A 115,343-nucleotide genomic window follows, 5' to 3' on the forward strand; every position below is an offset into this window, starting at 1 on the left:
ATGTGAGGGATCACGGGAACAGCTAAGAGGAAGTCGCATGTTTGATGCTTTGACAGATCGATTGACGGGTGTGTTTGACGGCCTGACGGGTCGCGGTGCGCTGTCAGAGAAAGATGTCAGCAATGCAATGCGTGAAATCCGCGTCGCTCTTCTTGAGGCCGACGTCGCGCTGCCAGTTGTAAAAGACTTTATCGCCAAGGTTCGTGAAGAAGCTGTTGGCGAAGCGGTGATCAAATCGGTCACGCCGGGCCAGATGGTCATCAAGATCGTCCACGATGCACTCATTGAGATGCTGGGCGGTGAAGATGAAGACGGCACCGCGGCCAAGCTGAAAATCGACTCTCCGCCAGCTGTTATCATGATGGCCGGTCTGCAGGGTTCCGGTAAGACGACTACAACCGGTAAGCTTGCCAAGCGCCTGAAGGAAAAAGAGCGCAAGAAGGTTCTTCTCGCCTCGCTCGACGTGCGTCGTCCGGCGGCGATGCAGCAGCTCGCTATTCTGGCCGAGCAGGTTGGCGTGTCTTCGCTGCCAATCGTTGAAGGCCAGCTTCCGGTCGATATTACCAAGCGCGCGCTTCAGTCTGCCAAGCTTCAGGGCTTTGATGTTGTCATCCTCGATACCGCGGGTCGCACGACCCTCGACGAGCAGATGATGAACGAGGCGGACGATGTCGCTAAAATCGCCAAGCCTCAGGAAACACTCCTCGTAGCTGACGCGCTGACAGGTCAGGACGCCGTTGAAACAGCCAAGCGCTTCCATGAGCGTCTCCCGCTGACCGGTCTTGTCCTCACACGTATGGATGGTGACGGCCGCGGCGGTGCAGCGCTTTCCATGCGCGCAGTCACTGGCCTGCCAATCAAATTCCTCGGTGTTGGCGAGAAGCTGGATGGCCTTGAAGTCTTCGCCGCCAAGCGCGTTGCAGGCCGCATTCTCGGTCGCGGTGACATTGTTTCGCTCGTTGAAAAAGCCGGCGAGCAGATGGACGCTGAAAAGGCTGAGCGTCTTGCCAGGAAAATGGCGAAAGGTCAGTTCGACCTTGAAGATATGGCTGAACAACTTCGCCAGCTTCAGCGTATGGGCGGTCTTGGCGGTATTGCCGGCATGCTTCCGGGCGCAAAGAAAGCCAAGCAGGCGCTCGCGGGCGCGGATATGGATGACAAGGTCATCAAGCGTCAGGAAGCCATCATTTCTTCCATGACAAAGAAAGAGCGCGCCAAGCCTGCGCTTCTTAATGCGTCTCGCCGCAAGCGTATCGCTGCAGGTGCAGGCGTAGAGGTGTCGGACGTCAACAAAGTGCTGAAAATGCACAAGCAGATGGCCGACATGATGAAGAAAATGGGCAAAGGCGGCATGAAAGGCCTGATGGGCGCCATGGGCGGCATGGGTGTCTCTCAGGCGGACATGGCTAAAATGGCTGCGCGCAATGGCGGTATGGGCGGCGGCATGCCGGGCCTTGGCGGTCCGGGCGCGCCGGGTGGCCTTCCGGGTCTTGGCGGCGGCACACTTCCGGGCGGTCTGCCAGGTCTTCCGGGAGCGAAGAAGAAATAATGTCGCTCGAAGATCTTAAAGCCGCGCACCTTAAAGAGCGCCAGGCTGCCTATGGGCGTCTCCGGGGTGGTTTTCCGATTCCAATGTCCGGAACGGTTTACTGGCTTGTGATTGCGGCCATGTCGCAAATGTTCGCACCAGCGCAGCAGCTCTTTTACAGCTTCGTCGCAAGTGGCGCGATCTTCCCGATGGCGCTTCTGTTTGCGGCGCTGTTCAAGAACGACTTCATGAAAGACAAGGGCGTTGCGACAAGCGTGCTCGTGCCGGCTTTCATTTCCATGCTCTTGTTCTGGCCTATGGTCGTCGTCGCGGTCGCTGAAGGCAGTGCAGATATCGCGCTTGTTATTCTGGCGATCGGCTTGTCGATCCACTGGCCGGTGATTGGCTGGAGCTATGGCCGCACCCCAATTTTCTGCGCTCACTCCATTATTCGCGCGGTTTTGGTGCTCGTGCTTTATTTCCTCTTCCCTGAGCAGCGCTTCCTTTTCATTCCTTTGGCGGTTGCATTTGTCTATGCAGTGACTGTATTAGCGCTGATCCTGGACTCAGGACGTTTTGCCAAGGCCAAAGCGGAGGGCGCTGAATGACCTCACCAATGGACGAACTTCTGCGCTTGCGCGCCAGCATTGATAACCTCGATGCCGTGCTGCTGCATACGCTGGCTGAACGTTTCAAGCTGACTAAACAGGTCGGCGTTCTGAAGGCAGAAAACGCGCTTCCGCCGTCTGATAAACAGCGTGAAGCCGAACAGATTTACCGCTTGCGCAAGCTGGCCGATGACGCAGGTCTCGACCCGGCTTTTGCCGAGCAGTTCCTCAACTTCATTGTGGCGGAAGTGATCCGTCACCATGAGAAAATCCGGTCAGAGGGTACGGACTAAACCTCTCTATCATTGGGCCTTTCAATGTGACTGGCCTGAAATGAAGCGCCATAAGATACTTAAGGAGATACACCATGGCTCTCAAAATTCGCCTCGCTCGCGGCGGCTCTAAAAAACGCCCGTTCTACCGCGTTGTTATCGCTGACTCCCGTTCACCACGTGACGGCCGTTTCATCGAGAAAATCGGTAACTACGACCCGCGTCTTCCAAAAGATTCCGAGAACCGCGTAAACATCGACGCTGAGAAAGCTGCCGAGTGGATTGCGAAAGGTGCCAAGCCAACTGATCGTGTTGCTCGCTTCCTGAGCCAGATCGAAGTTGACGGTAAGCCGGTTTACACATGGACAGCGTCCAGCAACCCGAACAAGGGTGAGCCAGGCACAAAAGCTAAAGAGCGCGCTCAAGAGAAAGCTGACAAAGCTGCTGCTGCGGCTGAAGCGGCTGCAGAAGCTGAAGCTGCGCCGGCTGAAGAAGAAGCTGCTGCTGAAGAGTAAGCTTTACGCTGCATCTGATATCGAGCCCTCCGCCTATGGCGGGGGGCTTTTTTTATGCGTCCAGCCGTAAAGTTGTCAGGCGTTCAGCTTTGCTCGTATAATTTCATTATATCGAGGTCGAGGGGACGCATAACATGACTGGTTTCAAGACGCTTTTTAAGTCCGCATTGATTGCTGCGGGGCTTATTCTGCCCGCGCAGGCACAGTATGGCTCTGGCGAGCTTCAACTGTTCAGCCTGGATTATTTCGGCGGGCAGACGGCCAGCATAAGGCAGGAAACTGCTCAAATGGGGTTCTCTCAGCTTGGCGATGACACGCGTTCCATTCGTGTGCGCGGTGGTGACTGGATTGCCTGCCGCGATGCCTATTATGCAGGTCCTTGCCTCTATATCAGCCAGGATGTGCAGTCGCTCGGCGAGTTCGGGATGGCGGACACGATTTCCTCCATTATGCCAGCGCCATATGATCTCGCGCTGAAGCACGGCTCTATCTTTGCGCGCAACCCTGCAGGCGGCTTCACCTTCTTCCGCCGCGAGAACAACAACACGGTCATTCCGTTCGAAGCGACGGGTACTGTGGGCAATGGCTCATCCGGTTCGGGCAATTACGGCAGCGGCTATAACAATAATGGGTCCGCCTATAATCAGGGCGGCTCCTACGGCAATAACGATAATTCAGGTTATCCGCCGCCGGATCAGCCACCTTATACTGGCCCACGCAATCCGGCGCTGATCGTCTATGATGAAACGGATTATAACGGGGAGGCGCTCGGGACGAACCGCGACATCTCACGCCTCTGGGATTATGACTTCGACAACCGGATCAGCTCCGTCGAGATCATCCGAGGTGAGTGGGAGTTCTGCGAGGATTCAAATTTCCGTGGCGATTGCGTTATTCTGACGGCGGACGAAACCCGTCTTTATGCGATCCAGCTGGATAATCGCATTTCCTCTATCCGTGAAGTGCCAGTTGGTACGCTTGCCCAGCGCGAGGAAGAGGAACGTTTACGCCGCGAAGAAGAGGCCCGCCTTCTGCGTGAGGCGCTCGCGAGAGCTGATGTGGTTGTGTACCAGCATTCGAATTTTGAAGGCCGTCCATATCCGGTGGAGAGTGATATCTCAGGTCTCGGCAATACGGGCATGAATGATGAAATCAGCTCTATTCAGGTCCGCCGTGGCACCTGGGAGATTTGTTCGGACGGTAATTATCGCGGTCGCTGTGAGACAATTTCTGCAGATATGCCGCGCCTTAACGGCATTCGGATGAATGATAATATCTCGTCCATCCGCCGCATGAACTGACGCGCTTTCTGAACAAAACCTGCAAGACGCAGTTGTCTCTCATTCAGATAGGTTCCGGTAACCTTGTTTCATCGGGACCTTCAAACATGGAGAGACACGTGAAACTGAAAACGATTCTGACGACACTTTTAGCGGGGTCTGCCTGCGCCCTGATGGCTGCAGCGCCTGCGAATGCTGATCGATACGACCAACGCCGTGGTCCGGCGACGGGCGATGTCGTGCTTTTTGAACATTCAAACTTTGAAGGTCAGGCGGTCGAAATTACCGGCGCTGTGCCTTTTCTGGATGAGGCCCGCTTTAACGACCGCACAAGCTCAATCGCGATCCGACGCGGCGCCTGGGAGGTTTGCACAGACGCGAACTTTCGAGGCCGGTGCGAAGTGATCCAGGGCAATGTGGACCGTCTCAACTATCTGCAGCTCAACGACAATATTTCGTCCATCCGTCCGGTGAGTGGCCGTTTCGGCTTCAACCATCGCGGTAATGACGGGCGTTATGGAAATCGTGGTCACGGAAATGACCGCTATGGCGATAACCGTTGGGGCTTTAATGATGGCCCTGCCAGCCGCGCTGACATCGTTCTGTTTGAAGACAGCTATTTTTCCGGTCGCGCACTGGCAGTGAATGGTGACCTGCCTGATTTTGCCGATACAGGCCTTAATGACCGTATTTCATCTATTCAGGTGAACCGCGGTGCATGGGAAATCTGCGTCGACTCTGTTTTCCGCGGCCGTTGTACGGTTGTGACGCGATCTTCTGATGCGCTGAACGATATCCGGATGAACGATAATATCTCATCGATCCGCCGTATTGGCTGATCCGACTGTGATTGCAGGCCCTGAACCCTCGCTTCGGCGGGGGTTTTTGCATTTTTGGCTTGGTTAAACATCTGTTGCCGAGCGTTCAGGCTCGTTCAGCTAAGTTATCAACATGTACGGGGCTAACTTGAGGAACAGGCTATGAAAAATACAAAATCCGTTCTGAAGCTTTTAGGTGGAGCAGCGGCGGCGCTCGGTTTTGCAGCGACGGCTCATGCTAACCATGGCGAACTCGTTTTGTTTGATGGCGCGAATTTCAATGGTGAAGCGCGCGCGATTAACGGACCGATCGATACGCTTGTTGATCTGCGCTTCAACGACCGCGCCGCGAGCATTGATTTTCAGGGACCAGGTTGGCTCCTGTGTAAGGATTCCTATTACGAAGGTCCGTGTCTGGTTGCACGTCAGCCGATTGCTGATCTAGACCGATTTGGCATGGGCGACGAAATTACGTCGGCTTATCCAATCGACCCTCAGAACCCGTATCCGCACGGCACGGTTTTCGGTGTGAATTGGGCGGGTGATCTTGTTTTTTACGAGGCGGACCTGTTCGGCAATCTCTCTGAGCTCAGCCCGTATGATACCTGGGGCTATTACGCCTATGATTATGGCTATGGCACAGGCACTTACACCGGCGCATACGGTGAATTTGGCCGGTATGGCCAGTATAACCCGTACTACCCGCGGTATGACTATAATCAGGCGAGTTGGACCGGCTATCGTGGTCCGCGCAATGCCGACATTGTTCTGTATCGCGACTCCAACTTCCGTGGCTCAGCCTATGGCCTGAACCGGAGTGCGTGGAGCCTCAGCAATCTCTACTTCAATGATGAAGTAAGTTCGATTGAGGTCCGTCGTGGTACATGGGAAGTCTGTACCGATGCGAACTTCCAGGGCACGTGTCGGATCATCGACAACAGCCAGGGACGCCTCAATAGTATTCGTCTGAATGATAATATCTCATCCATTCGACGCGTCGGGCGCGGCTCAGGTAACAATAATGGCCGCTATGGTGGCGGACGTGGAAACCATGGTGGTCGCGATGGCGGCTATAATGGTGGCCGGAATCATGGCGACGGAGATCGCGGCGGACGTCGCGGTGGAAACCGTGGCGGAAACTACGGAAACGCTGATGCGATCCTGTTCGAACACGCCAATTATGGTGGCCGCAGCATTCCTGTGAACGGCAGTATTGGTAACCTCGGCACGATTGGCCTCAATGATGCTGCAAGCTCAATCCGGATCCGTTCGGGCACATGGGAAGTGTGTGAGCATCCGAACTTTCAGGGCCGGTGCCAGGTTGTAACGGTCGATACGAACGCGCTCGGTGGATATCGCCTGAATGACAATATCTCGTCCATTCGCCGCGTGAATGGCGGCGGTGGTCGGAACAATGGAAACGTTGGCGGCGGGCGTCGCGGCAATGACGATAATGGCCGGAACCGTGATCGCGATGGTGATGGCGCACGTGATCGAAACAGAGATCGTGACCACAATACGGGTGACCGAAACCGCGATCGTAACAATCGCTATTCCGGTAATACGAACCGCAATGGAAACGACCGTTATCAGGGTAACCGTACCGGTCAGACCGGTGGAACCATTCCGAATACCAACCGTGACCGTGATCGCAACCGCGATGGAAACCGTGACCGCACGAACCGGAACACGCCGCCGAACACAGATGTGTTGGTAGGTGGCCGGAACGGCAATGACCGGATCAACCGCGACCGCAATAACCGCCGCGATCAGCCTGTAGATCGGGTACGCAATGACCGTGGCGATCAGGACGGACGTTGGAACCGCGACCGCGACGGACGCAATGGTGATCGTGCCAACAATCGCAACCGTGATGGTGACCGAGCGAACCGTGGAAATCGTGGCGGCCGCGTAGAGGGCAATCCGTATGCGGGTGCCGAACCACGCGCGAACCGCGGTAACCGGAATGAAGGTCGTCGCAATGAGGTGAACAATAACCGTCGCAGCAACCAGCCGGTTTCTCAGCCGCAGCGTCCGCCGCGCGTTCAGTCTCCGCCTCCGCCGCCACCTCCTGCACCGCGTCCACAGGCGTCACCGCCACCACCACCTCCGCCGCCTCCGCCACCACCGCGGACGAATAACCGGAACACAGACAATCTGCCTCCGGGTCTGCGTCGGGTGATGCGTGACAACTAAGGCCATCCCTCTTGCCAGTCGGCAGGGTGTATGAGTAATCCGTCTGCGGCGCTCTTTATCGGGCGCCGCAGATTTTGTTTGGAACGCTATGGAAGTCGATAAGTCTCTTGTTTGTGTAGGTGCGATTGGCGGCGCGCATGGTGTGCGCGGCGAAGTGCGCGTGCGCAGTTTTACGCTCTATCCTGAAGATGTGTTCGCTTACGGCCCGCTCCTGAACGAGGCAGGCTCTGTCATGCTGACAGCCAAAACGGCGCGTCCAACCAAGAACCATTTCGTGGTTGATGCCGAAGAGACGAAAACCCGCGAGGAGTGGGAAGCGCTCAAGGGCGAGAAGCTCTACGTCCACCGCGACATGCTGCCAGAGCCTGAGGACGATGAATTCTATTATGATGATCTTCTCGGCCTGACCGTTACCCATACGGACGGGCGCGCGCTGGGCAAGGTGAAGTCGGTTCAGAACTTTGGCGCTGATGACCTTCTGGAAGTCGTCGCGCCGGATAATCGGACAGCGTATTTTCTGCCTTTTACCAAGGCAGTGATCCCCGTTATTCGACTGGCTGAAAAAGAACTTCTTGCAGAGCCGGATGAAAGCTATTTGCCTGAGCACTTGCAGACCGGCGAGGGTGATTCCGCCGACGAATAGGTTCAGGAGCGGTTATGTCCGGCGCAAAACACGTCTTTACCCATCGGCTGGCGCAGGAAAGCGATATTCCTGCAATTATGGACCTGATGGGCGCCGCGATCACGGTGAATATGCGCGAATTTCTGAGCGATGAAGAGATCATTGCCGCGCGCGAATCCATGGGCGTCGACCGCTCGCTTATCGCTGACCAGACCTATTTCATGATCGAAACAGAGGTGGACGGTGAAACGGTGCTTGTTGCCTGCGGGGGCTGGGGCAAGCGAAAAACCCTGTTCGGCGGGGATGCGACGGCAGGCCGTGATGATAGTCTCTCTGACCCTGAAATGGATGCGGCTCGTATTCGGGCGATGTACACGCATCCGGACTGGATCCGGAAAGGGCTTGGAACGCTTCTGCTTGATCTTGGTGAAGGCGCGGCGCGCGATGCAGGATTTAAAGCGATTGAGCTTGGTTCCACCGTTCCGGGCCTGCCGCTTTATGAAGCGCGTGGCTATGAAGCTTTCCATACCGAGGTGCGCACCAGCGAAAACGGTCTGACCAACACCATCATCCATATGCGCAAGGCGCTCTGAAAAACTTCTCCTGCTGCCGCAACGTGAAGGATTGCGGCGCGATCACTCCTGCCTCTAGGCTCTCGCCAAATATGAGGGAGAGAGCGATATGAGCGTGCCAGAGTCCAGAATTCCGGTGATTGTCGGCGTCGGGCAGATCAATGACCGCCCTGAAGTGCCTCATGAAGGACTGGATTCGCTCGGTCTTATGGTTGAAGCGCTGAAGCGCGCGGACGCAGATGCTGGCGCGGGCTGGCTGGAAGGTCTGTCTGCCATTCTCACGGTTGATCAGATTTCATTCCCGAAGCTTGGTGATTGTTCGCCGCAAGTTGCGTCAGCTGTTGGCGCGGTGGAGGCGACGTGTCGTCAGACGCCCTATCCGATGGGCGATGGCCCGATCCGGCTTCTAAATGAAGCGGCTAACATGATTGCCAAAGGCGAAGCGACCAGCGTTGCCATTACAGGCGGCGAGGCGCTTCGAACTGCCGGCGCGCGCAAAAAGCTGGAAGCTGCCGGGAATACATCCGACCCGCTGCGCGCGAGCGCGAGTGTCCGCAAGAAACGTTATTCCGACTTCTTCCTGCTCACCACGCCAACGGATGTTTACCCGCTTTATGAAAATGCCTGCCGCGCAAAATGGGGCCAGAGCCTTGAAGAGGCGCAGGCTGAGAGCGGCATGATCTGGTCGAATTTCTCAGAAGTCGCCAATGAGACCGAGGGCGCCTGGATCCATAGCCCGAAAACGCCGGAAGAGATTACAACGGCCGATGAGAACAACCGTCCGATCTCCTTTCCTTATACCAAGCTGATGGTTGCTAATTCCTCGGTGAATCAGGGCGCAGCTTTCATCGTGACAAGCCTTGAGGCCGCGCTGGCCCACGGCGTGCCGGAAGACAAGCTCGTGTATGTGGGGCTTGGCGCGCATGCTGAGGAAGTGGGGAATATTCTCGCACGTGACACATATGCAGATTCTGTCAGCATGTCGGAAACGCTGAATAAAGCGCTGGAATTCAATGATTTGAGTGTCAGCGACCTTGATGCCGCCGAGCTTTACTCGTGCTTTCCATGCGTACCGAAGCTGGCGCGCCGCGTCATTGGCTGGCCCGTTGAGCGCCCGATGACCGTATTCGGTGGCCTGACCTTCGGCGGCGGACCGATTGCCAATTATATGAGCCATGCCGTCGTGGAGATGGTGCACGAGCTGCGCGCGCAGGGCCGCTATGGCCTTTTGTTCGCCAATGGCGGCTATGCGACTTACAACCATACGATTGTTGTGGGCCGCGACCGGGCTCTCGCCGAACGCTATCCGCAGGAGTTCGATGTGCAGGCAGGGGCAGAAGCCCGCCGTGGAGATGTGCCGGAATTTGTCGAAGCCTATGAGGGTGAAGGTGAGATCGAGACCTATACCGTCCACTATAAACGCGATGGCAGCGTTCGTTTTGGTGTTGTGGTCGGGCGTACGCTCGACGGTAAAAAGCGCTTCCTTGCAAAAATCCCGGCCTCTGATGCAGCGGGTATCGAATTCCTGATTTCAGGCAAGGAAGAGCCTGTCGGAACGAAGGGCGCCGCAGTCGCTGCTGACGAGGCTTCTGACGGCATTATGTACTGGAAGCGCACCTGATATTGCATCGGGCTGATCAAGCAGAATTTACGACCCGTTAGAAAATCTAACAATTTGCGGACTTGAAACTCTGCGCTCCGATCCGCACTAGTACAGGTAAGACTGACGCGGGAGGAAACCCCTATGAAAGTGAACTCACTACTCGAAACAATTGGCGGCACACCGCATGTTCGTATGAACCGGCTGTTCGGTGACCGTGAGGTCTGGATCAAATCGGAGCGCTCCAATCCGGGCGGCTCGATCAAAGACCGTATCGCTCTCTCAATGGTTGAGGAGGCTGAACAGTCCGGAAAACTAAAGCCGGGCGGCGTGATCATCGAGCCCACAAGCGGCAATACAGGTGTTGGCCTTGCGCTGGTCGCAGCGGTGAAGGGCTATCGTCTTATCCTCGTCATGCCGGAGAGCATGTCGATTGAGCGTCGCCGTCTCATGCTGGCTTACGGTGCGGAGTTCGTTCTCACGCCGAAGGAAAAAGGCATGAAGGGCGCCATCGCGAAAGCAGAAGAGCTGATCGCAGCGACGCCGGGCTCATGGATGCCGCAGCAATTTGAAAACCCTGCCAATATCGACGCGCACGTTCAAGCGACGGCGCAGGAGATCATCGTCGACTTCAAAGTGACGCCGCCGGATGTTCTGATCACAGGTGTAGGCACGGGTGGTCACATCACCGGCTGTGCGCGCGAGCTGAAGAAAGTCTGGCCAAACCTGCAAGTGTTTGCGGTTGAGCCAACTGCCTCTCCGGTGATTTCTGGCGGCGATCCGGGCCCACACCCTATCCAGGGTATTGGCGCAGGCTTCATTCCGAAAAACCTCGATACATCGCTTCTGACAGGCGCGATCCAGGTCGATCCGGAAGATGCGAAACGCTATGCGCGTGATGCGGCACGTCTTGAAGGTATGCTGGTTGGTATTTCGTCCGGCGCGACATTGGCCGCTATCGCCAAAAAGCTTGAAGAACTGCCAGAAGATGCGCGTGTGATCGGCTTCAACTATGACACGGGCGAACGGTACTTCTCTGTGCCGGACTTCCTTCCGGAAGCGTAGATTTATTCTGGTGAGAGGCGGCCAGAGGTCGCCTCTTAACCTTATGCTCGATTCCCCGAGAGCTATCGGCTATAGTGTAGAAAACTATAATAAATGGGGAGGAACGCATGGCTGATGGTAATCAGGACATGGTTCTGCGTCCGGCAGAAATGCTGGCTAAACCGGTCCGTTTGGACCCGGCTTTTTCTAATCCTGAAAAAGTGCTCGACCTGTGTCGCCTGTCGGCGCCGTATAGTCTGGCGGCCAAGGTGCATAAGCGCGCGCAGACCGGCAAGGACGTGCCATGGTTTCGCGTGATGTGGGCTTATGGCGGAAAGGTTGTCGAGCCGCGCTCTGAATTCATCTTTCGCTCTGAGAACTTTATTGAAGGCGCGAAGAAGAGCTTCGACGCGAAGGTGATCGTACCTCAGGCGTTAATGAACAACATCAACACGCCGATGGCAGCCGGTCCGCCTCATCTTGATTTGCCGAAGTTTCGCGGCGGCGATCGTATGCCGTTCGATCTGTTGGTCGCGATGGCGTATTCCGGACTTTTCCATGACTGGGCCGTGCCGCAGGCCTCCACAATTTCATGGTTCTATCGGGGTCGCGGCGGCGATTTCGATTACTGGCCGGATGGTCCGGACGGGGAGCGCCAAAGCGTTGAGGCGCCTGTCTGGAATGTCGGCTATGTCTCTGACAACGAATATATGTGGCACCGTGTTGGCGCGATTGGCCCAACGGCGAACCATATGGAGCCGGGCACAATTTCCCGCGACGCCCAGCTGCACGCGCATTCCCATGATAAGGGATGGGCGATTGTTGATGGTGAAAACCGCTGGGAGTTTACCGAAGCCGAGACCCGTATCTCCATTCTCTGGAAGGCGTTTGCCTTCGAGAATGAGCGTGAATATCAGCGCTATCTCAACAAAGAGCATGACCTCACAATTCCCAAAGTGGTCGAGGTGCTGAACCGTGATCTCGATGCGCGCGGCCTTGGCCGACTGCCGGAGGATTGTGATTTCTCAGATGAAGAGACGCGTAAATTCGTACTTCGCGCCTATCGTCCACGTCCGGTGAATGATGATTACCGGCCGGTGATCGATTAGTCCGGTTTAAACTGAATTCTGACGGGCCATATAATCCGTCAGGAGATTGTTCATGGTAAAACTATCCATTCTGGAACTCGGTCGCGTTCGCGAAAGCAGTGATACGCGCGGAGCACTCGATCTGGCGCGTGATCTGGCTGTGCATGCCGAACGCTGCGGATATGAGCGGTTCTGGGTTGCCGAACACCATAATATGCGCGGTGTCAGCACGGCGGCGACGCCGGTTGTCATTTCGCACATTGCGAACGCGACGTCGCGTATCCGCATTGGTGCTGGCGGTGTCATGCTGCCCAACCATACGCCTTATGTGATCGCCGAACAGTTCGGGACGCTGGCGACGCTTTATAACGGACGGATTGATCTGGGCCTTGGCCGCGCGCCTGGAACCGATCAGATGACCATGCGGGCTTTACGTGTGGACCCGATGAAAGCCGAACGCTTCCCGCAGGATGTTATCGAGCTTCAGGGATGGCTTGATGAAGCCGAAGAGGGACAAAAGATTGTTGCTTCGCCGGGTGTGGGTACGAAAGTGCCGCTCTGGATTCTTGGCTCCAGCCTGTTCGGGGCGCAACTCGCCGCCCAGCTGGGTCTGCCATATGGCTTTGCCTCTCACTTTGCGCCGCAGGCACTGGATGTGGCACTGAAGCTCTATCGGGAGCGGTTCCAACCGTCCGAAGCTCTGGAGACGCCTTATGCGCTGGTGGGCGTGAACGTGATTGCGGCTGAAACTGATGAAGAGGCGAAACGCCTTGCGACATCCCAGCAAATGTCATTTGCCAATTTGGTACGCGGTGCGCGCCGCTATCTGATGCCACCGATTGACGATATCGACACGTACTGGACGCCAGCCGAGAAGGCGCAGGCGGCGGGTATGCTGGAATGTACGATTATTGGTGGGCCGGAGACAGTGAAGAAAGGCCTTGATGCCTTTATCGATCGTACTGAGGCTGACGAGCTGATGATCGTCTCTGACATGTATGATCCGGCCAAACGCTTCCGTTCTGTTGAGATCATTTCAGAGGTCATGGGCGCCAAAGAAAAAGCCCCGGCCTGAACCGGGGCTGATCTGATCAATTATGCCAGATGGCGGTCGAACAGCATGAGCAGGCGGCTCCATGCACGTTCGGCCTGTTCTTCGTTATAGACCTGCGAGTCTGGTGGGCACCAACCATGCATGGCGTCCTCATAGACCTCGACTTCTGCAAACAGCATGTTCGCATCGAAAGTGTTGGCCAGAACCGTTTTGGCTTCCGGGTCCTGTTGGTCGTCATTGTCCGCAATGGCGATCAGGAAAGCTGCGTTCATCTCCGGAACAAGATTATGCGGGCTGCCGTCTTCATCTGTGACGAGACCGCCGCCATGGAAGCTGGCGCCTGCACCGATCCGGCTAGGCAGAGCGGCAGCGGTGCGGAAGGTCATCGGGCCGCCCATGCAATAGCCCATCGTCCCGATCGGGCGCGAGGTCGCGACTGCGTCCTGCGCATCAAGCCACGCCGCAAAGGCGCGTGCATCAGTGACGTTGGTTTCAGCCGAGAGTGAGCGATAATGCTGGATAAGCCGTGGGCGCACTTCCGGATCGGAGAAGCTTTCACCTGGCTGGATCACCGGAGCGGTCGCCGTACGATAATACGGGTTCACAACCAGTACCGAATAGCCGGATTCTGCGAGGCGCTTGCCCATCATGCGGAAGGCAGGGCGAAGGCCCATAATGTCCGGCCAGATGATGACGGCGGCATGTGAGCCTTCTGCCGGATGGACGAAATAGCAGTCTGCTTCGCCATCAGGCGTGGTGATGGTGACGTCCTGTTCCATCACATTCAGAGCGTCTGCCACGGCTGGTAAAGCGGCGATGAAAGCGGCCCCAAGGCCGAGCTTTGCAAAGTCACGACGGCTGAGAAGACCTTTCCTCTTCAGCCATTCAATATTCTGTTCAGCGGTTCTGTCGTTGCACATGAAAACCTCCCTTGTCCTTTGGACTTAGGCCAATTGGGCAGCGAGAACAGAGCTGGTGTCAAGGGAAGCTTGAACACGTTTATGCTATCTGACGTACATCATCGCAAAGCCGTCATAGCCTTTACAGCCCATGGTTTGCAGCGCCGTACAGTGGAGTTGCGGGTGGTCTTTCAGCATATCGAGAAAGGTTCTGACGCCGCGAATGGACGGGTCTTTGCCGCTATCATCGAGAATGCGTCCATTGCGGATGACATTGTCAGCAATGATCAACGTGCCGGGGCGTGACAGCATGAGTATCTGGTCGAGATAAGTCGGGTAGCGGATCTTGTCAGCGTCGAGGAAGATGAAGTCGAACGGCTTAACGCCGTCATTGATGAGGATGTTGAGGGACTTTTCTGCGGGGCCGCGCCGGATTTCGATCAGGTCTGCAAGGCCAGTATCATCAAAGTTGCGCTGGGAGAGATCGGCATTCACATCCTGAAGTTCCAGCGTGATCACCTTGCCGCCTTCCGGCAGGGCGCGTGCCAGCCAGATGGTTGAGTAACCTGCAAACGTGCCAAGCTCCAGAATGCGCTTTGCGCCAATAGACTTTGCCAGAATGTTGAGAAATGCACCCTGAAGCGGAGAGACAGCCATTGGCGGAAGGCCGGCCTCATCCTGCCGTTTGAGCGTCAGCTCGAGCGTCTCATCGGGCGGCGTCAGCCGTTCTTCCAGATATGCATCCACATTATCGAAGACCGGATTTTCGTTTTCATACATGAGAAAGGCTCAGGCGAAGGACTGGTATAAAAGACGTGCTGCGACCACCAGAATTAGGATGGCGGTGATGCCTTTGACAAGTCGCTCAGGAAAGACGCCGAGCATGAATTTGTGCCCGATGAAGCTGCCGATGATGACGGCAGGTATCAGCGGCCAGAAGTCATAGAAAATGCCGCGATCAATCACCATCGGGTTGGAAATGATCTTGCCGATCAGGCCAGCGGCTGAGTTGGCGGCGATATAAGCGCTGGCGATTGCTGCAATCTTGCGCGGGCTGGACCAGTCTACAAAGTGAAGTACCGGCGCAAGGAAAATGCCGCCGCCAATGCCGACAACGCCGGACAGATACCCGACGCCCATGCCGATCAGCGGCGCGGCAAAGCCCGGAAGCTTGCGTTTGACCGCCGCATCCGGATTGCGCACAGAAAGCGTTGTCCAACCAAGCTGCAGGCCAGCGATCAGAAGCGCAAATCCAAGAAGAAGGACCAGCATTTCGCGCGATACAGGTGTCAGCCCGCCAAGGAAGGCCGCTGGTACAGAGACGGCAAGAATGGGTAAAACACCCGAGCCTTCATAAAGGCCTGATTTCCAGGACTTCCACACGCCAGACGAGGTGACCGTGAGGTTACAGAAGAGCGAAATGATCGGGACGAAGTAAATCTCGAGGCCTGAAAAGACCAGCATGGCCGTGTAGGTGGACCCGCCGCCAAACCCGACGCTTGAGTAGATCAGCGCGACGATCGCAAATCCGATGATCAGGAAAAATGACAATGAATGCGGTCCACAGCTGAGGAGTGTCAGGTCGTGTCCTGAGTATAGCTCGCCACATTAAATGCCAAGACACGAGAATGAGAGCCTGATTGCCCGGCGGTTATCCACGCTCTTCCCAGTGGGTGCCAGCAAGAAAGATTGAGCAATCTCACCGGATAGCCTAGCATCCAAAGTGGTTAATGCGCTGGCATCGGGAACGGTCTATGCAACTGAATGTAAACGGAACCGCATATGAGGTGGATGTCGAGCCGGACATGCCGCTTCTCTGGGTGCTGCGCGACGAGCTTGGCATTACCGGCCCGAAGTATGGATGCGGCGTCGCCTTTTGCGGGGCTTGTACTGTCTGGGTAGATGGTATGGTGGTGCGGTCCTGCTCCTATCCGGCCTCTGCTGCCGAAGGTGCGCAAATCACGACGATTGAGGGCATTGGAAATCCTGATGCGCTCCACGCCGTGCAAGCCGCCTGGGTTGAAGAACAAGTTGCCCAGTGCGGTTATTGCCAGTCCGGCCAGATCATGACGGCTGCCGCCTTCCTGCAGGAGAATAACAATCCGAGCGATGCGGAGATTGATGATGCCATGTCGGCCAATCTCTGTCGCTGCGGGACGTATCCGAAAATTCGCGCGGCGATCAGACGGGCTGCGACCAGCCTTCGGGGAGAATAGCCCATGGGTATTGTCTCCAAGATCACGCGTCGCACGCTGCTCGTTGGCTCTATGGCTGTCGCGGGCGGCGTCACCTTTGGCATTTACGCCTATAAAAGCCCGCAGGATAATCCGCTGCTTGATGATCTGACAGAAGGTGAAGCTGCGCTGACGCCTTATGTCATGATCACTGCTGCAGGTGTGACCCTGATTACGCCGCGCGCGGACAAAGGGCAGGGCGCTTATTCGGTGCAGGCCGCACTGATTGCAGAAGAGCTGGATGTTGATCTCGATCAGGTGAGCGTTGATCCCGGCCCGCCAAGCCCTGTCTATTACAATACGGCGCTCGCCAATGAAGCGTTGCCGTTCTCACCGGCAGATCAGTCCAATGTTGCGAACGCCGCCCGCGCGGTCGCCGATGCTGCGATGAAATTTATTGGCATGCAGATCACGGGCGGGTCGACCACGGTGGCCGATGGCTTCACCAAACTTCGTGCGGCCGGCGCAATTGCGCGTGAAACATTGAAAGCTGCGGCGGCGCAGGAAAGCGGGCATGACGCCTCGCAAATGCGAACTGAGCGCGGTGAAGTAATTCTGCCGAATGGCGAACGCATCAGTTATGCGCGTCTTGCGCCTACAGCTGCAACAATGCGTCTGCCAGAGAATGTTGGCCTTCGTGATCCGTCCAGCTGGCGCCTTATCGGCAAGCCCATGCAACGGGTTGATATCGTTGCCAAATCTACCGGCACACAAACCTACGGCATTGACCTGCGCTTTGATGACATGTTGCACGCGACGGTGCGGCGCAATCCCGCAAATGGCGGCGGCATGGCGAGCTATGACGCTAGCACGGCTGAGGGCATGCGCGGCGTAGAGAAAATCGTTGAACTGTCCGGCGGCGTCGGCGTGATTGCGAATAATACCTGGCGGGCGTTTCAGGCGGCAAATGCGGTAGAGATTGAATGGGACGACCCGCCCTTTCCAGCTGACATGGACGCGCACTGGGCAACGCTTTCGCGTTCTTTTACGGCTGAGAACCTCAATAGCCGTCCGCTGGATGCAGGAAATGTCGAGGCGGTACTCTCAGACGAAACAATCGAGCTTGAATACCGCGCGCCCTATCTGGCGCATGCGCCGCTTGAGCCAGTCAGCGCTGTCGTTCAGGTCGGCGAGGCCCGTATCGATATCTGGACGGGCACGCAGGTGCCGCGTTTCATTCAGGCGAATGTCGCCGAACTCACCGGTCTGAAACCTGAAGACATTCACGTTCATGTGCAGATGATGGGTGGCAGTTTCGGACATCGTCTTGAAGATGACTATGTTCTGCATGCGGTGCGCCTCGCGATGGAAGTGCCCGGACGTCCGGTGAAAATGACCTATTCGCGCGAAGAAGATATGGCGCATGACTATCTGCGTCAGATCGCTATGGCGCGTGTGCGCGGTACTGCGCGTAATGGTCAGGTCCACGCCTTTGATTTGTCGATCGCTATGCCGTCTGTGTCTGAATCCCAGATGGGGCGTCAGGGGCTTTCCCTTGGCGAGACAGACCCGATCATCGTAACAGGCGCGGGCGATCAGCCTTATTCGATCCCGAACTATCGCGTGACTGGTTACAAAGCGCCCCAGCTTGCACCGCTCAGCCCCTGGCGTTCAGTAGGCGCATCCACCAATGCTTTTTTCCATGAAAGTTTTCTGGACGAGCTTATCCATGCCGCTGGCGCGGACCCGCTCGAAGAACGTCTCAGACTGCTGAACGATGCGACAGCGCGCGGCGTGCTTGAAGCGGTTGGCGACATGTCGAACTGGGGCGCGCCAATGGAGCGTGGTCGCGGCCGCGGTGTGGCTTTTGCTCGCTCCTTCGGAACGCCCGTCGCCGAAGTTGTTGAGGTGACAGACACAGGAAATGGCATCCGCATCGATAAAGTCTATGTCGCGGCAGATGTCGGGCGCGTCGTCGATCCGGTGAACTTCGATAATATGATGAAGGGCGGGGTTATCTTCGGGCTCGGCCATGCGATGAATTGTGAGATCACCTTCGCAAATGGCCGCATCGAGCAGGAAAATTTCTACGCTTTTGAAGGCATGAAACTCTATCAGTGTCCGGACATCGAGGTGAGGGCGCTTGAAAGCGGACCAGCCGTGACTGGCATCGGCGAGCCGCCGGTTCCACCCGCTGCGCCAGCACTCGCAAACGCCATTTACGCGGCGACGCGTCAGCGTTTACGCGAGATGCCGTTCAGTAAATTCGTGACGTTTGTGTGAGGAGCTGAGCGAATGAAATTACCGATTATTCTCACTGCTGCTGCCGTCTCGCTCATTTTGGGCGTCGTGCTGGAAAGCGCTTCCATAATCGCAATGATCGGCTTTCTCGCGACGGGCATTTGTGCAGGCGTGCTGGCTCAAAGCATGCCGCGCGGCGCTGAACGTCCATACTGGATATTTGTTGGCGTGATCCTGCTTCTGCTGATTGTCAGCTTTTTCGGAGCGGATCTCTCGCGGCTCTGGTTTATTCTGCCGATCGTTTTCGTGGTCAGTTATGTTTGCGCGCGTTTCGCACAGAAAGTTCTGCGACGTCTGTCGAGCGACCTGCCTTGATCGCCAGCTCACTATTTTGAGATAGCTAACTACTGCCAATTGTGCGGTTGGCGGTTTGGTTGTATTGTTCTTCCCAATAAGATTCCTCGGGAGGGACAAATTGCAGAAATCTATTCTGGTGTCGCTTGCGCTCGCATTCGGTAGTCTTGGTCTTTCGGCCTGTACGCATACACCTGCTTCGCAGACTATTTCAGCCGAGACGGACGGCTTTTCGCCAAGGGTTACAGAGCCGCGCCTCCCGCCCGTTGATCCGAACAATCTGACACAGCAGCAGGCCGAAATGCTGGCCGCGCGTGCCGATTTCAACATCTATAAAACGCTCGCTCACCATGTGGACCTGTATGATAACTGGTCTCCTCTAGGTCGTATGCTTCTGAACAACACAGCCGTTGATTTGCGCCACCGCGAAATGGCGATGCTGCGTATGGGATGGCTCTGTCAGGCCGAATATGAGTGGGCTCAACATGCCCGTATCGCGCATGACAATGTCGGCATGACGCCGGATGAAATCCGCGACATCGCGATTGGTGTTGAGGCGGGCGGCTGGTCTGAACTCGACCGCGCTGTGCTGAATATGGCGGATGAGCTTCGCTATGATGGACGCGTATCCGATGCGACCTGGCAGGTGCTGACATCGCATTACACAGAGCCGCAAACCGTTGGCCTGATGTATACCGCGCTTCAGTATCAGCTTGTCTCCATGGCTTTGAATTCGCTTGGTATCCAGCTTGATCCGGAATTGGAATTCAGGCTCCCGACTGGACTGCCAATGCCGCCGCTCGCTGATATGGTTGAAGGCGATGGAGACTACCCAGTTCGTGTAGAGGCTCTTCCTGTGAGCGAGATGTCGCCGCAGATGGTGGCGCTCGTGCCGGAACGCCTTCGCGAGGCTGATAGCCTGCCGAATTATTACGGCGTGCTCGCGCAGTTTCCGGAGTATTTTTCAGCCCAGGGCGGGTTTGCCCGCTTCCTGCTAGGGCAGACGGACCTCACCCCGCGCGAGCGTGAAATTCTGATCCTTCGGACCACCGCGCTGAATGGCGGCGCGTATGAATGGGCCCATCATGTGAGCCGTGGTGAACGGGCTGGTCTGAGCGAAGCAGAAATTCTGGCGCTCGGCAGTGAAGCGGCTGGTTCCGGCTGGACTGAAACGGAAAGTCTGCTGATCGCCGCCGCAAATGATCTGCGCCGTGAAGCCTTCATCACTGATGAGGTCTATGCCGGCCTGAAAGCCATTTACTCCGACCAGCAGATCGTCGAGATGATCTATCTCGTCGGCGGCTATTCCATGTTCTCAAGTGTGATGAATACGCTCGGCACACAAATCGAGCCGGGATATCCGGCCCTTCGTGCGGTGAACTGATCATGCGGGTCTTATGTCTGTCAGTATCAGTCTTGGCGCTGGCCAGCTGCGCGGTGCCTGATCTCGAAACGCGCGCTACATCGGCATCAATAGATAACACGGTCTATAATGGTGAATGGCTGACATGGGGCGGTGATCCGGATTACACGCGCTATTCCCCGCTAGATCAGATCAATGCTGAAAATGTCGGCGAACTGCAGGTGGCGTGGCGCTGGGATGCGCCGCCATGGGAAACGCGGCCTGACACGAATATGAAGGCAACGCCTATCTATGTGGACGGTGTGCTCTATGCGCCTGTGGGGGTGAATCAGGTCGTCGCGCTTGATCCGGCTACAGGCGAAGAGCTCTGGATGTTTACACCCGAGCCACGCGTGATCCGTGGGCGCGGTGAAGCCATCACCAGCCGGGCTGTTTCCTACTGGACCGACGGCACTGAAGCCCGCCTGTTTCACAATACACGGGACGGCCGCCTGATCTCTATCAATCCCGAAACCGGTGAGGTCGATCCGGACTTTGGCGAGAATGGCATGATTTATCTGCGGGACAATCTACGTCCTGATGGAGAAGAAGCGCCATTCGTCGGCTCATCATCTCCTGCGGCCGTTGTCGGTGATGTTGTTGTCGCCCAGATGGTTGCAGATATCACGCCTCAGAATATGGAGGCAACGCCCGGCCATATTCGCGGATTTGATGTGCGCACTGGCGAGCTCCTATGGACGTTCCATACAATCCCGCAGCCTGGTGAATTCGGGGATGAAACATGGGAAAATGAAAGCTGGCGCTACACCGGCAATACCGGCGTCTGGTCCATGATCAGTGTCGATACCGAGCGCGAGCTGATCTATCTGCCGATTGAAGCGCCGAGCCATGACTTTTACGGCGGGCACAGGCTGGGCGATAACCTGTTCAGCCAGTCGATTGTCTGTCTTGATGGGCGCACTGGCGAACGCGTCTGGCACTTCCAGATCGTGCACCATGGTGTCTGGGATTATGATCCGCCTGCCGCGCCAATCCTGCATGACATTGAACTCAATGGCGAGATCATTCCTGCCGTCACCCAGCTCACCAAGCAGGGTATGAGCTTTGTGTTCAATCGGGTGACGGGTGAGCCGGTCTGGCCGATTGAAGAGCGCGCTGTTCCGCAGTCTGACGTACCGGGTGAGCGCACATCGCCGACCCAGCCATTTCCGACTTTGCCGGAATATTATGTGCCGCACGGCTATGACGAAGATAATCTGATCGATTTTACGCCGGAGCTACGCGCCGAAGCGCTGGAGATCGCAGAGCGCTATGTGCGCGGGCCGATCTACACGCCGCCAACCCCGATCATTGAAGGCGGCACGCAAGGCACATGGGTTGAACCGAACTATGGCGGCGGCGCTAACTGGAATGGCGCGGCGTTTGATCCTGAAACAGGTCAGATGTTCGTACCGGTTCGGACCGGCGCCTTCGTTGCCTCTCTTGGAACCGCAGATGAAAGCCTGACCAACTGGGATTATCTGCGCATGCCAACAGGCCGTGTGCCGGGGCCGCAGGGGCTTCCGATCACCAAACCGCCTTATGCGACGGTGACGGCGACCAACATGAATACCGGTCTTCACGACTGGTCGCGATCTATCGGCGGTGCGCCGGACTGGATCAGAAACCATCCGGCCCTGGAAGGCCTGGACCTCGATTTTGACAATATGGGCCAGTTTGGCGCGCGACCTGTGCCGCTCGTTACTGCCGAGCTTCTGTTTCTGGCTGAGTCAGGAAACCTCTCCGGTGATCCGGGTGGTCCGATCTTCCGGGCGTATGACAAAGACACGGGCGAGGTCGTTGCTGAAATCGAAATGCCCGAGCGCGTCAGCGGTGGCCCGATGACGTATCAGCATGAAGGTCATCAATACATCGTCACGGCCGTTGCTTCGGCTGAGCATCCGTCCGAGTTCGTTGCTTTGCGTCTGGTGGATGAGGGCGAAATACCAGCCTTCACTCCGGGTGAAGTCGATAGGGAGACCGCGGACAGAGCTGTGCTTCATCCGGTTTTCGAGTCAGAAACGCTTCTCGCAGGCGGCGCGGTGTTCGGTGATTATTGCGCGGTATGCCACGGTGATAATGGCGGTGGCATTCCGGGCGGTCCGCCAGCGATTACCGGCTTGAACGATGTCGCCGCGATCCGTCAGCGCGTTGTTGAAGGCGGCATTGAAATGCCAGCTATGAACGCCATTCTGACGGCGGACGAAATCGAAGACGTATCGCGTTATGTTGCGTCAGGTTTCGCCGAGCCGCTGGAATAGACCTATTTCGTGAGGCCGAGGCGGGCTGCTTGAAGGGCTGCCTCGGCGCGCGATGAAATGCCAAGCTTCATATAGATCGACTTGATATGGCTCGCGATGGTGCTCTCTGTGAGACCGAGCGCTTTGGCGGCATCCGCGTTGCGCAGTCCGCGTCCGATTAGCCCGAGCACATCGCGTTCGCGCGGGGTGAGGTTGGCATCCGGTTGTTCCGGTTCGGCCGTTGTGCGGAAATGGTCGAGAATGCGCCGCGCAATGGACGGTGAAAGCGCCGGAATGCCCTGTTCGATCTGGCGAAGCTGGCGCTCGAATACATCTGGCGGCGAATCTTTGAGCAGATAGCCGTTCGCACCTGCCGAGATCGCGCCGACCACCGAGGCATCATCGCCCATAACGGTCGCGACGATGATCATCACATCATGCTCGCAGGCAGCCAGTTTCTGAACAACATCGATGCCCGACCCGTCCGGCAGGCCGAGGTCTACCAAGGCGAGATCAAAATCATGGCCTTTGATCGAGAATAGCGCTTCGCGGACATTTTTTGTCTCGTAGACGTCGCATCCTTCAAAACAGTTTTCGGTGACTTCGCGCAGCCATTTTCGGGTCTCGGTGACGTCTTCGACGATGAGGGCTTTCTTCATGATGTGACGGTCTCCCTTGGAAGAATGGCAATGAGGCTGACGCCTGGTGAGTGGGTGCGCATTGAAAACTGGCCGCCAAGTCCTTCGACACGGGCTTTCATGTTTCCAAGTCCTTGTCCGAGCGTGACGGTTTCAATGTCGAAGCCGGTGCCGTTATCGGTGATGATGAGGTGCAGCTCTTCCGGTTGAACGTCGATCTTCACGGTGAGGGCATCTGCGTTCGAGTGTTTGATGACATTGCTCGCAGCCTCGCGAATGAAGGAGCGGAGCGCGTGGACTTTGCCCGGCATAAGCGTGTCGTCCGCCGTTGCGTCCAGTGTCCAGTCGAGCGTGATATTATGAGGTTCCAGCCTGTCAGCGGTTTCTGCGCGCAGGTCGGCAAGGACATCATCCAGAGGCAGGGCCTGGCTTTGAGCATTGTTGATGACATCGCGTAGGTCAGCCAGCGTTTCCCGGATCATCGTGTCTTTGCGATCAGTACGTTCTGAATGTAGCGCCCGCATAAGCTGCGCGCCGATATTGTCATGAATATCGCGGGCAATGCGTGTGCGTTCTTCGGCGACGCCGCGGTCATAGGCGTCACGGCTTTCGCCGGCATATTGCATGAGCTGAACAATATGGCGCGCGAAGGCGACATCATCCGGTGAGAAGAGCGCGCGTCCGTTTTGCGGATAGTCAATTTGCAGGGCGGTGGCATCTCGGACCGGTGGAATGTAGAGCGATAATCCTTCCGAGCCGATCTCGACATCATGCGCTTTTGTCTCAACCGGCGTGACTTCTAGTGCGTGGAAATGGTTCTTCAGAAGGGTTTGCCAATTCTCCGCCCGGCGCTTGCTGTTAGCTTCAAGCGCGGCGCCCAAAACGCGGGAGAAGACCTGCATATCGGTCTGTGACTGTCCCGCGACGAACTTACGCCAGATGAAATCGCGAAGTGGCAGGTAAACAAGCGCTGTGATGAGCAGAGATATGCCAATCGCTTCGGCAGAATCAAATGAGAGAAAGCTCACCAGCGCGATATCGATCACGATCATCAGAACGGCAGCAGAGACGTAAAAGCCCAGACGGTAGGCCCAGATGCCAAGGTCAAACAGGCGATACCGCATCAAGCCGACGGCTAGGCCAAAATAGATCAGCAGGAAAAACGCAAACGCGTAGGGTGCGGGGATAAGCGCCGGCAGACCGATAGCGCTCGGCGCGGCAACCGTGAAGATGAACCCGCCCGAGCCAAGAATAGTGGCAACACCAAGCCAGACCGCAATTGCCCGCTGTCGCGGGTCATGTCTTGTCGCCCAGACCTGCCAGATCACAGCGACAATGATAAGGATCATTTCGCACAGCGTGATCAGCTGAACGTTAGAATAGCTCTTTAAAGGCCCGAACATGCTGGCGAGTGTCCAGCCACCAAAACCGAGCACTGCTGCGCCGGTGAGAAATCGCCAGGCCGGTAGTCTGGAGGGATAGATCAGGAACAGGCAGATCATCACAATGCCGAACCCGGATGCGCCGGCCATGTTCAGATAGGCAAAGAACCAGAATGTGCTTTCGGAGATTGGGATCGCGACCTGACTTGCCGTCGCCGCGAAGCAAAAAATCAGCGTCATCAAACCGCTGGCTGCAAACAGGCAGGCAGATGGATGTGTCGGCTTAAGTGACCACACCCATGCCGAGATCATATATGCGATGAGGCCGGTCAGAAGTTCTGACCACATATATCCGCTGATCATCGTGAGCGGACGCCATTGAGAGACATCCCACGTCCAGCCATCAGATGGCTGAAGCCCGAAAATCAGAAATCCGAAGAAGGCGAGTGCGCCGATAACGACAAGCGCAATCAGATGCAAAAACGGCGGAATATTGGTTCTTGAACTGGCCATTGCGCCCCACACACAACTCAATAGGGGGACAGCATACGTCGTAATTTGAGAAAATACCTCCCCTTTTCAGGTGAGACGACGATTCTCCTGTTTTGCGGCTATCCCCCATTCAGGGGATGGTGGGGCTTCGGGCAGCATGGCAATTTGCGTTCTGGATGCTTTGCAGGTGAAGGGACGCACGCGCAGACATTCATGCCCCGGAGGCTAATTGCCCAACTGGCCTCCGGGCCCATCTTACATTTCCTCCCCTAAGCCATCAGCGCAGCTTGCCGGATTTCCGGTGGCCTGCGCTGACTGCTTTTACTGGCCCGGGCCCGGAACTGCTGCGCAGGGGTCGCCATACATTGCGCCCTGATCAATGCAGAAGAATGTCCACTCACCTTCGGTTTCCGGTTTGTCGCCGATATTATCACCGAGATATGCGATCACTTCGACATCCGGATAGCCTTGTGCAGCAAGCATAGGCGTTATCAGCGCATAGCGTTCGTCTTTTACGCTGACGCCATTCGGGCGGGCACGGGTCATGAGAATCTGGAAATCGTCACCGCGAACAAGGCCAAGGTCTGCCAGATTGTTCTCGGTCGCGAGCTGTTCACGGTCGGACCGGTTGGTGATGAAGGCAACATGTCCGCCAAGCGTGTTCACCGTATTGAGGAAGGCTTCGACGCCCGGCACAAGTGTTGCGTCTTCTTCCTGTGTCCACTCATACCAGCTCTCAGGCGTGTAGCCGAGACCGAGGCGCTCCCGGCGCAGCTGATATTCGACATTGTTCATGACGGTTTCGTCGAGGTCGAGAACCACGGCCCAGCCTGTATCCGGGTTTGCGGCGGTGTAGGACTGCACGAAAGATGTGGCTTCGGCGTACACCGCCTCTGCTTCTGCATCCCAGCCATCATCAAACGCGACCCATGCTGTTCCGGCCGAATACTCAAAGTCATCTGCGGCGGGGCCAGTTGTTGTGCAAGCTGCCAGCGCCAGCATGAGAGATGGAAGTAGGAGAGCGCGCATAGTGAAGCCTCGATTTAGTTGTCAGGCCGACATTGAAGCGAAATCGTGAACCCTGTCCATGCGGCGAATGTTTATAAGCCCGCTCTTGCTGTTCTGCCCTCCGACCGGGCCGCGGCGTCCCAAACACGGCCCGGTCTGTCTTTAACGGTCAGGCCTGTGTCGGTTGAAGTTCATCCAACTTTGCCGAGGTCGAAATCGGCTTTCGCGCTGGTTTTCCGGAATACCAGCCGATCAGGCCGGTCGCGATGCCCACAGCTGTACCGATTGCGGCCGCAATCCATGGAGAAAGGGCTCCGTAAGCCAACGCGATCTGATGCCAGTCGTCAATCATGGCCCATGTAAAATAGCCGCTATAGCTGAGAAGAGAGGCTGCGAGCGCCAGCGTGAACGGCAGGACAGGTTTCTTATTCAGGACGTCGCGCAGGATAAGAACGCCGACGAAAATGACTGAAATCACGATGGCAACTTCAACAGAGCGACCAAAGTTCGGAAGGTCTTCAGGGCCGCGTACCAGATAGCCCGGCACATAGTTCATGAAGAAGCGCGCCACGACTGGAACCGGAAGGATCAGAATGGTCGACAGCATGTAGCGTGCATGAAGGTGTTGATTGCGACGGTTCTTCAGGGCGAGCGCGAAGAAGGCGCAAAAGCAAAGCGCAGCGAGAATATCTACGCTGGCAAGGCGGAAGCCGTACATTTGCAGAAACGGGTTATTCTCTGCAGTCATTACCTGCATGGTGAGAAAACCGCCGGCCGTAAACGCGGGCACCAGTGCGAGGCTCGCCCAACCTGAAATGATGTGAGCGCGTCGGTGTTTGTGATGGATGGTCCAGTTTTGTGTCATCAGCAAAACCATCCAGGCTGTCGCCGTCATACCGTGTAGATGATGGGCGAAGGATGCTGTGGTGAATGTGCTGAAGTATGACGGCCAGAACGCGGCGAATGTCATGATGAGCAGGGCGCCGACATAGTAATGGGCGTGAGGAAATGGTCGCATGATAGGTCTCCCGAAACTGTTTCGGTGACGTTGCTGCATAGGGATGAGTAAGCTCAATTAGCGGCGCGGCCATAGCCGTGACTGGCCCGGTCATGACCGCGTTTGGCCACATGTCCGCATCTGATATCTTGCAAGTTTTCCAGATTTACCGAGTATGACCCTGTGACCAACGCTGAACCATCATCAGATACATCCAGTCGACTCGTAGGCTGGAAGCGGATCGCTGCGCATCTTAGCTGTAGCGAGCGTACGGCCCGTCGTTGGGAAGCTGAAGAAAACCTCCCCGTCCATCGACAGGTCCATGAAGCCAAAAGCACGGTGTATGCGTTTCCGGGTGAGCTTGATCGCTGGATTGCGTCACGCGGTACGGGCACGCCTGCCGAAGCGACAGATAGTATCAAAAGGGAAGGCCCCGGGTCCCGACTGGCACTGATCATAGCCGGGATCGTCATTGTCATTTTGCTGGCCGTGAATATTAGCGGCTATCTGTCCGGTCGTGAGGAAGTTGAGGCATCAGGTCCGCCATTGAGCGAAGATGCATCGGCGTTGGACCTCTATGAGCGCGGAATGGCTCTGTGGGAACAGCGCGGCGCAGATGCGAACCGGCGCGCTATCCAGAACTTCCGGGCTGCAGTCGATCGTGATCCGGATTTCGCTGAAGCCTGGGCTGCGCTGGCCTCGGCATATGGAACCTTGCCGACCTATACAGACGAAGTCGATCTGGAAGAATCGCTTGATCAGGCGCTTCTTGCAGCAGACCGCGCTCTGCGCCTGGATCCGGAACTGGTTCAGCCGCGCACGCTTATGGGAGAGATTGCAGAGCGTCGCGGTGAGTGGCCTCTGGCTCGCGAAATCTTTGAAGATGCGATGGCGTCCGATCCTGACAATGCCACCATTACGCTGTGGACTGCCGGTCATTTCCGTGAGGCCGGATATCTGAACCGTTCACTTGAATTAACCGATCTTGCGCTCGAGCTGGAACCGGGCGCACCGCCCGCGCTCAACGAGCGGGCCATGACGCATTTCTTTTTCGGAAATGCCGCGCGCGGAGAAGAAGAGTTGAATTTCCTCTGGGACGAACTCGGCTTCGATACGCCCATAATCTGGTACGCAAAATGGTTTGCCTATTTACGCCGCGGGGACTTTGCTGCGCTGGAGGACTGGCAGTCGCAATGTCCCTTCGCATCCGGATGCGAACTCTTCATGTTGGGCGCTGCTGCCGCACAGGGAAGCGATGAAGACCGCGCCGCCTTCAGTGAACAGTTACTGGACGCTTATGAAGCAGGCGCGCCTGCATTCATGGTCGTCTCGCTCATGCAGGTCACGGGAAATATGGAGGCCATACTGGATGTCGCCGACACGGAAACAAACGCACAGCGGTTTGTGAATTTTGTCGTGCTGTTTGATCCGGTAATTGCCGAAATCCGCCGCTCGCCAAGATTTACCGGAATCGTAGATCGTGTTGGTCTTCTCACCTACTGGCAGGAAACAGGCCCACCCGATTTTTGCGCGAATGAACCAGGGGCGCATGTCTGCCAGCAGCTTCAATAGAGGCAGGCGAACTAGCTCTGGTCAGGTGCGCGCACATCAAACTGCTGGCGACAGGTTGCGGCGATGTCCGCTTCTATATCGACTTCCTCAAGCGTCAGAAGCGTCGTTTCATTGTCTGACGACCCGATGCTGACCGCGTAGAAGCCGCTCACATTGAGGTACAGAATTCCCATCGAATAGGCATCAATGTCATCGTCTTCCGGCCCCATGAAACGGATATAGTTGGGCGCTATTTGGCCTGCCTCCCAATCGACCGTCGGAAACGGAAATGTAATCTCGGAAAGCGGCGCCACGAAGATATCGGATGAGTCATAGAGCGGGTATCCGGCCAGAACGTCATAATTCTCCGCAACGCTCTCTGAAAAATCGAATACGCTATTGATGAAAACGGTCTGGCCTTCGTTCTCCCTGAGCCACTCAAAGGACAGCGCCTCGTTATAGGCGGAAAGATTGTAATCTTGATCCGTGTAGGGAAATGGACAGTCCTGAGCGTGCGCGCCGCCAGCGATTCCAGCTGCTAAAAACGCAGTAGCGAAGAGTTTGCTTTTGACCAGATTTTTCATGTGATGCCCCACGGAATGCTCCGACTTTGCAGAGCATTCCGTGAAATCCGGACGTCATCAAGGCGACAGCTGCAGAAAATGACTTATCGCAGGTGGATGTGTCGCCCAGCTGACAGATAGTTCGCTGCGTTTACAATCGCGTCTGCGTCGATCTGGAAATGCTTGTAGAGATCAGAGATCGTGCCCGTCTGGCCGAAATGTTCCACGCCAAGCGGCGCTGTCATATGGCCTGCAACGGAGCCAATCCATGCGAGCGTAGCAGGATGTCCGTCCGTGACGGTAATCAGAGTTGCATCGCGTGAGACGTCGCCCATCAGACGTTCGATCTGGCTGACGGCATCCTTATGGCCACGTGCGCGGGCACGGCGCGCAGCTGTCCAGCCGGAGTTCAGACGGTCAGCCGAGGTGACGGCCAGAACACCAATATCACGGCGGTCATTACCGATGCGACCGGCAGCTTCAATGGCTTCGGGGCCGACAACGCCCTGATAGGCAATCACAAGCTCGCAGTTCGGGCCCGGCTTGCGCAGCCAGTAAGCGCCATCAACGACGCCGCGCCGGAACTCTTCGTCATCGCGACTGGATAGGCCAAGCTGTTCAACCGGTCGGGTCGACAGGCGCAGATAGACCGAGCCGCCGGTTTCATCACGCAGCCATGTGCGTTCGTCCGGATCGTTCTCGCCGGATCGCTGAAGATAGTCGAACGACCAGTCCATAATGATGGACAGCTCATCCAGATAGGCCGGTTCGAAGGAAACGAGGCCATCCTGACTCATACCGACAAGCTGGGTGCCGATCGACTGGTGCGCACCGCCTTCCGGTGCCAGCGTAATACCTGATGGCGTGCCGACAATGATAAAGCGGGCGTCCTGATAGCAGGCATAATTCAGCGCATCGAGGCCCCGATTGATGAACGGGTCATAGACCGTACCAATCGGAATGAGGCGCTCGCCGAAATGACTGTGTGACAGGCCTAGCGAGCCGAGCATCAGCATGAGGTTCATCTCTGCAATGCCTAGTTCGAAATGCTGGCCTTCAGGTGAAAACTGCCATTTCTGCGTCGAAGGGATAGATTGCTCGCGGAAGGTGTCGCTGACCTCGTTGCGCGCAAACAGATTGCGGCGGTTCACCCATGGGCCGAGATTGGTCGAGACGGTGACGTCTGGCGATGTGGTGACAATGCGCTCGGTTAGCTGGTCATCGCGCTTGGCAATGCCATCAAGGATTTTACCGAAACCGGCTTGCGTGGAGAGAACACGGTCGTCGAGGAAAACAGGCCCAGCGCTTTCAACCTTAGGCGCGGTAAAGCGGCGTGTGCCCTCTGAAAAGAACGGCACGTCTTTGAGGAAAGCTTCAACGCCAGCCTTGTCCTCAATGGTTGCCAGTGGCTCCCATTCCTCGCCCTCGGCGACGCCCATATGCGCCTGAAACTCGGCCATCTGGGCCTTGTTCATAAGGCCGGCATGGTTGTCTTTGTGACCTGCGAGCGGGGTCTGCCAGCCCTTGATTGTGTAGGCGAGGAAGACGGTTGGTTTGTCGTCTTGAATGGCGTCAAACGCCTCGGTCAGCGTGGACAGACACTGGCCGCCAAGATTGTTCATCAGCGTGTTCAGCTCTTCATCCGAACGTTTGTTCAAGAGGTCTGAGACGTCGCCCTGATCACCGATATCGTCCATCAGGCGTTTGCGCCATGCCGCGCCGCCCTGGAAGGTGAGGGCGGAATAATCAGGGTTCGGGCAGTCCTGAATCCATTTTTTCAGAATGTCGCCGCCCGGCTCTTCGAATGCTGCGCGCTGCAATACGCCGTGGCGCAGAACGACTGTACGCCAGCCAAAGGCTGTGAAGATGGCTTCGATCTTTTCCCAGAGGCCTTCACGGACAACACCGTCCAGGCTTTGGCGGTTATAGTCGATCACCCACCATGTGTTGCGAAGGTCATGCTTCCAGCCTTCCTGAAGGCATTCATAGACATTGCCCTCATCAAGTTCGGCATCGCCGACCAGCGCTACCATGCGGCCAAGCGGGCGATCTTTTGCCCATGACTTTGCGGCCAGATAATCCTGCACCAGAGAAGAGAAAGCGGTTGCCGCAACGCCAAGGCCAACAGAACCCGTTGAGAAATCGACGTCATCAATGTCCTTGGTGCGGCTTGGATAGGATTGCGTGCCGCCCCAGCCGCGAAAGTTTTGCAGCTTTTCAAGCGTCTGGCTGCCCATAATGTACTGCATGGCATGGAAGACGGGAGAGGCATGCGGCTTTACCGCGACACGGTCTTCAGGGCGCAGTGTGTGGTAGTAGAGCGCTGTCATGATGGAGACCATGCTCGCGCAGCTTGCCTGGTGGCCGCCAACCTTCACATCGCCATCTTCCTTGGCGCGCAGATGGTTCGCATTGTGCACGATCCATGCAGACAGCCAGAGAAGGCGCTGTTCGATGGTTTTAAGATTTTCGGTCATGGGGCCTTTCCTCCTCGCAGGCGGGTATTGCCGTGCGCGAAGATATATACTGCAAAACGGGCTATATCGAGGGAGGATATGCCTCTTTTGCGTACTAAGCCGCAAGCCCTTCTCTTGAATCTGCAGAAGAAGGGCGTTGGATTTTCGGTTGGCTTGGTGAGGCCGGGCTATCAGCCTTTAGCGGCGTAGCTTTCCAGAGACTCGATCTTCGCCTTGTCGCCAATGAAGACCGGCACTTTCTGGTGAAGCTTATCGACCGGCATTTTCAGCAGAGATATCTCGCCATTCGTGGATGATCCGCCAAGTGCGTGGATCAGGAAGGCCATCGGGATGGCTTCATAAACGAGGCGGAGCTTGCCTGTTTCATAGCCTTTGAAGTCAGCGCCCGGATACGCAAACAGGCCGCCTTGCAGCACCATGCGTTTCATGTCGGAGACCATGGAAGCAAACCAGCGCATATTGTATGGCTTCTTGCCGCCAGTCGCTTGCAGATTGTCAGAGACATAATTCTGCAGCCATGTCGGCCAGACTTTCTGCATCTGACCGTTGATCGCCAGAATGTCAGCAGACGGCATGCCGCCTTCGATTGGTAGAAGCGTCCATTCACCGGACGCATCGTCGAACTGGCCTTTATAAGCCTTATCGCCATCTGCGAAGTAAACTTCCAGATTCATACCGAATACGAAAAAGCCGCCGGAAAGAATGTTGCCGCCGTGGAAGTCTTTGGCTTCATCGGCATTTTCCCAGACACCGAAAATGGCGCCGGACGGAATGCCGATCAGTGCAGATTTTGAGCCGTCCAGCGGGTCCAGCGCGACGCTGTATGGGCCGTCAGACGTTTTGACCATGTCGGGGCGTTCTTCGGACACAACGTAGCGAACGAACGGGTCTTTGCTGAGTGTTTCGAAGAAAGCTTCGTCCGCGATGACGTCCAGTTCGATCTGGTCATCGCCGGACTCGTTTGAAGAGGTCGCAAACTTCAGGCCCTCACCCTTTTTCAGGACGCCATAGATTTTCTCCGCGGCGGAGAACAGCGCAGAATAAACGCCATCCATATTTTCAAGCTGACTATTGAAGTTCACAGACATTTTCTCACAGACCCCCACGATCCGACTAGTTTTTGTGGGATTGTCCTAACCGATAAGACAATGGTTGCAAGCTTGGAATGCCAAAGCAGGGGCAGAATTCGCCGATAGACCGTATGAAAGGCAGGGACTGGCCGGTGAAACCAGCCAGTCCGGAATGTTTTAGTTCAGGCTGACGATGAAATCTGAAATTTCATGCGCCACAGTTTCAGGGGCATCCAGCTGAATATTATGCCCCACATCCGGCATGCGGAGATGGCGGGCATTGCGGCTTTGCGCGATCAGATCCGCATGACCTTGCAGCCAGAGTACGCGCCCCGCGTCGGTCTCTTCGAAGACAAATGGCTCTTCATAAGTGGCCGTGGATGTGAAGATCAGCACAGGCAGGTCTGCGGGCAGAGGCGCCACGGTCGCAGCGGCTTCATCCATCTGATCGACGAGGGTCTGATACTCGCGGCCCATTTGAGGCGGGATCATGCTCAGAAGCATTTCATCATCAGCAGCGATGCGGGCGGCATCGACTTCTTTGGCCATGGAACGCTGCTCCAAAATGGATGGATCAATCAGGATAAGCGCTGAAACCTGATCGAGATGATCGCGTGCGAATTCAGTCACCAACAGGCCGCCATAGGAGTGGCCAACCAGAATGATGTCGGACGTGATGCCGAGATCAGAGAGCAGGGTTTGCAAATCGCTATTATGCTCTTCCATTGTAAGCGGGTGATCTGGCGCAGGCGATGTTCCAAGACCTGCGCGCGCATAGGTCAGGGTAGCGTAATCGTCGCTAAGTGCTTCAAGCAGTGGGCCCCAGGTAGAGCGGTCCTGACCAAAGCCAGCTTCGAAGACGAGTGTCGTTTCGCCTTCGCCTTGCAGAACATAGTCCATCTGCGATTGGGCAGATGCGGGGCTGATATTGGAAAGGAGCGACCAGGCACCGGCGGTGATGATCGGGACGAGAAGTTTCTTCAGGGAAGACATGGTGGGTAAGGTCCTGATGGTGGAATTATTGAAGGGTTTGTTCGGCGAGGCCGGACATGAGGTTTGTTTCGGAACGCGCCGCGTCGGTTTGCGCGGCTGTCTCCAGAAGGGTGTCGAGTGCGGTGCGATCAAAAACCTGTCCCGAGCGAATAACGGTCTCGGGTGACCGAATGCAGGCGAGGTCTTTGACCGGATTGCAGGCGTAAAGGACGAGATCAGCAATGCAGCCGTCATGCAGACAGGCGCGATCTGGTTCCTGCAGGACATTGGCCGTATTAACCGTCGCGGTCTGGATCGCCTCGTAGGGAGAAAGGCCGCTCTCCGTCAGAAGCTCCAGCTCTTCCAGCAAAGAGACGCCCGGAATGTTCGTGAATATTCCTGCATCGCTGCCGGCAACCAAAGTCACGCCGGCCTCGTGCAGATAGCCTGTCATCTGTTGATAGAACAGATCGTTCCGCAGGACCGGTTCCGGTCGTTCAGACAGCCAGCGGGCGTGAACATCAGCCTCCATGGCCTGTACAAACGGGTTCAGCCATTCGGTTCCGGTACGGGTCAGGACGGCTTCGCCTTCGCTCGCAACACGATAGAGATTGTGGTGCGCGAGCAGTGTTGGCGTCACCGGAATACCGGATGTCGCAATGTCGTCTGCGAGGTGTTGGGCCGCGTCGTCATCATGAAGGCCCCGAAGACCGTGCCAGACAATGGACTCCGTGTGTTCGATCGTCAGGAACCGGTCCTCAAGCAGGCTATCGAATGAGATGTCGAAATCCCGATCAAGCGGAACACCGGTATAGCGATGACCTTCTGGCGTGTGGCCGGTGATGCTCATGCCCAGTGCTTCGGCCTCCTCGCGTATGGCCTGATAGGCTTCGGATGACAGGTTCGAATAGAGCTTTAAATCTCGGAAACCCTGCTCATACTGCCAGTGCACGGCGTCGCGCGCCTCTTCGGCGGTTTCCACTATTTGGTGATTGATCTGCTGGTTCGGGCCGGGGCTGTTGAGGATAGGGCCGGTCGTTAAAAGGCGTGGGCCCGTCAGCTCTCCGCTTTCGATCCGATCGGCCATTTGCAGGTGAAACGGCATGCCGGACATGTTGCGCACAGTCGTGACGCCATGCGCAAGATAAGCGCCAAGCTCTGCTTTATCCCAGACATGAACATGCATGTCTGTGAGGCCGGGAATAAGTGTCTGGCCCGCGCCGTCGATCACAATGGGGGCTGATAGTCCTTCTGCGTTGTCGCTCACATGGGTGATGCGGCCATCTTCGATCAGAATGAACTGGTCCTGCAGGATAACCGGTTCGGGCCCTTCGAATGACACCGTCTCTACATTGCGGATCAGCACATCTCCGGTCAGCGTCCCTTGCGACACCTGCGGGGCAACGCAACCGGCTAAGAGACCGGCGGCCAAGGAGAGGCCTACCGCGCTGAGCAGAATGGAGTGTTTCATTTATATGCTCGTCCCTTGAGCGCAATTGTTAGGTTCGACACCTAGTGATGCATCTACATCACCGCAAATTGCCTCACAGTTAATTGATAATCGATGCGTGTTCGCGAAACTGATCATCCAGTGAGACTGTGCCGTAGGCTGGCGCTGTCATGTTGATCTGCGACGCGCGGAGAAAGAAAGAGGCCGGTTCAGCGACTGATCTCATGCCCATAACGCGCATCAGATTGACTACGGAACTGGCAAGCTTCGGTGACACATGGCTGATATGGCGTGGCCGGTTGAGCGCTCTGAAGGCGAGGTCCGCGATCTCGTTCTGGGTGTAGGTGTCCGGGCCGCCAACATTCAGGCGGGAATGACCCTGACGTGTCGCCTCTACGCAAACGGCAGCCATATCTGCGCCGTGGATCGGTGCCATCCGGCTCTTTCCGTCGCCAACCAGATAGACCCGGCCGCGTTTTGCCATTTCAACAAACTCTACAAGGTCGGAGTAAAATCCGCTCGGGCATAGAATGGTCGAAGCGATGGGGGCCGCTTCCAGTTCGGCAGCAAATTTCGACTTAGCGCGAACCATGGCGATGTCCTGCATATGATCGGCATGCAGAACATGGATGTAGGCAAACCTGCCGACGCCCGCGCGAATGGCTTCATCCAGAATGTTCCTGTTCGCCTGATAGTCGACCTCGTCATAGGTGAGACCGTCTTTCTGCGTGGTGATACCGAGTGCGGACACCACAAAGTCCACGCCATCGCAGCAGCCTTTCAGCGTTTCAGGCTTCGTCGCTTCAGCGGCAAAGACATCATCAATGAAAAGACCGGCCTGGCTGAGCTTTTCAGGTGAGCGGGCAAGTGCGCGAACGCGGTAGCCTGCATCGCCATAAGCCTGAATAAGGTGCCTGCCGAGATAGCCGGTCGCGTCAGCGATCAGAACAGTAGGTTGGGAAGCGGTCATTTGCCCATCTCCGTACTTTTTCAGGGTCAGCCGGATGGGCCGACCCCGATTGCCCCGTTTAGCCAACCACGCGGTGGCCGCGTCCCTGCAGACACTCGATAACGATTTGTCTGCGCTCATCATTCACTTCGGCGGCGCCAGCTCCGGCACCTGCAATGGCGCCTACGACTGCGCCTGCTACCGCGCCCTCAGTATCGCTGACTTCATCGTCTGCGACGCCCGCAATCGCGCCGATACCTGCGCCGATCAGGGCATCCGTCCGTGTGTTTGCGTTGAGGTATGCATGCTCGGTTGCCAGTTGCTGACAGCTCGCCAGATCAGCTGCGTAGGACTCGCTGACGGGACCATCGACGATCGGCTCATACGCGGCGCCGGTATTTGCACATGCAGTGACAGCTAGGCTGCCAAGCAGGCTGAGAAGAATAAGAGGTTTTTGCATCAGGTTATTCCTTTGAGTGTGTAGATTAGAAAACAGCGCGCAGTGTCAGCGTGGCAGCGTCACTGTCGTGAACGTCATCAGCCCATTGGCGCGCATAGCGGGCGGTCAGCATCCAGGTGTCGTTGAAAGTCAGCTCGGCACCGAAACCGAGCCCCACTGTGTGATCTGCTGGTGCATTCGCGCGAACGGTCGTGAACGGGCCTGTCGCTCCAACGGTGCGGTATTGAAGGCCGTAATCATCGTCACCGAACTGGTAGGTCCAGTCGATATCCGCGACAGGGCGAAGGGTCACTGCGTTAGTCAGGGCCCACTCCGGGCCGCGCGCTGTCGCGTCGAGAGAGACGAGGCGGTAATTGAAGGCCTGGTCTTCGAATGCGAAAGCGGTACCGGTCGCGGATGTTTCGGGGAAACCATCCGCTTCAACACGACCCGCCGCGAGCGTGATGCCGTGCTCGATTTCGAACATGTCGAATTCGTCTGAAGAGCGCGCAGAGAAGGCGACATCCCAGAAGGATGTGTCTGTCGTACCGTTGGCGACATCCGTCAGCGTTGTGGACGCACGTGAAATGTTATCAAGCTGAAGACCACCGCGGGTGACGGTGAGGCTCATCCGGCCGAGCATTTCGCTGTCATATGCGCCGTAGACAGACAACGACCCGCCTTCCAGAGCATAACGTCCGCCCGACGTGAATTCGGCGGTTGTTTCGCCGACGGAGAGGACGCCGCCTAGCACAAAGTCGGACATAAACCGCGTCTCGCCGCCAAGAATGGCACCGTCCTGTGATGTGTGTGCGCGGCCAGTTTGAACGGGCATGTCCAGCTCGGCATCGGCTGAGGTAATGGCCATCCACGCAGAGAATGTATCGTCCTCATTTGTGTATGCGCCTGGCGCGAAAGTGCGGCGATGACCGGCAAATTGCTCATAAGCAATGCGCGGCAACAGCGCGATTTCGTCGACGGTATCGGAAGGTACAGCCTGCGCCTGTGCGGACGGAGCCATCAAGCTCATAGCCGCTACGCCGGATGCAAGCGAAATGATAAAGGGAACTGTGTTCAAGGCTTTGGAATTAAACATACTACTCTCCTGACCACTCCTGTTGGAGTGTTGTTTTTGTTCGAAAATTTTGGGATTTACAGCGCTTGAGCGGCGTCTAGCTGATCATGAGCTATCGACATCCGGCGCGAATATCTGTGCACCTACCGGTCGGAATCGCTGCCGGTAATCGGCGGCAGATACACCGACATGACGCTGAAAGGCGCGGCGCATACGCTCGGCGTTCTGGAAGCCCGCATGAAGCGCAATTTGCTCGACGCCGGTATCCGACTGTTCAAGCTCGACCCGTGCAGATTGTACACGCGCTGCTTCCACATAATGGGCGGGCGTCACGCCGGTTTCGTCTTTGAACTTACGGGCAAACGTGCGTTCGGACATGGCGGCCCGGGCAGCCAGCGCTGTGACGGTGAGCGGGTCCGTCAGATTAGCCAGAATATAGCTCAGCGTTTCATTGATTACCGGATCTTCGGCCTTTTGCGCCACCAGGTGTGCGCTGAATTGAGACTGCCCGCCAGGCCGCATCATATACATCACATTATAGCGTGCGACCTGCAGGGCGACGTCGTGCCCCCAGTCCGCTTCGACCAGCGACAAGGCGAGATCCATGCCTGTGGTTACACCCGCGGAAGTCCAGATGTTTCCGTCACGCACATAAATCGCATCCGGCTCTACCTCGACCTCAGGATATTTCGACTTCAGGATCGGGCACCACCACCAGTGCGTGGTTGCGCGTCGTCCGTTCAAAAGGCCGATTTCTGCAAGGATCATTGCGCCGGTGCAGATGGATACAATCCGGTCCGCTCGGCGCGCAGCCTGGCGCACGAAGTTTAGCAAGTCCTGATGTTCGAGCGCCTCAACTGTCCCATGACCGCCCGCGATCATAAGCGTATCGATTGGTGCCGTGTCCATGGCGGCGTCCGCAAAGCTCTGATCGGCATCGATGGTGAGGCCGCTTGTTGTACGGATTGAGCCCGCTTTTTCCGCGACGACGTGAACGTCATAGGGTTTGATGTTTTCCGGCAGAAAGAGCTTTGCACCGGTCAGAACTTCCAGTGGGCCGACAACGTCAAGGATGTGAGCGTCGGGGTAGACGATCATCACGACGCGTCGGGTGGCTGCGTCTTTCTGGCGTTGTTGTCCTGCGTTTGTCATTTTCTGACATGTCCTGAATTCGTGTCTGACCGGTGCGGTCCGTTTTCCTGATGATCTGATTATTCGTCATTCCGGCAATAACCGTTAGGACAAAGACCCCTCACTTTCTGCCAAACTGGATTAGTCTTCCATTTTGCGGGCAATCAGGAAGAGCGCAGCGTCTTTCTTCGGATGCCATTGATGGACAATCTGAAAGTCTGCCTGATTGTGCTGGCTGATGAGATCGTCCTGCGTGAAGACCGAGACAAAGGGCGCCTTACCGATCCACCGCATGAGCGAAAGGATCGGTGAGAGATAGCTCTGATTGTCGCCCAGACATGCCGTGCTGGTGACGAAGACGCCGCCCGGTTTCAGCATGTGATGCACCTTGCGGATCACCGCTTCCCGGTCTTTCAGAAGATGAAGGATGGAGAGGCCAAGAACGGCATCATAGCTTTCACCTTCGACATCCATTTCGGCGATATCGCCAGTGTGGAAATCAACATTGGAAACATTTTCTGTTCTCGCTTTCTGTTGTGCGATGGCGATCATCTCCGGCGAGATGTCAGTCGCATCGACGTGTCCGACAAAGGGTGCATGACGCAGGGCTGTGGAGCCGGTGCCGCAGCCGAATTCGAAAATCCGCGCGTTCGGTGCCAGATATTCCCGGGTGATTGAGAGCTTGATTTCATAAGCTTCTTCATCCGCGATTGGCTTGCGGGAATACTGGTCTGCGATGTTGTCCCAGAAGCGGGCGTCTTTCAGTGCTGCTGTCGTCATGTCCGTCATCCCAATTCGGTGTTGTTCGATGAGGCGAACTTAATGCGACACTTGGTATACGAAAATTGCTGAAATTTTTTGATCTGCTATACGTAAATATATGAATTGGGATGCTGCAGACTTTGATTGGAATCAGGCTCGCGCCTTTCTGGCGACAGCCGAAGAGGGATCGCTTTCGGCTGCTGCACGCGCACTGAATGTGACCCAGCCTACGCTTAGTCGGCAGGTCAGCGCACTTGAAGAGAAGCTTGGCGTGACATTGTTCGAGCGCGGTACGCGTGTGATGACACTCACAGTGGCAGGGCTGGAACTTCAGCATCATGTTCGCGCCATGCATGATGCAGCGATGCGGGTTTCGCTCTCGGCATCCGGTCAGTCACAGACCATCGCGGGTACGGTGCGCATTGCTTCCACGCACAATATGGCCTGCTATCATTTGCCGAAAGTGCTCGCCAAGATCAGGCGGACAGCGCCCGATATTCAGGTTGAGGTGACAACCGCGAACGAGCTGACAGACCTTATCCAGCGCGAAGCGGATATTTCCATCCGGCATGCCCGTCCGACCCAGCCCGAGCTGATCGCCAAACTTATTCGCACGACAACGGCGACGCTCATGGCGTCAAAAGCCTATCTTGAACGTGTTGGCCGCCCGAAAACACTCGATGATCTCAACAAGCTCGATTTTCTGGGGTTTCTGAATTCAGAAACGCTCATGCCAGCTCTTAACGGACACGGGCTGAAACTCACGACCGCTAATTTTCCGGTCGTCTCAGATAGCGGGCCGGTGAGCTTGGAGCTGGCACGACGTGGTCTTGGCGTGGGGCTGCTAATGCCAGACGATGCGACCTATTTCCCGGAACTTGAACAGGTCTGGCCAGCCTTTCCGCCTATGGAAATACCCATCTGGCTGGTGACACACAGAGAGCTTCACACAAGTAAACGGATAAGGCTGGTCTTCGACCTGATTGCTGAAGGCCTTAGCTGACGCCGAAGAAATCCGCGCTCGCCAGTTCGCACGTGTCATCGAGGCTCGCGACGAGTTCAAACGTGTTGACCACTTTGGAAAGCTCGTAGCGGAAGAAGTACTGCGCAGCGGCAATCTTGCCATTGTAGAACGTCTCTTCGCTTGAGCCTGCATCAGGTGACGCCTGTTTGGCGACGCTTGCCTGCCATAGCCATAGCCAGGCGACGACAACCGTACCGAACGCATCGAGGAAAAGCGTTGCGTTTGCGAGGCTGAGATTTTCCTTGTCACAACCGCGAACCGCTTCGATGGCTTTTTCGGCTGACGCGAGTGCCTTTTCCAGCTGATCGCACTCTGCATTCAGGCCCTGCGCGCGTGCTGTCTCAATAGTTGAGGCAATCTGGTTGCGCAGCGGGGTAAGCGCGGAAACACCGGCACGCAGTTTGCGGCCGAGCAGGTCACGTCCCTGAATGCCAAATGTGCCTTCGTGAATATGGTTGAGGCGGTTATCGCGATAATGGCGCTCAACCGGATAATCACGTGTATAGCCATATCCACCGAGGATCTGGATCGCCCATTTATTGGCTTCGAGGCAGTGTTCCGACGGCCAGCTTTTCGCGACCGGTGTTAGCAGGCCCAGAAGATCGTCATACTCGGCGCGCTCTTCAGCTGTTTCTGCCGTCTTCTGCTTATCAACCAATAGCGAGCAATAAGATGTAAGCGAAAGGCCGCCCTCAACGGCTGCCTTTTGCGCCATCAGCATGCGGCGTACGTCTGTATGCTCTATGATCGGAACTTGCGGTGTGCTCTGATCTTTTACGCCAGCCAGGCGGCCTTGCGGACGCTCGCGCGCATAGCCGACCGCGTGCAGGTAACCTGCAAGTGCGGACATAACAGACGCCTGACCGACACCCACGCGTGCCTCGTTCATCATGTGGAACATGCAGGCGAGGCCCTTATTCTCTTCACCCAGAAGATAACCGACCGTCTCGCCGCTTTCGCCGAAGTTCAGAAGGCAGTTTGTTGTGCCGCGCTGGCCCATTTTGTGGTTGAGGCCTGCAAGCGCGATATTATTCCATTCGCCGCGTTCGCCAGCTTCGTTGAGGCGGTAGCGTGGAACAATGAAGAGCGAGATGCCGCGTGTGCCAACCGGTGCGCCTTCAATGCGAGCCAGCACCATATGGATGATGTTGTCGGACAGTTCGTGATCGCCGCCGGAAATCCACATCTTGCTACCGGAGAGAGAGAACGTGCCGTCATCCTTGCGCACCGCTTTGGTTTTGATGTCCGCAAGCGACGAGCCGGCTTGAGGTTCTGACAGGCACATTGTGCCGAACCATTTTCCTGCCAGCATGTTCGGCAGATAAGCGTCTTTCTGCTCGTCTGTGCCGAAGGTATTCAGCATGTTGGCTGCGCCAACCGTGAGGAAGGCATAGTTCGCGACAGAGAGGTTTGCCGCGGTGAATATGCCATTGATGTTTGTTGTGACGACCCATGGCAGCTGAAGCCCGCCAACCGCTTCGTCGAAACCGGCTGCGAAAAGCCCTGTTTCGCCGAGCGCGGAAAGCGCTTCGCCGACTTCGGGAATGATCTCGACTTTGCCGTCCACAAATTTCGGCTCGTTTGCGTCCAGTTTGGCCGCGAACGGCAGGAAATTTGTTTCGGCGATACCTTCGACAACATCCAGCATGGCTGTGACGGACTCACGATCATGCTCTTCATAGCGCGGCGTTGTCAGCAGCGTATCAAGGTCCAGCATTTCAAACAGGACGAAATCAAGATTTCGACGGTCGACGAATTCAGACATCAGGGTTTCTTTCCTCGAGACATATTTTTGTGCGTTTTATAGAGTTTTATTTCTGCATTTAGCCAGTTCGAGCCAGTGAATTTATGGCATATTGCCAATTCATCACGTGGAAATTGATCACCTGATCTACGGAAATTTCTCAAACTTCACTTGAAATCCGGCGTCAGAAATGTTGTTGTCGGCGCGAATTGACACCGGTGTCATAATAGTTTGGCCGAACCAATCTACGCCGCGCCGATGAAACAGATAATCCGGAGCATCTGACCTGACCGATGTGCTCCGCCAATGAAACTAAGGGAAGACAGATGAAAATCGCTCTGATCAATGAGAACAGCCAGGCGGCTAAAAACGAGATCATCCACACAGCGCTGACAAATGTTGTCGAGCCTATGGGCCATGAAGTCTTCAATTACGGCATGTACACAGCCGAAGACGCAGCGCAGATCACATATCCGATGATCGGCCTGCTCACAGGTATTCTTCTGAACTCTAAAGCGGCTGATTTCGTCGTTACCGGTTGTGGTACAGGCATGGGCTCCATGCTCGCGGCGAACTCTATGCCGGGCGTGTTCTGTGGTCTGGTCATCGACCCGACAGACGCGTTCCTGTTCTCACAGATCAACGCAGGTAATGCGATGTCTATGCCTTACGCCAAAGGCTTTGGCTGGGCGGCTGAGCTGAACCTTGAAGACTGCTATCGCAAGCTGTTCGAAGGCAAGCCGGGCGAGGGTTACCCGAAAGAGCGCGCAGCAATTATGGCGAAGAACCGCAACGTTCTGGCCGACCTGAAAGGCGCAAGCTGCAAGGACATGCTGTCTGTTCTGAAAGACGTTGATCAGGAGCTTCTGAAGTCTGCGATCTCTGGCGAGAAATTCTCCGAGTATTTCTTCGCAAACTCTCAGGACGAAGAGATCAGCGCTTACCTGAAAGGCCTTCTCGGCTAATCGGCGACGCCAGCGACAAAGCAAAAGGGGAAGCTTTGCGCTTCCCCTTTTTTAATGCACGGATCACAAAGCATTTTGGGCTCGCCGGATCAGAAGTCGTAACCGCCGATCTTTATTTCGTACGCATGAGTCTTCTGGACCCAATCAATCAGGTCTGGAGAAAAGTAAGCCGTGTAGTCCCGCTTCGGACGGGAGTTCGACTTGTTCCGGTGATGTAGAACTGACGCGCTGATGCCAAGCTCTGCACACATGTTCTGGAAGTCTTCTTCGAGCGCTTCGAACCTTAAAAATTGCATGCGCTGAACTGGCTGCGCGCCTGCTGCCAGTTCTGTATAGTGTTCGAGTGGAGAAACCGTCTTGATCACTGCAGCGAATTGGTCTGCATCCCACTTTACCTCGCCCCGATGAGGAGAGAAATAATAGCTCACCAGTTTATCGAACGGGTTTCTGGTGGTTGCGAACAGTTGAAATTTGCTCAGCTCTGGCCCGAGTGCCGAGGCATAATCGGCCAGCGTTGAATGCTTTTTCAGCTCCGCATAGGTGGGGTTTTTAAGGCCAAATCGCTCCACCCCATCCTGGGAAGCGTGCGCGATAACAAAATCGTCGTCTGCAAAAGGCCTTAGTGCGTCCTGTAGGCTGTTCCCGCCAGTTTTGGGCACGTGAATGAAGATGAAATTTTTCTCAGTGGAAATCATTTCATCTTCCTCGTGTTCTTGAGCGCGGTGGCGTGCTCCTACGCGCCCGCTTCAATCTCTGTGATCATGTCGACGCGTGTACCGTGGCGGCCGCCTTCAAATTCAGCTTCAAGGAAGGCGTCCACAATGTCCAGCGCGAGGCCTTCACCAATCACGCGTGCGCCCATGGAGAGCATGTTGGCGTTGTTGTGCTGGCGGATCATGCGCGCTGAGAATGTGTCCGAGCAGACGCCGCAGCGAATGCCTTTCACCTTGTTGGCAGCCATCATAATACCCTGGCCTGTCCCGCAAACGAGAATGCCAAGATCAGCCTCACCAGAAGCGACTTTGCTTGCAGCTTCTGCGCCATGCTTCGGGTAATGCGTGCTTTCAGACGTCATCGGGCCGATATCTTCGACTTCAAACCCTTTAGACGCGACGTGAGCGGCGATGGTTTTGCGCAGCTCGATATCAGCGTGGTCGCTGGAGATTACGATGCGAGTCATGATGAAGGCTCCTTCTGAACGCTCCATCGCCTTAATGAGAGTTCAGTTCAAGCCTCAATGAGCGAAATAGGCCGAACGAGTTGCCTGATGGCCTACCAATATCTCAGTAAGAGCCGCCACGCATACGTTCGCGCAAAGTGGCGGCTCTGACGTTGTGAGTGATCTTTAGTTCAGTGACAGACCAAGCGCTGCTTCGATCACCGTCCAGTCGACGACTTTGAAGTTCTGGTCGACTTCTGATGCCGGGTTAGCGTCGTCCTGTACGATCAGCACGCCGCGTGGGTATCCAGGCAAAGGCGTTGAATTCACATCAAGACCATCGGTATGGGTGACAGCGTCGACACTACCATCAGCATTCGCGGTGACAGTGAAAATGCCGCGTTGCGCGTGAGGCGCTTGAAGGTCGTACACAACGAACCGGTTTGCAGCCTGCGCGGACACGACCAGATAGCCCTCACCGTTCCCGCCTTCCCAGATGTCCATGCCTTCGACGTCAGCGACGAGACCGTTCGCAGCGGCAATTGTGTCGATGGTGATTGGTGCAATGGAAAGATCATTGAGGTCGAGCTTCCAGACGCCGTGTTCTTCCTCACCGACGAAAATCTGACCGTTGGTTTCATCAAACACGCAGCCTTCCAACTGGAGTTGACCGAACTGGCCGACCTGAATTTCAGCGATGAGTTCCGGTGCAAGTGTCGGCAGGCTGCTCATATCCTGAGCCCAGATTTGAGCTTTGCCATCCTTATAGGTGGGCATGGCGTAATAGGTTGAGCCGACAAGACCGGCACAAATGCCATATGGCTCGTCTTTCTGGGTCGGAGTGTCGCCCAGATGGGTTACGTTGGCTGTTCCAGCATCAATGCTGAACCAGCTGATCGAACGAGTCTCATCATTCGATGCGACGGCGATATTTGCGCGAACATCCACATTGTTGACCGCGCCGACATCAAGAAACTGGGTTTCCGCGCCAGAAAGGTCGTAAACGTGAAGGCCTTCATCCTTATTGGTGCCTAGGATCAGGCTGTTGCTGACGTTGATCGGGGTTACCCAAAGCGCTGGGTCATCGGCGCGATCGCCAAAGCCGACCATCGGGGCTGTTTCAAAGCTGGCAGCTACGGGCGTTGCGGGAATACCGTCATCAACCCATACGTCGTCCGTTGCACAGGCTGCGAGCAGAAGCGCTGACGTTGTAGAGAGCGCGAGCGTCGAGAACTTCATGGAATTTGTCCTGTCGTGAAGAGGAACGGGCCGGATACGATATGTCGTACCGGCCCATTATTCAGAAATAGCGTTCGATTAGTAAGTCAGGCGCGCGCCGAAAACGACGGTTGTTCCGAACTCGTCATACTGCGACAGACGGCTCTCATCACCGAAGTAATAGTGCTCAGGCTCGTCTGTGAGGTTCTTACCTTCGAGATAAATCTGGAGGTTGTCGTTCACCCGATACTTGGCCGACGCTTCAATGAGCAGACGATCATTTGTCATCCGGTCGAGGTTTTCGTCTTCCAGCTCATCCAGATAGTCGCCGCGATAGTTTGCAGAGACGCGAAGATCCCAAGGGCCATTGTCATAGCCGATGGCCACGTTCCAGATGGTATCGGACTGCTTCAGGAATGGCACTTCTCGGCCATCCGGAAGTGTTGCCTGGCTTTCTGTCAGGGTCAGATTGCCTGAAAGAAGGAAGCCATCCAGAGCAGAATTCAAATCGCCGAGGTTCTGAACATAGTTGAATTCGATGCCGTAGATTTCGCTGGATTCGACATTGATGAAGGTCGAAATCTCTTCGATCTCGCCGCCATCTGTATCGATACCGTTCAGGAGCTCTGTTGGAATGCCCGAGAGGTCCACATTCGATGGAACATCTGCTGTGTCGAACGTCGCCGGGAAGATCGCGTTGGAGATATCCTTATAGAAGATGCCTGCTGACAGAACGGACAGCGTCGTTGGATAGAACTCGATGCTCAGATCGAAGTTGTCAGCTTCCAGCGGATCAAGGTTCGGGTTGCCGATTTCAGCTTCATCGCGGTCATCGTTGATGAAGAAGAATGGTGCCATTTCACCAAAGGCAGGGCGGACAACCGCAGCATAATATGCCGCGCGGCCAATCAGGCGATCATTGAAGTCATAACGGGCATTCACGCTTGGCAGGACGTTTGTGTAGTCATTGCTGTAGCGTGTTGTTGTCGCCGTGAGTTCGTCCTCGAGGACAACCCGGCCTTCCAGATCAACATTTGATTGTTCAACACGAACACCTGCAACGAGCGTAAGCGCGCCGATGTCAAATGTCCCCATGCCGTATCCGGCAAGGATTTGCTCGTCGATTTTATAGTCTTCGCCATTTGAGTCAAAGAAGCTGCCCTCTTCGTCGAGGTCACCTGCGCCGAAAGACCCACGTAGAGAGCGGGTAAGGCTTGGGTCCGGCCAGGTCGGCTGTGTGTTGCCAAGGCGCCAGCCTGAAATGAGGCTGTCATTGGCAAAGCCTGCGAGATTAATACTGTCGTTTTCATAGACCAGAACATTCACATCGCGGATTTTTTCACGATCGCGAATTTTCAGGCCAGCTTGCCATGTCACAGGCATTTCACCGAATACACTGTCACGAGAGATGTTGAACTGCGCTGCGTATTCAGTGTCTTCGTTAACGGTGAATTCCCGCTCGAATGCATCAAGGAAGTAGTTCGACGGATCATAAACCGCGTCCAATACCGCGCCTTCGCTGAAGCGGATGATTTCCGGTGTCGAGTAATCGATGGTCACATTGCCCGGGAAATTATCCTGAATGTCTTCAAAGCGGAAAGCCGCGTCATGGTTGTCGCTGTCATCTTCCTCAGCGTAGGCGTAGGACACTTCATAGTCGGTTTCCCAACCATCCCATGTCGTCTCACCGCCAACCGCAATCGTCTGAATTGTACGCACTTCGCGGCGAACGCGGACTTCGGCTTGTGTTTCGTTCAGCGGGAATGTCGCAGACGTATCGGTCAGCGATGAGCCTGCAGCGATGATATCATCACCATTGGCATCTTCATCGATGATATCGTCGAGATCACGGAATTGCAGAACGTTGCGGACTTCGTCGTCTTCATAATTGTTGAAGAGCGTACGCAGATAGAGGTCTGTATTGTCAGACAGACGCCAGTCAAAGTTGGCAACAAGGCCGAGGCGCTCACGGTTGAGGCCGTACCAGCGATGCTCATAGCCATCATTCATGTAAGCGAAGCCGTTGATGAAGTCCCACTCGTCGGCTTCGTTGTTGTGCGTTTCGATGCGCAGATCCTGATAGTTTACAGACAGCGCAACGCCCAGTCGGTCGCCAAATACATCTGAATAGGTCAGCGTCGCTTTTGGCGAAATTTCTTCGGTAATCTCGTTATAGGCGCCTTCAATCTTCGCGCGGATAAAGCGGCCGTCACGGTCGAAGGCGGAAATGGTCTGCAGATTGATCACGCCGCCAAGGCTGTCTGCATCCACGTTCGGTGTCAGGGATTTCTGAACTTCAATGCCATCAAGAAGGTCGGATGGAACGCCATCCAGAAGTACGCCGCGGCGGTCCTCTGGCGAAGGTGTACGCACGCCGTTAATTGAGGCAGAGATCAGGTCTGTGTTGATGCCGCGGATTGAAACATAGCGGCCTTCGCCCTGGTCGGTTTCAATCGAAAGACCCGGCACGCGTGCCAGAGAGTCCGCGACTGTCGTGTCAGGGAAGTTGCCGAGGCCGTCAGAATCGATGACGCTGATGATCGCGTTGGACGCGCGCTGTTGGTTGATCGCGCCCGCTTGTGCTGCCGCTGAGCCGACGACAAGCACGTTATCAAGATAGCGGATATCCGCGCCAAGGCGGAAATCCAGAGTGGATTCGCCAGAAACTGCGATAGACTGAGTGACAGGATCGGCGCCGATATAGGAAACGGTTACGTCATATTCGCCAGCCGGAATGCCGGAGAAACGGAAGTCGCCGAAGCGGCCTGTGCTTGTGGTCCGGTCCAGCTCTTCGATTGTGACCAGCGCGCCTTCAAGCGCACCTTCGCCAGAGCCGTCTGTTACTGTGCCTTGCAGAATATCTGCGGCTGCAAATTGCGCAAAACCAAGGCTGACAACGCTTACAGCAGCCAGCTTCCCAAGTTTGAACTTCATGGAATTCACCCCTCTCAAAAGTTAGGGGGCGGGTACCAGAGCTACGTGATGGTTTTGCGTCGGATTGGTTTCAGTTCGACGACAAAAAAACTGCAGTTTTGTAACATGGCCTCGCAGTCTCAGCGACTTGCGAGGCGGTTCTGAACTGCTATTCCCACTCAATCGTGCCGGGTGGTTTCGACGTAATGTCGTATACCACGCGGTTCACGCCTTTGACCTCGTTGATGATGCGCGTTGCCACCTTGCCAAGGAAATCATGCGGGTACGGATAATAATCAGCTGTCATGCCATCTGTTGATGTGACGGCGCGAAGGGCGAGAACTGCTTCATAAGTACGCAAATCACCCATCACACCGACAGTGTTCACCGGTAGGAGCACAGAGAAAGCCTGCCAGATTTCATCATAAAGACCGGCGTTTTTTATCTCTTCAATGTAGATTGCGTCGGCTTTCCGCAGCGTGTCGGCTTTTTCGCGGGTGATCTCGCCCGGAATACGAATCGCAAGGCCAGGGCCCGGGAAGGGATGGCGACCGATAAAGGCTTCCGGCAGACCAAGTTCGCGGCCAAGGGCGCGCACTTCGTCTTTGAACAGTTCACGCAGAGGCTCGACCAGTTGCATATTCATGCGCTCTGGCAGACCGCCGACATTGTGGTGGGACTTGATAGTGACGGATGGGCCACCCAGCGCGGAAACGCTCTCGATAACGTCCGGATAGAGCGTGCCCTGTGCGAGGAAGTCGGCGCCGCCGACTTTCTTCGCTTCTTCTTCGAACACGTCGATGAAGAGACCGCCAATAATCTTACGCTTCTTCTCCGGATCAGAGACGCCTTCCAGCTTGCCAAGGAAGAGATCGGACGCGTCTACATCCACGAGCGGGATGTTGTAATGGTCGCGGAACAGGTTCACCACCTGCTCAGACTCGCCAAGGCGCATCAGGCCGTGATCGACGTAAACACAGGTGAGCTGGTCGCCAATCGCTTCGTGGATCAGAACAGCTGCAACCGAAGAATCCACGCCGCCGGAGAGGCCGCAAATCACCTTCTTGTCGCCAACCTGCGCGCGGATTTTTTCAATCGCTTCGGCGCGGTAGGCTGCCATAGACCAGTCGCCTTTGAAGCCTGCCACATTGTGGGTGAAGTTCTTCAGAAGCTGGCGGCCATGAACGGTGTGGACGACTTCCGGATGGAATTGTGAGCCATAATAGCCGCGTTCAGGATCAGAGATGACTGCGAACGGCGCACCCGGCGACCGCGCGACAACGCCAAAGCCCGGCGCCATTTCAGCGACGTGGTCGCCATGGCTCATCCAGACTTCTTCCTTGTCGCCATTTGCGAACATGCTCTCAAACAGCGGGTCGTCAGAAACTTTCTCGATAAAGGCGCGGCCAAATTCGCGGCTCGTGCCACCTTCAATCTTCCCACCCAGCATGTGAACCATGGCTTGCTGGCCATAACAGATGCCGAAGACAGGGATGCCAAGTTCGAAGACTTTCGGGTCTGGCAGTGGGGCATCTTCCCAGTATACGCTTGATGGACCGCCCGAGAGGATGATCGCCTTCGGTGCATAGCTTTCAAGGAAAGCTGCATCCACTTTGTTAAAGGGATGGATCTCACAATAGACGCCGCTTTCGCGTACGCGTCGCGCGATCAGCTGAGTGACCTGAGAGCCAAAATCGATAATGAGAAGATGTTCATGTGCCGTCATGGCGCGCACTTTCTATGGTCGCATTCTCAGCGGAAAACCGGTTCCCACTTTTCCTGAGATGCTCATAGACAGGAATCGACCCCAAGTTCAATTGGCGAAGGGCCGGAAGTCGCCTCCGGCCCTCGATTTTGTTGAGTCTGCCCGCTTAAAGATAGAGCTGCGCGACGCCGGTGATATTGTCGCCGGCAAAACCCTGTTCCTTAGCCTTTGCGTAAACGCTCCGGGTCGCTGCTGAGAGTGGAAGTGACGCGCCCAGCGTTTCACCATCCTGCGCGAGAAGACCAAAATCTTTTTCGACCAGATCAATCGGGAACATGGGCGCGAAGCCGCCTGCCTGCATTGCGCCCATGGCGAGTTTGACGGCGGGACTACAAACGGGTGTCGCGCCAATGGCTTCACTCGCGCCAGCGACGTCAATGCCTGAGGCTTTGGCAAAGCCGAGCAGCTCGGCTGCGACCGCCAGCTGTACACCAAACAGGCCGTTCACCATCAGTTTGACAATAGAGCCAGCTCCGGTCCCGCCGACGTGATGAACTGCGCTTCCCATAATGGAGAAGAGCGGGCCCAGAGCCTCGACATTGGCCGTCTCTCCGCCCACGAGGAAGATAAGCTGGCCTTGTTCTGCCTGGGGACGCGACCCTGCCAATGGTGCGTCGACCAGCTTGTGGCCCGCGGCGTCAAATGCGTCGCTGAGTTTTTTGATATGCCCGTGAGATACGGTTGAGCATTCTACTGCGATCGCATGTTCAGGCAGAGCGTTCAGGGCGCCGGTTTCGGGTGACAGCCAGACATCAGATGATGCCGCGTCGTCACGCACCATAGAGAAGACGATTTCGGCGTCTTTCACGGCATCGGCAGGGTTTATGGCGAACGTCGCACCATGCGGGGTAAGTGCGGCGGCAACGTCCGAGCTACGGTTCCAGACGGTCAGATCGTGTCCTGCAGAGAGCAGACGAGCGGCCATACGCTGGCCCATGGCGCCGAGGCCAAGAAAAGCAATTTTTGTCATTTGAAATCCTTAAGCGGCAAAGAGTTTGTCAATGTCTGCGCGGGCTTGTGTCAGCGTTGCATCCACATGGGCTGCATCGCCGGTCATGCCTTCGGCGGAGATGAAACGGATGGATTCAGCGCCCATGAAGCCGAACAGAAATTCCAGATATGGCTGCAGGAAGTTCGCGGATTTCATCGCGTTTGCGTCGAGATAGCCGTTCGCGCCATAAGCGCAGATGATGACGACGTCTTTCACCTGCAGCAGGCCGCCAAAATTCTCGCCATCAAACGAGAAGGTGTGGCCGATGCGCATAATCTGGTCGATCCAGGCTTTCAGGCTGGAGGGGACCGAGAAATTGTAGAGCGGTGTCGTGATGACAAGCGTGTCTGCAGCTTGCAGTTCGGCAATGAGTTCATCTGACATCGCAGTCGCGGCGTAGAGGTCAGGGGTAAAGCCGTCCGGCGGCGTGTAGAAGCCTGCAATCGTCGAGTTTGCGATGTGGCTAATCGGGCGTGCCGCAAGATCGCGGCGGACAATCTCGTTCTTTGGCGTTTTGGATAGAAAGCGCCGCGTGATCGGGTTAGCTGCTTCCCAGGCCGTTTCGAAATAGTCGCCCAGAGCGCGCGAGTGGGACTCTTCAATGCGAGCGCTGGCATCAATGCGAAGTAAGTGAGCCATGTGACTTGTCCTTCCTGATTTGCTGGAGGGACAGCAATACTCATGGCAAATGGCGCAATAAATTAGTTGAAATACATCAGTATCGTGCGTTTATTGCATGAATGGATGTGAAACAGCTTCAGTTATTTGTCGAGACGGTGAAGCTAGGCAGCTTTGCCGCGGTCGCGCGCGGAGAGGGTGTCGATCCGTCCTCTGTGTCCCGGCAGATAGCCTCACTGGAAGAGAGGCTGGGCGTGCGCCTGTTTCAGCGCACAACGCGCAGCCTGTCTTTGACGGAGGAGGGTGAGGCCTATTGGCGGCGCGTCGAGCCCTTGCTCGAAGAGCTCGCCCGGGCAGAAGATGCCGTACAACTACAAGACGGACAGCCAAGGGGGCGGCTGCGCTTAACCTCGTCGGTGGCGTTCGGTCAGACAAAGATTGTGCGTCTGCTCGGGGCCTTTAAAGCGCGTTATCCCGAATTGCAGGTCGAGTTGCATATGACCGATGCCAATGTTGATCTGATTGCAGAGCGCATGGATCTGGCAGTGCGGCTCAGTGCACATCTGGAAGGTGATCTCATTGCAACGCGTTTGATGACGACGCGATATCGTGTGTGCGCGAGCCCCGATTATCTGCAGCGGGCCGGTAAACCGTCTCTGCCGGCGGATCTTGCTGGTCATGATTGTCTTCTGTTCACGCTCGCAGCGTTTCGGAACACCTGGAAGTTCCAGACCAGCGAAGGTTGGCTGGAAGAAGTGCCCATTGACGGGCATTTCAGTTTCTCAAGTGCTCTTGCGCTAAAGTCTGCGGCCCTTCAGGGGATGGGCCCTGCGCTATTGGCTGATTGGATGACCGATGAGGAGGTCGGTGCGGGTGAACTGGTCGACCTATTCCCTCAGCATCAGGTGACCGCGACCAATTTCGAAACGGCCGCGTGGCTGATTTACCCCAGCAGGTCATTCTTACCTTTGAAAACCCGCGTCATGATCGATTTTCTGAAAACTGAGCTGGGTTGAGGCGTGTTTTAGCTATCTTGTCGCTTTTGGTGTCTCGAGCGCCTGCGCGCGGAATGCGTTGAGCGTGTGTTCCAGCTCTGCAGGCTTCTGGCCATACATTTCGGGAAGATAGGTTTGCGTCCGGCCTGCAGACGGATCGCCCGGCGGATGAAATGAAAAGAGGATACGGTCACCAACAGTGATGAAGCTGACCGTCATGGCTTCAGTTTGGAACTCTGACACATCCAGCCAGGAAAACGATTGTTTATGACCAAGATGGCTATATTCCAGTCGGTCCGGCGTCAGTTTCAGCCAGCTCATCTGCAGAAAGATCTGTAGTGCACTTCCCAGCACGGCCAGACCGAACACAGCGCCTATCAGGAGTTTCAGAACTACGGGCGTGGGCAAAGCCAGCACCGCGATCAGCAGCAAAGCGGCGATAATGAAGACGCCAGCCCATTTGGCTCTAGAGGGAAAATAGGTGCGGTCGTCTGGCAAGGTGTGAGTTGACATTGCGCCAGCCTATTTCGTCTTCCGTTGAACTAAAAGACCCGGACAGATACATTAAATTTGATTGTTCAAATTAACTCACTGTTAATAAGAAAATTTACTAAAAATTTGTAAAAATACAACGTTTTGTGGAAAACAATGGCGAATACTTCTACGATATAATGATCCTCAAAATAAATGGGGAAACCATGTCTATCGCAGTCCAGACCAGCTATTCAGCAAACCTGAAATTTGTCGACCGCACATCGACGACCAGTAATGTACAGAAGTCGAGCGCTTCCACGACGAGTGGTTCGGCTCGCGCCGCTCAACTGCCGAGCCTGGAAGAGACGTTGGGTCCTGACAATTTCAAACAATTGGAAAAGCTGCGAGCACGCAAAGAGGCGCTGATGGGGCGACTGCCAGACCTTCAGTCCCGCTTTGACTCGGCAGAAAAGTCATTTGGCGCCAATTTGAAAGACGACATTGACGAGATCGTTGATATCGGGCGCACGGTGTTCCGGACAACGCTCCAATTGAAGAATATCGAAAAGAAGATCAGCGCGCTGCTTGGCGATGTAGATCCTGCGGGCGTGGCAGGTGTTGCCGAAGGCAAAGGTAATCAGAAGTTCGACGCGGAGACTCTGCAGAAAGACCGCGCTTTTGCCGCCGACTTCAAATCATTCACTGAAAAGCTCTTCGGCGCATATGAAACCACTAAAGATTCAGCTCAACAGGCACATGACCGTGATGCGCTGAAATCCCATTCGATGAAGCTCGCGGACAAACATGGCCGCAAGCTAGTCAATCTGGTCAGCAATTATCAGTCAAACTTTGCGAATGCGACCGTGCAGTCTTCGTCTCTGTCGCTGATCGTCTGAGCGGGTTTCCGCTCAGGCTTTCTTTTCAAGAACCGCAAAGAAGAAGCCATCCGTGCCTGCTTTGCGCGGGGTAAGGCGTACCGCACCGCCTGGAATCTGGTTGCGACGCACGATATCAATGCCAGCATCTGTGAGCTGACCGGACTCGATCACGTTTTGCACAGCATCAAGCTGACGGAATGCGTCATTGCGTTCGAGGAAGGCTGTGACCTGATCTTCGTCTTCTTCCGCAAGGAATGAGCAGGTCGCATAGAGCAGACGCCCGCCCGGTTTCACAAACTCAGACGCCTTATCAAGGATCATGGCCTGCTCTTCATTACGCTTTGCGAGCGCAGATTCTTTCAGACGCCATTTCGTGTCCGGTTTGCGGCGCCATGTGCCGGTGCCTGTGCATGGGGCATCCACAAACACGAGATCCATTTTGCCGGTGAGCGCTTCCAGAGCTTCAGGCTCTTTTGGATGGCAAAGCTGTACATTGTGCGCGCCGGAGCGTTTGAGGCGCGGGATAAGCGCTGAGAGACGCCGCCCGTCAATATCATAGGCAAAGACCTGACCCTTACCCTCCATCATCGCCGCCAGAGCAAGTGTTTTGCCGCCGCCACCCGCACAAAAGTCGAGAACATTGTCACCCGGTTTGGCATTACCTGCTGCTGCGGCGATCTGAGAGCCCGCATCCTGAACTTCCACCCAGCCCTTTGAATAAGCAGGAATAGATTGAAGGCTGGTCTCACGTTGGGATGGGTCAGGTGCTGGAATGTGATAGCCGTTCACCAGAAGGTCTGATGGCTTGCCGCCCGCAGTTTTGACCGCTTTGCCTGCTTTTTCCGGATCAGCCTTAAGCGTGTTGATGCGAAGGTCGACCGGTGCGCGGACAGACATTTCCTGCGTTTCAATCACGGTGTCTTCGCCAAAAACGCGCGTCAGATGAGGCGTGAGCCATTCAGGAAAATCACCGCGCACATGCAGCGGCGCAGACGGGTCTGGCGCAAGTAGAATTCCTTCACGCTCTTCGCCGGTAAGAGGCGAAGGGGCGTGTTCGTCTTTCAAAGCGCTCTCAATATCCTTCATGTCCCAATCCCAGACATGGCGTAGCGCGCCGAGCACCAGCACGCGCGGGGCTTCAGATTGCATGGCATAGGCAAGTGAGTTGCGGTGGCGTAGTGCATCAAGCACGAGGCCTGAGACCCAGGCGCGGTCTTTCGCGCCTGCGTAACGCGCACGCTTGCCCCAGTCGCGCATGGCAGACTTAACCGGCTGGTGCCGGTTCATAACGTCATCAAGAACCTGAATTGCGGCTTCGATCCGCCCGCCATTTTTCATTGTATCATTCCCGGATATTGATACGCGTGCCGTCTGGACGGCTTTCTCGCGCTTTGGCCACCTCATAGCGCCATGACAATATTCATGAAAGCCCTATCCGGAATAAGTGCCCAATTGCCTGTCTTTCGACAAATATTTTATGATTTTCGTTGTTTTGGGTTGTTATCGTGCGGACGGGTGCTCAGGTATACACCGTATCAGTCCTGACGAGATGTGTCTTGAATGGACGAACCAGGATGATGGTGTGACCCGCAAAAGCTTCGATGAACTGATAATCCGCGTGTTGCAGGATGACTGCACGCCTGAAGAGCGCGCGGAGTTCGATCAGTTGTCTGTGAGCGATCAGAACTTTGCCGGGAAAGTTGCAGCCGTGAAATCCTGGCTGGATCCGTTGTCGGAGGAAGAAGCCAGTCAGGCTCCTGATGAAAACCTGCTGGATGATATTTTCAGGTCAATTGACGCAGCGGACGCGCCGGACGGGTAGATCAGTTGATAAACGCGGCGACTTGGGCCGTATCAAATGGCAAAGCGTGGCGCAGGCGCTCCAGTCCACGACGCAACCATGAGCGGATTGTATTCATAGAAATCGACAGCTCTTCGGAAATTTCCGCGACGGTCTGGTTATTGAGAAAATAGCGCCGGATCACGTTAGACATTTGCTCCGGCAGACGACTGAGTTCGGCCTCGAGAAGCCCTCGCATGATGGAGCGCTCTGCGCGCTCATCAGGAAGCGGATTGCTATCGCTCAACGTGTCTTCGATAACTTCTTCTGCATAGTGCCTGCGAAGGCGCCGCCATTCGTCGATGGACGCGTTGCGAACGATCACCAGCATCCAGGTCATAGGGCGACCTTTCAGCGTATCGAATTGCTGGGCCTTCTTCCAAATCGTCACGTAGGCATTCTGGAGAACGTCTCTGGCGACGTCTTCGTCCCGGATAATTCTGCGTGTGAGTGAGAAAAGCCTCGCATATGTCTCACGATAAAGACGCGAAAATGCTGTTCGGTCGCCATCGGCGCAGCTGCTTAACAGGGCGGCTAAATTCGAATTGTCCATGATGTGCCCACCCTTCTGAGATAAGTAGTACGCGACTCCAACTAGATTGTTCCCGGACACTGTCCAAGAAAGACTCACTAAAAGAATAGGGTTTTTCAGGTTAGCGCTATAACACTCTGAATTTGTTTAAAATAATACCGATATCATTTTTTGCACAGAATCGCCGGCTTCCTTCGTAACTCTCTTTAGAAGCGCTTCAGCTTCGCGTGATTTCACCAAGGAGGACACCTATGACGCATACTCTCAAAACCGTGTTGAGCGGAAAAACGGCCCTGGCTGGCGCATTCTTTTTATTGGCGGCGGCACCGGGCGCTTATGCTCAGGTTGTAGATGGCGTCGGTGCCAATGCGTCGGCTGATGCGGCTGTAGCGATTGGCGATGGTGCATCTGCAGATGGCGACGGCGCTGTGGCGATCGGCGACGATGCGACTGCAATAGGTGCGGACGCGACAGTTGTTGGTACGGATTCAACCGCGACCGGGCCGTCAACGACAGTGATTGGCGGCGAGTCGACAGCGACTGGCCCTGGCGCAACAGCGCTTGGCTGGCGTGCATCTGCAAGCGCGGAACGGGCAACGGCGCTCGGTCACCTCGCAACGGCGCAAGGCATCCGTTCTACAGCCATCGGCGAAAATGCGGATGCGCAAACCGATTTTTCTACAGCGATCGGTAATGAGAGCATTGCAAACGGCATTGATGCGCTTGCAATTGGCGATACGGCTTTCGCCAACGGTAACTCAACCACAGCTATTGGCGGCGAATCCATCGCGACAACACCGGGTGCAACCGCAATCGGTTGGCAGGCTGCAGCGACCGGTGCAATGGGCACGGCAGTCGGTCACCAGAGCACAGCATCGGGCGATCAAAGCTTTGCAGGTGGTGAAGACTCAGTCGCCAGCGGTTCAAACTCGATTGCGATTGGTAATACAGCTGAAGCCAGCGGTGGCGACTCCATCGCGATCGGCGGTAATCGTGACGGCGCAACCGGAATTCAGACTGTAGCGTCAGGGCCTTCAACAACGGTTGTTGGCGGACAGGCTCTGGCTATGGGGCCGGGTGCGACAGCATTTGGCTGGCGTTCAGCAGCGACGGCGGAACGGGCAACGGCGCTCGGTCACCTTGCAACGGCGCAAGGTATCCGCTCCACTGCAATCGGTGAGAACGCTGATGCGCAGACGGATTTCTCGACTGCTATTGGTAATGAAAGCATTGCGAACGGCATTGATGCCCTCGCAGTTGGCGACACGTCTGTAGCGACCGGCAATTCCACAACAGCGGTCGGCGGTGAGTCCTTCGCTTCCGGTCCGGGTGCAACGGCTTATGGTTGGCAGTCCAGCGCGGGTGCTGAACGTGCTACGGCTCTGGGTCACCTCGCGAATGCATCCGGTGTGCGTGCTGTAGCCGTAGGTGAAGCGGCTGTGGCGAGCGGTGCAGGCTCGATTGCGATGGGTAATCAGGCATCTGCAACCGGCGTGAACTCTGTCGCCATTGGTAACGGCGCTGTTGCGACACAGGATAACTCGGTCGTCGTGGGTGGCGCGGACTCCACCTATCAGATGGCGGGCCTCAGCTCTACCGCAAGCACATCTGCGCAATCTGGTCCTATCGGTCTCGTGACCACTGACCAGAATGGTAACCTCGCGGCTGACTATACGTTCTCCAGCTCCCTGTCTGCGAATGCCGGCGCGATTGCGATGAACACTAACATGATCTCGATCAACTCTGACCTGATTGCCCGCAATAGCGAGCTCATTCAGGACAACCAAGCTGGTATCGCAGCGGCTATGGCACTCGACATGCCTTACATTCCGGCAGGTCGTACATTTGGTCTGTCCGGCGGTTTCGGCTTCTATGGCGACGAGACAGCGCTCTCTGCGGCAGGTGCATACCGTATGAACGAGCACTGGCAGTTTAACGCTGGTGTGGCTGCGGGCATGGATCGTGGTGAAACCGGTGGCCGTGTAGGCTTCTCTGCTAGCTGGTAAGTGTCGACGATCCGGCTAAGCCCCCCCCATTTATGCCGGATCAGAGAGGGCCGCTCCGAAAGGAGTGGCCCTTTCAATTTTATCTGTTCCAGAACACTTCGGTTAAGGCTGAACTGATAAACTGGGCCGATGTGGGAGATGATCTGGCAATCATTCAGTATGCTTCTCGGCTTGTGCTTTGCGGCCGGGGTGCTGGCGCTAATCTACAGCCGTCATTCGGAAATGTGGCGTGACATCGCCTATGCCTATCCGGGCCCATTGCGTATATCCGGACCACGAACGCATCTCGACAGCGTTTACTTCTATCTGGGTAATGCACGCTATTTCAGCCACAAGGCCTTCATAACCGTGACCCGCGGCGAAGACGGTGTGCATTTGTCGACCTTCTGGCCTGCCTCTCTGCTACATTCGCCAATTTTCCTGCCCTATGATCGTATCCGGATGTATCGGGGCGAATGGGGCTTGATGCGAAATGTCTGCCGGTTGGAGATTGAAGGCTTTGAGGGCGTCAGAATGGCAATAACCAGCCCGGGCGGTGACAAGCTGTTAGAAGAGTCTGAAAGTGCCGTTATTCTCGGCCGGGCTTGATATTGCCAATGAAAAACCAGCTGCCCGCAAAGACAGCTGGTTCTGATGGGAAGCAGTTGAATACTAGCTTTCGACTTCGAAGGTCAGGCCTGCATTCTCGATGAGGCGTTTACGCAGCTTTGCGCCCATGGCGGCTGCTGGCGTGTAGATGCCGCCTTCAAGATCAGGACAATCCTTGACGATGCAGACAGCAGACTCGCTGAGCATTTTTGAGGTTGATCCATAGCCCGGATCTTTATCACCCTTCACGGCAATCCGCAGTTCCTGATCATCTATTGTCGTGCCAATGGCGAGGAAGTCGTAAAAGCCGTTCTCACGTTCTTCTTTAGACGGGCCTTCGCCGGGTTTAGGCGCGTCCTTGCCACCGATTTCCATACCGGCAACCGCGTCGGCCATGGCTTTACCTTTTTCGCCCGGACCAGTCATCATCATCTCGTCATAGACGAAGTCTTCGCCATAAGCGTGGCCAAGCAGCTTGTTGGAGCGGTGGACATTCTTGGTGTTGATTGTCGCCATGACGAACGGGGCAACCCAGATACCATCTTCTTCGAGAACTTTATTGCCCGGAGGCTGTGCCGGGCCGGCAAAACCCTCAGAAAGAGAGAACGGGTTAATCAGGTCATTCAGCAATGCCGGATTGGCCTGAACCGCCGCCATTGTCGCTGCGCCTGATGCGGCTGTGCCACCAGAGAATGTGCCCTGCATAGCGCGCATACGGCCCCGCACACGCTGGCATGGTTTGCCGAAACGGGACTGGGCTTCTTCCTGCAGGAATTGCACACCAAGATCGAACGGGATGGAGTCAAAGCCGCAGGAATGGACGATGCGTGCGCCTGAGGCTTTTGCCGCTGCCGAATGGCGTTCGATCATGTCTTTCATCCAGAGCACTTCGCCGGAAAGGTCGACATAGTCGGTGCCAGCTTTAGCGCAGGCTGCGACGAGGGCTTCACCGAAATGCGTGTACGGGCCCACAGTTGTCAGCACGCATTCGGTGCGAGCGACCATGCTGGTCAGGCTTTCTTCTGATGAGGCATCTGCCACGATCAGTGTGATGTCAGCCGGAATGCCCATCTCGTCGCGAACGGCTTTCAGCTTGTCTTCGGAACGACCCGCCATTGCCCAGATAACGCCGGAGCCTTCAGGGTATTGCTTTGCCATATATTCGGCGACCAGCTTTCCGGTGAAGCCGGTGGCGCCGTAAACCACGACGTCAAATTCTTTTGTAGCGCTCATCATGTCTCTCCCAGACTGTTTTGCACGCTAGGTATAGGAACTCACGCAGGTGCGGCAAGACTGGGAAAAGGGTGACGTGGCGGCAAGCAGGCCGATGCTTGGGCGCTCACATTGTAAAACAAGTTCGGCCATGCTCATTTGCCCGGATAAATCTGGGGGGACGAATGCAAATCCACTTACGAGACGGAGCGCGCGTGGCGCGGCGTAACGACTGGAAAGAGCTGGGCGATATTCTGGGTGAGGCCTTCCGCGATGATCCAATCAATCGCTGGTTATTCGGCAATCCACGCGCCATCACATCACTTTTCCGGATCATGGCTGATGACGTTTATACACGACACGGATTGTGCCATCTGATCGCAGACGAAGCCGCCGCAATGTGGCTGCCCGCAGGCGTGACATCAGATCTGACGGCGTTTGGATTGTGGAGGTTAATCGCAGGGCAGGTGCGTTGGGGAACGAAGGGCGCGATGAAGCGGGCTATGGGAGCCGGCGCGGTCATGGAGGCGCATCATCCTGAAGTGCCCCACCTTTATTTATTCGCGATTGGCACGCGAGAGTCTGCACGGGGTAAGGGATTGGGCAAAGCGCTGCTGCGTCCGGTTCTCGATGCGGCGGATCGCGATGGCCTCCCGGTGTATCTGGAAAATTCCAATCCTGTGAATTCCGGATTTTACCAGGCGCATGGATTTCAAACCATGGCGTCGCCTTTCTGTATTGGCGACAATTCACCGGTGATGGAGCCAATGTGGCGCGCGCCCGCCACACGCTGACCGAGACTGGCGTATTCCCGAAACGCTGATACGCTCTTCCCAAAAGATAAAAATCTGGGAGGAGATGAGGTGAGCATTTCATCAAACTGGACGGTGCGCCGGCTTTCGGGCGCATTGGGCGCGGAGGTGACGGGTGTTGATATAACCGCGCCCACGGCAGAACTTATTGAAGGAATTCGCGCCTTACTGAACGAGCATCAGGTTATATTTCTGCCTGACCAGTCGCCTTCACCAGACGCGCACGTCGCATTCGGGCGCCATTTTGGCAAACTGGAGGGGCACCCTAATCTGGAGGCTGATAGCCGTCTTCCGCCGGAAATCTTCCAACTTAAAGCGAGCCGTGGCGGTGTTGCGGATGAGTGGCATACTGATCTCACCTTTCAGGAACAGCCCTCGATTATGTCGATCCTGCATATGGTGACCTGCCCGGATGTTGGCGGCGATACCATGTGGACCAGTCTTTATGAGGCCTATGACGGTTTGTCGGAGCCGATGAAGGATATGCTGGAAGGACTGACAGCATTGCACGACGCTCTGCCGCACAATCGTCCGGAGCAGATGGCTGTTCACCCGGTTGTGCGCGTACATCCAGACACGGGCCAAAAAGCGCTCTATGTGAACGAGCATTTTACTCGGCGGATCGTCGAACTGAATGCCGAAGAAAGCGATGCTCTGCTACGTCATCTCACCAACTGGGTGAAGCATCCGAGATTTACAGTGAGGTATAAGTGGACGCCCGGAACGATTGGCATCTGGGACAATCGCTGCACCCAGCATTTCGTGCTGAATGACTTCGAAGGTGAGCGGATTATCCAGCGCGTCACGGTTATGGGTGACGAGGTGGTGGGAGCGCGACCTGCGCAATGGAAACCCTGGGTGCGTGAAGGTCGGCTCTCGGCAACGAGCCGGCATGATCGCCAGCTCTATTTTTATCTGAAGAGCAAAAACAAGCTCGGTTCGTAATCTAGCTACGCGGGATCGAATAGTTCGGCGCTTCGCGGGTCATGGTCACGTCATGGACGTGGGACTCACGAAGACCTGCGCCTGTGATCTGAACGAAGCGTGCTTTCTCATGCATTTCCGGAATGGTCTTGGCACCGACATAGCCCATCGCGGCGCGAAGACCGCCCACAAACTGGTGGATGATCGGACTGATCGGACCTTTGAACGGGACCTGACCTTCAATGCCTTCCGGAACGAGTTTCTCCTGAGAGACTTCTTTCTGGAAGTAGCGGTCGGCAGAACCACGTGCCATCGCGCCAAGTGACCCCATGCCGCGATACGCTTTGTAGGAACGGCCCTGATAGAGGAAGACTTCGCCCGGTGCTTCTTCTGTGCCTGCAAAGGCAGAGCCCATCATGGCAGTTGAGGCGCCAGCCGCGATTGCTTTTGCAAAGTCGCCGGAGAACTTTATGCCGCCGTCTGCGATGATCGGAGTGCCGGAGTCTTTCGCCGCGCGAGCCGCTTCGGAAACAGCCGTCAACTGAGGTACACCAACACCTGCAACAATACGTGTCGTACAGATAGAGCCAGGGCCGATGCCGACTTTGATCGCATCTGCACCCGCGTCGATCAGTGCGCGCGTGCCGTCAAACGTTGCGACATTGCCGGCGATAATCTGAACTGTGCTGGAAAGGCTCTTCACGCGGGTAACCGCATCGAGAACTGATTGCGAGTGACCGTGCGCCGTATCGATGACAAGCACGTCCACGCCAGCATCAAGCAGGCGCTCGGATCGCTCAAAGCCTGCGTCACCAACGGTAGAGGCTGCGGCAACAAGCAGACGGCCTTGCGCGTCTTTGGCTGCATTCGGGTTGGCGACTGCTTTTTCCATATCCTTGACGGTGAGCAGACCAACGCAGCGATTATCGCTGTCCACAACAACAAGACGCTCGATTTTGTGTTCGTGAAGCAGACGGCTGGCTTCAGCCTCGGTGATACCTTCGCGGCAGGTCACAACCTCTTTGGTCATCAGCGCAGATACGGGCTGGTCGAGGTTTTCTGCAAAGCGCACGTCACGGTTTGTGATGATGCCAACAACTTTACCCGGCTTGCCCGGCTCGTCAGCTTCGATAACCGGATAACCAGAAAAGCCCGTGCTTTCTTTCAGTTTGCGAAGATCGCGCAGCGTTGTCTGCGGGGTCACAGTCGCCGGGTTGATTACAACGCCGCTTTCAAACTTCTTCACCTGACGGACCTGCTTGGCCTGTTCTTTCATGGTGAGATTTCGGTGGAGCACGCCGATGCCGCCGCTTTGCGCCATTGCGATGGCAAGCTTGGCTTCGGTCACTGTATCCATCGCAGACGATGCGAGCGGAATATTGATCGCGATAGTGTTGGTCAGGCGAGTGCGAACGTCCGTCTGAGCGGGCATAACCTCGGAAGGGCCGGGCTCTAGAAGTACGTCATCGAAAGTGAAAGCGGAGCGAATCTGCATTGGGTCTGCATCCTTTTTGGCCTCTTAATGGGATGTGCGGCCTCCTGCAAGAGGGAAAAGTGCGACTCTTTGATGACTAAACGCATAGCTCGTTCCGCGATGCGTGACGCGGTTGGAATGTTTTTGCGGCAATAACATTTCGCGTGACCAGACCAGCCTTCGCTTGCGTCACGGGGCTCAGACACGCCAAATAGGCGCCAGCACAAATAACATAAATGCTTCGGGGAGAGATCATGCAGGAATTTCAGGTTCAGAAAACCGATCTGCACAAAACGAAAATCGTAGATGTCGATAGCGCGCCGCTCAAAAACGGTGAGGTGCGTGCGAAGGTAGACCTGTTCTCCTTCACTGCGAACAATATCACCTATGGGGTGGCCGGTGATCAGATTGGCTATTGGCAGTTCTTTCCGGCGCATGGCGCGGAAGGTCAGGGCTTGCTGCCCGTCTGGGGTTTTGCCGACATTGTAGAGAGCAAGCATGCGGACGTGCCGGTCGGCGAGCGGCTTTACGGGTATTTCCCGCCCGCCGAAGAGCTTGTGCTGTCGCCTGAGGGTGTGCGCACCGGACAGTTCATCGATGGCGCAGAGCATCGCTCGGCACTTCCGCAAGGCTATAATGTCTATCGCCGGATCAATGCAGAGCCGGGCTATAACGGAGCCTTTGACGAGGCGCGCGCGCTTCTCTTCCCGCTACACGTCACGTCCTTCTGTCTCTGGGACTGTATGAAGGACAATGACTGGTTTGGCGCTGAGCAGGTGATCGTCGTCAGCGCGTCCAGCAAGACGAGTATCGGTCTGGGCTTTGCGCTGAATGAAGACGCCGATGCACCAATCTCTATCGGTCTGACGTCCGGCCGAAATGCCGGTTTTGTAAAGTCGCTCGGATATTACGACCAGACGGCCACTTATGATGACCTGTCATCAATTGATACCAGCAAGCCGACAGTTATCGTCGATATGTCAGGAAATGGTGATGTTCTGGGCGCACTTCATGGGAGCCTTGGTGCGAATATGAAGCATTGCCTGAATGTCGGCCTTACCCATTGGGAAGAGGGCGCGGCCAATGAGAATATCATCAAAGAACGCAGCGAGTTCTTCTTTGCGCCCGGCCATATCCAGAAGCGGATCGGCGATTGGGGCGCCGAAGGCTTTGCCGAGAAATCAAATGACTTCCTGATGAAGTCCATGGTCGCCAGTAAAAGCTGGATGAAGGTCAGAGAGGCCAGCGGCCTTGAGGGGCTAGGCGAACATTATCAGGCCGTGTGCGATGGGAAGTTTGCGCCTGACGAAGGCCTGATCGTGCGATTCTAATGCTATCTCGTGGGGGCTGGAGTTATTCCAGCTCCTGCGCGCATTCCAGAAGCTGAAGCGTTACAGGGAGAACCGACATCTGTTGTTGCGGGGGAAGGGTCGAGATCGCATCGATCGGGTCAGCTGCGCCATCGCGGATAGCATTTGCGATATTGGCGAGAACCTCGTCTGACAGGCTCGCTTCCATTTTGTCATAGGTGCAGGCGCAATAGGCCTCATTGAGAGACTCATCTGCTTCCAGGCATGATGTTACGATCACCTGTTCGTCTGTCTTTGCGCAGCCAGCGAGGAGAGCTGCGCAGCCAAGTGCGATCAGAAGCGAAGCCTTTTTCATAGTGTCTGTCCCGATTGGTCTATTGGGTGTCTCTTACCGGAGATGCTCGTGTTTCGCCAGAAGAGCTATCTACAAAATAAACAGAAACAGCCCCTGATTGCTCAGGGGCTGTATTAAAATACACGATGAAATCACCGTTTAGTCCATCAGACGCTCTGAAAGATACGTCACTTCAAGCGCAACGCGGCGCGCTGCTTCCTGAAGATTGGCTGCTGCAGAGTGACCGCCATCAATATTCTCATAATAGTAGAACGGCATGCCGGCCTGATCGAACAGATACGCCATTTTGCGCGCGTGACCCGGATGGACGCGGTCGTCCTTGGTTGAGGTCATGAAGAACGGCGTCGGGTAATCCGCATCCTGATCGAAGTTGTGGTATGGCGACATTTGTTCCAGCCATTCACGCTCTTCAGGAATGTCCGGTGAACCATATTCGTCTACCCATGATGCGCCCGCCAGCAGCAGGTGATAACGCAGCATGTCGAGCAGTGGCACCTGAACGACGACAGCGTCCCACAGGTCCGGACGCTGGGTCAGCATCACGCCCATGAGCAGGCCGCCATTCGAACCACCCTGAATGCCCAGATGATCTGACGTTGTTACGCCGCGATCAATGAGGTCTTCGGCAACAGCAATGAAATCATCATAGACGATCTGGCGTTCGGTCTTGAGGCCCGCCTGGTGCCATGCAGGACCAAATTCGCCGCCGCCGCGAATGTTCGCAAGAACATAAGCGCCGCCGCGTTCCAGCCAGAGCTTACCGCGAAGCGCTGAATAGCTTGGCGTCATGGAGATCTGGAAACCACCATAGCCGTAAAGCAGCGTAGGCGTCGTGCCATCAAAAGGAATGTCTTCACGGTGCACGATGAAGTAAGGGATCATCGTACCGTCCGTGGATTCCGCTTCGAACTGCTCGACTACGAGGCCTTCTGTATCGAAACGGCCCGGCAGGCTTTTCAGCTCTGTGATCTCGCCATCAGCCGCATTGTAAGACATCAGTGTGTCCGGCGTGAGGAAGCCTTCATAGTTGATGAAGACTGTGTCCTCATGCTGGTTGGCAAACACAATGCCGAGCGCGCCATTCTCTGGCAGGTCCAGTGGGCTGGTTGTCCACTCGCCCGTGAAACGGTCCGGAATAGCCGTCAGGATCTGACCGCTGACATTGTCGTTGATTGCGATCAGAAGCGCTTCATTCGCGAGCGCTACGGATTCAATGGACTGGCGCTCGTTCGGTGCGAATACTTCCCACACATAGCCCAGCTCACCATCTTCCAGCATCGCTGCGTTGATCGCGACGAGGCTGCCGGACGAGAAATTCAGCTCTTCGCCTTCATGCTCGACGGTCCAGTCTTCCTGAAGCGTCACAAAGACGAGGTCCCATTGTGAGCCGACAATCGAGGACTTCGCAGGAAGCGGCAGTTCAAGTGCTTCTGTGCCGCCATTCGGGAACACGAAATACTTCGATGTGAAGAAGGTGTCTGCTTCGGTTATGCCTTCCAGCTGGGTTCCATCGGCGAGTTCCAGCGTGAATGGCCAGATGCCAACGTCAGTGCGGTCACCGGTGAAAATTGTTTCGGCTTCTTCCAGAGACGTGCCGCGTGTCCAGCGACGCACTTCGGTCGGATAGCCTGATTCAGTGAGTGTCGAACCGTCGCCGCCCCAGTCAGTCGCGATCAGCATGGTGTCATAGTCGACCCAGGCTGTGCCGGATTTGGCTTCAGGGATGTAGAAACCGTCTTCCACCCAGGTCAGGGTTGTGAGGTCGAATTCCCGCATTTCTGCAGCGTCTTTACCGCCATCAGAAAGAGAGACCATGCAGGTCCAGCGCTCGCTCTCGCCGTCATTGTGGCAGCTTGCGCCTTTATAGACCCAGTTTGCATCTTCTTCGGCCGCGAGTTCATCAAAGTTGATGATGGTTTCCCATTCCGGCTCTTGGGTTGCGTAGCTCTCAAGTGAGGTGCGACGCCACAAGCCGCGTACATTGTCCGCATCCTGCCAGAAATTATAGACCATGCCGTCGCGAACGGAGCCGTAAGGAATACGCTCGCTCGCGTTTACGATCGCCTCGGCTTCAGCCTGCAGCTCGTTATACAGGTCGGTCGCCTGCAGATGACCAAGTGTGCGGTCATTCTGCGCGCGAACCCAATCGAGCGCACGTTCGCCTTCAACCTCTTCCAGCCAGATATTCGGGTCTTCACCGTTAGGATCGACCTCCACATTTACGCTGGTTTCAGTGTCGGCTGTGTCGCTTTCAGGTGCCACGGGGTCTCCTTCAGAGCAGGCTGAAACAGCGAGAAGCGCTGCGGCAGCAAGCGAGGTAAAAAGTTTCTGGGCCAATGTGTATCCTCCGAAATCTTGCGCACTTTTCGCGCGAAGACGCGTGAGATCAAGTAGGTTTGGAAAACTTTATGAAAAGTCTTGCCCTGATGATGCGGTGCCGAGCAGTAAAATCGGAAACGACCTCGCTCAGGTTTCACACAAGTATTACAAAAACCGGTAGAAGGTTCTTGCGATCCAATTTCAGAGGGGAAAACAGGTCATGTCAGATGCTTATAATGTGCTTGTTCTTTGCACCGGAAATTCGGCGCGCAGCCTGATCGCTGAAACGCTTATCCGAGAGCTGGGCGCTGATGCCGGGTTTGCTGCGTATTCTGCGGGAAGCATGCCGAAGGGCGAGCCGCACCCCGTTGCGCTTCAGGTTCTGGCCATGAACGGACATGACACATCAGGCCTGTCTTCAAAGTCATGGGATGTTTATGCGCGCGATGGTGCGCCGGAAATGAGCCTTGTGATTACAGTTTGCGGAAACGCGGCAGGTGAAGTCTGCCCGATCTGGCCGGGCCACCCGTTGCAGGTTCATTGGGGCGTGCCTGATCCGGCTGCTATCGAAGGGGATGGCGCGCTTGTGGCGTTTGAAACGGCCTACCGGTCCCTGCGTATGCGCGTGGAACAGCTCGTGGCGCTTGATCTGAAAAGTATGAGTGTCGACGAAGCGCGCACCGCGCTACAGGATATTCACGCAACAGCGCCGGGTGCGGAAGGCTAGCGGGCTTAGTCAGCCTTAAAGGCAGTCCGCGTACGGTTCGCAAAAGCCACGAGCGACAGCATAACCGGTACTTCGACCAGAACACCGACAACAGTCGCCAGGGCTGCACCTGAGTTCAACCCGTACAGGCTGATGGCTACGGCGACCGCCAGTTCAAAGAAGTTCGACGTTCCGATCATGGCGCATGGCGCAGCGATTTTGTGCGGGACTTTCAGCACATAGGCAGCCCCGTAAGCGAGGGCGAAAATGCCGTAAGATTGAAGCAGTATAGGAACGGCAATCAGCGCAATCAGTATCGGGCTTGAAACGATAACCTGCCCCTGAAAGCCAAATAGCAGCACAATTGTTGCGAGAAGACCGATCGCGGAAAACGGCTTTACACGCGCAAGAAAGGTCTTAACGGTCGGTTCGCCGCCTGAGGCTTTCAGGGTCTGGCGTGTGACGATGCCCGCGCCCAGAGGCAGAATGACGTAAAGCGCGACAGACAGGAGTAAGGTCTCCCAAGGAATGGTGATGTCGGTGACACCCAGCAAAAACGCGACGATAGGGGCAAAAGCAAACACCATGATGGCATCGTTCAGGCTTACCTGAACCAGCGTGTAGGTCGCGTCACCCCTTGTGAGTTGAGACCAGACAAACACCATGGCGGTACATGGCGCGGCACCCAGTAGAATGAGACCGGCAATATAGCTTTCCGCATCATCTGTCGGAATGAAGTCTGCAAACACGCAACGGAAGAACAAGACGCCCAGAGTGGCCATTGAGAACGGTTTGATCAGCCAGTTCACCACCAGCGTAATCATAATGCCCCGAGGCTTTGAGCCGATCTGGCGCAGACTGGTGAAATCGACATCCACCATCATCGGGAAGACCATTGCCCAGATGAGAACGGCAACCGGGAAATTTACCTTGGCGTATTCGAGACTTGCGAGAAACTCGAAGACGCCCGGAACAAGCAAGCCGAGCACGATCCCGCAAACAATAGCGAGACCAACCCATACCGATAAAAGACGCTCGAAAAGACCCATTATGACCCCCGATCAGAGCTCTCCTCTTAGGCGCTCAGTGTGACGGATTTTTTACATCGCTCATCGCGTTTTCGAGTGGTGGCGCCTATGTAAGGTTTGCGGCTTTAAAAGCCGAGTGACCTTCGCGTCTCTTATCGTTATGCTAATAGCCAGATTTTTGAGTTTTCGGATCAGTACGTCATGCACATTTTTCACATGAATGGTTGCGGTAATCGCTTCGTCGTTTTCGACGGGCGCGCGCGCCCATGGCGTAAAACGGCTGACGAAATCCGTCAGATCGCCCACCCGAATGGGAAGCAGGCGTTTGACCAGATCATCGGTATGGAATCCACGCCGAATGGCGACGTGTTTATGCGTATCTGGAACGCCGACGGATCTGAGGTTTCGGCCTGCGGAAACGCGACACGTTGTGTTGGCTGGCTTGTCCAGCGTGAGACGGGGCAGGACGAAATTCTTATCGAAACCGAAGCTGGCCTTCTGAAAGCCCGCGCCGCCGGTGACGATATGATCACGGTCGATATGGGTGAGCCGCGTCTTGATTGGGAAGATATCCCGCTGGCCGAGAAAATGGATACCCGTTTTGTCGATATCAAAATCGGCCCGATGGACAATCCGGTCCTGTCGCGCCCGTCTTGTGTGAATATGGGCAATCCGCATGCTGTGTTCTTTGTGGACGATGTGAATGCTTATGACATTCCGGCTGTCGGCCCGTTGGCAGAGTGGCATCCGCTCTTTCCGGAAGGCGTAAATGTTGGCTTTGCGCAGGTGATTGACCGTCAGACGATACGTCTCCGTGTATGGGAACGCGGCGCCGGCCTGACCCTCGCTTGTGGCACGGGCGCATGTGCGGCGGCGGTTGCTGCGGCACGTCTTGGGCGCACAGAACGCAAGGTCAAAATGATCCTTGATGGCGGCGAGCTTCACATTGAATGGCGCGAATCCGACAATCATGTACTGATGACCGGCCCCGTCGAACTGGAAGGCGAGCTTCAGATCGCAAGCTGATTTCAGTGAAACTGACTTGATCATAAGCCGCATCGGCGTCATCTAGCCTCCATGACGGACCGCACCCCGACTTCAGACAAACTCCAGATCATTACGCATGGCTGTCGCCTGAACAGCTATGAGAGCGAAGTCATGCGTGATCACGCCGAGGCTGCGGGCCTTTCTGATGCGGTCATTATCAATACCTGCGCGGTCACAGCAGAGGCTGTTCGCCAAGCGCGCCAGTCCATTCGCCGTGCGCGCCGGGACAATCCGGATGCGCCGATCATTGTGACGGGCTGCGCCGCGCAGATTGATCCGACGCAGTTTGCTGAAATGCCTGAAGTCACACGCGTGATTGGCAATCATGAGAAGATGAAGGCTGAAACCTTCACCTCTGCGCATTTGATGGACGCCCCTGAAAAAGTCTCTGTTGATGACATTATGACGGTGCGCGAGACGGCTGGTCATCTGGTCGATGGCCTGGACGGACGCGCGCGTGCCTTCGTGCATGTTCAGAATGGCTGTGATCACCGCTGCACATTCTGCATCATTCCATATGGCCGCGGAAATTCGCGTTCCGTGCCTGCCGGTGAGGTGGTTGATCAGGTGAAGCGCCTTGTCGCGCGCGGACACAAAGAGGTCGTTCTGACCGGTGTGGACCTGACAAGCTGGGGCGGCGATCTGCCGAATACGCCGCCGCTTGGAAATCTGGTGGCCCGTATTCTTAAGCTTGTCCCCGACCTGCCGCTTTTGCGGCTTTCGTCCATTGATGCGATCGAGATGGATGACGCCCTGTTCGAGCTCGCAGTCAGTGAACCGCGTTTTGCGCCTTATCTTCACATCTCACTTCAGCATGGCGACCCGATGATTTTGAAGCGGATGAAACGCCGCCACTCACGCGAGGACGCCATCGAGCTGACATCAAAGCTGAAAGCCGCGCGACCGGACATTGCGTTCGGTGCAGACCTCATCGCAGGCTTTCCGACCGAGACCGAAGAGATGTTCCAGAACTCTGTCAGCCTGATTGAGGCATGCGATCTCTCATTCGTGCATGTGTTTCCATACAGCTCACGCGAAGGTACGCCCGCAGCGAAAATGCCTCAGCTTGAGCGCAAGGTCGTAAAGGAACGTGCCGCCCGGCTTCGGGACTCGGCAAATACGGCGTTGGAACGTCATCTTACTAAGCACGTTGGTGAAGTCCGACGCGTGCTTGTAGAGGCTGGCGGGCAGGGGCGTCTGGCAGACTTTACGCCAGTGACCGGCCTTCCTGATGCGCTGCCTCATGGCGAGTTTGCAGATATCCGCATTACAGGGCACACAGATGGCCGGTTAACAGGAGTAATTCAGTGATCCTCTGGTTCGGCAAAAAGAAGAAGAAAAAGCTCGAAGATGCAGCCGAACAGGCGGCGCTCGATGCCGCAACTGCGCGGGACCCTGAAACCGAGGCCCTGAAGGCGCAGCTTGAAGATGCTGCAATGTTTCAGGAAGCGACCGGACACGAAGACCGCGCCGAGGCCATTGAAGAAGAAATCGAGAAGATTGAGGAAGAAGGTGTTGAGGCCTTCTCCGCACCCGTTCAGGCTGCTCCGCCAGAGCCAGAGCCAGAGCCAGAGCCAGAGCCAGAGCCAGAGCCAGAGCCAGAGCCAGAGCCAGAGCCAGAGCCAGAAGTTAAAACAGGCTTTTTCAAGCGTCTTACCTCCGGCCTCTCTCGTTCATCCAACAAGCTGACTGAAGGTCTGACAGGCGTCTTCACAAAGAAACGCCTGGACAATGAAACGCTGGAAGATCTCGAAGATATTCTGATCACGTCGGACATGGGCGCTAAGGTGGCTTCGCGCATTACGACGAACCTTGCGAAAGATCGTTTCGATAAAGAAATAACCGACGAAGAAATTCGCGGCGCACTGGCTGACGAGATTGAAGACATTCTGTCTCCGCGCGAAGTTCACGTCGATTTTGCAGATGGTCCGACGCCGCGCATCGTTCTGTTTGTTGGCGTAAACGGGTCGGGCAAGACGACGACCATCGGCAAGATTGCCTCAAAGCTGAAAGCGCAGGGCGCAAAGGCGCTCCTAGTCGCGGGTGATACGTTCCGCGCAGCGGCAATCGAGCAGCTGACCGTCTGGGGCGAACGCGCTGGTATTCCCGTTATGGCAAAAGCGCCGGGCGCTGATGCGGCTGGCCTTGTTTATGAAGCCGTCGAGAAAGCCAAAGCAGAAAATCTCGACCTCGTTCTGGTCGATACCGCAGGGCGTCTGCAGAATCGCAAAGAGCTGATGGAAGAGCTTTCAAAAATCCTGCGTGTGGTTCGGAAGCTGGACCCGAGTGCGCCGCATGATGTTTTCCTGGTGCTGGACGCGACGGTTGGTCAGAACGCGATGTCTCAGGTGGAAGCCTTTACTCAGACGGCGCATGTCACCGGCCTCGTTATGACTAAGCTTGATGGAACGGCGAAAGGCGGTGTGCTTGTCGCCATCGCGGAAGCCTACAATCTACCAATTCACTTTGTCGGCGTCGGCGAAAGCGCTGAAGACCTTCAGCCGTTCTCGGCGCGTAGCTTCTCTCGGGCGCTTGTGGGCCTTGAGGGGTGACGCCTGACGTCATCGCCATCGGGTTAGGGCTGGTTTCAGCCCTGACGCTGGCGTTTGCAAACCTCGTCGTAAAAGCAACCAACGACATTCTGGTTACCCGCGCGGTGCTGTCTTCAGCCTGCGCAATCATTGTATCGCCGGTGGCGTTCTTTGTGCCTGCGCCGACACCTGAATTGTGGGCGGCGATTGCTATTTCTATCCCGACCCATTTCTTTTATCAGATGAGCATGATCCGCGCTTTGCATCGCGGGGATCTGTCGCTTGTGTTTCCAGTCATGCGCGGGCTCGCGCCTCTGCTGGTTGCGATTGGCGCGTTCTTTTTCCTGAATGAAACCCTATCGCCGCTGGCATTGTTGGGCCTGCTTATTGCGACCGTCGCGGTGATCGCTTTTGGTTTTCTGCGCGGCAAAGTGAGCGCAGATGGCAAGCCTGTCAGCTGGTCTGCTCTCTTCTGGGCGGGCATGACGGCGCTTGGCGTCATGGCATACAATGTCGCCGATGCGCGCGGCGTTCGCATAGCCGAAGAACCCCTGACATTTGTGGTCTGGCTCTTCATGCTCGACTGGATCGGAACGGTTGTTGTGGCCGTGATTGCACGCAAGGAACGGTTCGTTCCGGCATTAAAGCCGGTCCTGAAAAACGGGATAGTGGGCGGTGCGCTCTCTGTTGTGTCCTATGGGGCGGCGCTATTCGCACTGGATATGATTGAAGCGGCCCGCGTGACGGCAATCCGTGAGACTGCCGTCGTGTTCGGGGCGCTAATGGGCTGGCTGATCCTGAAAGAGGGCATAGGACCGAGACGGATTATCGCCTCGGTCGTGCTCGTGGCCGGCCTTGCCCTTATGCAGATCGGCTAGGCGCCTTTCACCCAGCGTGTAGCCGCTTTCGCGACGCGTTCACCGAGTTTGCGACCTGTTTCCAGCTCGGATGCGACAGGCGCTTCTTCCGGTGATGTGTCGATCGGAGAGTGTGCGCCAACACCCATGAAGAACCCGCCGCGATTTTCCGCTTCATCCCATGTGTGTTCTTTCATGTTGAAGCCTGACGGAATAGCCGGATTCACCCACATCATGTTGTGCTGTGCGGCCAGAATGGCGAACTGCTGCAGCGTGTTCAGCTTGTCACCGGAAACCGAGCCGGAGTTCGTGAAGCCCGCTGCCAACTTGTCCGTCCAGCCGCCAGACATCCAGACTTTGGATGTCGCATCCTGAAACTGTTTAAACGTTGCGGACGCTGAGCCCATATAAGTTGGCGCACCAAAAATGATCGCGTCAGCTTCGTCCAGCTGATCCCACGGACCTTCATCAGGCTTTGTAAGGTCGTCGGCTTTCAGAAGGGAAACTTCTGCGCCCCCGCGCGTTACGCCTTCAGCGACGGCTTCGGCCAGCTTTGCGGTGTGTCCGTAACCGGAGTGATAAACGATTGCTACTTTGGTCATGACTGTCTCCCAGAAAAAGTAAGTTGCCCGGAAGACCTAATAGATGGTATGTTTTTATCTAGTACATACCTAATGGTAACTATGAAGATTTTTTCGAGAGAGGCCGCAAATGCTGAAAGCTCCTGAACAGACACCACTGGAAATCATGGAAGTTCACGCCTGCCCGTCCCGTCAGGTGATGGAAATGCTGGCCGATAAATGGAAGCTTCTGGTGTTTCATTCCCTTCGCCAGCGCGATGTCATGCGAAATGGTGAGCTGATGCGCGCGCTGAACGGGGTCAGCCAGAAAATGCTGACCCAGACCCTTCGTGCGTTGGAGCGTGACGGTCTTATCTTCCGTCGTGATTATCAGGAAGTGCCGCCGCGCGTGGAGTATGGCCTTACGGAGCTTGGCCGCTCTCTGTCTGAGCCGATCCTGCAGATTTCCGACTGGGGACAGTCGAATATGACGGCTGTTGAGGCGGCCCGCGAAATCTACGATCGCAACGAATCTGAACAACACGGTTAATCCGGTTTTTATGGCTTTGGCTTAAGACTGCGCGTCAGGAGAGGCGCGCAATTTGCCAAAACTGATCAAACACCTGTTCGGCTATTTGCCTGTAAACCTCGTATCGGCGCTGGTTGCGTTCGGCGGCGTGTTTGTGTTTACGCGCCTTCTTGGGCCAGAAGAATACGGCCGCTACGCGCTTGCGCTTTCCACCATGCACTTGATGCACACCTTCACCCTCACATGGGTGGAGGCTGCCGGTTACCGGTTTAACGGCGAGGCAGAAGCGAACGGAACCTTGTCTGCGCATTATCGCACAGCGCTTACGCTTTGCCTCGTCTCTCTTGTTCCGGCGTTTCTGGTGCTTTCCATTGTCTGGTTCATGGTCGCTAAGGCGCCGGAGTTTCAGGCGATACTGCCCTGGCTGATTATTCTTCTGCCTGTGTCTGTGCTGGCAAATCTGGCGCTGCAGACACATCGTGCCAGTCAACGTATTCGTCGCTTTTCGGCGGTTGAGATTGGCCGCACACTTGGTGGCTTTATCGTTGGTGTTGGCCTTGCGCTCATGGGCGGGTTTGGCGCGGCGGCGCCGCTTATCGGTCTGACGGTTTCGTTTGCTGTGGCGGGCGTGACGGAAGGCTTCTGGCTCTGGAAAAACTCACGTGGTGGGCGTCTCGTGCCAGAGAACGCTAAACGCTATCTGCGCTATGGTGTGCCGATTTCCGCAGCCCTTGTGTTGGACCTCATTCTCTCTGCTTCAGACCGTTTCCTGATTGCTTTCTTCCTCGATGAGGCGGCCGTTGGTGCTTATGCCGCCGGTTACGGCGTGGCGGATAAAACCGTTCTTATGCTGTGTGCCTGGGCCGGTATGGCTGCGTCACCGCTGGTGATGGAAGCGTTTGAAACCGAGGGACGGCAAGCCGCAGAGCGCGAAGCGCGCACCATGGCGCAATCTATTATGCTGATCGCCATTCCAGCGGCGGCCGGCATTGCGCTAACTGCGACACCGCTCGCCAATGTGATGATTGGCGAGGAGCTTCGCGAGCAGGCCAGACATATCATTCCATGGATTGCGATTGCCGGCCTCTTCAATGGCACGCTGATCCACTATTTTTCTGAAAGCTTCCAGCTCGCGCACAAGACTGCAGAGCGGGCCATGATTATGACAATCCCGGCGATCGCGAATGTCATTCTGAATATCGTTCTGCTTCCGCGCATCGGCCTGATGGGTGCAGTGTATGCGACGGTGGGGTGCTACTTCCTCGGCATGGTGCTGCTCCGCCTGTTCGGTCGACGCCATGTTGTTTTGCCGGTGCCTTTGCTCGATTTAGTCAAAGTGCTTGTGTCCTGCGCAGCTATGGCCGGTGTGGTTCGCCTCATGCCGGACCTTGAATGGGATCTGGTCGAACTCATGCTGAAGGCTGGCTTTGGCGCGGCAGCTTATGCGCTCTGCGTGGCATCGCTTGATGCGGCTGGCGCGCGCGGTATGGCGCTTAAGGTCATATCTAAGGTCCGCGGAAAGCTTTCGGCATCGAGCGCGGCCTGAATTTTCTTGCGCGCGCATCGGCGGCTGCTAACGTTGCCAAATGCAAGATCAGGTAGAAACCAAATCGCCTAACGTGGCCGCAAAATCCTCCTGGCAGGAGCTAGTCGCGGTGATTTTCATGACCGCATATTTTGCGGGAGGCGAGCTTCTTCCATTCGAGTCCATCTGGCGCTGGGCTTGGGCTCTGGTGATAGGCGTGATCTGGGTGTCGATACCTGCCATTCAGGCGGTTTTCGACAAGCGCCCGATACCCTGGCGAAAGACGATCCGAAACGTATTGCTGGTTCCCGTGATGATGGCGGTTGGAGCGGGAATCATTCTGGTAATTATTTCTGATTGGTTTCAAGCCCTGATTTCAGGGCTGCCACAGATACCCGAAGGCGTCATCCTGGATATCTCTATGGTTGTCATCGTTGTGGTGGCTATCGGTTGCTTCATTCACATGATGATTGCTGAAGAAATTGGGAAACAATTAAGAAATCCGCTTAACCTCGCCTTCATTGCCGCCGCCTTAATATTACTTACAGGACTCTTCTTCATAGCAAGGGCGATTGTTTAGAAGATGGAACACGCAGGCACGCTCGAAACACAAGGCACTCCGAAGGCGAGTGATTTATTTCCGCCATATCTCGTTCGGCTGGAATTCTTCCTTCTGTGTTGCACCGTTGTGTTGATGTTGTTTGCTCCTGCGCACGCGCTCAACAACCTTTTTGCCTCAATGTTCATGCTAATCTGGCTTTGGATTAGCCGATCCATAGCAGAGTACCGGAATACTAAAGTTCTACCGCGTCAGAACCTGAGTCTGAAACTCACGATTTGGGGTTTTCCAGTTGCTATATCTTTCATTTGGATATTGAGGCGTTTCGTTGATCTGCCATCGTTATCGGAAGTAACGTTCTGGGTTGGCTTTGGTGCTCTCGCAGTATGCTGTCTATTATTTCGCAGGATCGAAATAAGCCGCTTCGATGAACAGAAGAGGCAGACGTATAATCAGTTCCAAGAGGCTGCAAAAGAACGCTATCGTGGTTGGGTTCTGATCTATTTTGGTGGGGCTTTGTCTGTCGGGCTTCTCTGGACAATTTTGTCCGTGACCATCTTCGCCTGATCATAATTTCCCGCCACCCGCGCGAATGTGATTGAACTCTTTGGCGGAATAGTGCGTAAACAGAGCCATGACTGACGCACAAGATCCTGCTGACAAGCAACAGAGCAAAAGCCCGACAAGCCTTTGGGCAGAGCTCGGACCGACTATCGCCTTCATCCTGACATACACGCTGATGGGACGCGTTCCCGATCAGGAAGGCATGTTTTCCGGCGATAAAGCGATCTTCTGGGCAACCGGCGCGCTCATGCTATCTACGGCGATTGTGATTGGCCTTAAGCTGTCGCGGAAAGAAAAAGTCCCGCCAATGCTGATCCTTTCGGGCAGTGTGGTCGGCTTTTTCGGCGTGCTGACAATCGCGCTTCAGCAGGAAGCCTTCGCCTACATCAAGCCGACGATTATCAATCTCTTGTTTGCGGCGGTGATCCTTGGCGGTCTTGCAGCGGGTAAAAATCTCTGGAAGCTGATGCTCGAGCATGCTTTCGAGCTGCCGGACAATGCGTGGAACACGCTCGCCTTTCGCTGGGGTTTGTTCTTTATCTTTCTGGCCGTGCTCAATGAGTGCATCTGGCGCTATTTTTGCCCGGCGCCGGAAACACCGCTGACTTTCCTCGGCCTGACGCTGGTGCCATCAGAACCTTACACCCTGTTCGGTATTGAGCTTGGCTCGCGTGATCAGGAAGGTGTCTGGGCCTGGATGAAGCTTGTGAACTTCCCGATTGTGATCGGCTTCATGCTTCTGAACCTGCCTTATGTCATGAAATACTGGTCGCCGGATAAGAAAGACGAAGCGGAAAGCTAAACGCTATCCGCGCGTCATATGGTCAGTGCCTTCCGGATTTCCGAAAGGCGGATGGACCGTTTCGCCGTTTAGGCTGTGCCATTGTTTGAGCGCCCAGACGGCAGACGGAAACGCCATTTCCTTCCACGGGATCTCATCCCAGGTAACGAGCTTCACATCCTGACTTTCCGGCCCTGCAGCGATGTCTGGTGAGCGAAGCTTTGCTTTGAACATGATCTGGACCTGCGAGATGCGCGGGATGGAATAAACGGCCAGCAGGCGTTCAATCTCGATATTGGCGCAGGCTTCTTCGCGAGCCTCGCGCGCCGCGCCTTCTTCAATGCTTTCGCCATTTTCCATAAAGCCTGCAGGCAGTGTCCAGAAACCGAGGCGCGGTTCGATGGCGCGTTTGCATATGAGGATTTTATCCTCCCACGTCACAACTGAGCCGACGACAATTTTCGGGTTCACATAATCGATGAAATCACAGCGCTGGCACATGCGGCGTTCGCGATCATCACCGTCCGGAATCCCGATTTTAAAGTCTGCTGACTCGCGTGACATGCTTCCCCCTAAATCATTCTATGGTCGAATAATGCCCGATTTCGGGAAAATCATCCGCATACGATCAAGTTTCACGTGACTGAAACAATTGCGTATTATGCTTATCAGTGAAGCCACGCTGTCAACATGTAACAAACCGGGGGTGCACGCCGTGGAAAATATCGATCAGGACAAACCATTCAGCCTTGATAAGTCGGCAAGTCACCTGCTTCACCGCGCGCAGCAGTTTGCGTCCGAGCAGTTTGATGGGATGAGCGACGCAGACATTACACTTCGTCAGTTCGCGGTACTTGCGGCCGTAAATGAGAATGAAGGCTGCTCACAGTCAGACCTTGTCAAAACGACCGGCATTGACCGCTCTACCCTGGCTGACATGGTCGCGCGCATGGAAAAGCGTGGCTTGCTGGAGCGCCGTCAGGCCAAGCTGGATGCACGTGCCAAGTCGGTACATATGGCGCCGGACGGAACCGCAGCGCTGAATACGGTTCTGCCGATTGTTCAGCGTGCAGATGATGCCATTCTCAACATGATCCCGCGCAATCGCCGACGCGCTTTTGTCGGTATTCTGGGTTTGCTCGCCAGTGTGGACTGGGCAGACTTTGAGGAGCTGGATTCTCCGGTTGATGTGAAGGCGAAGAAGAAGACGAACGACGCCAAGACCGAAGAAAAAAAGAAAAAAGAGAAGAAGAAAAAGAAGAAAGACAAAAAGGGCAAATAGCCCTTCAGTCTCAGTCTTTTTCAGAAGCGCTCGCCTGCTCCAGCATGGCGAGCTTTTTCTTTGCGCTCATCATGCGGATAATCGTCCAGAGCGCGACCCCGCCCAGTGTGATTGCGGAGATCACATAGCTCGCCCAGATGAAGACATCGCCGGAATTGACCTGACCGGTAAGTGCTTCGTTCATGATCCGCTCCTGTTGAGACGTGCGAGCTTCGCTTCATACTGACGGTTCTGAATGTCGGCGCGCATGGCCCCCATGAGAAGAGCGCCGAACACGAACATAACCGCGAAGAGGTTATAAAGCAGGGGCCAGAAGAACTCGCCCGCTAGGCTGGAACCGCTCATCGTGATGAAACCTGCTGGTTGGTGGAGCGTATTCCACCAGTCGACCGAGAATTTGATGATTGGCAGGTTTACCGCGCCCACAAGGCAGAGAATAGCGCCTGCGCGGGCCGCGTCTTGTTCGCGCTGGAATGCAGAACGCAGCGCCATATAGCCAAGAATCAGGAAGAGCTGGAACAGCATGCTGGTCAGGCGCGCATCCCATACCCAATAAGTGCCCCAGGTCGGACGACCCCAGAGCGCACCCGTAATGAGGCAGATAAAGGACAGCGCGGCCGCCGTCGGCGCGGCGGCTTTGGCCGCAACATCAGCTAGTGTGTGCTTGAGCGTCAGATAGAGAAGACTGCCGACAGCCATAGTGGCGTAGGCGGCCATGGAGACCATCGCGGCAGGCACATGGATATACATGATCCGCGCGGTCGCGCCCTGATACTGTTCCTCTGGCACGAAGAAAATCGCCCAGACCCAGCCGGTCGCAAGCATGACAATGCCAAGCCCTGCAAACACTGGCAGAAGCCATTTTGACAACGCCATAAAGCGGTGCGGATTTGCGAAAGTCGAAAACATGCGCGTGTCTCTATTCCAGTTTGAGTGCAAGTGACATTGCAAATGGTGAGATGGCAAGTGCGGCAAGGCTGTTTGCGGCAAGAAGGCTCAGTCCGGCGCCGAAGGTTCCGCCAGTGAGAAGATGGTTCAGCTCCTCAGCGCCGAAGATCACAACCGGGACGAAGAGCGGCAGCACAAGAAGCGCAACGAGCGGTCCACTTCGCCGAAGACCGGCTGTCAGAGAGGCGCCAACGCCGCCCCATAGGAAGATGGTGATGCTGCCCAGCAGGACAGGCAGGATGGTGGATGCACTGACTGTTTCGGCACGCATCATAACGGCAGCAATTGGCGTGAGGAGCGCGATCGGCAGTCCGGAAACCAGCCAGTGCGCGGCGACCTTTACGAGGGTCACCAGTTCCATAGAGAGACCTGCGAGACGCTGATGGTCCAGAGCGCCCGTCTCAAGGTCGGCCTGAAAAATACGCTCAAGGGTCGTCAGCGAGGCAAGACAAAGCGCTACGAAAATCAGGCCCGGACCGAGCGCCGATAGAAGACGGGGCTCTGTGCCAACGCCTAGCGGCGCAAGGAAAATCGTTCCGGCAAAGAAGGCTGCCGGCAGGAACAAACCTGAGCCGCCCGCCCATGCAAGCACCAGCTCGCGGCGGAAAATAGCGAGTACACCTCTCATTTTGCGTACTCCCCGAGATCCAGAATGGTGTCTGGCTGGAGTTCCAGCGGGTCGTGCAGCGCGGCGAGTATTGAACCGCCGGAGCCGAGATGTTCTCGCATCAGATCGCATAAGAGTGCCTGACCGTGCACATCGAGCGCAGAAGCGGGCTCATCCAGAAGCCATAGCTTGCGCGGGGCGACGAGCGCGCGTGCGAGCGCCACACGTTTCTTTTGTCCGGCAGAGAGAGAATAGGCGGGAACGTTCTGGCGAATGGTGAGCCCGACACGCTCGATAGCAGCGCTAATCCGGTCGCGCGGGGCGAAGTGCATGTCCGCCCAATCCTTCAAATGTGAGAGCGGCGTTTCGCTGGCACGAAGCCCATGTTCATGACCGAGAAAAAAGGGACCCTGATCGCGGAACTCTTCAGCGCGGGATACGTTCCCTGTTTCAGGTTCGATAAAGCCCGCAATAATTCGCAAAAGCGTTGTCTTACCTGTCCCGTTCGGCCCTTTAAGAGCAGCAAAGCAGCCACTAGATAAGATGAAGTCCAGACCAGAGAACAGTAAGCTATACCCTCTGACGGCTGTAAGGTTGCTGATTTGCAAGGCAAATTCGGAATTTAACGGGTCTTCAGACAAACTAGCTTCCAAACATGGCGACAGACGAATTGCAGGTGGCGGGTTGTGGCGATAAATAATCGTTCAACGGACCTCCACACTGACCACGTGTAGCCAGTTTGCATATACGCAGGAAGGAAGAAAAGCCCATGGCATCTCTCGACAGCTTCAAGTCCAAGAAAACACTTACCGTAGGCGACAAGACTTATACCTATTTCAGTCTCGAAGCAGCTGCGGCGAATGGCCTTGGTGATGTAACCAGTCTCCCGGCCTCTCTCAAAGTGCTTCTTGAGAACATGTTGAGGTTTGAGGATGGCACGACAGTCACCGCCGACGATATTAAAGCCTTCGCGGCATGGCTGACCGATAAGGGCTCTGCCCAGCACGAAATCGCCTATCGCCCGGCGCGCGTCCTCATGCAGGATTTCACCGGCGTTCCTGCCGTCGTTGACCTTGCCGCCATGCGCGATGCGGCCAAAGCGCTTGGCGCTGACCCGAAAGCCATTAACCCGCAAGTGCCTGTTGATCTCGTCATCGACCACTCGGTCATGGTGGACTATTTCGGCCATGCAGACTCGTTCGAAAAGAACGTGGCGCGTGAATACGAACGTAACGCTGAGCGTTATGAGTTCCTGAAATGGGGCCAGACCGCTTTTGAAAACTTCCGCGCTGTGCCTCCGGGCACAGGCATTTGTCACCAGGTGAACCTCGAGTATCTGGCCCGCACGGTCTGGACTAAAGACGAGGACGGCGAAACGGTCGCCTATCCGGATACCTGTGTGGGTACAGACTCTCACACCACAATGGTGAACGGCCTCTCGGTTCTCGGTTGGGGTGTCGGCGGTATCGAGGCCGAGGCGGCTATGCTCGGCCAGCCGGTCTCCATGCTGATCCCTGAGGTCATCGGTTTCAAACTTACCGGCAAGCTGGCTGAAGGTGTGACCGCGACTGACCTCGTTCTGGTTGTCGTCGACATGCTTCGCGAGAAAGGCGTGGTTGGTAAGTTCGTTGAATTCTACGGTCCGGGCCTTGCCAATCTGTCTCTCGAAGATGAGGCTACGATCTCGAACATGGCGCCGGAATATGGCGCGACATGTGGCTTCTTCCCTGTTGATGATGAAACGCTCGACTATCTGAAAACAACCGGCCGCTCCGAAGAGCAGATCGAACTCGTCAAAGCCTATGCGAAAGCGCAAGGTATGTGGCGCGCAGATATGGGCGACCCTGTCTATACCGACACCCTCGAACTCGACATTTCCACTGTACGCCCGAGCATTGCCGGCCCGAAACGTCCGCAAGACCGTATTATTCTCGACGATGCGGCAGATGCCTTCGCAACAACGCTTGGCACCGAGTTCAACAAGCTCGATGAAGCGACCAGGCGCGCTAAAGTCGATGGCGAAGACTATTCCATCGGTCATGGCGATGTTGTCATCGCGGCGATCACATCCTGTACGAATACGTCAAACCCGTCCGTCATGATTGCAGCTGGCCTTGTCGCCAAGAAAGCGGTCGAGCGGGGCCTCTCTGTGAAGCCATGGGTGAAAACCTCGCTCGCACCAGGCTCTCAGGTCGTGACCGATTACCTGGCGAAAGCCGGTCTTCAGGATGACCTCGACAAGCTCGGCTTCGATCTTGTCGGCTATGGTTGTACGACCTGTATCGGTAACTCCGGCCCGTTACCGGAGAAAATCTCCAAAGCGATCAGCGAGGCTGACCTCGTCGCAACGTCAGTTCTGTCCGGTAACCGGAACTTTGAGGGCCGTGTGAACCCTGATGTTCGTGCGAACTATCTGGCAAGCCCGCCACTGGTTGTAGCCTATGCGCTCGCAGGCTCCATGAACATCAATCTCACTCAGGATCCGATCGGATATGATGATGAGAACGAGCCGGTATACCTCTCTGACCTCTGGCCATCGAATGAAGAGATTACGGCTGTTGTTCGTGAATGCGTGACACCTGAAATGTTCGACACGCGTTATGGCGACGTCTTCAAAGGTGACGAGCACTGGCAAAAAATTGAAGTGAAAGGCGGCGAGACTTATGGCTGGCCTGAATCCACCTACGTCGCGAACCCGCCTTACTTTGCGGGCATGACGATGGAGCCGGATGCAATCAACGACATCGAGAAAGCCAGTATTCTCGGCCTGTTCGCTGAATCCATCACGACTGACCACATCTCGCCTGCCGGCAATATCAAAGCAGATAGTCCTGCTGGCCGCTGGCTGGCAGATAATGGTGTGCCGGTCTCCGAGTTTAACTCCTACGGCTCACGACGCGGTAATCATGAAGTCATGATGCGCGGCACGTTCGCCAATATCCGCATCAAGAACCAGATGGTTCCGGGTACCGAGGGCGGCGTCACCAAGCTCTGGCCTCAGGGCGACGTTATGTCGATCTATGATGCGGCGATGAAGTACAAAGACGCCGGTAAAGAGCTCGTTGTTTTTGCCGGTGAGCAATACGGTACAGGCTCATCACGTGACTGGGCAGCGAAAGGCACAAACCTTCTCGGTGTTCGGGCCGTTCTTGCAGACAGCTTTGAGCGTATTCACCGCTCCAATCTGATCGGTATGGGTGTGGTGCCGCTTCAGCTGCCGGAAGGCAAAGGCTGGAAAGACCTTGGCATGAAAGGCGATGAGATCGTTACGATCAAGGGCATTGCTGATCTGAAGCCGCGTCAGGATGTTGAGGTTCTGATCGAGTTCCCGAATGGCGAGCATGATATCGTTCTGGCGAAGCTTCGTATCGATACCCAAAACGAGCTGGATTACTTCAACCATGGCGGCATTCTGCACTATGTGCTGCGCAATCTGGCGAGTGAAGCAGGCTAAAACCTGCCCAAAGTATACGAAAAAGCCCCGTAGCCATGTGCCGCGGGGCTTTTTTCATGGGAACTGCTATTTGTCCTATTGGTCACAGCCAGTTGATTGGTAAGTGTGCGTCAGCTTAGCTAAATTGGTCCCATGAGAAAAACTGATTTCAGATCCCTGTTTTTATTGAGCGCCGGTGTGATGTGCCTGAATGGCCTGTCTGCACAGGCCGACTCTGTGACGTCACGTCCGATACTGGTTGAGCTGTTCTCAAGCCAGAGCTGCGTCGCGTGCCCGACTGCGAACGAAATTCTGATCGGGCTGACAGAAGAAGATCAGCATATTTTCCCTATCGTATGGTCCGTGCCTTACTGGGAATATATGGGCGTCGAAGAGCCATACGCCGAGCCTGAGTTTCTTGTTCGCCAGCGTAATTATGCAGAAGCCTTTGATCTGCGCGGTCCGTACACGCCTCAGGTTGTTGTTGATGGTTGCACGCAAAATTCAGGCGTATCCGAATCCAATATTGTCGAACGTATCCATCATGTGGATCATGAGGTTGATCCGGGAACGCGTGTGCATGTGACGGATTCGTTTGTTGAAATCTCAACGCCTCAGCCCGTCGCGCCGTCAGATATCTGGCTTGTCGGCTATCGTCCGGGCATAACAGTTCTCAGTCCTGATCGCGGCGGTAATTCCGGCACGGATCTTCCGCATATGAATATCGCAACCGGGCTGGAAAAAATTGGCACCTGGGATGGCACGTCCGGTGCGAGCTTTACGTTTGAATGTGAGCATGAAGCTTGTGTGGTCATACTGCAGGAGCAGGATTCTTACGAAATCCTCGATTTCGGCATGGTCCCATTGGCGACGGGCTAAAGTTCTGGCGCGAGATCGAGCGCCGATAGCTCGTCAATACGGAACTCCCGTCCCGCGTATAGCTGCATCTCTTCGCCAAATCCCTCAAAGCGGAAGCGGGCCCAGACGGCATCATTGTCCTGCAGGAGCTCTATCGCCTGCATGCGGTCATTGGCATAATCGAAATAGATGGTGTAAAAGGCCCGTGTCAGGCCTTCGCGGCGGACATCTTCAAGTTCGAGCATCCTGGATGTAAAAATTGCGGCGTCTATGGTCGCATCTGATACAGCCTCTCCCTGATCGGTGATCCAGTTTTCACCATCTCGCAGAATGGCTGCCGTTCGCCCGCCGCCTCGAATGCTGACGGCGGTCACGTCATCTTGCGGGCGCGGAAGTGTGTCGTCGCCCAGTGAAATCCAGCGCAGCGGGTTGTATAGCGGGGGCAGGACTTCATTCAGGCGCCAGGCCTGATCTTCGCCTCGGAGGCGACCGTATTGAGCAGCGTCTTTTCGCCCGAAAATGAATATGTCGTCCTGCGCATCAATTCTGATGGCTGCGCCAAATCCGCCTTGGTCCGGGTCTGTCACGCCGATGCTGGCATGACGCTCTGGTAGCGCCGTAGAACGGGCTACGGGCGCGAGGACCTGAAGCGCGTTCAACAGTTCAGCGACGCTTTCCCGTTGGACAGGGAAGCCGGCTTTTTCGCGTAGAGTCCACGCATCGCCTGATCTGGCGAGCGTATACACCTCTTCAGAAGTGGTGATCTCAATCTCCTGCGCGCTCGAAATCGCGTCGCGTGAATAAAGCGGGCGAGCATCAACATCGCTACTCCGGGGCGCTGCGGTGAGGATGCTATGTACCAGAAGGAACAGACACAGCGTCAGGATACCGAACGTTACGATAACGAAACGAGTTTTCGCAGGCATTTTTTCGATCAATGTCATCGCGAAAACCTCCTGACCCAAAGTCTGATGGTCGCGCTGAGCAGGAATGTGAGCATTGCAGGCAACCAGATTGTCCACCAGCGAAGCCATGCTTCCAGACCGTCTATTCGTTGACGGAATTGCCGTTGAAGATCACGTAGCGCTTCGCGGGCCTCAAGGTATTCTGTCTGTAGGCGGACATTAGATGTTTCGTCTGCAGATTCGATTTCAGCTTCGAGCTCAAAGAGTCGTTCTTCAATGGATGTCTGTTCGGCGAGGTATAGGGTTTCGGCTTCGTTACGAAGTTCGGTTACCCGCGTCATAGGGCGAATTGCAGGTGGGCGGGCGCGGAGCCGGGCGAGTTCAGGATTACCGGCGAACTGATCAATCGCAGTCATTAGGAAGGCGCGGTTGTCGGCAATCGTCGTGCCGTCCTGAGGATTTATATAGAAGGCATCGAAAAGAATATCCGTATCCGGAATAAACAGGATATTCGCCTGTTGTCCCTGACTTATAAAACCGGTGTTTGAATTCGCCTCGCTTGCGGCAAGACGCGCCAGAACAGGGTCATCAGGTAAGTCCGGCTGCGGCGCGGCGGTAAAGAATGACGGGAATGACCCACTCAGTCGCGCCACAAGCGTGAGGGGCCCTTCATGCGGTACCATCACATTTCTGGCAGTCGTTGGCGTGAGAGATACGTTGCTGCGCGCGTCTGCAGAGATGAGAGCAGGTGCATCGCTCGTGGAGACGAGCGGCGAAAGGCTAACCGCATCATTGTCGTCAAAGACCAGATATCCCGGGGCCCCGAAGTTTATTGGTTGCCTGAGATTGGCGGTCAGAAAGTCTTCCCTCTCAAAGAGAGAAGGTCCCGGCGCGGGAAATATTGGTTGGCTGACTGTACGGCTTCCGGAGGCTGATTGCACCGTCACAGGCAGGCCAAGGCTTTCATCGGCGACAATATCGCTCGTAAGCGTTAGCCCCCAGCCTGCCATCCAGTTGCGCAACGGCTCTGCGATCTGGCGGGTTTGATGCATGACAGGCTCAGGGTCTGCCAGCACAATCAGATTGCCGCCCGAAAGGAGATACTGATCGAGAAGATAGAGCGTGTAAGTGCTGAGATGCTCCGGCTGGGCAATGATAATCGCTTCCAGACCATCTGGCAGAGAGTACATATCGCCCGTCAACCAGCTCACCTGATACTGATCTTCTATCGCGCGCTGGATCGCCGATCTTTGATTGCCGGTAATCGCGCCGTCGAGCGCGGGAATATCTGACAAAATTCCGAGACGCGATCGCGTCACACTATCCAGCTGGGAAATCATTCGTGCGACTTCAAACTCAAGACGATGGTCTTGTTCTGGCGCAAGGAATGGAATGGCTTTCTGATCATCGACCAGATTTCGTCCGCTCAAACCGAAATAGAGCGGGTCGACACCCTCGGTCGGAACGGCAGAGATACCTTGTGTGATCGCCAGGTCTTCGCCGGAAGAGAAGGGGGTGGGATTGATTGTCTGTATACGGATGTTTCCATTAGAAGCGACTGCGAAAGCGTTCAGAAGTGCCTCTACCCTGTCTGCATGCGCGCGGATGTTCGGGTATTCAGACCCTATGTCTTCACTGTAGAAGAGTGTGAGATCAATCGGCTCTTCTACGGATGCCGCGAGCGCCTTTGCGCCCGAAGAGAGCGTATTGAGCTGGTATCCCGTGACATCAATCCGGACTTGCCCGATGGTGAGATCGAGCGTTGCACGCATTGCCGGAAAGCCCAGAAATAGAATGGCAAGCGTTGCGCCCGTCCAGCTTCGCCAAACTGGATGACCGGGTCTACGGCGTGCGTCGAGAAGCGTAACGCCAGCAATGCAGAAGAGCGCCATCAGGCTGAGATAAATAAGAGGATCAGAAAGTCTAAGAACACCGCGCTGAGCATTTGTCAGCAGCGAGAACAGCCCGAAACTATCAAGCCAGCCCGTTAAAAGGCGTGCGGGCAGGTTTCCGGCAATATCGGTGACAATGTTCAGTCCTGCGACCAGCAGAATGAGATTGACGGTTACACCAAGCACAAGCGCGACGACCTGCTGCCGTGTTACGGCAGAGAAGGTCATTGAGATAATCAGAAATAGCGCGCTGATCAGGATCAGATGCAGATAATTGAGCGCGATCAGCCCATGATCCGGCGCGCCCAGATAGCTGACGACAACCCAATAGGGGAGTGTTGCTGCCAGAGCTGCGATGAGCACGGTGAGGCCTGCAACGGCTTTAGCCAGATGGATTTTAATTAGCGGGACGGGCGCCGTGAAATAGATATCTGACGAACGGCTCTTAAGGTCTTCGCTCCAGAGGCGCATACCGATGGCCGGGGCAAGGATCACCAGAAACCAGGGCTGGAACTGGAATAGCGGATCAAGATCGACCCGGGCGGTATCAAAAAAGCGGGCAATATTCCAGGTGGCGAGACCGGAAAGCAGCAGATACACGCCGATGAATACGTAAGCGAGCGGACTTGCGAAGAACGCACGAAGTTCGCGTTTGCAGATAGACTTGAAAGCGCTCACGATTGTGCCTCCGCGTCTTGAAGAAGGTCCGCAAAGGCTGTTTTCAGAGTGCCGTCTGGCGCGCGCGCTGCAAGCGCAATGGTGCGGTCATCGAATACTTTTTTGCCTGCACTCAGAACGATTATCCGGTCACAGATCGCGCCAACGTCTTCAAGGCTATGGGTGGAGATCAGCAGGGTTTGCTCGTCTCTGTGACTTGCAAGGCTCTCCAGCACGCTGTCTTTCTGGAACGGGTCGAGACCATCGGTAGGCTCATCCAGAAACAGGATTTTCGGGTTGCCGAGAAATGCGCCAGCGAGCGCGGTCCGGCGCTTGTAACCTTTAGATAAAGTCTCAATCGTCTTGGTGCGGACGTTTTCAAGATTGAAGCGTTTTATAGCGCTTGAGACATCATCCGCGGAAATGCCAATCCGGAGCCCGGCGAGTGTTTTGAGGTGGGCTTCAATCGTCAGGTCTTCAAAAAGCGGCGCGCCTTCTGGCAGAAAGCCGAAGCAGGCCTGCGCGGCGCGTAGATCGGTTGAGAGATCGTGTCCGAGAATGCTGACGCTTCCCTCATCAGGCAGAAGCCGTCCGGTGAGAAGTGAAAGCGTTGTGGATTTGCCAGCACCATTGAGGCCCAGAAGGCCAACAATTTCGCCCTTATGCAATTCGAAGCTGACGCCATCCAGCGCGGTATGAGCGCGATAGCGTTTAGTTAGTTTCGATGCCGTTACAATCGTGTCCACACTGCCACTCCCATCCACGGGGAACATGCCACAGATTTGGTTACCAAAAAACGCGTTACCAGAGGCAACGCGTTTTGATTGGGGAGTTTCATCATGTGTCCCGTGTGAACGGGTGTCGGGTACCGGCATTAGCGAACGCCCAGGGGGCTGGGGGGCTGATGGGTCTGGAGCGAACACCTGCCAGCGCCCGACACTTTCAATATTGGGTATCGTGATAGGCAAAGAAGGGGGTGATTTGCGGCAAGTTTGTGTTTTTGATTAAATCTTCTTCACAAACAGACCCTCACTCTGGTCTAGTGAGTATGGAAGCGCATGGTGTCTGAATGAACGTTCAAACTCGTACGAATAACGCAAAAACTCACGAGCCGGTTTTCTTTCATCGGCTCGAACTTGATCAGATAATGGGTGTGTATGGCCGGATGGTCGCCGCCGGTGAGTGGCGGGATTACGCGCTCAACATGCATAAAGACCGCGCCGTCTTTTCCATTTTCAAACGCGCCGCCGAAATGCCGATATATAGAGTCGAAAAACAGCCCGCATTGGCAAGACGCCAGGGGGCATACTCAATTGTCTCTGCTGAAGGCGTGATTCTGAAACGCGGCCATGAGCTGAAAAGCGTTCTCGCCTTTTTCGACCGCAAACGCTTCAACGTGATCGGCTGACCATAATTATCGAAGCAGGTTGACGAGAGACAGGTCCTGAATGGTGTTAAACACCGAAGCTGTCGCCTGATATTGCAACTGTGCCTGATTGAGCTGCACTGCGACTTCCGCGAGATCTACATCGGTAATGTTAGCGGACAGAGATTCCAGAAGGTCACGTTCAGATGTGTGGCGTTCAATTGCTGCATCAGTCTCGTTGAGCACACGGCCGTTTTTACCCTGGGCCTCAATCAAGCCCTCATAAACAGATTTCATCTGCGACAGAGCTGACTTGATCGCGTCTTGCTGGGCTTGCGTCGGGTTGTCAGTGAACGGACCGTCCACGCTTTCAGCGAATATCTGAAGGTCACGTAGAATAGTCAGAGGCTCTTGCGAAATTTCATGTGCGAGTGGCGCTTCGTCCACGAGGCGGGATTTGTCGATACGCACCTGAACGGCGCGCGCATCTGAATTTACGGCATCTGCGAGCGGATTATTGGCCAGATCGCTGATGGAATCGGCCACAATCGGTGCTTCGGTCGGAAGATTACCCCCGAACATGTACTTGCCGTTCAGGGTCGCGTTAAAAGAGGACTTCAGGTCAGAGAATGCGGCAGAAATATCGCTGCCGACCGATGAAAGGTCGCCAAGAGCCAGCGCGTTAGTGAGCTTTTCGCGGAGTGTACCGACAACGTCGGCAGCGCGGCCGATATGTGCGTCCTGCAGATCAAGGCGTGTCGTCAGTTCTTCGGCTGACGCTTTATAGGCTTCGGCCTGCGCGCGCATACGGTCGAGGCTGACAACAGTGCGGGCATCCGAACCATAGCCTTTCAGGTCTTCGGCTTCACGCTGGGTGGCGGTCTTGCGCTGCGCGTCAAACAGTTCGCGCTGTGCGCGCTGCAAATCGGTCAGCGCGTTTGAATTGATCATGCTGGAGGCGATGCGTGTCATGCGAATTCAGGTCCTACACCATGTTTAACAGCGTATCGTACATGTCTTTCGACGCCTGAATGAGGCGCGAAGCTGCCGAATAGCTTTGTTGGAAGACGGTCATATTGACCATTTCTTCGTCCAGATTGACGCCCTCTGCAGATGCGCGGCGAAGTTTGGCTTCTTCTCTAAGCGCTTCTGAGGCCTCGGCTCTGTTCAAAAGCGTTGTCGCCTTGGAGCCTGCGTCGGACGCAATTTGCGCCGCCGCATCGGTGAGCGACAGATTGAGATATTCTGTGCCTTGCATGGTTCGTAGATTTACAGCGCTACCGAGTGCGCCCTGAAGCGCGAGTGCACCGTCATTGCTGCCAGCAGCCACGCCAACGGAACCTACCGCAGTTGCAGTGGTGTCGAACTTCGAGGTCGCCAGAAGGCTTGGGCTGAGGCTGAGTTCGTCTTTGAGTGACAAGCCACGCGCGCGTTCGGCAGGGCCTTCAATGCCAAGGCCGAAAATGGCGCTGAGCGAGGTGCCAGTTGAACCGCGGAGTGTTGTGTCTGAGATGACATCGATCACGGCAACGCTGCCGGCCGTGTTCGGCGAAATGGTCAGGCTGCCATTTGCATCGAGTGATGCAGTTGCAAAGCTTCCCAGAACGCCAGCGCCATTCAGATCATTGATAATGTCATCAATAGTGGCACCGCCCGGTGTGTAGGTGATGGACTGGATCAGATCACCATTTCCGTTCCGGATGCCGAAGGTCATATCGCCGCTCGTAACGCCATGGGCGTCTGTGCCTGACAAGCCTGTCTCGAAGAAGACCGGACGTGACGTCGTTACGAGATCATTGAGTCCGAAGAAGGCAGAAACGCCGCGGCCACCACGATCGGATGGGTTGGTTGGGTCCTGCGCAATCGCGACTCCATTTGTGCCGGTTGCGCTCAGGCTCATGACGCCGTCTGTAAAGCTGACTGATGCAGACCCGCCGAACGCAGAGTTCAGGGCAGAGGCAAATCCCGCCACTGTGCCGCCCATCGCGGTTACACCGCCAGCGGAGGTCGTTAGCGTCCCGGCATCAAAATCGACCTGGACAGATTCAATCGTGCGTCCCGACGAATCAACAACGGCGAAGGTTGACGCGCCAGTGAAGTTCAATGCGTCCGTGCCAAGAAGACCCGTCTCTCTACCGGTCAGGCTGGTCGGGGCAGGAACCGCGGTTCCTTCATTATGTGCCTGGTTGAGCTGGTCTGCCAGCGCCGACGCATATTCACCCAGAGAATATGAAAGGTCAGGCAATTCGGAATCGCGGGCTGTCAGCAAACCGCGGATCTCGCCGGATTGAATTTGCCGCGTTACATCAAGCTCGGCGTCGGAGCCTGCCGGCGAAATGGATACGCCGGGATAACGTGCACCATCCGTGCTCTGATTAACGGCGAGCTCCGCCGCACGGTGGTCGACAAGCAGAAGGCCTGAAGTTGTACGCAGTTCTACACCGCCCAGCTCGCGCTGGTTCACTTTGAAGTCGATATAACCCGCCAGCTGGTCCATGAGCTGGCTTTGCTGGGTTTCTGCACCGGTTGCATCGGCACCGGCCATTTTGAACTTCTGGATTTCAGCGTTCAGAACAGAAATTTGGCTCAGAATCTGGTTGGTGTCTGACACTGCGACCGTCAGCTTCTGGTGGGCCTCGTCGCGCAGACCATCAATCGTTTCAAAGGTCGCTTTTATGTCCTGGAAGGTCGCATTCACAGATGACACAAAATCGGTTTTACGAAGCGAGGATGAAGCATCGCTCGCAAGAGCCGCAGCATCCGACATAAGATTGTCGACGGCTGCAAACATGGATGTTGAGCTGGTTGGATCGCCAAAACCTGCCTGCGCCCGGTCCAGCAGTCCGGCGGTAGCCTCATACTGGCCGGCATTGGAAATGCCTGCGAGATGCGCTGCGGCGAGGAATCTGTCTGCTGCGCGCTGAACGATAAGCTCAACGCCAGTTCCCTGACCGTTAAGGACGGTCTGAGCTGTGCGTGCATCCTGACGCACATAGCCTTCAGTATTGACGTTGGCGATATTGTTAGAGGTGACGCGCAGCGCTGACTGGTTCGCCAGAAGTGCGCTCAGCCCTGTATTCATGATACTGTTTACGCTCATCGGATCACCCGCTGAATTCAAGTCTGCTCTTTCGCTAAGGCGCTCTTCGCCTGCGCGCGCACGTACTCATACACGGGTAGATTTTATGGAGCGGACATTTCGCAATCCTTTACAAGGTGCAAAAAATATTCCCGCATAAAATCAATTGTTTGGAAGGAATGCTTACCGGCGCAGAGGGCAGTTTTTACCGTTCTACCCGGCAAAAAGTGTTGCCGTGAACGATGTAAATGGAGGAGTGATTTCCGGCAGATTGCCTAGTTCGCTGTTTTTATTGTGATTTAAATCGTTAAAATCGGTCAATAAATCTGGCCAGCCGATTGCTTTTAATCTCTTCGGCGCGACACGCGCTGTGGAGATGTAAATGAATATTGTGCCATTTGGCCTTTCTGTTGCGAAGACTGTTACCGATGATCCGTCGCACGCCTTCGATGGCGATGCCGGTGAATTTGCGATGTTGCTTGCACAAAGCACTGCGCCGCAGGCGGTAACATCTCTCAATCAGTTCGGTCCGCAACAGACATCTTTCTCTGGCCTCGTTTCTGATGTTCAGAGTGCATTTCCGCAAGTTGCCTTCCCTTCTAATGCCAATTCTTCATCTGCCGGTGGAGATCAGCTGGCCTCAAAGTCAAACGCTCCGCTTACAGGTGTGGCGCCAACCGCCGACCAGCAACTGAATGCCCAACCGGCGGCGCCCGCAAATGGCGCTCGTCCAGCTTCGGGTGATGTGTTGGCTCAGGGCGCTCAAAGCGATGCAGCGAAGATCCGCTCAGATGCGGCACCCACAACCCCTATATATAAGGACTCCCAGGCTGGGGCCGGATGGGCGCGTCCGCTGTCAGATGCTGGACTCGTGTCGCAGGGCGAGAATAACCAAACCCGGACCTTCCCAAGCCAGTCGGCTCTCAATGTCACTGGCCAGCCTGATGGCGGCGCAAAATCGGCTATCGCGACGGGGCGCGTTCCGTTTGAGGGCGCAACATCCAATGCGAGTGGCATTGCTAATACGCCAGCGCCATCTCAGCCTTCTCAGGCAATGGCACAGGGGCTGCAATCAGGCCTGCCAGCCGAAACACCTCTCAAACAGGCCGTGCCGGAAAGTAATTCATTCGCGGCAGCTTCAACGACCTCTCATGGCGGCGAGTCCCGAACGGGCGGCGCGCAAGGCAGCGCGAATACGACCGCAACATCTACAGCGGCTCAGCCGGGTGCGGCCGCGCAAAACGGTTCTCAATCATCTTCAGGGCAGGGAAATGGCCAGCAAGGCCATTCAGGACCACAGACGCAGGCAGCTGCTCAGGCAGTTTCATCTTCTAAGGAGCTGGCTGCGTCTGAACTTCTGCCCGAAGAGTTTGTACAGGAAATGGACCTCGCCGAAGCTGATGCTGGCGATATGCAGATGACGGAGGCGCAGCGCAGCGCCGCGCGCGCCGATGCGGCGCTGCCGGCCCATCTTCGCGGTTCAGCGGCGACACAAGCTGCGGTTCTGGCGCAGGTCAGCCAGAAAATGCTGCAAAAGTTTGATGGCAAAACATCACGCTTTGAAATCCGTCTTGATCCGGCAGAACTTGGCAAGGTGGATGTGCGCATTGAGGTCGATCGCGATGGCCGGGTGCAGGCTGTGCTGGCAGCAAAAGATGCCGTTGCAGCTGACGCGTTGACCCGCGGTCTCCGATCTCTCGAGAACGCACTTACCCAGGCCGGTTTCGATCTTGGGGATAACGGCGTTCAGGTAGAACTTGATCAGAACAATAGTAAGAAATCGTTCACTCACTCCGGTGATAGTGAAGACCAGGCGGAGCTGCAGCAGGCGGCATCCGACACAGAGCAGCAACCGGCAGAAGCGCGGACTGTGACACCTCAGATTCAGGCATGGTCGAGACAGCGTCTCGATGTGAAAGCCTAGGAGCCAACTTAGATGGTTGATGTGGTTTCAACAGTCAGCGGAATTCAAAACCAGGCATCGAGCGCGTCCGCGTCTCTGTCTGCAAACTTTGATACCTTCCTCAATCTTCTGACAGCGCAGCTTCAGAATCAGGACCCGCTGGAGCCGGTGGATTCAAGTGAATTCACAAACCAGCTCGTTCAGTTTTCGGGCGTGGAACAACAAATCCAGACGAACCAGAATATGGCGCAGCTGATCCAGCTGACGAACAATTCTACGGTTGCAGGCCTGTCCGGTTATCTGGGGCAGATTGTCGAGATTGATTCGCTCGTTGGTGAATTGGGCGCTGATGGAATTGAGTGGCGTTATGACATGCCGGAAGGCGTTAAAGGCGCCAAGGTTTCCATTCAGGATCAGCGCGGCAACGTAATTTACTCTCAGGAGCTGAGCACGACCGAAGGCACAGCGAGCTTTGAGTGGAATGGTGAAACCACGAGCGGCTCTGACCGTGAGGATGGGTTCTACCAGATGATTATTCAGGCCACGGATTCCAGCGGGGAGGCTGTGAATGTGCCGGCCCGTGTCCGGGCCCAGGTCTCAGGCATTGACCTGACGACCGACCAGACGGCGATCTCAACGACCGCCGGCGCTTTCTATTTCGATCAGGTACTCAGACTGGCAGCCGCCAGCTAAGCCCGAATTTGAATAATAAGGCGGGTTAAAATGACCGGCCACGCTAATGCGAAACGGACCACGAAGGGTCGACACATGAACAATGTGATGATGGGATCTTTCAAGGAGTAACTCAGTTATGAGTATCAACACAGCTCTTCTGGCTGGCACATCCGGCCTGCGTGCAAACGCATCAGCACTCGCTGTAACATCTGACAATATTGCGAACGCAAACACGGTTGGCTTCAAGCGACAGCGTTCTGATTTTACCGCTCTGCTTCTGCAACAGGATCAATTCTCCAGCTATAATGCGGGCGGCGTTATAGCTTCGAACCGTACAATGGTTGAAGAGCAGGGCGCGCTCGAAAGCAGCACTTTCTCGACCCACCTCGCTATCGCTGGTGACGGTATGTTTGTCACGCGTCAGAAAGCGGCTAACGCAACCACATCTGACGGATACTTCTTCACACGCGCAGGCCAGTTCGAACCTGACAGCGAAGGCTATCTGGCAAACACATCCGGCTATTACCTCTATGGCTGGCCGGTTGATGAAACAAACCCGATCCCGACAGGCCCGACCGACCTTTCCGTTCTTGAACCGGTTCGCGTGTCCAATATCGGTGGTGCAGCTCAGGCGACAGAGAATATTTCTTTCTCAGCGAACCTCGAGGCGTCTCAGACAATCAATCCTGCAGCGGGCACGTATGACCTTGCGACCAACCCGAATGTGAGCATGGCGTCAGGTGACTTCACGCCGGACTTCCAGAGCACGGTTCAGATTTATGATTCGCTCGGCGGCATCCGGACGCTGGCTATGTCGTTCATGAAATCCCCGACTGCGAATGAGTGGTTTGCCGAAGTTCACGTGGTTCCTGCATCAGATCTTCAGGCGACAGGTCGCCCTGACGGTACTCTGGCGAGCGGCGTTGTTGCGTTTACGTCTGATGGTCAGCTCGATCTTGCAAACTCTACCCTGCCAAGCACGATCGATATTCTGGCGTCCAATGCGACGGCGACGGACCCGCAAATCGGCTGGGCGACAGCTTCCGGTCTGGCAGCGCAAACGCTTAACCTTGATATTGGCGGCGCGCTAACCGCTGGTGGCCTTACGCAATACGACACGCCGAACGAGCTGGTCGAATCAACAGTAGATGGCCGTGCATATGGCGTCCTGTCTTCGGTCGAGGTTGACAAGGACGGTTATGTGAACGCGCTTTTCACAAACGGCCTGTCCCGCTCTATTTATCAGCTTCCGCTGGCGACCTTCCCGAACATGTCTGGCCTCAACCTTGAGCCGGGCGGCGCATTTTCTGCAGCTCCTGATTCGGGGCAGCTGAATATGAAGGCTGCAAACGAAGGCGGCTCTGGCGCAGTTCAGTCTCGTGCGCTTGAAGCATCGACTGTGGATCTCGCCGAAGAGTTTACAACGCTCATCGTGACGCAGCGGGCTTACTCGGCAAGTTCTAAAATTGTTACAACCGCCGATGAGATGCTGGACGAGCTAATTCGTATCAAGCGATAGTAAGTCTTAAATTTGCGAGTTAGTCGCAGAATAAAAAACGCTTTAAAACCGGGGGCTTAGGCTCCCGGTTTATGGTTTATCTGCGCGTGAAATTTGCCGGAAGTTTCCATTAATTCCAAACGCGCGCTCAAGTCTGACCTTAAAACTCTGCCGGTATAACCAGACCATCGACAAACCGAGCCACAAAAAGAAGGGCTTTGATGATGGTGCATGAATCGCAGGTGATCACATCAGTTCCGGGACCAGACGGAAAGCAGATCACACTTAAGGATCTTCCAGAACCCACGATCCGTCGTTGGGTAACTCGCCGCAAGGCGGAAGTTGTTGCCGCCGTACGTGGCGGGCTTCTGACGCTTAAGGAAGCGTGCGAGCGTTACAATCTTAGCGAGGAAGAATTTTCCGGCTGGCAGAAGCTTTATGACCGTCATGGGTCAAAAGGACTGCGAGTTACACGCGTACAACAGTACCGCGGCTGATAAAAAACATTCTGTCTTAACGACTTTGTTAAGCCCTCCTTTACGGTGAGGTGGGAAATTCCTGCCTAGCACTTCGTAAAAAACGGGTTTGGCTAGGCATTTATGGCTGAGACAGAATCAAAAAAATCCGGATTTTCCATCGCCGGCATAGGGCAGACCCGAATCATTGCGGGTCTTATCGTCCTTGCTATTGTCGGCGGTGTTATGTCTTCGTTGTTCCTGCGGACAGGTTCAGCGCAACAGGCACTACTCTATTCCGGTCTGGAACTCGCGGAAGCGTCCCAGATCGCAGAGCGCCTCGATCAGTCCAACATCCGATATGATATGCGCGGCGATGGGTCTTCCATCTTCGTAGCCCGCGATCAGGTCATGGACGCGCGCATGATGCTGTCCAGCGAAGGTCTGCCGTCTCGCGGATCTGTCGGCTATGAAATTTTTGACCAGCAGGACGCGCTCGGTGCGACGACATTCGTTCAGAACGTAAACCGCGTCCGCGCGCTTGAGGGCGAGCTTGCCCGCACGATTACCAATCTTGATAACGTCCGCTCGGCGCGGGTTCACCTGGTTCTGCCGGAACGACGCCTGTTCGAGCGCGACGCCTCGGCAACAACTGCCTCTATTGTCGTGGATATTGTAGGCCGATCTCTGGACGGCGCGCAGATTCGCGCGATTCGAAATCTTGCAGCGGGTGCGGTTCCAAGCCTTGAGCCCGATCATGTGACGCTTCTTGATGGTCAGGGCCGACTTCTTGCGGCCGCAGCCAGCGATGCAAATGGTTCGATTGGTGGCATGACGGCAGACGAACGCCGGGCCATGATAGAAGAAGAGCTCCGTCAGAAGGTGCTCGACCAACTCGAACCGGTTGTGGGTGCAGGTGCGGCGCGTGTTCAAATCAGCGCTGACGTCGACTTTAACCGAGTGACACGTTCATCTGAGCTGTTTGATCCGGAAGGACGTGTCGTTCGATCTACCCAGACTGTTGAAGAATCATCTGCCGATCGTATTCGTGGCCGTCAGGAAGCAACCACAGTCGAGCAAAACCTGCCGGATGCTGAAGACACAGGCGCGGATGGTCCGACTGAAGACCGGTCTACATCCCGCACCGAAGAAACGATCAACTACGAAATCTCGCGCACGACGCAGACAGAAGTCGTCGAAGGCGGCGCGATCAATCGTCTGTCTATCGCTGTGGCAATCGACAATATGCGGACGGTTACTGCCGGTGAAGATGGCGCAGAGATTGTGAACTTCGCGCCGCGCTCCGAGGCTGATATGGCGCAGATTGCGGCCCTTGTTCGCTCTGCTGTTGGCTATAATCAGACACGCGGCGACGTTGTTGAAGTTGTAAACATCCAGTTCGCTCAGCCGGACCTGACACTTGGTACCGCGGCGAGCTCTGGTGGTTTCCTCGATTTCACCAAGAATGACATCATGCGCGCTGTTGAGCTCATTGCGCTGTTCATTGGCGGTCTGGCCGTTGTGTTCTTTGTTCTGCGTCCACTGATTTCGGGCCTTTTGAGCGGTCCGTCTTCCCCGGCCACCCGTTCATCAGGTGGTGAGCGCATTACAGCTGAAGGCTATTCAGCAGGCGCGCTTCCGGCGCCGTCTGACGCGGGCCGTGCATCTGCCAGCGAACTTGAGCATTCGATTGATGTCGCGAACGTCAGCGGTCAGGTGAAAGCATCTTCTATGAAGAAGATTGCTGAGATGATCGACCAGCACCCGGATGAGTCGGTTTCCATTCTCCGGACCTGGCTGAACGAATCTGATCAGAGGGCCTTCTGATGTCGAAGGAAACAGAAGCCCTCGCAGAACTCGTCACAGCCAACATCGCCGGCAATAATCCGGCGAATGCGGGTATCAGCCTGAAAATTCGCAACCGGATTCAGGGGATGACGGGCGCTGAAAAGTCTGCCGTTATTCTGATGGCGCTCGGTGAAAACATGGCGCCGGTCTGGGAAAAGCTCGGCGAAGACGAGATCCGTGAAATCTCACACGCCATGTCCGGTCTTGGTGTTGTAGAAGCCGAACTCGTTGAGAGCCTTATCTCTGACTTCGTCTCCAAGATGACCAATCAGGGCAATATCATGGGGTCTTACGAGCAGACGCAAAAGCTGCTCATGAACTTCCTGCCGCCTGAAAAGGTGGACGCTCTGATGGAAGAGATTCGCGGTCCTGCGGGTCGAACCATGTGGGACAAGCTCGGCAATGTGAACGAGGTCGTTCTCGCGAACTATCTAAAGAACGAGTACCCGCAGACCGTTGCGGTGGTTCTCTCCAAAGTTAAGGCGGACCATGCGGCGCGCGTGCTTGCGGCACTGCCGGAAGAATTCGCAATCGAGTGCGTTCAGCGTATGCTGCGCATGGAACCTGTTCAGCGCGAAATCCTCGATAAAATCGAGAATACGTTGCGCTCGGAGTTCATGTCCAACCTTGCACGCACATCGAAACGAGACAGCCACGAGTTGATGGCGGAAATCTTCAACAGCTTTGACCGTCAGACCGAGGGCCGCTTCCTCAACAGTCTCGAGGAACGCAATCGCGAGAGCTCGGACAAGATCCGCGCGCTTATGTTTGTCTTCGAAGACCTCTCAAAACTCGATCCGGGTGGTATTCAGACGCTTCTGCGCGGCGTCGAGAAAGACAAGCTCGCGCTGGCGCTCAAAGGTGCATCCGACGATCTTCGCGATCTGTTCCTGTCCAACATGTCCGAACGCGCGGCGAAGCTGCTCAAGGACGACATGCAGGCGCTCGGTCCGGTACGTCTGAAGGATGTCGATCAGGCGCAAACCGAAATGGTATTCACGGCGAAAGACCTCGCAGCACGCGGCGAGATCATGCTGTCAGAAGGTGGAGGCGATGATGAGCTCATCTACTAACGCTGACGCATTCTCTTTTGATACCGAGTTCGGCGTTGACGGCACCGTCCTGCAGGAGGGTGGCCGTTTCAAGCGCTACACTCAGGCCGAAATGGACGCAGCCGTCGAGGCCGCACGTCAGGAAGCCATGGCGTCTTCCGAGGCGCAGATGCACCGGCAGGTGGAGGCGTCCGTTCAGGCGCTGGTTCAACACGTCAGCCCGACCTTGCCTTTCGCGATGTCGATTGCCGATGACTTGCGCAAGCAGGCCGCTGAACTCGCGCTTATGATGGGGCGGAAACTCGCCGCTGAAGCCATTGCAGCCTTTCCGCAGGAAGCCGTGCAGGCCGCGCTCGCCGAAGCCGTTTCCGATCTGCCGATGAACGCAGTCGTGACGTTGAAAATTTCGCCTGATCTGGAGGCGCTTGTCGCGCCGGTTGTCGAGGCCAGAACGCCTCCGGGCACAGATATCAGACTTGTTGCAGATCCGATGGCAGCTCCGGGTGCATGGACGCTTGAATGGGCGTCCGGCGCGGTGAGCCAGGACCCGGAAATGCTCGCAGAGAAGCTGGAACAAATCGTTCGCAGCCATCTGACACAACCCCTTGAGCCACAGGGCGACCTGTTCGCCACCGTGGCATGATTGAAGAGAGTGTATCTTGAGTAACGACGACGCTTTAAACCTGCCGGAACTTGAAAACACCGGAGCCCCAGCTTCCAAGCCGTCTCAGCGCTCGGAAGAGAAGGCTGCTGCCGACCTGGAGCCCGTCTTTGACGTTCCGGTCAATATTCAGGCCGTACTCGGTCGCACTCAGATGGAAGTGTCAGAGCTTCTGCGCCTCGCGCCGGGCTCGCTTCTCGAGCTTGACCGCCGCGTTGGTGAAGCCATCGATATTTACGTCAATAACCGGCTCGTTGCCCGTGGTGAGATCGTCCTCGTTGATGATCGCCTCGGTGTGACAATGACGGAAATCATCAAGGATGGGGAGGGTGTGAACTAATGGCCCGTCTCGCCTCTTACCCCCCTGTAAAAGTGTCTATTGAAGGAGCCCGCCCATGCGCGTGATGATGATCGGAAATCTGGGAGGTCAGCTTTCGGTCGCTTCGAAGATCGCGTTCGATCGCGGGGCGAAAGTCACCCATTTCGACCAGATCGAGCAGGCGCTTTCGGCTTTGCGGGCCGGTCGCGGTGCAGACCTGATCATGGCGGACTACAATCTGGACCTGTCCAGCCTGACATCTGCGCTGGATGCAGAACGGATTGCGGTTCCAGTCGTGGCTTGCGGCGTTGAGGCCGACGCGACGGGCGCTGCGAATGCGATCCGTGCCGGTGCGCGCGAATTCATTCCGCTGCCGCCAGATCCGGACATGATCGCCGCCGTACTTGAAGCGGTTGCCGATGACGAACGTCCGATGATCGTATCCGATCCGGCGATGCAGCGCGTTATTCAGCTTGCTGACCAGATTGCAGGGAGTGAAGCCAGCGTACTCATCACCGGTGAGAGCGGTGTCGGTAAAGAAGTCATGGCGCGCTATGTGCACAAGCAGTCACGCCGGGCCTCCAAGCCGTTCATCTCGGTGAACTGTGCGGCTATTCCTGAAAACCTCCTGGAATCAGAACTCTTCGGTCACGAGAAGGGTGCGTTTACGGGCGCTGTCACACGCCGTATTGGTAAGTTTGAAGAGGCCGATGGCGGTACGCTTCTGCTGGACGAGATTTCCGAGATGGATGCGCGCCTTCAGGCAAAACTCCTGCGCGCTATTCAGGAACGCGAGATTGACCGCGTTGGTGGCTCCAAGCCGATCAAGGTCAATATCCGTATCCTTGCGACGTCCAACCGGAATCTTGCAGACGCTGTGAAGGAAGGTATCTTCCGTGAAGACCTTCTTTATCGCCTCAACGTGGTGAACCTTCGTATTCCGCCGCTGCGTGAGCGCAAACTCGATGCGGTTGAGCTGGCAAATTACTTCGTCGAGAAATACGCGGCGGCCAATGGCCTTCCGGGCAAACAGCTTTCAGACGAAGCACGCGAATGCGTTCAGGCGCATGACTGGCCAGGCAATGTTCGTGAACTTGAAAACGCGATGCACCGCGCTGTGCTTCTATCAGTTGGCGACGTCATAGGTGCTGAAGCAATCCGCTCGCCAGATGGTCTTGAGCCGGTTGCAGCATCCAGTCACCCAATGCCGACGGGTAATCCGGTCGTTGATGCGGCGACGCAGTCAGCGTCCGCGCTCAACACATCTCTGGTTGGCCGCACAGTTGCCGATGTCGAACAGGATCTGATCCTTGATACGCTCAGCCATTGCCTTGGTAACCGTACACACGCCGCGAACATCCTGGGCATTTCGATCCGCACGCTTCGCAATAAGCTGAAAGCCTATTCGGAAGCGGGCGTAGACGTGCCGCAACCGGGCGAAGTTCGCGAAGCAATCTAGGCGTCATGAGAGTAGGTAACGGGTTTGGCTGATACGACGTCATCTCAGGGTCTTTCAGAAGGCAACGCAGCCGGCGGTGGTTTGCGTATCGGTGGATTTGACGTCCAGGCCTTTCTGACGTCCGGCCTCAAGAGCGAGGTGGCCATGGGGGTCGGGGTTCTCGCCCTGATCATCATGCTGATCATGCCTATGCCGAGCATTCTGCTCGACATGATGCTGGCCGTTTCTATTACCTTCTCTGTTCTGGTTCTGATGACAGCGCTTCTGATCAAGAAGCCGCTCGAGTTCAGCGCCTTTCCGGCAGTTCTGTTGATCGCAACGCTCTTGCGACTTGGCCTCAACATGGCCTCAACACGGCTTATCCTCTCCAATGGCGCTCAGGGACCTGACGCGGCCGGTGATGTCATCAAGGCGTTCGGCTCGTTCGTGATGGGCGGTAACTACGTCATCGGCGTCATTATCTTCATCATTCTGGTGATCGTGAACTTCGTCGTGATCTCCAAAGGTTCTGGCCGTATCGCGGAAGTTGCAGCCCGCTTCACCCTTGATGCCATGCCGGGCAAACAGATGGCGATTGATGCTGACCTGTCTGCGGGTCTCATTAATGAAGAAGAGGCTCGCGAGCGCCGTAAAACGGTTGAAGGTGAAAGTAATTTCTTCGGTGCCATGGATGGTGCCTCGAAGTTTGTTCGCGGTGACGCGGTTGCCGGTCTTCTGATTACGGCGATCAACATCATTGGCGGCATTATTATCGGCGTAGCGCAGGAAGGCCTAGCCTTCGACACTGCTGCCGATACCTACACCCGTTTGACAATCGGTGACGGTCTGGTCAGCCAGATTCCAGCTCTGATTATCTCGATCGCCGCGGGTCTTCTCGTTTCTAAAGCCGGTCTTGATGGTCCTGCCGATAAGGCGTTCGGCACGCAGCTGATGAGCAATCCGCTCGGACTTTATATGGTCGCTGGCGCAGCCTTTTTTGCGGGTGTCCTGCCTGGCATGCCAATCATTCCGTTTTTCGCGCTTGCTGGTTCGCTTGGCTATATGGGTTACCGTGTAGATAAACAGAACAAGGAAGCTGCTGAACAGGACAAGATCGCAGAGGCGATCAAGACCGAGAAAGCCGCCGAACCAAAAGAAGCGCCAATCTCTGATTCTCTTGCCGTTGATGACCTCAAGATCGAACTCGGCTTCGGTCTGGTGGCGCTCATCAATGAGACTAAGGGCCGTAAGCTGACAGATCAGGTGAAGGCGGTGCGCCGTCAGATTGCGGCCGAATTCGGCTTTGTCGCGCCGTCTGTGCGCATCGTCGACAATCTGGAACTGCCGTCTGAATCCTATCATATCTGCGTTAAGGAAATCGTGGCCGGTGATGGCCGTCTGAAGCTCAATCACCACCTCGCAATGGATGCGATGGGTAATGCCTCACCGATCTCCGGTGAGCGCGTCACAGAGCCTGTTTTCGGGCTTCCTGCGATCTGGGTAGACGAAGCGCGCAAGGAAGATGCTGCGATTAACGGCTATACGGTTGTTGATCCGGCAACTGTACTTACGACGCATTTTACCGAAATTGTTAAGGAAAATATGGCTGAATTGCTCTCATTCGCCGCGGTCAAATCCCTTCTGGATGACCTGCCGCAGGAGCAGAAAGCCTTGGTCGCAGATATCGTACCAAACCAGATCAGCACTTCAGGCATTCAGCGCGTTCTTCAGAACCTGCTGCGCGAATTTGTGTCTATCCGTGATCTGCCGACAATTCTGGAGGGAATTGCCGAAGCAGCATCTGCCAATAAGGATATGACCTTTATTACAGAGCATGTGCGGTCACGACTGGGCCGACAGCTTTGCCATGTGAATTCCGATGAAACCGGACAGCTTCCGGTCATCACAATGTCTCCGGGGTGGGAACAGACCTTCGCAAACGCCATTGTCGGCCAGGGTTCAGAGCGTCAGCTTGCGCTTGAGCCGTCCCGTCTCCACGCGTTTGCCGGTGAGGTCCGACAGGCCTTTGACAAGGCCAGCCAGCAAGGCATGACGCCTGTGCTTCTGACGAGTGCTGCGATCCGACCGTTTGTACAGTCGCTGATTGACCGCTTCCGTCCGAAGACACCAGTCCTGTCTCAGAATGAAATTCATCCCAAAGCGCGCCTGCGCGCTGCCGGGACGGTTTAGGGGGAGTAGCGGCCATGAAGATGAAGCTTTACTCGGCGGCCACCAGGGAGGAAGCGGTAGCTCTCGCTTTCGCCGATATGGGTCAGGATGCAGTTATCCTGTCCGAATGGGAGGCCGAAACAGGTTATGAGGTTCGCGCCGGGGTGGAGCGGGCCACACAACGGGTTGCGCCGAAATTTGAACTGAAGGCGGAGCCAAGACCTTCGCCGGTTCTGCAGCTCAACCGGTATCGTGAGCAGCTCAAAGATATTCTCTCATGGCATGGTGCGCCAGACGGGTTCTCTGACGTTCTGGCAACAACGGGCGCACGCCTCGTTGATGCAAATACCGATCTCTCAAACGGATTCGTGTACGCGCTGGAAGGTATGGTCGGCTATTCGCCCATCACGCCGGGCCTTGAGCGTCCAATCATGCTGGTAGGTCCGCCGGGTTCCGGTAAAACGTCTACGGCGGCAAAGTTTATCCGCCGGTCACAGGCTGCCAACTGCGAAGCTGTTCCGATTGTTGCCGACTTTGATGCGACGTCCGGTTCGTCCCAACTCGCAGCCTATCTTCAGCGCGATGTCGGCAAAGTGCCAACGTCGCTTACGCCTGACCAGCTGCTTAAAAGTTATGACCGGATTCGCGCGCTTGGCCGCGGCATGGTCATTGATACTCCCCCGATCAACCCGACAGATTCAGAGGATCTGGATCGACTTCGCGACCTTATTACCCTCGTCGATGCGGAGCCGGTTCTAGTTATTTCTGCAGAAGGCCATCCGCTGGATCTGGAAGATAATATAAAAGCCTTTGCAGAACTCGGTATTCGACGTTGCATCATTACCAAACTCGATGTTGTAAAGCGCCGCGGAAGCGTTTTGTACGCTATCGCGAACGCCAGACTTAATATCTCGCATCTCTCACTGACCCCATTTATCGGCGGGGGCTTAATCCCTGCCACATCTAATCGTCTCGCCCGCATACTCCTCGAGCATGCGCCAGGTGCAGAATCCCTGAAAGGAGCCGCGTAATGAGTTTCGGCTTTCGTAGACAAAAAGAAACGGCAGGACCGCAATCTCGCGTTCAGCCGGCATCAATCATCGCTGTTGCGTCCGGTAAGGGCGGGGTAGGGAAGACCTTCCTGTCTACCGCACTGGCCGGCGCGCTGGCCAAAGCCGGGCGACGAACGCTTCTGGTAGATGGTGACCTGGGGCTTGCGAACGTAGACGTTCACCTTGGTATTGCTCCGGAAACAGACCTTGCGGCCGTCATTGCAGGCTGGGTAGAGCTTGAACACGCTGTAACGCCGGTCTCGGGCGGCGTTGCCGAAGGTGGTTTCGATGTGCTTCCGGGCCGTTCGGGATCAGGTGCCATGGCTGCGCTTCCACAGGAAGAGGTTGCACGCCTTGCGGCTGGTCTGACAGCGCTCGCGCTTCAGTATGATCACGTACTCGTCGACCTTGCCGCTGGCCTTGAAACCAACGTTATGCGTCTTGCTCGCTCGGCTGACCGCACACTCGTCGTGGTGACTGATGATCCGGCATCCATGACGGACGCGTATGCTTTCATCAAGGTCATGAAAGGCTATGCGCCATCCGTGCAGCCGATCATCGTGATCAACCAGGCTGACAACCGTCAGCGCGGCCGTCAGACGTATGAGGCGATTGCCAAGGCCTGCCAGACCTTCCTCGGTTTCCGCCCACCGCTGGCTGGTATCGTCACGCGTGACCCGAATGTACGTGAAGCCCTGCGCAATCAGATTCCGATCATGGAACGCTGGTCTACAACACGTGCAGCGGTTGATGCGGCGCAGATCGCAGAATCTCTCATCCGTGGATGGGAACTTCCAACCAGCGACGAGGACCGTCCACGCGCCTGATCAACGCGCGCAAGATCAAGCGCGTTGATCCTTAACCGGCTGTACCGGCACAATCCCTTGCGGGGTGTCCATCCGATAGCCGGATTCATCACTGGAGCTTTGGCTCTGGCTCGTATCATTCGTGAGGCTGTTCATCAGCCAGAGAATGCCCGCAGCCAGAATAAGCGCCGTGAGCAGTGTCACGAACAAATTCGGAAATGCCAGAAAGGCGCGGTGGGTTACCTGCCGCCCGGTCGACCAGAGTGCGCGCTCGCCAGAGACTTGCGCGCCTTCAGGCAGATCATCCAGATAACCGCTTGTGTAGGGACTGAACTCACGTGTCTTGAACGCGATATCGCCCCAGCCGGTGGCGAAGGTGTGCGATGAAGCGTCATCAAATTCCCGAAAATAGCCTGTTGGCTCGTTCAGAATGATCGCCTGATCAATCTGTGTCGGAAGCTGCAGTGTGCGACCATCATGCAGAGAAATCTCGAGGAACCGGATCTTCTGAGAGATCCCGTACGCTGGGGCCGCTTTGGCATATCTGTAGTGCCGGGATTTCCTATTGGCCTGCTCCTGCTTTTGCAGACGGGTCGTAACGCGCCGGCTCTCGGCGGTGTCGAAGCGCCGATTTGCCAGCCAGTCATCGAGTATGCGGTCTGGAAGAGGTAAAGTGCGGTGAGCGGTACGAAAATCTGAGGATGCGATGTCCTGTTTGGGGATACGCTTTACGCGGCTCTGCAGCGTTCCGGCCAGGCTGTTGCATACGGCTTCACCGACGACATAGTGCGTATCTGTGATAAAAAGGCAGACAAGGTAAAATGGCGTGTACAGGCCTGTAAAATAGTCGCTTTCGGACAGTTTGTGATGTGCAGCGGGGCCGTAGGCGACGTCCCGACCGTAAGGTGTGACAGCCCGAAATGATTTATGCCCGACGGAGCCCAGAAACGTTTCGAGATCGTCCTCATCAAAGAGCAGGCGCTCAAGTAGAGGTGCCCCTGCGGTCCTGACGGGCAACATATCTGACGGGCGCAAACCGGATGCTTTTAAGATGGCGCGTAGCGCGCGTTTATAATCCTCCCGCAGAGTGCTACGCGCCTTTGCGGCCAGTGCTTGTCTGCTCTGGTTGCGCCGTATGCGGGCGAGCAATTTGAACAGGCTGAGCAGCAGGAAGATGATACACGCGGAAGCGGCCATAATCGCCAGCGCTACAAGCGCGGCATCCATATAGACCAGCCCGAAAATGGCTTCCCGGTCAGGACGGTCCCAATCGAGCGCCCACGCAAAGCCATAGCCCATTGCGGCGAGCTGGAGTAGAGAGAGCAATACGGCAAAGCCCGGGCGTTCGATGATGTCATCGAATTGGAAGAATGCATGAAGTTCTTCCCGGCCTGCTGGCTTTACCGGCATTTTTATGCCCCCGCCCGCTGAGCTGTATTGTTAAGTTGACGTCCCATTAGGATTTTCTTTAGCAGACGGTCTGAAGTTTGCATGCTCTATCCAACTAATAAGCGAGTCCTGTTCGGCGCATTCGCGGTTTGAGCGGCACTGTCCCTCCGGAGAGATCTTGAATGAAATTGGCTATGCGGTGGTTTTCGGGTCTGTTCATGGCGCTCTGCCTCGGCGCGACGGCGCAGGCGCAATCGATTGATTACGGCTATCTGGATGCTCGAATCCGCCTGCTAATGCAGCGCGATGACATGATGGGGCTAGCTGTTGCTGTCGTCGAAAATGGCGATATCCGTTTCGTGCGTGGCTATGGCCTTACAGAAGAGGGCGGCAGCCCTGTAAACACTGACACGCGTTTCCGCTGGGCGTCTGTTTCCAAAGGACTTGCAGGCACGATTGCAGCCGAGCTCGATCATCAGGGCATTCTGTCTCTGGATGACACAGTGTCCGAATATCAGACAACCCTGCGCCTTCCAGGTTTTGGTGAAAACACCGCTACGCTGCGCGATGTTCTGTCTCACCGCCTTGGCCTCGTTTCCAACGCATATGACAACATTCTTGAAAGCGGCCGTGAGCCGTCTGCCATTCGCGGTATGCTGGGTGATCTTGATCTGATCTGCCCTGTCGGTCAGTGCCATGGCTATCAGAACGTCGCGTTCGATACGATTGAGGAAGTTTTCTACGACACAACAGGCGATGATTTCGACACGATTGTGTCTGAGCGCGTCTTCCGTCCGCTCGGTATGCGCAATGCGGCTTCCACTTATGACGGTTTTGTCGCTGGTGGAAACTATGCGCGCCCGTACAATTATCGCGGTGGCCGTATGGTCGCGGATCGCATCACCCCTCCTTACTTCCGCGTAGCCGCAGCGGGCGGTATCAGCTCTTCAGCAGATGATATGGCGCGGTATCTTCAGGCGCAGATGGGGCTTCGTCCGACAGTCTTTTCTCAGGAAGCTCTGACCGAGGCGCACACACCGATTGTTGAAACCCTTCGCGAAGCGCGGGGCATGGGCCGCCGTTACGATCGCATTCGGGATGCTGATTACGGTCTTGGCTGGCGCATCTATGATTATGAAGGCCACACAGTGGTCGGGCACCGCGGCGCGGTGCGCGGCTATCGCGCTCTGATCATGTTCGATCCGGAGCGTCAGACAGGCATTGCCGCGATGTGGAATTCAAATATCTCACGCCCGACAGGTTTGCAGTTCGAGCTGATGGATATGGTCTACGGTCTGGAGCACCGTGACTGGATGCGCCTTATGTCGGGTGACAGCTAAGGCGCATCTGATTTCGTTTCGGAAAATTAAGCCGCTTCAGGAACGTTGTTGAGCGCTTCTTCAAGCTGCGCGAAAGTCGGTTGAGCGGTGCTTGGAATATTGCCGCGACCGATCTCGACAGAAATCTGCGCTGCGTTGCCATGCAGGTGGGCCACCAGAACGTCTTTGATGATCTGATAGAACTTGCCTTCTTCGTCGATCACTTCGCCCATGCGCGATGCGAATGGTCCAACCAGACCGTAAGCGAGGAACACGCCGAGGAATGTACCTACGAGCGCTGAACCGATCAGCTTACCCAGATATTCAGGCGGCTGGTTGATCGCGCCCATGGTTTTAATGATACCCAGAACCGCGGCAACAATACCAAGCGCCGGAAGCGCGTCTGCCATGCCCTGTAGGGCGTGCGCCGGTGCGTGAGCTTCGTGGTGGTGCTTTTCGATCTGTTTTTCGATCGCGTCTTCCACCTGGTGCGGATCTTCCATGTTCATGGTCATCATGCGGAGTGTGTCGCAGATCAGATCGAGTGCGAAATGGTCCTTCATAATCTTCGGATATTCCTGGAAAATTCGGGACTCTTTCGGGTTCTCGATATGCGCCTCAATGGCGACGACCCCTTTGGTCTTCATCGTCTTCGTTAAGACAAATAAGACCGATAACAAGTCGGTATAGTCTTTGGGTTTCCATTTCGGCCCGGCCATCGCCTTACCAAAACCGCCCAGGACACCGAGCACGGTTTTGAAAGAGTTGCCGATCAGAAGCGCACCAACGGCAGAGCCGCCAATCATCATCATCTCGAACGGCGCAGCTTTGATGATGACGTCAAAGTGTCCGCCGGCGAGCATGAAGCCCCCGAACACCATGCCGAAAACGACCACGATTCCAATGATCTGAAACATCGAACCCAACTTTTCTGTTGTTATATTGGGTAACGTCATAGCCCATTAGGCTTAACGCACGGTTTCTGCGGGGGCGGAATTAACGATAAGTCCGTCAATCGAAATTCATGAGCCGTACGACGTAAAGACAGTTGTTGACCGTCGCAAAAGCGAGGCGCAAAAGATGGCCATGACAACCGAGGCAGCTTCCCCGACACCCCCAGAAAGACGCGGCGCATTCCGCCTGCTCTTCTTTGCGCTGATGGCGGTCGGCGCGGGCAATACCATGCTCATCACCTCGGTATTGCCTCTGCTTGTGCGCCGTCTCGAGTTGCCAGCGTGGACGGCGGGTGCGATATTTTCGCTCTCAGCGTTTCTCTGGGTGGTAACCAGCCCGTATTGGGGGAAGAAGTCCAACCGGTGGGGGCGCAGACCTGTCGCTGCGCTTGGGATGGCGGGTTTTGCGCTGTCGATGATTCTGTTCGGAACGGTGGGTGCGCTCAGCCTTGGCGGCTTTATCACCTTCTGGCCGCTCATCTTCGTACTTCTTATCTCGGGCAGGTCGCTTTTCGGTATTTTCGGATCGGGTACGAACCCGGCCGCGCAGGCTTATGTGGCTGACCGGACGTCTTCCAAGAAGCGGACTGAAGAAATCGCCTCGCTGACTTCGGGCTTCACCTTTGGGACGGCGATCGGGCCGAGCCTTGCCGGTGTTCTGATCAAACAGGTCCATCTTCTCGCGCCGGTCTATGTCATTGCCATTATCGCAAGTGTGATCGGCCTTTTGATCTGGTTCCGCCTGCCGGAGAATCGTCCGCCGCAGATCGAAGAGGTGGAGACCAATGAAGGCAAAGGCCTGTGGCGAGAGCCGGGGGTTCGGCCATTCCTGATTTACGGCATCGGCCTCTCGCTCGTGTCTGGCGTGATGCTGCAGACCTTCCCGTATTTTATGCTGGACCGTCTGTATGAAGCAGGGCTTCTGCCAGATGCCTCGCCGACAAATGAAAATCCGGGTGCTGGCGAGCTGAGTATCGTGATGACACTTGGTGCGCTTGCCACGCTCACGGCGCAGTTGGCGCTGATTCCGCGCTTAAAGCTCTCACCCAAAGCGCTCATGATTTCGGGCTCTGTGCTTCTGATCATGTCAGCGTTTCTCACGATTTCCATTCCGACTCTGGAAATCTTTGGCCTCGCGCAAATTCTGTACGGTATCGGTCAGGGCTTCTCGCGGCCGGGCTTTACCTCGGGTGCATCGCTCGCTGTCGGTACGACACTTCAAGGTAATGTTGCAGGCCTGGTGACCGCAGCAAACGGAATGGGGTTTGTCGCCTCACCCATATTCGGGCTGTGGGCGTATGAGAACATACACCCGGCCTTCCCGTTTATCTTTTCGGCAGTCGTTCTGAGCTTTATGGGGCTGTTCGCCTATTTCCGCGCGACAGCCTCCTATGCAGATGAAGACGAAGCAGAAACGCCTGACGTCTAGCTCGCGGCAAGCACTGCGGCGAGCGCAGTACGTGTCGGGAAGCCGTCCGCCATCATGCCGCGATCAATCTGGAAGCGCTGCAGCGCTCCGCGCGTGCCGCGTCCGGCAATGCCATCTGCAGGGCCTGCATTATATCCAAGGCGGTTCAGCGCATCCTGAAGCTGCTCGATTTCAGAAATGCTGAGGCGATCAATTCCACGCGGCCAAGTGCCGGTTGGTGCGCCGCGCCCGCTTACGCCTTCGGCAATCAGGCTGACCGACAGCGCGTAAGAGTCTGCGCGGTTATAAGTCTTGATGACGTCGAAGTTTGGGTAGAGCAGGAAGGCCGGGCCGGTCGCGCCAGCAGGAAGCCAGAGCTCTGCCTCTCCGACGCCAGCCGGGTCGAGGTTCAGACGGTTCGCCGGAACAATCCCGATTTGCTGCCAGAACTGCGTTGGACGATCTATACCGTTTGCGAGCGCGTAATCGAAATTCTGAGGTAGAACGACTTCAACCAGAGATGGTTCGCCCGGGCGCCAGCCTGAAGCACTGAGATAATTACCCGCAGATGCAAGCGCGTCCGCGCGTGCCCGCCACACGTCTTTTGTGCCATCACCTGTCCAGTCGACGGCATAGGCGACGTAAGTTGTCGGCATGAACTGGGTCTGCCCCATGGCGCCGGCCCAACCAGCAACCAGCTCATGGCGATAGGCGTCACCATTTTCCAGAATAGTCATCAGGGCGAGGAGTTCGCGTTCCGCAAAGCTGCGACGACGGCCTTCTGCGGCCATGGAGGCGAGTGCCGATGGCGCATCGAAGTCGCCGATATAGCCACCATAGCTGGTTTCCATGCCCCAAATAGCGACGAGGTATTCGCGCTGGACGCCATACGTCGTCTCAAGAGCGCCGAACAGGCTGGAATCGGCAGCGAGGCGTTCACGGCCGTTTGTCAGGCGTCGCTGGCTGACAGTGTCATCTACATACTCCCAGATCGGCTTTGAGAACTCGGCCTGATCCACGGCTTCGGAGCTACGCTCCAGAAAGACGCTCATAGGCTCAATGCCCTCTAAAATGGACCGGATTGTTTCAATCTGGTGCCCCGCATTTCGGGCACGTACAGCGAATTCATCGCGCCAGGCATCAAGGCCTGCGTGACCAGAGCTGGCGAACGCGCCAATCGAGGATGATACGCTCGATGGGACGGGTGTTGCAGCGCTCGGGCCAGAGATATCAGCCGATTGAGGTGAGCTTTCGCAGGCAGCAAGTGCGACGGTTGCGGACAGCAGGAAAGTGCGCAGCATAAGGCTCGTCATCGGTCGTAATCCCTAAAATATCCCCCGCGAAATGGATAACTGTAATTGTATTCTTTGCCAAACCCTGTTTCGCAGCATTTCAGGGCAACTCTCCGGTTGACTCTGTCGCGGCAAGCCTGTAGTTCCCGCGCTTCGTTTTACCAACCGACGGCAGAGAAACCATGAAAGTTAAGTCTTCCCTCAAAGCCCTTAAAGAGCGTCACCGGGATTGCAAAGTGGTGCGTCGCCGTGGTCGCGTTTACGTGATCAACAAAACTGATCCACGTTTCAAGGCTAAGCAAGGCTAACCAGCTGCCCCTCGGGCGCTTGTTTGACTGGCTGAGCATTGTGGACACGACCACTGCTCTGAAACCACATGCTCCAGAAATTGAAGGTGACGAAGCCCAAAGCTTCGTCACCTTTCGCATGTCTGGCATTCTGTACGAAACATAAGCGTGAACCGGCGAAAGGCAGCCTCCATTCCACATGGTGTATTGACCGGCGCGGTTGGCTCTACAATGTTAGATGAAGCCGTAACGGGGATAGAACGCGTTTCATGTTATCAACCTTAGTCTCAGCATTCGCCGGACTTGTTCTGGTGGCCGCCTCAGGTGGGCCCTCTGATGAGATGTTCGAAGCATTGAGACGAGCGCCCGAAGGCCCGGCCGCCGAACAGCTTGAAGCAGATGTGTCGGCAGCGCTTCGCGAGTCCGGGTCCGCAACGGCCGATATTCTTCTTGAACGGGCGATGGTCGCTCAGACAATGCAGGACTTTGACCTTTCCCGCGAGTTTCTGGATCGGGCGATTGCTGTCGAGCCTGATTTTGCCGAGGCCTGGTTCCAGCGTGCAATGCTCTTCATTGTCGATGAAGCCTATGATCAGGCAATCCTCGACCTGAATGAAGCGCTGACCCACGAGCCGCGGCATTTCAATGCGTGGCTGATGCTCGGTAATGTGTTCGAACAGCTTGGTCAGAACCGCGAAGCTGTTGAAGCGTATCGTGAAGTGCTGGCGATCCATCCAAACCATGAACGCGCGCGTGCGCAGGTCAGGCGTCTGGAACCATTAGTGTTTGGCCGCGCTATCTGAGGTTATGACCGCTTTTCGATTTTCTCTCGCGCTTATGGCGCTCCTGTCACTTTCAGCCTGCATCACTTCGCCCATGTACACGTCCCGCGTTGAAGCCCGTTATCCGCCCGCCGGAGAGTTCGTCTCGTTTGAAGGCGAAGAACTACATGTCGTGCGTCGCGGTGAAGGTCAGCCTGTTCTGATGATCCATGGAGCGAGCGGCAATTTGCGCGAGTTCAGCTTTACGCTGGCCCCGCATCTGGAAGATGTGCCTGTTGAGCTCATCATGGTCGACCGGCCGGGACATGGGTATTCAGGGCGGTTTGGAGACGCTTACGAACTAGGTGAACAGGCGCGGGCTATGGCCACCGCTGTTCAAACTGGTGGCGGCGAGCCTGTGGTTGTCGTGGGGCACTCATTTGGCGGCGCTGTCGCGCTCCGGTTTGCGCTGGATTATCCCGAGTTGACACGAGGTGTCGTCCTCTCTGCGCCCGTTACGCATGATTGGGGCGGTGGCGGTGTCACCTGGTACAATAAGATCGCATCTATTCCGGCCATCGGTCATGCCTTCTCTCAGTTTGCGCCGCTCGTGGGGCCAGATATCGCACGCTCCAGCCTTGAAAGCCTGTTTTCGCCTGCGCCAGTACCCGAAGGCTATGCTGAAAATCTCGGTGTGGATCTCCTGTTTCGGCCACCGAATTTCCGCGCGAACGCGCATGACCTGATTAATCTGCGCGAGGAGCT

At 55.8% G+C, this 115,343-nt stretch carries 107 protein-coding genes (1 of these 107 only partly in view); 60 read left to right on the forward strand and 47 right to left on the reverse strand.

Features of this window, described 5'->3' with window-relative positions; translation table 11 throughout:
• Window positions 1-37: 37 nt before the first annotated feature.
• The 13 genes from ffh to P1U45_RS05290 all read left to right on the forward strand — a co-directional run bounded on the left by ffh (window position 38) and on the right by P1U45_RS05290 (window position 13,218).
• A complete protein-coding gene (ffh, locus tag P1U45_RS05230; protein WP_301057904.1) occupies window positions 38-1,549 on the forward strand; it encodes a signal recognition particle protein in 1,512 nt (503 codons plus the stop codon).
• Window positions 1,549-2,136 carry a hypothetical protein gene (locus tag P1U45_RS05235; protein ID WP_301057905.1) on the forward strand — a complete coding sequence of 196 codons (588 nt, stop codon included), beginning with the start codon at window positions 1,549-1,551 and terminating at the stop codon, window positions 2,134-2,136. Before ffh ends, P1U45_RS05235 begins: the two co-directional genes overlap by 1 nt.
• On the forward strand, window positions 2,133-2,429 hold the full coding sequence (locus tag P1U45_RS05240) for a chorismate mutase (RefSeq protein ID WP_293616633.1): 297 nt from the start codon (window positions 2,133-2,135) through the stop codon (window positions 2,427-2,429). Before P1U45_RS05235 ends, P1U45_RS05240 begins: the two co-directional genes overlap by 4 nt.
• A 74-nt stretch (window positions 2,430-2,503) precedes the next feature.
• Window positions 2,504-2,923 carry a 30S ribosomal protein S16 gene (gene rpsP / locus P1U45_RS16650; protein WP_366144966.1) on the forward strand — a complete coding sequence of 140 codons (420 nt, stop codon included), beginning with the start codon at window positions 2,504-2,506 and terminating at the stop codon, window positions 2,921-2,923.
• Between the two features lie 134 nt (window positions 2,924-3,057).
• Window positions 3,058-4,224, forward strand: coding sequence for a beta/gamma crystallin-related protein (locus tag P1U45_RS05250; RefSeq protein WP_301057907.1), 1,167 nt, complete (start codon window positions 3,058-3,060; stop codon window positions 4,222-4,224).
• A 98-nt stretch (window positions 4,225-4,322) separates the two neighbouring features.
• Window positions 4,323-5,042 carry a beta/gamma crystallin-related protein gene (locus tag P1U45_RS05255; protein ID WP_301057908.1) on the forward strand — a complete coding sequence of 240 codons (720 nt, stop codon included), beginning with the start codon at window positions 4,323-4,325 and terminating at the stop codon, window positions 5,040-5,042.
• Window positions 5,043-5,183: 141 nt separating this feature from the next.
• Complete coding sequence (locus tag P1U45_RS05260; RefSeq protein ID WP_301057910.1) at window positions 5,184-7,217, forward strand: beta/gamma crystallin-related protein; 2,034 nt, start codon at window positions 5,184-5,186, stop codon at window positions 7,215-7,217.
• A gap of 88 nt (window positions 7,218-7,305) precedes the next feature.
• Window positions 7,306-7,860 (forward strand): ribosome maturation factor RimM, encoded by a 555-nt coding sequence (rimM, locus tag P1U45_RS05265; protein WP_301057912.1) that lies wholly within the window; start codon window positions 7,306-7,308, stop codon window positions 7,858-7,860.
• Between the two features lie 14 nt (window positions 7,861-7,874).
• On the forward strand, window positions 7,875-8,432 hold the full coding sequence (locus P1U45_RS05270; protein WP_301057913.1) for a GNAT family N-acetyltransferase: 558 nt from the start codon (window positions 7,875-7,877) through the stop codon (window positions 8,430-8,432).
• 88 nt (window positions 8,433-8,520) lie between these two features.
• Window positions 8,521-10,032, forward strand: a complete 1,512-nt coding sequence (locus tag P1U45_RS05275) for a hypothetical protein (RefSeq protein ID WP_301057915.1) — start codon at window positions 8,521-8,523, stop codon at window positions 10,030-10,032.
• Window positions 10,033-10,155: 123 nt separating this feature from the next.
• Entirely contained in the window at window positions 10,156-11,076 is a 921-nt protein-coding gene (gene cysK / locus P1U45_RS05280; protein ID WP_301057917.1) for a cysteine synthase A, read from the forward strand.
• 107 nt (window positions 11,077-11,183) lie between these two features.
• A complete protein-coding gene (locus tag P1U45_RS05285; protein WP_301057918.1) occupies window positions 11,184-12,164 on the forward strand; it encodes a hypothetical protein in 981 nt (326 codons plus the stop codon).
• 52 nt (window positions 12,165-12,216) lie between these two features.
• Window positions 12,217-13,218 (forward strand): LLM class flavin-dependent oxidoreductase, encoded by a 1,002-nt coding sequence (locus tag P1U45_RS05290; protein ID WP_301057919.1) that lies wholly within the window; start codon window positions 12,217-12,219, stop codon window positions 13,216-13,218.
• Between the two features lie 20 nt (window positions 13,219-13,238).
• On the opposite strand, the gene P1U45_RS05295 is transcribed toward P1U45_RS05290, so the two are convergent.
• The 3 genes from P1U45_RS05295 to P1U45_RS05305 all read right to left on the reverse strand — a co-directional run bounded on the left by P1U45_RS05295 (window position 13,239) and on the right by P1U45_RS05305 (window position 15,647).
• Window positions 13,239-14,117: a dienelactone hydrolase family protein gene (locus P1U45_RS05295; protein WP_301057921.1), complete on the reverse strand. Its 879-nt coding sequence runs from the start codon at window positions 14,115-14,117 to the stop codon at window positions 13,239-13,241.
• Between the two features lie 84 nt (window positions 14,118-14,201).
• Window positions 14,202-14,876, reverse strand: coding sequence for an O-methyltransferase (locus P1U45_RS05300; RefSeq protein WP_301057922.1), 675 nt, complete (start codon window positions 14,874-14,876; stop codon window positions 14,202-14,204).
• A 9-nt stretch (window positions 14,877-14,885) separates the two neighbouring features.
• Window positions 14,886-15,647, reverse strand: a complete 762-nt coding sequence (locus tag P1U45_RS05305) for a sulfite exporter TauE/SafE family protein (protein ID WP_022693883.1) — start codon at window positions 15,645-15,647, stop codon at window positions 14,886-14,888.
• 203 nt (window positions 15,648-15,850) lie between these two features.
• Here P1U45_RS05305 and P1U45_RS05310 point away from each other — a divergent pair, with 203 nt between their 5' ends.
• The 5 genes from P1U45_RS05310 (at window position 15,851) to P1U45_RS05330 (ending at window position 22,528) form a co-directional block, all read left to right on the forward strand.
• On the forward strand, window positions 15,851-16,312 hold the full coding sequence (locus tag P1U45_RS05310) for a (2Fe-2S)-binding protein (RefSeq protein WP_301057925.1): 462 nt from the start codon (window positions 15,851-15,853) through the stop codon (window positions 16,310-16,312).
• Window positions 16,313-16,315: 3 nt separating this feature from the next.
• Window positions 16,316-18,553 (forward strand): molybdopterin cofactor-binding domain-containing protein, encoded by a 2,238-nt coding sequence (locus P1U45_RS05315; RefSeq protein ID WP_301057927.1) that lies wholly within the window; start codon window positions 16,316-16,318, stop codon window positions 18,551-18,553.
• Window positions 18,554-18,565: 12 nt separating this feature from the next.
• Window positions 18,566-18,886: a hypothetical protein gene (locus tag P1U45_RS05320; protein ID WP_301057930.1), complete on the forward strand. Its 321-nt coding sequence runs from the start codon at window positions 18,566-18,568 to the stop codon at window positions 18,884-18,886.
• 100 nt (window positions 18,887-18,986) lie between these two features.
• Window positions 18,987-20,249, forward strand: a complete 1,263-nt coding sequence (locus tag P1U45_RS05325) for a carboxymuconolactone decarboxylase family protein (RefSeq protein WP_301057932.1) — start codon at window positions 18,987-18,989, stop codon at window positions 20,247-20,249.
• A gap of 2 nt (window positions 20,250-20,251) precedes the next feature.
• A complete protein-coding gene (locus P1U45_RS05330) occupies window positions 20,252-22,528 on the forward strand; it encodes a PQQ-binding-like beta-propeller repeat protein (protein WP_301057934.1) in 2,277 nt (758 codons plus the stop codon).
• A gap of 2 nt (window positions 22,529-22,530) precedes the next feature.
• On the opposite strand, the gene P1U45_RS05335 is transcribed toward P1U45_RS05330, so the two are convergent.
• The 4 genes from P1U45_RS05335 to P1U45_RS05350 form a co-directional block, all read right to left on the reverse strand.
• Entirely contained in the window at window positions 22,531-23,166 is a 636-nt protein-coding gene (locus P1U45_RS05335) for a response regulator transcription factor (protein WP_022693887.1), read from the reverse strand.
• Window positions 23,163-25,040 (reverse strand): ATP-binding protein, encoded by a 1,878-nt coding sequence (locus tag P1U45_RS05340; RefSeq protein WP_301057938.1) that lies wholly within the window; start codon window positions 25,038-25,040, stop codon window positions 23,163-23,165. The genes P1U45_RS05335 and P1U45_RS05340 overlap by 4 nt, the downstream gene beginning before the upstream one ends.
• Window positions 25,041-25,340: 300 nt before the next feature.
• The gene (locus tag P1U45_RS05345; protein ID WP_301057940.1) at window positions 25,341-26,048 is read right to left on the reverse strand and encodes an HAD family acid phosphatase; all 708 of its coding nucleotides are present in this window, start codon (window positions 26,046-26,048) and stop codon (window positions 25,341-25,343) included.
• Window positions 26,049-26,196: 148 nt separating this feature from the next.
• A complete protein-coding gene (locus P1U45_RS05350) occupies window positions 26,197-27,045 on the reverse strand; it encodes a hypothetical protein (protein ID WP_301057942.1) in 849 nt (282 codons plus the stop codon).
• 162 nt (window positions 27,046-27,207) lie between these two features.
• Here P1U45_RS05350 and P1U45_RS05355 point away from each other — a divergent pair, with 162 nt between their 5' ends.
• Window positions 27,208-28,596: a hypothetical protein gene (locus P1U45_RS05355; RefSeq protein WP_301057944.1), complete on the forward strand. Its 1,389-nt coding sequence runs from the start codon at window positions 27,208-27,210 to the stop codon at window positions 28,594-28,596.
• An 11-nt stretch (window positions 28,597-28,607) separates the two neighbouring features.
• Here P1U45_RS05355 and P1U45_RS05360 read toward each other — a convergent pair whose 3' ends face one another.
• The 10 genes from P1U45_RS05360 to P1U45_RS05405 form a co-directional block, all read right to left on the reverse strand.
• Window positions 28,608-29,159 (reverse strand): hypothetical protein, encoded by a 552-nt coding sequence (locus P1U45_RS05360; protein WP_301057946.1) that lies wholly within the window; start codon window positions 29,157-29,159, stop codon window positions 28,608-28,610.
• Between the two features lie 83 nt (window positions 29,160-29,242).
• Window positions 29,243-31,615: a transketolase gene (locus tag P1U45_RS05365; protein WP_301057948.1), complete on the reverse strand. Its 2,373-nt coding sequence runs from the start codon at window positions 31,613-31,615 to the stop codon at window positions 29,243-29,245.
• A 170-nt stretch (window positions 31,616-31,785) separates the two neighbouring features.
• Window positions 31,786-32,703, reverse strand: coding sequence for a hypothetical protein (locus P1U45_RS05370; protein ID WP_301057949.1), 918 nt, complete (start codon window positions 32,701-32,703; stop codon window positions 31,786-31,788).
• A 159-nt stretch (window positions 32,704-32,862) separates the two neighbouring features.
• Window positions 32,863-33,678 (reverse strand): alpha/beta hydrolase, encoded by an 816-nt coding sequence (locus P1U45_RS05375; RefSeq protein ID WP_301057951.1) that lies wholly within the window; start codon window positions 33,676-33,678, stop codon window positions 32,863-32,865.
• Between the two features lie 25 nt (window positions 33,679-33,703).
• Window positions 33,704-35,128 carry an amidohydrolase family protein gene (locus P1U45_RS05380; RefSeq protein ID WP_301057953.1) on the reverse strand — a complete coding sequence of 475 codons (1,425 nt, stop codon included), beginning with the start codon at window positions 35,126-35,128 and terminating at the stop codon, window positions 33,704-33,706.
• 79 nt (window positions 35,129-35,207) lie between these two features.
• Entirely contained in the window at window positions 35,208-36,077 is an 870-nt protein-coding gene (locus P1U45_RS05385) for an SDR family oxidoreductase (protein ID WP_301057956.1), read from the reverse strand.
• A 58-nt stretch (window positions 36,078-36,135) separates the two neighbouring features.
• Entirely contained in the window at window positions 36,136-36,516 is a 381-nt protein-coding gene (locus P1U45_RS05390) for a glycine zipper family protein (RefSeq protein WP_301057958.1), read from the reverse strand.
• A 25-nt stretch (window positions 36,517-36,541) separates the two neighbouring features.
• Window positions 36,542-37,591, reverse strand: coding sequence for an autotransporter outer membrane beta-barrel domain-containing protein (locus P1U45_RS05395; protein WP_301057960.1), 1,050 nt, complete (start codon window positions 37,589-37,591; stop codon window positions 36,542-36,544).
• A gap of 84 nt (window positions 37,592-37,675) precedes the next feature.
• Window positions 37,676-38,722 (reverse strand): GlxA family transcriptional regulator, encoded by a 1,047-nt coding sequence (locus P1U45_RS05400; protein ID WP_301057962.1) that lies wholly within the window; start codon window positions 38,720-38,722, stop codon window positions 37,676-37,678.
• Between the two features lie 120 nt (window positions 38,723-38,842).
• Window positions 38,843-39,481, reverse strand: a complete 639-nt coding sequence (locus P1U45_RS05405) for a class I SAM-dependent methyltransferase (protein ID WP_301057964.1) — start codon at window positions 39,479-39,481, stop codon at window positions 38,843-38,845.
• Between the two features lie 100 nt (window positions 39,482-39,581).
• Between P1U45_RS05405 and P1U45_RS05410 the strand changes: the two genes are divergently transcribed.
• The gene (locus P1U45_RS05410) at window positions 39,582-40,466 is read left to right on the forward strand and encodes a LysR family transcriptional regulator (RefSeq protein ID WP_301057966.1); all 885 of its coding nucleotides are present in this window, start codon (window positions 39,582-39,584) and stop codon (window positions 40,464-40,466) included.
• Here the strand turns inward: P1U45_RS05410 and P1U45_RS05415 are convergent.
• Window positions 40,459-42,252, reverse strand: coding sequence for an acyl-CoA dehydrogenase (locus P1U45_RS05415; RefSeq protein WP_301057968.1), 1,794 nt, complete (start codon window positions 42,250-42,252; stop codon window positions 40,459-40,461). The genes P1U45_RS05410 and P1U45_RS05415 overlap by 8 nt on opposite strands.
• A 305-nt stretch (window positions 42,253-42,557) precedes the next feature.
• Here P1U45_RS05415 and P1U45_RS05420 point away from each other — a divergent pair, with 305 nt between their 5' ends.
• Window positions 42,558-43,196, forward strand: coding sequence for an RpiB/LacA/LacB family sugar-phosphate isomerase (locus tag P1U45_RS05420; protein ID WP_293616665.1), 639 nt, complete (start codon window positions 42,558-42,560; stop codon window positions 43,194-43,196).
• Between the two features lie 89 nt (window positions 43,197-43,285).
• Here P1U45_RS05420 and P1U45_RS05425 read toward each other — a convergent pair whose 3' ends face one another.
• From P1U45_RS05425 to P1U45_RS05455, 7 genes are all read right to left on the reverse strand, one after another.
• Entirely contained in the window at window positions 43,286-43,891 is a 606-nt protein-coding gene (locus P1U45_RS05425) for a sulfotransferase family 2 domain-containing protein (RefSeq protein ID WP_301057971.1), read from the reverse strand.
• A 38-nt stretch (window positions 43,892-43,929) separates the two neighbouring features.
• Window positions 43,930-44,376 (reverse strand): ribose 5-phosphate isomerase B, encoded by a 447-nt coding sequence (rpiB, locus tag P1U45_RS05430; protein WP_301057973.1) that lies wholly within the window; start codon window positions 44,374-44,376, stop codon window positions 43,930-43,932.
• Window positions 44,377-44,541: 165 nt separating this feature from the next.
• On the reverse strand, window positions 44,542-45,594 hold the full coding sequence (locus P1U45_RS05435) for a phytase (protein WP_301057975.1): 1,053 nt from the start codon (window positions 45,592-45,594) through the stop codon (window positions 44,542-44,544).
• A 78-nt stretch (window positions 45,595-45,672) separates the two neighbouring features.
• On the reverse strand, window positions 45,673-48,507 hold the full coding sequence (locus P1U45_RS05440) for a TonB-dependent receptor (protein WP_301057977.1): 2,835 nt from the start codon (window positions 48,505-48,507) through the stop codon (window positions 45,673-45,675).
• 148 nt (window positions 48,508-48,655) lie between these two features.
• The gene (gene guaA / locus P1U45_RS05445) at window positions 48,656-50,212 is read right to left on the reverse strand and encodes a glutamine-hydrolyzing GMP synthase (protein WP_301057978.1); all 1,557 of its coding nucleotides are present in this window, start codon (window positions 50,210-50,212) and stop codon (window positions 48,656-48,658) included.
• 145 nt (window positions 50,213-50,357) lie between these two features.
• On the reverse strand, window positions 50,358-51,221 hold the full coding sequence (locus P1U45_RS05450; RefSeq protein WP_301057980.1) for an NAD(P)-dependent oxidoreductase: 864 nt from the start codon (window positions 51,219-51,221) through the stop codon (window positions 50,358-50,360).
• A gap of 9 nt (window positions 51,222-51,230) precedes the next feature.
• Window positions 51,231-51,881 (reverse strand): NAD(P)H-dependent oxidoreductase, encoded by a 651-nt coding sequence (locus P1U45_RS05455; RefSeq protein ID WP_301057982.1) that lies wholly within the window; start codon window positions 51,879-51,881, stop codon window positions 51,231-51,233.
• A gap of 101 nt (window positions 51,882-51,982) precedes the next feature.
• Between P1U45_RS05455 and P1U45_RS05460 the strand changes: the two genes are divergently transcribed.
• A complete protein-coding gene (locus P1U45_RS05460; RefSeq protein WP_301057984.1) occupies window positions 51,983-52,876 on the forward strand; it encodes a LysR family transcriptional regulator in 894 nt (297 codons plus the stop codon).
• Window positions 52,877-52,888: 12 nt separating this feature from the next.
• Here the strand turns inward: P1U45_RS05460 and P1U45_RS05465 are convergent, their stop codons facing one another.
• Window positions 52,889-53,368 carry a hypothetical protein gene (locus tag P1U45_RS05465; RefSeq protein ID WP_301057986.1) on the reverse strand — a complete coding sequence of 160 codons (480 nt, stop codon included), beginning with the start codon at window positions 53,366-53,368 and terminating at the stop codon, window positions 52,889-52,891.
• A gap of 185 nt (window positions 53,369-53,553) precedes the next feature.
• Between P1U45_RS05465 and P1U45_RS05470 the strand changes: the two genes are divergently transcribed.
• Window positions 53,554-54,225, forward strand: coding sequence for a hypothetical protein (locus P1U45_RS05470; protein ID WP_301057988.1), 672 nt, complete (start codon window positions 53,554-53,556; stop codon window positions 54,223-54,225).
• Window positions 54,226-54,237: 12 nt separating this feature from the next.
• On the opposite strand, the gene P1U45_RS05475 is transcribed toward P1U45_RS05470, so the two are convergent.
• Window positions 54,238-55,545 carry an RsmB/NOP family class I SAM-dependent RNA methyltransferase gene (locus tag P1U45_RS05475; protein WP_301057990.1) on the reverse strand — a complete coding sequence of 436 codons (1,308 nt, stop codon included), beginning with the start codon at window positions 55,543-55,545 and terminating at the stop codon, window positions 54,238-54,240.
• 244 nt (window positions 55,546-55,789) lie between these two features.
• Between P1U45_RS05475 and P1U45_RS05480 the strand changes: the two genes are divergently transcribed.
• Window positions 55,790-56,029, forward strand: a complete 240-nt coding sequence (locus tag P1U45_RS05480) for a hypothetical protein (protein WP_301057992.1) — start codon at window positions 55,790-55,792, stop codon at window positions 56,027-56,029.
• Between the two features lies 1 nt (window position 56,030).
• Here P1U45_RS05480 and P1U45_RS05485 read toward each other — a convergent pair whose 3' ends face one another.
• Complete coding sequence (locus tag P1U45_RS05485) at window positions 56,031-56,600, reverse strand: sigma-70 family RNA polymerase sigma factor (protein WP_301057994.1); 570 nt, start codon at window positions 56,598-56,600, stop codon at window positions 56,031-56,033.
• 230 nt (window positions 56,601-56,830) lie between these two features.
• Here P1U45_RS05485 and P1U45_RS05490 point away from each other — a divergent pair, with 230 nt between their 5' ends.
• Both P1U45_RS05490 and P1U45_RS05495 read left to right on the forward strand, forming a co-directional pair.
• Window positions 56,831-58,585, forward strand: a complete 1,755-nt coding sequence (locus P1U45_RS05490) for a YadA-like family protein (RefSeq protein WP_301057996.1) — start codon at window positions 56,831-56,833, stop codon at window positions 58,583-58,585.
• Window positions 58,586-58,723: 138 nt separating this feature from the next.
• On the forward strand, window positions 58,724-59,173 hold the full coding sequence (locus tag P1U45_RS05495) for a hypothetical protein (RefSeq protein ID WP_301057998.1): 450 nt from the start codon (window positions 58,724-58,726) through the stop codon (window positions 59,171-59,173).
• A gap of 63 nt (window positions 59,174-59,236) precedes the next feature.
• Here P1U45_RS05495 and P1U45_RS05500 read toward each other — a convergent pair whose 3' ends face one another.
• A complete protein-coding gene (locus tag P1U45_RS05500; RefSeq protein WP_301058000.1) occupies window positions 59,237-60,406 on the reverse strand; it encodes a saccharopine dehydrogenase NADP-binding domain-containing protein in 1,170 nt (389 codons plus the stop codon).
• Between the two features lie 164 nt (window positions 60,407-60,570).
• Between P1U45_RS05500 and P1U45_RS05505 the strand changes: the two genes are divergently transcribed.
• Together P1U45_RS05505 and P1U45_RS05510 are read left to right on the forward strand one after the other, a co-directional pair.
• Entirely contained in the window at window positions 60,571-61,179 is a 609-nt protein-coding gene (locus P1U45_RS05505) for a GNAT family N-acetyltransferase (protein WP_301058001.1), read from the forward strand.
• Between the two features lie 69 nt (window positions 61,180-61,248).
• Window positions 61,249-62,142, forward strand: a complete 894-nt coding sequence (locus P1U45_RS05510; protein ID WP_301058003.1) for a TauD/TfdA family dioxygenase — start codon at window positions 61,249-61,251, stop codon at window positions 62,140-62,142.
• Window position 62,143: 1 nt separating this feature from the next.
• Here P1U45_RS05510 and guaB read toward each other — a convergent pair whose 3' ends face one another.
• Window positions 62,144-63,616 carry an IMP dehydrogenase gene (gene guaB / locus P1U45_RS05515; protein ID WP_301058005.1) on the reverse strand — a complete coding sequence of 491 codons (1,473 nt, stop codon included), beginning with the start codon at window positions 63,614-63,616 and terminating at the stop codon, window positions 62,144-62,146.
• Window positions 63,617-63,849: 233 nt separating this feature from the next.
• Between guaB and P1U45_RS05520 the strand changes: the two genes are divergently transcribed.
• On the forward strand, window positions 63,850-64,926 hold the full coding sequence (locus tag P1U45_RS05520) for a DUF2855 family protein (RefSeq protein WP_301058007.1): 1,077 nt from the start codon (window positions 63,850-63,852) through the stop codon (window positions 64,924-64,926).
• A gap of 22 nt (window positions 64,927-64,948) precedes the next feature.
• Here the strand turns inward: P1U45_RS05520 and P1U45_RS05525 are convergent, their stop codons facing one another.
• Both P1U45_RS05525 and P1U45_RS05530 read right to left on the reverse strand, forming a co-directional pair.
• Window positions 64,949-65,260, reverse strand: a complete 312-nt coding sequence (locus P1U45_RS05525) for a hypothetical protein (RefSeq protein WP_301058009.1) — start codon at window positions 65,258-65,260, stop codon at window positions 64,949-64,951.
• Window positions 65,261-65,398: 138 nt separating this feature from the next.
• Window positions 65,399-67,597 carry a prolyl oligopeptidase family serine peptidase gene (locus tag P1U45_RS05530; RefSeq protein ID WP_301058011.1) on the reverse strand — a complete coding sequence of 733 codons (2,199 nt, stop codon included), beginning with the start codon at window positions 67,595-67,597 and terminating at the stop codon, window positions 65,399-65,401.
• Window positions 67,598-67,799: 202 nt separating this feature from the next.
• On the opposite strand from P1U45_RS05530, the gene P1U45_RS05535 reads away from it, so the two are divergent.
• Entirely contained in the window at window positions 67,800-68,306 is a 507-nt protein-coding gene (locus P1U45_RS05535) for an arsenate reductase ArsC (RefSeq protein WP_301058013.1), read from the forward strand.
• Window positions 68,307-68,311: 5 nt separating this feature from the next.
• Here the strand turns inward: P1U45_RS05535 and arsB are convergent, their stop codons facing one another.
• Entirely contained in the window at window positions 68,312-69,334 is a 1,023-nt protein-coding gene (gene arsB, locus P1U45_RS05540) for an ACR3 family arsenite efflux transporter (RefSeq protein ID WP_301058015.1), read from the reverse strand.
• Between the two features lie 180 nt (window positions 69,335-69,514).
• Between arsB and dapF the strand changes: the two genes are divergently transcribed.
• Genes dapF through P1U45_RS05560 form a run of 4 tightly spaced genes read left to right on the forward strand, consistent with a single transcriptional unit; the run spans window position 69,515 to window position 73,769 of the window.
• Window positions 69,515-70,339 (forward strand): diaminopimelate epimerase, encoded by an 825-nt coding sequence (gene dapF / locus P1U45_RS05545; protein WP_301058017.1) that lies wholly within the window; start codon window positions 69,515-69,517, stop codon window positions 70,337-70,339.
• Between the two features lie 51 nt (window positions 70,340-70,390).
• A complete protein-coding gene (gene mtaB / locus P1U45_RS05550; protein WP_301058018.1) occupies window positions 70,391-71,671 on the forward strand; it encodes a tRNA (N(6)-L-threonylcarbamoyladenosine(37)-C(2))-methylthiotransferase MtaB in 1,281 nt (426 codons plus the stop codon).
• Window positions 71,668-72,912 (forward strand): signal recognition particle-docking protein FtsY, encoded by a 1,245-nt coding sequence (gene ftsY, locus P1U45_RS05555; RefSeq protein WP_301058020.1) that lies wholly within the window; start codon window positions 71,668-71,670, stop codon window positions 72,910-72,912. Before mtaB ends, ftsY begins: the two co-directional genes overlap by 4 nt.
• Entirely contained in the window at window positions 72,909-73,769 is an 861-nt protein-coding gene (locus tag P1U45_RS05560; RefSeq protein WP_301058022.1) for a DMT family transporter, read from the forward strand. The genes ftsY and P1U45_RS05560 overlap by 4 nt, the downstream gene beginning before the upstream one ends.
• Here P1U45_RS05560 and P1U45_RS05565 read toward each other — a convergent pair.
• Window positions 73,766-74,350: a flavodoxin family protein gene (locus P1U45_RS05565; RefSeq protein WP_301058024.1), complete on the reverse strand. Its 585-nt coding sequence runs from the start codon at window positions 74,348-74,350 to the stop codon at window positions 73,766-73,768. The two genes, P1U45_RS05560 and P1U45_RS05565, sit on opposite strands and share 4 nt — an antisense overlap.
• Window positions 74,351-74,459: 109 nt before the next feature.
• Here P1U45_RS05565 and P1U45_RS05570 point away from each other — a divergent pair, with 109 nt between their 5' ends.
• From P1U45_RS05570 to P1U45_RS05590, 5 genes are all read left to right on the forward strand, one after another.
• Window positions 74,460-74,858, forward strand: coding sequence for a helix-turn-helix domain-containing protein (locus tag P1U45_RS05570; RefSeq protein WP_293609897.1), 399 nt, complete (start codon window positions 74,460-74,462; stop codon window positions 74,856-74,858).
• Window positions 74,859-74,910: 52 nt separating this feature from the next.
• Window positions 74,911-76,383 (forward strand): lipopolysaccharide biosynthesis protein, encoded by a 1,473-nt coding sequence (locus P1U45_RS05575; RefSeq protein ID WP_301058027.1) that lies wholly within the window; start codon window positions 74,911-74,913, stop codon window positions 76,381-76,383.
• A gap of 40 nt (window positions 76,384-76,423) precedes the next feature.
• Window positions 76,424-76,942, forward strand: coding sequence for a hypothetical protein (locus P1U45_RS05580; protein WP_301058029.1), 519 nt, complete (start codon window positions 76,424-76,426; stop codon window positions 76,940-76,942).
• Window positions 76,943-76,945: 3 nt separating this feature from the next.
• Window positions 76,946-77,488 carry a hypothetical protein gene (locus P1U45_RS05585; RefSeq protein WP_301058031.1) on the forward strand — a complete coding sequence of 181 codons (543 nt, stop codon included), beginning with the start codon at window positions 76,946-76,948 and terminating at the stop codon, window positions 77,486-77,488.
• 67 nt (window positions 77,489-77,555) lie between these two features.
• Window positions 77,556-78,287, forward strand: coding sequence for a septation protein IspZ (locus tag P1U45_RS05590; protein WP_301058033.1), 732 nt, complete (start codon window positions 77,556-77,558; stop codon window positions 78,285-78,287).
• Between the two features lie 3 nt (window positions 78,288-78,290).
• Here P1U45_RS05590 and P1U45_RS05595 read toward each other — a convergent pair whose 3' ends face one another.
• Window positions 78,291-78,830 (reverse strand): NUDIX hydrolase, encoded by a 540-nt coding sequence (locus P1U45_RS05595; RefSeq protein ID WP_301058035.1) that lies wholly within the window; start codon window positions 78,828-78,830, stop codon window positions 78,291-78,293.
• A 151-nt stretch (window positions 78,831-78,981) separates the two neighbouring features.
• On the opposite strand from P1U45_RS05595, the gene P1U45_RS05600 reads away from it, so the two are divergent.
• Window positions 78,982-79,548, forward strand: coding sequence for a MarR family transcriptional regulator (locus tag P1U45_RS05600; protein WP_301058037.1), 567 nt, complete (start codon window positions 78,982-78,984; stop codon window positions 79,546-79,548).
• Between the two features lie 10 nt (window positions 79,549-79,558).
• On the opposite strand, the gene ccmD is transcribed toward P1U45_RS05600, so the two are convergent.
• From ccmD to ccmA, 4 genes are read right to left on the reverse strand one after another with little or no spacing between them, the layout of a single operon-like run.
• Complete coding sequence (ccmD, locus tag P1U45_RS05605) at window positions 79,559-79,732, reverse strand: heme exporter protein CcmD (protein ID WP_301058039.1); 174 nt, start codon at window positions 79,730-79,732, stop codon at window positions 79,559-79,561.
• A complete protein-coding gene (gene ccmC, locus P1U45_RS05610; protein ID WP_301058040.1) occupies window positions 79,729-80,457 on the reverse strand; it encodes a heme ABC transporter permease CcmC in 729 nt (242 codons plus the stop codon). The genes ccmD and ccmC overlap by 4 nt, the downstream gene beginning before the upstream one ends.
• Before the next feature lie 10 nt (window positions 80,458-80,467).
• Complete coding sequence (gene ccmB / locus P1U45_RS05615) at window positions 80,468-81,124, reverse strand: heme exporter protein CcmB (RefSeq protein ID WP_301058042.1); 657 nt, start codon at window positions 81,122-81,124, stop codon at window positions 80,468-80,470.
• Window positions 81,121-81,756, reverse strand: coding sequence for a heme ABC exporter ATP-binding protein CcmA (ccmA, locus tag P1U45_RS05620; protein WP_366144967.1), 636 nt, complete (start codon window positions 81,754-81,756; stop codon window positions 81,121-81,123). Before ccmA ends, ccmB begins: the two co-directional genes overlap by 4 nt.
• A 116-nt stretch (window positions 81,757-81,872) precedes the next feature.
• Between ccmA and acnA the strand changes: the two genes are divergently transcribed.
• Together acnA and P1U45_RS05630 are read left to right on the forward strand one after the other, a co-directional pair.
• Window positions 81,873-84,557 (forward strand): aconitate hydratase AcnA, encoded by a 2,685-nt coding sequence (gene acnA, locus P1U45_RS05625; protein WP_301058044.1) that lies wholly within the window; start codon window positions 81,873-81,875, stop codon window positions 84,555-84,557.
• A gap of 132 nt (window positions 84,558-84,689) precedes the next feature.
• Window positions 84,690-85,415, forward strand: a complete 726-nt coding sequence (locus tag P1U45_RS05630; RefSeq protein ID WP_301058046.1) for a DUF1223 domain-containing protein — start codon at window positions 84,690-84,692, stop codon at window positions 85,413-85,415.
• Here the strand turns inward: P1U45_RS05630 and P1U45_RS05635 are convergent.
• The 3 genes from P1U45_RS05635 to P1U45_RS05645 are packed head-to-tail and all read right to left on the reverse strand — an operon-like array spanning window position 85,412 to window position 89,594.
• On the reverse strand, window positions 85,412-86,338 hold the full coding sequence (locus P1U45_RS05635) for a DUF4340 domain-containing protein (RefSeq protein ID WP_301058048.1): 927 nt from the start codon (window positions 86,336-86,338) through the stop codon (window positions 85,412-85,414). The two genes, P1U45_RS05630 and P1U45_RS05635, sit on opposite strands and share 4 nt — an antisense overlap.
• Window positions 86,335-88,869, reverse strand: coding sequence for a Gldg family protein (locus tag P1U45_RS05640; protein WP_301058050.1), 2,535 nt, complete (start codon window positions 88,867-88,869; stop codon window positions 86,335-86,337). The genes P1U45_RS05635 and P1U45_RS05640 overlap by 4 nt, the downstream gene beginning before the upstream one ends.
• Window positions 88,866-89,594, reverse strand: a complete 729-nt coding sequence (locus P1U45_RS05645; protein ID WP_301058053.1) for an ABC transporter ATP-binding protein — start codon at window positions 89,592-89,594, stop codon at window positions 88,866-88,868. Before P1U45_RS05645 ends, P1U45_RS05640 begins: the two co-directional genes overlap by 4 nt.
• Window positions 89,595-89,917: 323 nt before the next feature.
• On the opposite strand from P1U45_RS05645, the gene P1U45_RS05650 reads away from it, so the two are divergent.
• Complete coding sequence (locus P1U45_RS05650) at window positions 89,918-90,256, forward strand: DUF2794 domain-containing protein (protein ID WP_293609911.1); 339 nt, start codon at window positions 89,918-89,920, stop codon at window positions 90,254-90,256.
• Between the two features lie 6 nt (window positions 90,257-90,262).
• On the opposite strand, the gene P1U45_RS05655 is transcribed toward P1U45_RS05650, so the two are convergent.
• Window positions 90,263-91,186: a flagellin gene (locus tag P1U45_RS05655; protein WP_301058055.1), complete on the reverse strand. Its 924-nt coding sequence runs from the start codon at window positions 91,184-91,186 to the stop codon at window positions 90,263-90,265.
• Window positions 91,187-91,199: 13 nt separating this feature from the next.
• The gene (gene flgK / locus P1U45_RS05660; RefSeq protein WP_301058059.1) at window positions 91,200-93,314 is read right to left on the reverse strand and encodes a flagellar hook-associated protein FlgK; all 2,115 of its coding nucleotides are present in this window, start codon (window positions 93,312-93,314) and stop codon (window positions 91,200-91,202) included.
• Window positions 93,315-93,675: 361 nt separating this feature from the next.
• Here flgK and P1U45_RS05665 point away from each other — a divergent pair, with 361 nt between their 5' ends.
• From P1U45_RS05665 to P1U45_RS05720, 12 genes are all read left to right on the forward strand, one after another.
• Entirely contained in the window at window positions 93,676-95,217 is a 1,542-nt protein-coding gene (locus tag P1U45_RS05665) for a flagellar hook-length control protein FliK (protein ID WP_301058061.1), read from the forward strand.
• A 12-nt stretch (window positions 95,218-95,229) separates the two neighbouring features.
• On the forward strand, window positions 95,230-95,889 hold the full coding sequence (locus P1U45_RS05670; RefSeq protein ID WP_301058063.1) for a flagellar hook capping FlgD N-terminal domain-containing protein: 660 nt from the start codon (window positions 95,230-95,232) through the stop codon (window positions 95,887-95,889).
• Between the two features lie 118 nt (window positions 95,890-96,007).
• Window positions 96,008-97,390 carry a flagellar hook protein FlgE gene (locus tag P1U45_RS05675; protein ID WP_301058065.1) on the forward strand — a complete coding sequence of 461 codons (1,383 nt, stop codon included), beginning with the start codon at window positions 96,008-96,010 and terminating at the stop codon, window positions 97,388-97,390.
• Window positions 97,391-97,593: 203 nt separating this feature from the next.
• Window positions 97,594-97,866 carry a DUF1153 domain-containing protein gene (locus P1U45_RS05680; RefSeq protein ID WP_027441468.1) on the forward strand — a complete coding sequence of 91 codons (273 nt, stop codon included), beginning with the start codon at window positions 97,594-97,596 and terminating at the stop codon, window positions 97,864-97,866.
• A gap of 102 nt (window positions 97,867-97,968) precedes the next feature.
• A complete protein-coding gene (gene fliF / locus P1U45_RS05685) occupies window positions 97,969-99,651 on the forward strand; it encodes a flagellar basal-body MS-ring/collar protein FliF (RefSeq protein WP_301058067.1) in 1,683 nt (560 codons plus the stop codon).
• A 74-nt stretch (window positions 99,652-99,725) separates the two neighbouring features.
• Window positions 99,726-100,745: a flagellar motor switch protein FliG gene (gene fliG / locus P1U45_RS05690; protein ID WP_363259255.1), complete on the forward strand. Its 1,020-nt coding sequence runs from the start codon at window positions 99,726-99,728 to the stop codon at window positions 100,743-100,745.
• On the forward strand, window positions 100,729-101,367 hold the full coding sequence (locus P1U45_RS05695; RefSeq protein WP_301058072.1) for a hypothetical protein: 639 nt from the start codon (window positions 100,729-100,731) through the stop codon (window positions 101,365-101,367). The genes fliG and P1U45_RS05695 overlap by 17 nt, the downstream gene beginning before the upstream one ends.
• A gap of 40 nt (window positions 101,368-101,407) precedes the next feature.
• Complete coding sequence (gene fliN / locus P1U45_RS05700; protein ID WP_366144982.1) at window positions 101,408-101,725, forward strand: flagellar motor switch protein FliN; 318 nt, start codon at window positions 101,408-101,410, stop codon at window positions 101,723-101,725.
• Window positions 101,726-101,780: 55 nt separating this feature from the next.
• Window positions 101,781-103,163 (forward strand): sigma-54 dependent transcriptional regulator, encoded by a 1,383-nt coding sequence (locus tag P1U45_RS05705; RefSeq protein WP_301058076.1) that lies wholly within the window; start codon window positions 101,781-101,783, stop codon window positions 103,161-103,163.
• 81 nt (window positions 103,164-103,244) lie between these two features.
• Complete coding sequence (flhA, locus tag P1U45_RS05710; protein WP_366144983.1) at window positions 103,245-105,332, forward strand: flagellar biosynthesis protein FlhA; 2,088 nt, start codon at window positions 103,245-103,247, stop codon at window positions 105,330-105,332.
• A gap of 14 nt (window positions 105,333-105,346) precedes the next feature.
• Complete coding sequence (locus P1U45_RS05715; RefSeq protein WP_293609923.1) at window positions 105,347-106,342, forward strand: flagellar biosynthesis protein FlhF-like protein; 996 nt, start codon at window positions 105,347-105,349, stop codon at window positions 106,340-106,342.
• On the forward strand, window positions 106,342-107,190 hold the full coding sequence (locus tag P1U45_RS05720; protein WP_022693958.1) for an AAA family ATPase: 849 nt from the start codon (window positions 106,342-106,344) through the stop codon (window positions 107,188-107,190). The genes P1U45_RS05715 and P1U45_RS05720 overlap by 1 nt, the downstream gene beginning before the upstream one ends.
• 15 nt (window positions 107,191-107,205) lie before the next feature.
• Here the strand turns inward: P1U45_RS05720 and P1U45_RS05725 are convergent, their stop codons facing one another.
• Complete coding sequence (locus P1U45_RS05725) at window positions 107,206-108,579, reverse strand: hypothetical protein (protein WP_301058081.1); 1,374 nt, start codon at window positions 108,577-108,579, stop codon at window positions 107,206-107,208.
• A gap of 161 nt (window positions 108,580-108,740) precedes the next feature.
• Here P1U45_RS05725 and P1U45_RS05730 point away from each other — a divergent pair, with 161 nt between their 5' ends.
• Window positions 108,741-109,898 (forward strand): serine hydrolase domain-containing protein, encoded by a 1,158-nt coding sequence (locus tag P1U45_RS05730; RefSeq protein ID WP_301058084.1) that lies wholly within the window; start codon window positions 108,741-108,743, stop codon window positions 109,896-109,898.
• Window positions 109,899-109,924: 26 nt separating this feature from the next.
• Here P1U45_RS05730 and motA read toward each other — a convergent pair whose 3' ends face one another.
• Window positions 109,925-110,794 (reverse strand): flagellar motor stator protein MotA, encoded by an 870-nt coding sequence (gene motA / locus P1U45_RS05735; RefSeq protein ID WP_293607096.1) that lies wholly within the window; start codon window positions 110,792-110,794, stop codon window positions 109,925-109,927.
• A gap of 163 nt (window positions 110,795-110,957) precedes the next feature.
• Between motA and P1U45_RS05740 the strand changes: the two genes are divergently transcribed.
• Window positions 110,958-112,259, forward strand: coding sequence for an MFS transporter (locus P1U45_RS05740; RefSeq protein ID WP_301058088.1), 1,302 nt, complete (start codon window positions 110,958-110,960; stop codon window positions 112,257-112,259).
• On the opposite strand, the gene P1U45_RS05745 is transcribed toward P1U45_RS05740, so the two are convergent.
• A complete protein-coding gene (locus tag P1U45_RS05745) occupies window positions 112,256-113,551 on the reverse strand; it encodes a lytic murein transglycosylase (RefSeq protein ID WP_301058090.1) in 1,296 nt (431 codons plus the stop codon). The two genes, P1U45_RS05740 and P1U45_RS05745, sit on opposite strands and share 4 nt — an antisense overlap.
• A 161-nt stretch (window positions 113,552-113,712) precedes the next feature.
• Here P1U45_RS05745 and ykgO point away from each other — a divergent pair, with 161 nt between their 5' ends.
• The 3 genes from ykgO to P1U45_RS05760 form a co-directional block, all read left to right on the forward strand.
• Complete coding sequence (gene ykgO / locus P1U45_RS05750) at window positions 113,713-113,838, forward strand: type B 50S ribosomal protein L36 (RefSeq protein WP_081648711.1); 126 nt, start codon at window positions 113,713-113,715, stop codon at window positions 113,836-113,838.
• A 248-nt stretch (window positions 113,839-114,086) separates the two neighbouring features.
• Window positions 114,087-114,620 carry a tetratricopeptide repeat protein gene (locus tag P1U45_RS05755; protein ID WP_293607099.1) on the forward strand — a complete coding sequence of 178 codons (534 nt, stop codon included), beginning with the start codon at window positions 114,087-114,089 and terminating at the stop codon, window positions 114,618-114,620.
• A gap of 4 nt (window positions 114,621-114,624) precedes the next feature.
• Window positions 114,625-115,343, forward strand: partial view of an alpha/beta hydrolase gene (locus tag P1U45_RS05760; protein WP_301058093.1) — the 5' portion only. The gene runs 262 nt beyond the window's last position; 719 of the gene's 981 nt are visible here — the first part of the coding sequence; its start codon is at window positions 114,625-114,627; its stop codon lies beyond the right edge, outside the window.

Source organism: Ponticaulis sp., assembly GCF_029210165.1.
Classification (GTDB): Bacteria; Pseudomonadota; Alphaproteobacteria; order Caulobacterales; family Hyphomonadaceae; genus Ponticaulis.

Coding starts and splice junctions, on each gene's coding strand:
- ffh (WP_301057904.1), top strand. CDS start 38: ATGTTTGATGCTTTGACAGATCGATTGACGGGTGTGTTTGACGGCCTG.
- P1U45_RS05235 (WP_301057905.1), top strand. CDS start 1,549: ATGTCGCTCGAAGATCTTAAAGCCGCGCACCTTAAAGAGCGCCAGGCT.
- P1U45_RS05240 (WP_293616633.1), top strand. CDS start 2,133: ATGACCTCACCAATGGACGAACTTCTGCGCTTGCGCGCCAGCATTGAT.
- rpsP (WP_366144966.1), top strand. CDS start 2,504: ATGGCTCTCAAAATTCGCCTCGCTCGCGGCGGCTCTAAAAAACGCCCG.
- P1U45_RS05250 (WP_301057907.1), top strand. CDS start 3,058: ATGACTGGTTTCAAGACGCTTTTTAAGTCCGCATTGATTGCTGCGGGG.
- P1U45_RS05260 (WP_301057910.1), top strand. CDS start 5,184: ATGAAAAATACAAAATCCGTTCTGAAGCTTTTAGGTGGAGCAGCGGCG.
- rimM (WP_301057912.1), top strand. CDS start 7,306: ATGGAAGTCGATAAGTCTCTTGTTTGTGTAGGTGCGATTGGCGGCGCG.
- P1U45_RS05270 (WP_301057913.1), top strand. CDS start 7,875: ATGTCCGGCGCAAAACACGTCTTTACCCATCGGCTGGCGCAGGAAAGC.
- P1U45_RS05275 (WP_301057915.1), top strand. CDS start 8,521: ATGAGCGTGCCAGAGTCCAGAATTCCGGTGATTGTCGGCGTCGGGCAG.
- cysK (WP_301057917.1), top strand. CDS start 10,156: ATGAAAGTGAACTCACTACTCGAAACAATTGGCGGCACACCGCATGTT.
- P1U45_RS05285 (WP_301057918.1), top strand. CDS start 11,184: ATGGCTGATGGTAATCAGGACATGGTTCTGCGTCCGGCAGAAATGCTG.
- P1U45_RS05290 (WP_301057919.1), top strand. CDS start 12,217: ATGGTAAAACTATCCATTCTGGAACTCGGTCGCGTTCGCGAAAGCAGT.
- P1U45_RS05295 (WP_301057921.1), bottom strand. CDS start 14,117: ATGTGCAACGACAGAACCGCTGAACAGAATATTGAATGGCTGAAGAGG.
- P1U45_RS05300 (WP_301057922.1), bottom strand. CDS start 14,876: ATGTATGAAAACGAAAATCCGGTCTTCGATAATGTGGATGCATATCTG.
- P1U45_RS05310 (WP_301057925.1), top strand. CDS start 15,851: ATGCAACTGAATGTAAACGGAACCGCATATGAGGTGGATGTCGAGCCG.
- P1U45_RS05315 (WP_301057927.1), top strand. CDS start 16,316: ATGGGTATTGTCTCCAAGATCACGCGTCGCACGCTGCTCGTTGGCTCT.
- P1U45_RS05320 (WP_301057930.1), top strand. CDS start 18,566: ATGAAATTACCGATTATTCTCACTGCTGCTGCCGTCTCGCTCATTTTG.
- P1U45_RS05330 (WP_301057934.1), top strand. CDS start 20,252: ATGCGGGTCTTATGTCTGTCAGTATCAGTCTTGGCGCTGGCCAGCTGC.
- P1U45_RS05335 (WP_022693887.1), bottom strand. CDS start 23,166: ATGAAGAAAGCCCTCATCGTCGAAGACGTCACCGAGACCCGAAAATGG.
- P1U45_RS05340 (WP_301057938.1), bottom strand. CDS start 25,040: ATGGCCAGTTCAAGAACCAATATTCCGCCGTTTTTGCATCTGATTGCG.
- P1U45_RS05345 (WP_301057940.1), bottom strand. CDS start 26,048: ATGCGCGCTCTCCTACTTCCATCTCTCATGCTGGCGCTGGCAGCTTGC.
- P1U45_RS05350 (WP_301057942.1), bottom strand. CDS start 27,045: ATGCGACCATTTCCTCACGCCCATTACTATGTCGGCGCCCTGCTCATC.
- P1U45_RS05360 (WP_301057946.1), bottom strand. CDS start 29,159: ATGAAAAATCTGGTCAAAAGCAAACTCTTCGCTACTGCGTTTTTAGCA.
- P1U45_RS05365 (WP_301057948.1), bottom strand. CDS start 31,615: ATGACCGAAAATCTTAAAACCATCGAACAGCGCCTTCTCTGGCTGTCT.
- P1U45_RS05370 (WP_301057949.1), bottom strand. CDS start 32,703: ATGTCTGTGAACTTCAATAGTCAGCTTGAAAATATGGATGGCGTTTAT.
- P1U45_RS05375 (WP_301057951.1), bottom strand. CDS start 33,678: ATGTCTTCCCTGAAGAAACTTCTCGTCCCGATCATCACCGCCGGTGCC.
- P1U45_RS05380 (WP_301057953.1), bottom strand. CDS start 35,128: ATGAAACACTCCATTCTGCTCAGCGCGGTAGGCCTCTCCTTGGCCGCC.
- P1U45_RS05385 (WP_301057956.1), bottom strand. CDS start 36,077: ATGACCGCTTCCCAACCTACTGTTCTGATCGCTGACGCGACCGGCTAT.
- P1U45_RS05390 (WP_301057958.1), bottom strand. CDS start 36,516: ATGCAAAAACCTCTTATTCTTCTCAGCCTGCTTGGCAGCCTAGCTGTC.
- P1U45_RS05395 (WP_301057960.1), bottom strand. CDS start 37,591: ATGTTTAATTCCAAAGCCTTGAACACAGTTCCCTTTATCATTTCGCTT.
- P1U45_RS05400 (WP_301057962.1), bottom strand. CDS start 38,722: ATGACAAACGCAGGACAACAACGCCAGAAAGACGCAGCCACCCGACGC.
- P1U45_RS05405 (WP_301057964.1), bottom strand. CDS start 39,481: ATGACGACAGCAGCACTGAAAGACGCCCGCTTCTGGGACAACATCGCA.
- P1U45_RS05410 (WP_301057966.1), top strand. CDS start 39,582: ATGAATTGGGATGCTGCAGACTTTGATTGGAATCAGGCTCGCGCCTTT.
- P1U45_RS05415 (WP_301057968.1), bottom strand. CDS start 42,252: ATGTCTGAATTCGTCGACCGTCGAAATCTTGATTTCGTCCTGTTTGAA.
- P1U45_RS05420 (WP_293616665.1), top strand. CDS start 42,558: ATGAAAATCGCTCTGATCAATGAGAACAGCCAGGCGGCTAAAAACGAG.
- P1U45_RS05425 (WP_301057971.1), bottom strand. CDS start 43,891: ATGATTTCCACTGAGAAAAATTTCATCTTCATTCACGTGCCCAAAACT.
- rpiB (WP_301057973.1), bottom strand. CDS start 44,376: ATGACTCGCATCGTAATCTCCAGCGACCACGCTGATATCGAGCTGCGC.
- P1U45_RS05435 (WP_301057975.1), bottom strand. CDS start 45,594: ATGAAGTTCTCGACGCTCGCGCTCTCTACAACGTCAGCGCTTCTGCTC.
- P1U45_RS05440 (WP_301057977.1), bottom strand. CDS start 48,507: ATGAAGTTCAAACTTGGGAAGCTGGCTGCTGTAAGCGTTGTCAGCCTT.
- guaA (WP_301057978.1), bottom strand. CDS start 50,212: ATGACGGCACATGAACATCTTCTCATTATCGATTTTGGCTCTCAGGTC.
- P1U45_RS05450 (WP_301057980.1), bottom strand. CDS start 51,221: ATGACAAAAATTGCTTTTCTTGGCCTCGGCGCCATGGGCCAGCGTATG.
- P1U45_RS05455 (WP_301057982.1), bottom strand. CDS start 51,881: ATGGCTCACTTACTTCGCATTGATGCCAGCGCTCGCATTGAAGAGTCC.
- P1U45_RS05460 (WP_301057984.1), top strand. CDS start 51,983: ATGGATGTGAAACAGCTTCAGTTATTTGTCGAGACGGTGAAGCTAGGC.
- P1U45_RS05465 (WP_301057986.1), bottom strand. CDS start 53,368: ATGTCAACTCACACCTTGCCAGACGACCGCACCTATTTTCCCTCTAGA.
- P1U45_RS05470 (WP_301057988.1), top strand. CDS start 53,554: ATGTCTATCGCAGTCCAGACCAGCTATTCAGCAAACCTGAAATTTGTC.
- P1U45_RS05475 (WP_301057990.1), bottom strand. CDS start 55,545: ATGAAAAATGGCGGGCGGATCGAAGCCGCAATTCAGGTTCTTGATGAC.
- P1U45_RS05485 (WP_301057994.1), bottom strand. CDS start 56,600: ATGGACAATTCGAATTTAGCCGCCCTGTTAAGCAGCTGCGCCGATGGC.
- P1U45_RS05490 (WP_301057996.1), top strand. CDS start 56,831: ATGACGCATACTCTCAAAACCGTGTTGAGCGGAAAAACGGCCCTGGCT.
- P1U45_RS05495 (WP_301057998.1), top strand. CDS start 58,724: ATGATCTGGCAATCATTCAGTATGCTTCTCGGCTTGTGCTTTGCGGCC.
- P1U45_RS05500 (WP_301058000.1), bottom strand. CDS start 60,406: ATGAGCGCTACAAAAGAATTTGACGTCGTGGTTTACGGCGCCACCGGC.
- P1U45_RS05505 (WP_301058001.1), top strand. CDS start 60,571: ATGCAAATCCACTTACGAGACGGAGCGCGCGTGGCGCGGCGTAACGAC.
- guaB (WP_301058005.1), bottom strand. CDS start 63,616: ATGCAGATTCGCTCCGCTTTCACTTTCGATGACGTACTTCTAGAGCCC.
- P1U45_RS05520 (WP_301058007.1), top strand. CDS start 63,850: ATGCAGGAATTTCAGGTTCAGAAAACCGATCTGCACAAAACGAAAATC.
- P1U45_RS05525 (WP_301058009.1), bottom strand. CDS start 65,260: ATGAAAAAGGCTTCGCTTCTGATCGCACTTGGCTGCGCAGCTCTCCTC.
- P1U45_RS05535 (WP_301058013.1), top strand. CDS start 67,800: ATGTCAGATGCTTATAATGTGCTTGTTCTTTGCACCGGAAATTCGGCG.
- arsB (WP_301058015.1), bottom strand. CDS start 69,334: ATGGGTCTTTTCGAGCGTCTTTTATCGGTATGGGTTGGTCTCGCTATT.
- dapF (WP_301058017.1), top strand. CDS start 69,515: ATGCACATTTTTCACATGAATGGTTGCGGTAATCGCTTCGTCGTTTTC.
- mtaB (WP_301058018.1), top strand. CDS start 70,391: ATGACGGACCGCACCCCGACTTCAGACAAACTCCAGATCATTACGCAT.
- P1U45_RS05565 (WP_301058024.1), bottom strand. CDS start 74,350: ATGACCAAAGTAGCAATCGTTTATCACTCCGGTTACGGACACACCGCA.
- P1U45_RS05570 (WP_293609897.1), top strand. CDS start 74,460: ATGCTGAAAGCTCCTGAACAGACACCACTGGAAATCATGGAAGTTCAC.
- P1U45_RS05580 (WP_301058029.1), top strand. CDS start 76,424: ATGCAAGATCAGGTAGAAACCAAATCGCCTAACGTGGCCGCAAAATCC.
- P1U45_RS05585 (WP_301058031.1), top strand. CDS start 76,946: ATGGAACACGCAGGCACGCTCGAAACACAAGGCACTCCGAAGGCGAGT.
- P1U45_RS05590 (WP_301058033.1), top strand. CDS start 77,556: ATGACTGACGCACAAGATCCTGCTGACAAGCAACAGAGCAAAAGCCCG.
- P1U45_RS05595 (WP_301058035.1), bottom strand. CDS start 78,830: ATGTCACGCGAGTCAGCAGACTTTAAAATCGGGATTCCGGACGGTGAT.
- ccmD (WP_301058039.1), bottom strand. CDS start 79,732: ATGAACGAAGCACTTACCGGTCAGGTCAATTCCGGCGATGTCTTCATC.
- ccmC (WP_301058040.1), bottom strand. CDS start 80,457: ATGTTTTCGACTTTCGCAAATCCGCACCGCTTTATGGCGTTGTCAAAA.
- ccmB (WP_301058042.1), bottom strand. CDS start 81,124: ATGAGAGGTGTACTCGCTATTTTCCGCCGCGAGCTGGTGCTTGCATGG.
- acnA (WP_301058044.1), top strand. CDS start 81,873: ATGGCATCTCTCGACAGCTTCAAGTCCAAGAAAACACTTACCGTAGGC.
- P1U45_RS05630 (WP_301058046.1), top strand. CDS start 84,690: ATGAGAAAAACTGATTTCAGATCCCTGTTTTTATTGAGCGCCGGTGTG.
- P1U45_RS05635 (WP_301058048.1), bottom strand. CDS start 86,338: ATGACATTGATCGAAAAAATGCCTGCGAAAACTCGTTTCGTTATCGTA.
- P1U45_RS05650 (WP_293609911.1), top strand. CDS start 89,918: ATGAACGTTCAAACTCGTACGAATAACGCAAAAACTCACGAGCCGGTT.
- P1U45_RS05655 (WP_301058055.1), bottom strand. CDS start 91,186: ATGACACGCATCGCCTCCAGCATGATCAATTCAAACGCGCTGACCGAT.
- flgK (WP_301058059.1), bottom strand. CDS start 93,314: ATGAGCGTAAACAGTATCATGAATACAGGGCTGAGCGCACTTCTGGCG.
- P1U45_RS05665 (WP_301058061.1), top strand. CDS start 93,676: ATGAATATTGTGCCATTTGGCCTTTCTGTTGCGAAGACTGTTACCGAT.
- P1U45_RS05670 (WP_301058063.1), top strand. CDS start 95,230: ATGGTTGATGTGGTTTCAACAGTCAGCGGAATTCAAAACCAGGCATCG.
- P1U45_RS05675 (WP_301058065.1), top strand. CDS start 96,008: ATGAGTATCAACACAGCTCTTCTGGCTGGCACATCCGGCCTGCGTGCA.
- P1U45_RS05680 (WP_027441468.1), top strand. CDS start 97,594: ATGGTGCATGAATCGCAGGTGATCACATCAGTTCCGGGACCAGACGGA.
- fliF (WP_301058067.1), top strand. CDS start 97,969: ATGGCTGAGACAGAATCAAAAAAATCCGGATTTTCCATCGCCGGCATA.
- P1U45_RS05695 (WP_301058072.1), top strand. CDS start 100,729: ATGAGCTCATCTACTAACGCTGACGCATTCTCTTTTGATACCGAGTTC.
- P1U45_RS05705 (WP_301058076.1), top strand. CDS start 101,781: ATGCGCGTGATGATGATCGGAAATCTGGGAGGTCAGCTTTCGGTCGCT.
- P1U45_RS05715 (WP_293609923.1), top strand. CDS start 105,347: ATGAAGATGAAGCTTTACTCGGCGGCCACCAGGGAGGAAGCGGTAGCT.
- P1U45_RS05720 (WP_022693958.1), top strand. CDS start 106,342: ATGAGTTTCGGCTTTCGTAGACAAAAAGAAACGGCAGGACCGCAATCT.
- P1U45_RS05725 (WP_301058081.1), bottom strand. CDS start 108,579: ATGCCGGTAAAGCCAGCAGGCCGGGAAGAACTTCATGCATTCTTCCAA.
- P1U45_RS05730 (WP_301058084.1), top strand. CDS start 108,741: ATGAAATTGGCTATGCGGTGGTTTTCGGGTCTGTTCATGGCGCTCTGC.
- motA (WP_293607096.1), bottom strand. CDS start 110,794: ATGTTTCAGATCATTGGAATCGTGGTCGTTTTCGGCATGGTGTTCGGG.
- P1U45_RS05740 (WP_301058088.1), top strand. CDS start 110,958: ATGGCCATGACAACCGAGGCAGCTTCCCCGACACCCCCAGAAAGACGC.
- P1U45_RS05745 (WP_301058090.1), bottom strand. CDS start 113,551: ATGACGAGCCTTATGCTGCGCACTTTCCTGCTGTCCGCAACCGTCGCA.
- ykgO (WP_081648711.1), top strand. CDS start 113,713: ATGAAAGTTAAGTCTTCCCTCAAAGCCCTTAAAGAGCGTCACCGGGAT.
- P1U45_RS05755 (WP_293607099.1), top strand. CDS start 114,087: ATGTTATCAACCTTAGTCTCAGCATTCGCCGGACTTGTTCTGGTGGCC.